Genomic DNA, 104,330 nt, shown 5'->3' with positions numbered 1-104,330 from the left:
GGGCGGGGGCCGGGGCGGGGGCCGGGGCGGATGCCGGGACGGGGTCCGGGACGGGGTCCGGGACGGGGTCCGGGACGGGGGCGAGCCCGGTCTCCGCCTCCGCCTCCGCCTCCGCCTCCGCCTCGGAGCGGGTGCTGCTGGACCCCAGCGTCCTCGACCCGTCGGGTCGTACCGTCCTCGACGCCTGGGAGCCCTCCCTGGAGGGCGATCTGGTCGCCTGTCAGGTGTCCCGGGACGGCACGGAGGACTCGCTGCTCCGGGTGATCGACGTGACCACCGGCGAGGTCGTGGACGGCCCGTTGGACCGGGTGCGGAAGTCGTCGGTCGGCTGGCTTCCCGGCGGCGGGGCGTTCTACTACGTCCGGCGGCTGGATCCCCGGCTGAACCCCGGCGAGGAGCGCTACCACCGCAGGGTCTGTCTGCACCGGGTCGGCACGTCACCGGACGCGGACGCCGTGGTCTTCGGCGAGGGGCGGGACAAGACCCGGTTCTACAGCGTCTCCGTGACCGGGGACGGCCGCTGGCTCGGCATCACGGCCACGCTCGGCACCGGCCGTGGGACCGACCTCTACCTGGCCGATCTGTCGGCCGCGCCGCTCGACCGGCCGCTGCTTCGGCCGGTCCAGGAGGGCATGGGGGCCGCCACCCGGCTGCACGCCGTGCCCGGTACGGGCCCGGCGGACCGGGTGTGGCTCCGCACCGACCGCGACGCGGCGCGCGGTCGCGTCGTCGCGTGCCGGCCGGACGAGCTCCACCTGGGCCCCGACGCCTGGCACGAGGTCGTCCCCGAACGGCCGGACGCGGTGCTGACCCACCTGGTCGTGCTCTCCGGTCCCGAGCTGAAGAACCCCCTCGGCCTGGTCGCCTGGACCCGCGACACCGTGGCCGAGGTGACGTTGCACGACCTGGTCGAGGGCCGTCAGGTGGCCACGGTGCCGCTCCCCGGCACCGGTGCGGTCGGCGACTTCTCGGCCGTGGCGTCGGACGGTCACGAGGCGTGGTTCGCGTACACGGACTTCGTCACGCCGGTACGCGTACTCCACTTCGACGCGCGTACGCGCCGCCTGAGGCGCTGGCAGCGGGACGCGGACGGCCCGGCGGCCGGCGGTCCGCGAGACGGCGGTCCGGCGACGGGCGGTGCGGCGGACAACCGCCCGACGACGGGCGGCGCGGTGACCCGCCAGGTCGCGTTCCCTTCGCGGGACGGGACGACGGTACGGATGTTCGTGATCTCCCCCAGCGGGCGCCCGGACCGGCCGCGCCCCGTGCTGCTCACGGGGTACGGCGGCTTCGGCCGCACCATGTCGCCCCGCTACCGTGCGCAGGTCCTGGCCTGGGTCAGGGCGGGTGGGGTGTTCGCCTGGGCGGGTCTTCGCGGCGGCGGCGAGGAGGGCGAGGCGTGGCACCGGGCAGGGAGCGGGGCGCACAAGCAGAACACGTTCGACGACTTCGCCGCGGCGGCCGACCGGCTGGTCGAGGCGGGCTGGACCGAGCCCGGCCGGATCGCGATCATGGGCGGCTCCAACGGCGGGCTGCTCGTCGCAGCGGCCCTCACCCAGGAACCGGGGAAGTACGCCGCCGTGGTGTGCTCGTCCCCGCTCCTGGACATGGTCCGCTACGAACTGTCCGGCCTCGGCCCCAGCTGGACGCCGGAGTACGGCAGCGCGCAGGATCCGGCGCGGCTGCCGGTGCTCTTCGGCTACTCGCCCTACCACCGGGTCATGCCCGGGACCGCGTACCCGGCGGTGCTGCTGACCGCCGCGGACGGCGACACGCGCACCGACCCCCTGCACGCCCGCAAGATGTGCGCCGCACTCCAGCACGCCACGTCGGGCAACGGCCCGATCCTGCTGCGACTCGAACACGGCGTCGGCCACGGGGACCGGGCCGCGTCCCGCGCGGCGGCACTCCAGGCGGAGTGCCTGGCCTTCCTGGCGTCCCACGTGGGCCTCCCGGCCCCGGGCTCCGCCGCGGGTGCGCCGCCGCGGTGACCTCCGGCGCCGACGCGTCACGGCCTCGACGCGTCGGCGCCGCGCTCGGCCGGTGCGCGCCGCCGAGACCACCGCCCCCGTCGACCGCCGCCCCTACGTCAACACCGGTGTCCCGTACCCCGCGCCCCGTGCGTACAGCCGTATCAAGTGCGGCATGTCGTACTGCGCCGCGTGTGCGGTGACCTCGCCGCCCGGCGACGTGACCATTCCCGCGTCGATGAGCGCCTCCACCACCCTCACCGCATGCCGCTCGTCGCAGCCGAGCGCCTCCGCCGCCTCCGTCAGGCCGAACGGGCCGTCCCCGGTGCCCGCGGCCAGCCGGCCCGCGTCCCTGCCCCGCTCCTCCGGGAGCGTCTCCCAGCCGTGGGCCAGCCGCTGCCGTACGGACACGTCCCCGGCGGTCAGTTCGTCCAGGGCGCCGGTGGGATCCGTCAGCCGGTCGGCGAACTCCCGCAGCGGTACGTGGCGGAGCACCGCGAGCCGCATCCCACTCACCCGGACCGCGAGCGGCGACCCGCCGCACGCCCGTACGATCCGCAGCGCGGCCTCCCGGTCTGCCCGCACCCGCCGCAGGCCGACGAGCCCGGCCAGGAGTTGTACGGCCTCGGCCGTGTCGAGCGGCGGGACGGTGATCCGGTGCACCGGTGCGAGACCGCCCAGTTGGCCGCGTGCGGTGAGCAGCACCCGGCCCTGTCCGCCGCACGGGAGCAGCGCTCGTACGGCGCGTTCCTCGGGTACGTCGTCCAGGATCACCAGCACCCGGTGCTGCGCCAGCCACTCCCGCCACGCCTCGGGAGTCGACAGTCCGGTCCGACCTGTTCGTTCGCCGAGTTCCGCGAGTACGGCGGACACGGGCCGGGTGCGGCCCTCCGTGTCCCGCAGGGAGACGCAGATCCGCCCCTCGGGGAAGCTGCTGCCGAGGAGGTGGGCGGCTCTCACCGCCAGCGTGGTCTTCCCCGATCCCGCGGGGCCGGACAGCAGCACGACATCGCCCGCGTCTCCCGCCTCGCCCGTACGGACGCCACCGACCGCACCGCCGCCACCGCCACCGCCACCGCCACCGCCACCGCCACTTTCCAACAGGTCGAGTACGTCGTGGAGTTCCTCGCCGTGTCCCGTGAAGTCGACCAGGTCGGGCGGCAGCAGCACGGTCGCCTTCGGCGGGGCGACGGGAGGTCTCCCAGCCGGCGGCCCGCCGGCCGTGCCCGCCCCGGCGGCCCGGGTGTCCCCCGCGAGGATCGCCCGGTAGCGGGCGGCCATGGCGCCGCTCGGCTCCAGGCCCAACTCCCTGGCCAGCAACTGCCGGTAGTCGTCGTACACCGCGAGCGCCTCCGGCTGTCGGCCGGAGCCGCTCAGCGCACACATCCACGCGGAGCGGAGCCGCTCCCTCAGCGGATGCCGCTCCACCAGGTCGCGCAGCCCCTCGACCACGGCCGGCGCGCCGCCCAGCTCCAGCTCCGCCTCCGCCCAGCTCTCGTACGCCGTCACATGCCGCAACCTCAGCCGCTCGGCCTCCTCGGCCAGTGTGGGTGACTGCCGGAGGTCGTCGCCCAGCGGTGGCCCCTGCCACAGGTCGAGGGCCTGTCTCAGCAGTCGGGCAGCCGCCTGGGGCGCCTGCCCCTCGGCGGCCCGTACCAGGGAGCGGAACCCCAGGAGGTCGAGTTCCTCCTCCGCCGCTCGCAGGACGTATCCGCCTCCGGTGTGCGTGAGCCGTGGCCGGTCCCCGGCCTCCCGGTCGTCCTGCCCGAACAGCGCGCGGAGGGCGCTGACGTACACCTGGATGTTCTTGCGTGCGGTACGAGGGGGCTCCTCCGGCCAGACCGCTTCGGTCAACGCGTCGACGGAGACCGGGGAGTTGACGGATGCCAAGAGCGTCGCCAGCACCATGCGCTGCTTCAACGGGCCCAGGGGCAAGGCGCGTTCACCCCGGGTGACCGTGAGGGGGCCGAGGACGGTGAACCGGAGTGTGCCGGGTGAGACGGCGGGCGGCGCGGACGGACTCGGCATCGAGCGAACCTCCGTATGGTGACGGGAGTTGGTCGGTCTGCTCGATGATCCGTCGCGCCGGACCTTCACACATCGGTACCGGACCCTCACAGTCGCACCGCCGCGGAACACGTCCTGGGGGACCGGGCCCCCATGGGGTCGGGAACGCCCCCCATCCCGGGTCCGCCGAGCCCCCACATCGCCGGACCGGCACTGGACCGGGGGTGCGGGCAGTCGGGGCCCGCCGTCTGGTTCCGGGTCAGGCCGACGGCCGCCGGGACGCGATCCCGGCCAGCCCGGCCAGCCCGGCCGGCCCGGCCGGTCCCCCGTCCTCTGCCCGCTCCGCGGACAGCGCGCACAGCGCCGAGCGGTCCACACAGCCGGTCTTGGCCATCAGGCTCGCCATGTGCTTCTCCACAGTCCTGGGCGAGATGCACAGCCGCTGGGCGATCTGCAGATTGCCCGGACGCTCCATGAGCAGCACGAACACCTCGTACTCGCGCGGCGTGACGCCGGCGGTGCGCAGCTCCGCCGGGATCCGCTCCCGGCCGCCCCGGCGCTGCGGCACGCTGACGCCCGCCTGCCGCAGCAGCGCCCGGCAGGCGCCGGCCACGGGCTGTACGCCCGCCTCGTGGAAGTACTCCTCGGCCGTCCGCAGCCAGGCGACCGGTTCGCCCCAGGAGTCGGCGAGCGCCGCCTCGGCGACCAGCCGCAGGGCGAGATGCCAGGCCTGCGGGAACACCGTCGCCGCGCGGCCGGCCTCCTCCACCGCGCGCCGCGCGCCGTCGGGGTCGCCGTCCCGGCCGCGCAGGACCGCGTCCGCCATCCCGAGGAACATCCGGTTCCAGGCCAACTGACCGCCCGGTGAGGCGAGCGCCTCCCGATACGCCTCCCGGCCTCCGCCGGCGCCTCCGTGGGCGCCGCCGCCTCCGTACGTGCCGCCACCGCCGCCCGCCTCCCCGTCGCCCCCCGCCTTCCCACCGGTGCGATCGCCGTCGAGGATCCGCAACAGCGGGCGGAGCCCGTACCGCCCGCTGAGGTAGAAGAAGCTGGGGTGCTCCCGCTCCCAGGCGAGCGCCGCGTCGAGCTCGGCCGCGGCCCGTCTCCGGTCCTCCGCCATGAGCGCGCCGACGGCCTGACACAGTCCACGTTGCAGGGGTACCAGCATCGACTCCTCGCCGCCCGCGCGGCGGAACCGGACGAGGGCTCGTTCCTGTTCGCGGCCCCGCCCCTGGTGAGCGGCGAGCGTGGCGTCGACGAGGAGCAGATAGCGGTGCGCCGACAGGTTCTGGAGGCGGGCACTCGCCTCCACGGAACGATCGACGATCTCCCGGGCCCGGTCCCATCGTCCGGCGAGGACGCTCTGCATGGCGAGCAGCCCGTCGACGGTCTGGAGCACGGTCAGCGAGCCGAGTTCGTGCGCCGCCGCGCGGGCGGTCTCCAGCTGCGTCGCCTCTCCGGTCCGCATGAACGCGTTGGTGCCGAGCCGTACCAGGGCCTCGGCCCGCGACACCGCGAGCCGGTGCTTCTCGGCGACCTCCAGCATCCGCACCAGACAGGCGTCGGCCTCGTCGAACCCGCGCTGCCGGGACAGCAGGGCGAGGAGCTGCCAGGCCTGGCAGGCCACGACGGGCCGGCCGCGCTGTTCCGCGGTGAGCGCGGCGCTTCTGGCGGAACGTTCCGCCTCCTTCAGCCGCTCGCGACCGCCCCGGCCCGCCGAGCCCCGTCCGGCACCCTCTCCGCCCCGGCCGGCCGGGCTCCCGGGGTCGCCCTCTCCGTCTCGGTCGGCCGGACGCGGTCCGCTGCCCACGCCCTCCTGGCCGTCCTGCTCCGGCAGGAGCGCCAGATGGCCCTCGACGACCACGAGCGCCGCCTCCTGCTCCGGGCGCGGCTCGGCCCCGAGCAGGGCGCGGGCCGCCCGGATCCGGCGCCGTGCCTCCTGCTGCCGCTCGGCCATCGTCGCGACCCAGGCGACCTGGGTGTGCGCCTGGGCCCGCTCCTCCGCCGCGGGGGATCCGACCGGCACCGGTGCCAGGTCGTCGAGCAGCGCGGAAGCCACGTCGGTCCGCCCGGACTCGGCCTGGGCGATGGCCAGTTGGACCGTGACTTCGTCCCGTTCTCCGTCGGCCGCGAGGCCCCGGGCGCGTTCGAGGAGCACGGCGGCCGATCCCGAGGCGCCGGCGTCCAGCATCTGTCGGCCGACCTGGGCGAACTGTCGGGAGGCCGCCACCTTGTCACCGGCCGCGAGTCGGAGCGTGGCCACCAACTGGCGCTGCTCTCCCGAGAGTTCGCCCGGCCGATCACAGGAGAGCGGCGGGACGGCGGACTCCTCGATCGCCTGGGCCGCGCGGCGGGCGAGCGCGGCCTGCTCGGCGGGCGGCAACGACGCCCTGAGCGCGTCCGCGGTCAGGACATGTCGAAACGTGTAGTGGTCGTGGGCCGCCCCGTCCGGGGCGATGATCCCGGCCTCGGAGGCGGACCGGAGGTGGGCGAAGAGGGCCCGGTCGTCGAGCCCGGTCACCACTCTCAGCGCCCCGACCGAGAACCGGCCGCCGAGCGTCGCCGCGATGAGGAGCAGTTCGCGCACCGGCTCGTCGAGCCGGGCGAGACGGCGCGCCCAGCTGCGGACCGCTCCCGTGGGAACGGTCGCCTCGCCGTGGTCGGCGAGCAGCCATCCATCGTCCGCCCTGCTCAGCCGCCCCATGTCCAGCAGGTCGGCCAGCAGCACCTCCACGAGGTACGGGTTCCCGCCCGCGCGCTGCGAGAGGTGCCGATGTGCGGCCGGGGGCACCTCGCCCGGGGCCGCGTCCAGACACGCGTCCACCATGTTCCGTACGGCTGTCTCGTCCAGCGGCCCCAGCTCCGCCACCGAGGCCGTGTTGCGCAGCTCGGCGGCGAGCGCGAGGTCCAGCGCCGGTCCCGGATCGGGCCGGAGCGTGCCGACCAGCAGGACCGGGAGGTCCGCCACGTTGTCGGCGACGTACTCGACGACCGCGATCGTCTCGGTGTCGGAGTCGTGCAGGTCCTCCAGGAGGATCACGCAGCCGCGTTCGCGCCCCAGCACGGCGAGCAGCCTGAGGAGCGCCTCGGCCAGTTCGACGAGCGAGATGGCGTATCCGGGCGCTGTCGCGGCGGCCCGCCATTCCGGCACCAGGCCGGCCAAGGCGGGCCGGTAGGGGTCGAGTTCCGGATCGTCCGGTGCTCCGGCCGCCCGGAACCGTGAGGACAGTGCCTCGACCAGCGGCCGGAAGGGGACGACGAGCCCGGTGGACGTGGCGCGGCCGCGCAGCACCGGCATGTCCCGGTCGTAGGCGCGAAGAGCGCACTCGCCGGCCAGCCTGGACTTGCCGATCCCCGCCTCGCCGACGAGGAACACGGCCCTTCCGGCGCCCCTCCGGGCGCTCTCCAGGGCCTCGTCGAGTAACTCGATCTCGGCGTCCCGCCCCACGATGACCGACGACGTCGCACGCATGTCCGCAGGCTACTTGATCCTTTTCGTGCACGGCAGTGGGCCGGGGAGCCCCCGGCCCACGCCCGCTCTCGCGTCAGGACACCGTGATGGTGCCCGTGGTGTAGGGCATGTCCCACGTGGCGACCGTGTCCAGATCGGCCGTCCTGAGCAGCCGGCTGCGCCGCCCCAGCATGCCGCCGGTGCCGAGCGTCACCTCGCCCACCGGGTCGTCCTGGGCCGCGGCCTCCGCGCCGGCGCCGCCGTTGACGTACGTCACCGAGTCACTGATCTGCATGGTCCTCACTCGTCCTTCGTGTCCGCGGGAGTGGTGGTCGTGCCGTGGATGGTGCGGGTCGTGTGTGCCCTGCGGTCGTCCGTGGTGCGGTTCAGCGGTCCTGGTACCCCTCCGTGGTGCGCAGGAGGAGGAGCGACGGTACGCGCTCCGGGAATCCCGCCCGGAGGAGTCCGTGGCCGATCCCCGCGAGACCGGTCAACAGGCCGGGGTGCGGGACTCCGTCCGGGGCGCCGCTCCTGGCGTCGTTCTCCTCGACGGAGGCGAGGAGCGCCCCTGCTCGGCGGAGCCAATGCGGTCGCGCTTCGGGGAGCGCGGTATGGCCGAGGAGTTCGCACAGGCCGGCCTCTCCGTGGCACAGGCTGTCGTCGGGAGCCGCCCCGTTCTGTCCCAGTCGCTCGGCGGTCCCCCGCGCCCAGGCCGCGAGGTGCGGGTCGGTCAGGGCGCCGGGTGCGTCCAGCACGGCGAGCGCGATGCCGGCGTCTCCCCGGCACCAGGCCGAGGCCCTGGCGGTGCCCGCGAGTCCGGCACCCGGGGTGGGGGCGGAGGCTCCCCTGCGGCCTCCGCCCGAACCCGGGCCACCGCCCGAACCCGGGCCGCGGTCCGGCGCATCCGCGCCGACGGCCGCCCGGATCGCGGACAGTCCCGCCAGCCGGTACCGCTCGGCCGCCCGGCGCCCCGCCCCCGCGGTGTCCCCGACGGTGGCTTCGGCGGATTCACCGGCGATTTCCTCGGCCTCGGCGAACCTCATCAGAGCCCATCCGATCCCGGCAGTCCCCTCCGTGAAACCCCGCCCGAGAGGGGTAAGTTCGGCATCCACGGGTTCGGCGGCCGCGACAGAGTGGGCGACGCCGACCAGCCGGTCCGCGCAGGCCCGCGCAGCCCGCACGATCTCCGGATCAGCGCCCGGACCGCCACCCGTACCCGCGCCCGTGCTCGTTCCCGTACCCGTACGACCGCCGCGCGCGGCCGTCAGCGCCACAAGACCGCCCGCGAGCCCCGCGCCCACCCCGTACTCCGGCTCGACCCCGGTCGCCGCGGCGGCCAGCCGCAGTGCGCCCGATGCCCAGGCGCCGACCTCCGGATCGTCCAGCAGCCGTGCCGTCTCGGCGAGGGCGTACGCGATGCCGCCGAGTCCGGAGAAGGCCCCCGAGCCCACCGCGCCGAGTTCCTCGGGCCTTGCGTGCAGCGCTTCGAGCAGGCCGGACATCGGCGTCAGGGCCGTGCGGGCGGCCTCCGCGTAGTGTCCGGCGCCGGTGAGGGCCGCCAACTGGGCCAGGAACAGCGCCGGTCCGGTGTAGCCGTCGGCCAGGTCGGCCGCCATCGGACCGATCCGCCAGTAGCGGTCGTCGAGAAGCTCCAGGCCGATCCAGTTGCTGCGCGGCCCTTCGCGGTACGCGAGGGAGACCAGCTCATCCCCGACGGACCTGGCCGCCGAGAGCAGCCGCTCCGGCTCGGGGGCGCGTCCCGCGGTACGGGTGCGCCGCCCCGCGACCGGCCGGTGTGCGGGGACGCGGGAGGTCGTCGCCATCGCCGCCCGTACGATCCACTCCTGGTCCTGCCGGTCGACGGTGTCCAGGGCGTCGAGCTTCGCGGTGACGCGGGCGATGCCCGGCAGGTCCGTACGGTCCGCCGGCGGTCGTCCGGGTGCACCCCAGAGGCCGTCGCGACCGGGCCTGGCGGTGAACAACGGCACGTCTCCGGACCAGAGTTGGGCGATCTCCTCGTCGATCACACCGGGTGCGAGGACCGGTCCGAACTGCTCGGTCCGCAGGGTCTCCAGGACACGCTGGCGAGCGTTCGCGTCCTTCAGGAGGTCAGGATGCGTCGACTCGTCGAGCAGCAGCGAGTACACCCAGGTGGGACGCACGACCACCCGTACCTCGTCCTCCTCGAACGACCTCAACAGGCCGGAGTCGCCGTGCAGTTCGCCCGCCGCCGCGCCCATGGCCGTATACCCGGCCCGGAACCCGGCGCAGAGCGCGTCGATGTGGGCTCCCGGGTCGACGGGCCCGCCGTCCGCCGCCCTTGGCAGGTTGGCGGATTCGCCGAACGTCCCGGCCCTGCGCACCAGTCGCATCCGGTCGGTGCCGGCGTCGGCGAAGTCCGCGCGTTCGACGGGCGACACGCCCTCACGGCCACCGCCGACCGCGGACACGTCCAGAGCACTGTGGTCGCCGACCAGGAGCTGCGGCAGCAACCCGACCCGGTGCACCGAGCCGTGGAGCGCGCGGGCCGCGGGGTCGGACGTGTCTGAGCCCGGCAGCGGCGGATGGAACAGGGTCTCCACGTCGACGAGGACCGGGTGCGCGCCGACGGCGATCAGGTTCTCGTGGTGCAGGTCGGTCCCGTCGAGCAGGTGCAGCAGCGCGAGCAGCGCGCCCTGCCGGCGGTAGAACGTCTCGACCTCCGCCGATGAGGCACAGGGGCGGGCGGCGACGAACTCCACCCATCCGTACGCGCCCCGGTCGAGCAGCCGGAGGGTGCGCAGGTCCACGGTGCCGGGGAGCCCGTTGAACCAGGCGACGAGGTCGTTGAAGTGGCGGTGTACGGCGAGGGGGCGTGGCTTGTACACCAGCCGCGTGCCGTCGGCGAAGCTCAGCAGCATCACGGTGCGCCCGCCCCGGTGGCCGTCGCCGGCGCCGGGCCCGATGCCCACGAGCGGCCCCGGGTCGCCGCCGGACTTCTTCGGAAGGCCGGAGGTCATCAGCAGGGCGTGGTCGTCCGCGAGCCGTTCCAGCGCCTCCGCCACCGCATCCGCCGCGTCGAGCGCCGCCCTCCCGAGGATCCGCGCGAGTACGGGACGCCCGGCCAGCAGGTCGGAGAGTCCGCGCCGGGAAGCGGTACGCGCCAGGAAGTCCCGGAACCGGGCCCGCGAGTCGTCCCCTTCGAGCCGCCCGGCGCTACGCGCCTCGTGCAGTTCGAGGACGAGCGTCCGCGCGGCGGCCCGCGCCAGCCTGCCGCTGAGCTGCCGCTCCAGGTCGTCCCGTACGGCGGTCATGTCCACCAGCTCGCGCGCCCGGCCCGACAGACACCGCTCCAACCGCGCCCCGGCACAGCCGGTGAACGGCCGCAGGACCCATTCGAATCCGCTGAGCCCAGGCAACTCCCCCGTGGGCACGGTGGCCACGGCCCTCTCGGGAGCGGCGGCCACGGCCTCCTCGGCCAGCACGGCCCAGTCCGGCCGTTCCGCGTCCCCGTCGTCGCGGACCAGCCCGCTGTCCCACCACCGCTCGATCGCCGACAGCGACGTCGCCGCCCGCTCATGCCCGGCTCTCACCGCCATCGCCCCCTCCTCGAACCGACCCGGCCCCCCGCTCCGGGCCACGTCCGATCCTCGTACGGGGTGGGCCCGCGGGGCATGGGGAACATCCCCCCATGTTTTCCACCGGACGGCGACGGAGGCCGACGGCCGCGCGTGGGGGAGCCGGGTCGGCCGCCGGTCGGACGGACCAAGAACGCCGCCGGCCGCCCCACCGCGATCGCCGACGACGCGTACGGGATGCAGCGGCACGCCGCGAGCCCGGCACGACACCCCCTAGGAGCGCGCCGCGGGCTCCTCGCCTCGGGCGATGCCGAGGGTGGCGAGCAGGTCCTCGTGGAGTTCCATCCACACCGTGTGGCACGAGTCCGCCTTGACCCGGTCGACCCATGACAGTTCGCCGCGCCGGACCCGTGCGAGCGCGCCCGTGAAGCGGGGGCCGTACCCGTCGAGGCGGCCGATCCTCGTCCCCAGCTCCTCCGACAGCAGGTCGATGACCCCGCCCAGTTCGGTGAGTTCGTCGAGCACCCGCCCGTCCCACGCCGCGTCCCCGTGGTCGTTGACGGCCAGCCGCCCCGCGCCGTCCGGCCGCAACTGCCAGTCGGTGCACGCCCGGAGACAACGGGCGTTGTGGGCGAGGAACGTCTCGTACCGCTCCCGCACGAAGGGTCCGAGCCCCGCCCCCGCCAGCTCCCCGGCGAGCTGCCGCTCCCCCTCGGCCCGGCCGGAGTCGGTCAGGGTCCACCCCCGCGTCCCGGCGAACGCCCGCCGGGTCACCCAGCCCCTCGCCTCGTGGTCGAGCAGCGCTTCCCGTACGACCTCGGGGTCGAGCCCGTAGCGCGCCGCCGCCTCCTCGTCGTCGGCCACGCCCTTGAGCCGTACGGCGTGCAGGGCGAGCAGCTCGGGGGCGGAGCCGACGGGGCCGGCCGAGGAGTCCTGGAGATCGCTGGGGTTCACCACACTTCAGAGCATAGGTCGCCGGGTCGGGGCGGGGCCTGCCTCGTACGACACGAAGCCGGTGGCCCGAGTCACCGCGAGGACGACGGCGTCGGCTACCGCGGCGGTCTCCGTACCAGGAGGAGGGCCACGTCGTCGGTCCTGTGCGCGGCGTCCCTGACATGCAGGGTCAGCTCGTCCGCGAGCCGGTCCAGATCAGGGGCGCCCGACACCCCGAGCCGCTCCGCCAGATCCGCCATGGCGGTGCCGATGTCGAGGCCCGGAGCCTCGACGAGACCGTCGGTGTACAGGGCGAGCACGGAGCCGGGCTCCCAGGGCAGTTCCATGGTGTCGTACGTGACATCCGTCGCGATCCCCAGGAGGAGCCCCGGCGGGACCTCCAGCACCTCGGCGCTGCCGTCCGCCCGGCGCAGGAGCGGCGGCGGATGGCCCGCGCTCGCCAGTCGCAGCCGGTGTCGGGCGAGGTCGAACTCGGCGATCAGACAACTCGTGAAGCGGTCGGCGTCGAGGTCGTCGAGCAGCCGGTTCGTGCGCGCCAGGATGCCGCCGGGTGACGCGCCCGCCGTCGCGTGCGCGTGGACGGCGGTCCTCACCTGCCCCATGAGCGCGGCGGCGGTCGTGTTGTGTCCCTGGACGTCACCGATGACGGCGACGACGGAGGTCGGAGTCGCACGGACGAGGTCGTAGAAGTCCCCGCCGATGTCCATGCCGTGACCCGCCGGCAGATAGCGGGCGGCGACGTCGAGACCCGGGAGCGAGGTCAGATGGTGCGGCAGCAGAACGTTCTGCAGGCTCCGCGCGAGCGAGCGGTTGGCGTCGTACAGCCGGGCCCTGTCCAGGGCCTGGGCGATGAGCCCGGCCAGCGAGGTGAGCAGCGCGCGCTCCGCCGACGGGAAGGGACGAGGCCGACCGTACGAGAGGACCAGCGAGCCCACGGGACGGCCGGAGGCGATCAGGGGCAGGAACGCCCAGGCGTGGCGGCCCTCGTAGCGCGGGGCCTGGGGATGGGCGCGGCGAAGGTCCTCGTACGTGGGGAAGAAGACGGGGACGCCGGTGGAGAGCACCTGGGCGTCGGCGACCGGCGCCGTGAGCGGCTTGCCGTCGAAGTGATCGATGAACTCGTCGCTGTAGCCGCGGTGGCCGATGACGCGGAGTCGGCCCTCGTCGACGCTCATGAGAACGAGGCCTTCCGGGCCGAACGCGGGCACGATCTGGTCGGCGACCAGATCGACGACGTCGCGCACGCCGGCCGCCTCGGCCAGGGACGCCGCCAGATGCATGAGCTGGTAGACGGCGGTCGCACCGACCGGCTCGCCGGGGCGGTTCGGCAGCGTCGGGACGGAGGCGGTCGCGGGGGCGGCGGCTGAGCCGGGGACGGTCGCGGAGCCCGGACCGGTCCCTGAGGCGGGGGCGGTCGCGGAGCCCGGACCGGTCCCTGAGGCGGGGGCGGTCGCGGAGCCCGGACCGGTCCCTGAGGCGGGGGCGGTCCCTGAGGCGGGGGCCGTCGCGGCCCCGGGAGCAGCCGCATCCCCGGGGGCCGTCGCGGCCCCGCGGACGGAGCCCTCATAGGGGACGGGCCCGTCCTGTGGCCCGGGCGGCCCGTCGTGGGGCAGTGCCCCGTCCGCCTTCGGGATCATGAGCACACTGATGCCGGTCGCGTCCGGGTAGAGCTCGAACAGCAACGACGTCGCCGGCCCTCGCAGCACCGTGAACGACGTCGGCCGCCGGGTCACGACCGCGGCGCGGTAGCGGTCCTCGAAGGCGGGGTCGTTCAGCCACAACAGCGTCTCCCACGGCCGTCTGCCGAGGAGCGCGGCCGCGCCGGCGTTCACCAGCTCGGCGCCGGCGGTGTTGATGAACGTGATGCGCCCGTCGAGGTCCAGGGCGCAACACCCCACCGGCAGCCGCTCCGCGAGGTCGAGTGCGGCCGCCGCGAGGGCCGGGTCGGCCTCGGAGGGGCGCTCCGGGTGGACGACCAACGGTTCGGTGGGGTGAGGCGGTGGGGGATCCTGGTCGGCGGCCCGCCGCAGCAACCGTGCCGACAGACGGCCGTGGGCGTCGAGCGTCTCGTGTTCGCGCGCGTCGAGCTCCGGCGCGTGCGAGACCGGCCAGAGCAGGACGACACCGCCCCATACGGTCGTGTCGTCGGCGATGGGGACCGCCGCCAGCATGAAGTCGTACGGCAGCACGATCCCGATCCGCGGATAGCGGTGGGCGATGTCCTGCAGGCCGCTCAGCCATACGAGCTTCCGCTCGCGGATGGCGTCGGCGACCGGGATCGGGGCGTCGACCGGGATCCGTACCCAGGGCGCGGCGATCTCCCGGGACAGGCCCGAGATGAGCACCAGGCGCAGCATCCGGTCCCCCGGGATCAGCAGGTAGACCAGCCCCACCGAGGCTTCGGTGTCCCGCATGAGACCGGTGAGCACGGCGGCCATCCGGCCGTCGGCGAAGACGTCCTCGGTGCCGCTGCCCGCGCTTTCGTCCACGGGGCTCACCCGCCTGCGGGGGCCGGCACGGCACCGCGCGGGTCCGGACGCGGAGCGCGGCGGAGCCGACCGGCCCGCGTGTCCGGGCCCGGCGGCCCGGAGCGCGGTCGACGGCGGGATACGCGCTCGTCACGCATATTCGGACGATACGTCGCCCGCCCGGCGCCCGCGCGACGGAGGCGGGGCCGGGGAGGAGGCGAAGGCGGGGGGCAGGGGGCAGGGGGACAGGGGGGCAGGAGGGCGGGGCGGCGGCAGGGCCCACGGGTTCGGCCCACCCGTCGGCTATCGTGCACCGTCGCCGGCCGCCCCACTCGTCAGGGGCGGCCAGAATCAGGAGAGCGTGCATGTCAGAGGCCATACGCGGCAACGCAGCACCACCCGGCGCCGGCAATCCGCCCGCCTCCGTGCGCCGGTCCGCCCGACCGCGTACGGCGGTGGGTCGCACCCTCGCCCTTGTGCTGTACGTCTGGGGGTCGGCCGCTGTCGTCTCGGGCGTCTCGTTCCTCGTCCCGAGCGCGGAAGGGGTGGCCATCGGCACCGGAGTGGTGCTGTGCCTGGCCTTCGGGATGCTGCTGCACCTGCTGCACCGGGGCATCTGGCTGGTGCTGCTCGCGGTCGCACCGGCGCTGTTCGTGCTGGTCGGCGCGGTTCAGTACGCGCCCGAACTGGCGCTCGAACGGTACGGGGTCCGTGAGAACGTCGTCGTCGTGGCCGACAGCGCCGCCGGCACCGGCGGCAAGAACCACGAACTGACCCTGCGCGGCTCCGACGGCCAGGAGCTGGCGGAGAGGTTCGTCTATCGCGGCAGCGGCGCTCCTGCCGTCGGCGAACGCCTGGCCGTCGTGCGCGACTCACGCGGCAAGGTGCCCATGGAACAGGCCGACGAGGTCGACGCGGCCGGCCGGCTGGACGGGCTCATCGGCGGCCTCGTCGCCTGGACGGTCCTGGTGCTGCTGGCCGGCTGGCGCGGTCATGTCGCGCGCCGCCGTGACCTGCGGCTGTACGGAGGCGGCGCCGGCCGTTGAACCCCACCCGAGGGGTCCGGCGATCTCCGCCGCCACTTCACGGGGCGCCGTCGCCGCTGCCGCTCTTCGGGGCATCCCGGGGTCGCCCGCCGCGCGGCTTCGGTGCGTGGCCCGGGGGCCGGGATATCAGTGGGCGGAGGTGGCGGTCGAAGGCGACCGCCCTGTCGGGAAAGGCGCGCACCGTGACCGTACAACCCATCCCCGAGGGGTATCCGCGGGTCACGCCGTACCTCTGCCTCGACGGAGCCGCGGCCGGGATCGACTTCTACGTGGCCGTGCTCGGTGCCGAGGAGCGCATGAGGATGCCGGCCCCGGGCGGCAAGATCGGTCACGCGGAGCTGGCCATCGGGAACTCGGTCATCATGCTCGCGGACGAGTTCCCGGAGATCGGGTTCCGCTCCCCCAGGACGATCGGCGGCACGCCGGTCACCCTGCACGTGTACGTGTCGGACGTCGACGCGGTCTTCGCCCGGGCACTCGCCCAGGGCGCGAAGGAACTGTCGGCGGTCAAGGACGAGTTCTACGGCGACCGCACCGGCCAGTTCGAGGACCCCTTCGGGCACCGGTGGAACGTCGCCTCGCACATCGAGGACGTCCCGGCCGAGGAGATGGGAAAGCGGGCCAAGGAAGCGCTGGAGTCCATGAACTCCGGGTCGAACGGCGCCTGATCCCCCGGCCGCGCCTGCTCGCCGTCAGCGGCCGTACATGCCGCGGCACAGGTCGGCCGCGCCCATGGGAGCGTCGATGTCCTCGGCCTGGCGGCACAGTTGGCGCATCGCCGGAGTCCCCGCGTTCGTCGGCTGCGGCCCACCGCGCGCGGCGGGCGGCGCCTTGGGGCGTGGCGTCGTCCCTCGCCCGGACGGTACCGCCGCCCGGGGTTCCGTCCGTGTACGGGTCTTCCCGGCAGCCGGGTTCGCCGCATTCCGCGTGGCCTTCGCGCCTCTGTGCGTCGGCGGCGGCGCCGTTCGCCGCTCCGGTGACCGCCCGGCGGCGGGAACCTCGGCGGCTCCCACGACCTCCTGGGTGGCCGGCCGTCCCCTCGGCCTCCCGGTCGGCGTGCCGGGGAGCGGTTCCGTGTCGGCGATCTCCTCGTGCGGAACGGGCTGCGCGGGCACGGGCCATGCGGGGACCTGCGTCGGGATCGGTGCCGGCGGCCGGTCGGCGGCCGGCGCCGGCCCTTCGGGCGCGGGCTGAGGCCGGGACGGCGGCGGGTGGGGAACGGCCACACAGCCGGCCGTGAGGAGTACGGAGAGCAGGAGGAACGTCGTACGGCGGGGGTGCATGGAGATCACCGTGCCCGATCCGGCCCGGGGCGCGCGGGCGGCTCGGACCGGGTCCACCGTCACGGGTGAACCCGGCCGTACGGAGGGGAATCACCGCACACCGTGGCGTGGAGAAGGCCCGGGTCGATGCCGAGGCCCCCGGTGAGCAGGTCGTATGCCCCTTCGAGGCTCCGGGGCCCTCGTAGCCGCCGGGCGACCAGGTCCCGAGCATCTCGAAGACGGTCAGATGGGTGGCGTCACCGACCTCCTCCAGGTCCGTCGTGCGCAGACAGCGCTGTACGTTGACGAGGCACCAGCCCATCGGGTGGGGGCGCCCCTCCAGGTAGGGGGTGAGCGGGTGCATGCCGGAGGTGGTGAACAGGACCGGGTCGCCCGGCGGCAGCAGGGTCGATCCGGTGATGCGGCGGCGAGCGACGGTAACGCGCCGCCGTCGTTCGGGCACGCGGTTTCCCCGCGGCCGACCAGGGCCCGGGGCGTGAGCCACGAGCCACGAGCCCGCCGCGACGAGATCCCGCTCGGGCCCTTCTCCGTCCGGTGCCCGCGGCGGGCGTCGCGGTCGAATGGCGTCGCCTCCGCGCTCGACGACGTCACGCGCGAGTTCGGCACCGCCCGCGAAGGCGTCGCGAACGCCGTCGAGGGGGCGGGCGGAGCCGGCTCCCTCGGTCGGGCGCCGATCCGCGCGGTCCAGGAGTCCTTCGTCGACGGCCGGCGCGGGCCGTGTGGGCGGGGGTCGTCGTGATGGCCGCCCCCCTCCTCTGCATACTCGTCCGAGGCCCGAAGGGCACTCGGCCGCCGCCCCCCGGGGAGGATGACGACAGTTTGCGCGGAATTACGGAACGTTCTCCAGAAGGATCGTTTCCTTCCGCATGAAGCTGTTCTGAATACTGGTCAGGAACAGTTGAGGGGTTGACGATCGACGGTGGCGGGCAGGTTTGGAGGGCCGCGGGCCGGGCATCGTCCGGCGTCACGGCACTGCGGCCGTCACCTCGTGCGGGAGTGCACACAGCCCAACCGCGTCCCTCCGCGGCCGAACGAAGAAGGAGGTTGGTCCCCATGACAGTGCGTGCTCTCGAGCAGCCCCGGCTGTGGATGCCCTATCCGCTGCGGGTGAATCCGTATCTGTCGGCCCTGCACGAGGAGAGCGAGACGTGGGCGCGCGCGATGGGCATGCTGGCCGGCGCGGAAGGACCGTCGGGCCATCCCCCCATATGGACCCGCTCGCAGTTCCATGCCATGACGGTCGACCAGCTGACCTCCTGGGCCCTGCCCGACGCCTCGTTCGCCGACCTCCGGCTCAACCACCGTTTCAACATCTGGGCGTTGGCCTGGGACGACTACTTCGCCGCCGCGTTCAAGCAGACCGGTGACCTGCCCGGCGCCGTGGCCTTCACCGCCCGGCTCCACGAGTTCCTGCGACCGGACCTCGGCCACGGCGCCCGGTCGCCCGAGCCGTCGAACCCGGTCGAGCGGGGCATCGCCGATCTGCAGCGGTACTTCTTCCCGCCGCGACTGGCGCACTGGCGGCACGAGTTCAACCGGGCCCTGGTGCGCTACGTCGACGCGGGAGTCGAGGAGCTGGTCAACAGCCGCGGCGGCCGTGTCCCCCACCTGATCGAGTACGCCCCGTTCCGGCGCGAGAGCTTCGCCGCCCACACGGCCCCGTACTCCGTCGAGCTGGCCACCGGCGCGCGCATACCCGAGCAGATACGCCACAGCCGTACCGTAAGGGCCCTGCTCGACGCCTTCATGGACTACATGGGGCTGGCCAACGACCTCGCGTCGTACGAGCGGGAGGTCAACGAGGAACACGACGTCAACAACCTGGTCGTGGTCCTCGGTACGTCCCTGGGCATCGCCCTCCACGACGCCGTACCCGCCGCCCTGAACCTGGTGAACACCCGGCTGCGGGACTTCGAGCACCTCCGGCAGAGCGAACTGCCGCAGCTGGTACGGCGATCGGGTCTCGACCACGACGAGCGGGCCGAACTGGAGACCTGGCTCCAGGGGGCCTGTGGCTTCCTGTCCGGCCTCCACGCCTGGTACACGGGAGCACCCCGTTACGCCGCCACTGACCTCTCCGTACCGGAACAGCGGCAGCGGTCCTGATCCGGCGAGGGGGATACCGACGGACAGGCGTCGGCAGCCCCCTCGGCGTGCGGCCTACCTCATCCGCAGAAGGCGCTTGAGCCGCGTCCGCCACGAGGGACGGGGTTCGGGCAGGCGCTCCGGCTCGGGCGAGGGCTCCGGCTCGGCCGTCTGCCACGGCGGCGCCGCAGGCGTCCCGACGCTCGGGGCCGGCGGGGCCGGCAGCGGGCTCGGGACGTCGAAGTCCTGGGGGGCGCGGGCGGCGAAGCTCACGGGCAGGGCCGTCAGGTGCCGGGACCAGGTGGAGGAGCGCCAGGTGAGGTCCTCCTCGGGGATCGACAGGGCGATGTCGGGGAGCCGGGTGAGCAGGATGTCGATGCCGGTGTCGGCGATGATGCGGCCGATGTCCTGGCCGGGGCACTCGTGGGTGCCGGCGCTGAAGGACAGGTGCGCGCGGTTGTGGTGCACCGCCGTCGCGGGATCCGGGCGGATCGCCTCGTCGACGTTTCCGGCGGCGAGGCCGAGCAGGAGCATGTCTCCCGCCTTGATCTGCTGTCCTCCCAGGGTGGTGTCGCCGTTGGCCCAGCGGCCGGGGCACACCATCAGCGGGGGCTCGTCCCAGAGGACCTGCTCCACCGCCTCCGGCAGGGTCATCTGACCGCCGGCCAGCGATCCGCGGAACCGGGGGTCGGTGACCACCATGCGCAGGACGTTGGACATGAGGTTGGCGGTGGTCTCGTACCCGGCGAGGAGGATGAGGCGCAGGTGGTGCTGCACCTCCTCGTCCGACAGGTTCGCGGGGTGGGCCATCAGCGCGGACGCGATGTCCTGCCCGGGGCGTACCCGCTTGGCGTCGACGAGCTGCGCGAGGCTCTCCAGGACGTACGCGTTGCTGGCGAGCGAGGTCTCGGTGGCCTTGAAGAGGTCACGGGCGGCGTGGACGAGCCGGGGGCCCGCCTCGTCCGACATGCCGAGCAGGTGGGTCAGCGTGAGCATGGGGACGTGCTCGGTGAACTGGCCGACCAGTTCCGCCTCGCCGTCCTCGCAGAACGTGTCGATCACCTCGTGCGCGAAGCGGGTGATGTGACGGCGGATGCCGCGGTGGTCGAACTGGCTGAGGCCGGCCGTGACCGCGCCGCGCAGCCGCTGGTGTTCCTCGCCGTCCGCGCAGACGCAGTCGGGGCGCCAGCCGATCATCGGCACCAGCGGCGAGGTGGCGGGGTCGATCTCGCCGCTGCGCCAGCCGTGCCAGACACGGGGGTCGCGGGAGAACTGGGTCGGTCGGCTGGCCACGTCGCGGTTCTCGAGGTAGCCGAGGACGAGCCAGGCTCGTACGTCGCCGTCGAGCAGCACGGGCGCCACCGGACCGTGTTTGGCGCGCAGTTCCTCGTACAGGCCCATGGGGTCCGTCTCGGCGGCGCCGCCGTAGAGACGGGTCGCTCCGCCGGGTCCGGTGGCGGCGTGGGCCGGGCAGCCCGGAGGGGGGATCGCCCCGGGCGTGGCGGTGGTGTGTTCGGCGGGTGGCAGGGTCATGCGGTCTCCTGGGCGGCGGCGAGGGTGCGCAGGTAGACCATCAGCGACAGCAGGGCGTCACGGCAGGACGCCCGGTCACGTGCGTCACAGGTGACCATGGGCACGGATTCGCTGAGGGCCAGAGCAGCGCGCAGGTCTTCTACGGGGTGGTGCGGGGCCTCCGGGAACGTGTTGACGGCCACGACGAACGGGACGCGGCGGTCCTCGAGGCGGGTGATGACTTCGAAACAGACTTCGATCCTGCGGGTGTCGACGAGGACGACGGCGCCGAGCGCGCCTTCGAAGATGCCGTTCCACAGGAACCAGAAGCGCTCCTGTCCGGGCGTCCCGAACAGATAGAGGATCAGCTCCTCGTTGATGCTGATCCGTCCGAAGTCCATGGCGACGGTCGTGGTGTTCTTGCCCTGGGCGCCGGGGTTGTGGTCGATGCCCACGCCCGCCTGCGTCATGGTCTCCTCGGTGGTCAGGGGCGGGATCTCGCTGACCGCTCCGACCATGGTCGTCTTGCCGACGCCGAAGCCTCCGACGATCACGACCTTGACGCCTCTGGCACTGTGGGGCAGCGGCATGTCCGAGCCGCGTGGGCCGGCATCGCGTACGTCAGAGCTTGCGTAGTCCATGGATCACCGCCTCCAGCAGGCCGCGTTCGGGAAATGCCGCGACGGGCACGGGTGCGATGGCCTCGACCCGTTCGTCCTCGACGAGTTGGGAGAGCAGCGTGGTGACGACGCTGAACGGAAGGCTGAGGTACGCGGACACCTCGGCCACCGAGAGCGGGTAGGCGCACATCGTGAGGATGGCCGCCTGCTCGGGCTGCATCGCGGAGTCGGGCTCGGAGCGCGTCGCGATGAGGGTGACCAGGTTGAAGGTGTTCGCCGCGGAACCCGTGCCCCCGGTAATGACGTAGAGCGGAACGGGATCGGTTTCATTCCAGGGGTCCTGGTTCTCCGATGTCACATCGCCTGCCCGACGTCCTCACGAGGAGGGCTGGTCATGTGCTGCCCGATCCGGACCACCAGCGTCCGCATGCGGTCGCCCAGCAGGCCGGCGTCCACCTGGTCGTCGGCGAGCACCGCGAGGTAGGCACCAGGGCCGGCCGCCATCAGGGAGAAGTAACCGCCGTCGGCCTCGATCCCGACCATCCGCGTCGAGCCGTCCCCCTCGGGGAACCGCTGGGCGATGGCCCTCGCCAGGCTCTGGATGCCGGAGCAGGCCGCGGCGATCGCGTCGGCCGTGTCGGGCTCCGTGTTCGACTGCCCGATGCACAGGCCGTCCGCCGACAGCACGACGACGTGTCGTACGTACGGGACGCCGCCCACGAGCTCCTTGAGCATCCAGTCCATGTTCGGCAGTGGCAGCATGTTACTCGACCTCATCTGAAGGCTCGCGGTGTGAAGTGGAAGGTTCGGATTCCGCGCGCTTGTCGCCGTTGAAGGCCTCCCACATCAGACCCGGCTGACGGGTCGTGCCGGAGGATTCCCGGGTGGCGGCCGGAGCGGGGGGCGTGGGGCCCACCTGGACGATCGGCGTCTGGACGGGTGTCTCGCGTCGCCGCTGCGGGAGTCCGTTGACGGTCTTCCTGACCTCCGCGGATTCCTTCGGGGCGTCGCCCGGGGGCGTCGGCCTGGGCAGGATCGGACCTCCCGTGCGCCGTCGGGCGGGCGGCTGCGGGTACCGCACGGCGGACTGCGGCACTGTGGTGATCAGGTTCCTGGGGACCAGCACCACGGCCCGTACGCCTCCGTAGGCGGAGGTGCGCAGGTCGACCTCGCAGCCGTGCTCGCGGGCCAGCCGGCTGACGACGGGCAGGCCGAGCTGCGTCACCTCGCCGAGTCCGGCCAGGTGGATGCCCGACGCCGACTGCGCCATGATGCGCTCGACGCGCCGGCGGACCTCTTCGGTGAGTCCGACTCCGCGGTCCTCGATCTCGATGGCGATGCCGGAGGGCACCTCGCTCGCGGACACCTCCACCGGGGTGTGCGGCGGCGAGAACGTGGTGGCGTTGTCGAGCAGTTCGGCGAGGAGGTGCATGAGCGGCTCGGCTCCGGGGCCGACGACGGCCACGGCGGTCACCGACTGCAGCTTCACCCGGGGGAAGTCGACGATGCGCGACATGGCTCCGCGCAGCACGTCGTAGAGCGGGATCGCCTTCGACCACTGCCGTCCGGGCCGCGCGTCGCCGAGGACGGCGATGCTGGCGGCGAGGCGGCCGATCAGGGCGGTGCGGTGGTCGACGCCCTGGAGACCGCGGGAGACCACGAGATCGGTGCCGTGGATGATCTGCATCTGGTGCAGGTCCTTGGCCAGCTGGTGCACGATCGCCTGGACGCGGCGCGCGACGGCGACGAGTGCCCGCTGGGAGGCGTCCCTGGTGTACTCCTCGGCCTCCACCGCTTCCAGGAGCGTGTGCAGAGCCCCGCGGACCGCTTCGGTGAACTCCTCGTCGAGGTGCTCGCCGAAGTTGACGGACCGCAGGATCTCCGATGCGGGGTCGCCCTTCTTCATCCGGGCGACCGCGGCCGGGAGCAGCTCCTCGGCGAGCCAGACGGTGGTGGCACGCTGATCGGCCAGCCGTCCGAGCAGCGCGGACTCGCGTTGCGCGTAGTACTCCTGCGCGTCGGCGATCGCCCGCTCGTAGCGCACCACGGCCCCCGACCGCAGTCGGCGCGCGGTCACGGCGGACATGACGGTCGTCAGCGCGACCGCGGCGAGACCGCACCAGGCGACGGGTGTCCGTATCTGTGCGGAGGAGAAGAGAAAAGCCATGGCAAAGGCTCCGGCCAGAACTCCAGGGGGGAGGAGCCAAACGCGATCGACCGCGGGTGGCCGGGCTCTGGAAATTGAACCTGCACGAACCATCAAGGGGTCCCTAATCAGTCTGGAATGAACGGACTGAGGTGATGCGATGCACCGACTGGAACGAATCGGGCTTCTTTCGGGCGATTGCCACGTTCCGTCCGCTCGGCACCACAGCGTTCATGACTCGCTGTGACCGCAGCGCAACACACCGGGGAGCATAGTCAGTTCGGGTTCGCCATGTGACCGTGCTGGAAGGGCTGCCTCCAGTGGTCATTCTCGACCCATAAAGCGACCAATCACTGCACGGAAAATGCAATGAACCGATCGCATCCTGGCACCCGTTCATCAGATTTCGCGGCCCCCGAACAGACGACCGCCCCGCGAGGCGCCGGACCCGCCGGAGCCACGCGCCCCTCCCGAGCATCAGCGCCACCCCATCGCGTGTGACGTGCGTCACGCCTTAAAAGTCCTTTAAGGAACAAGGTCGGAAAGCTTCTGTTTTCGGACGCATTGAGGCCAGTTGACGCTCCCTTTGAACGATGGTCAAGATCTCCACGAGTTCGCCACACCTCACTCGGCTTCACCTCATCTGGAGCACTCGATGCGCAACAGGGCTGCCCTGACCACAGCAGTCACTCCCGTCGCCCGGGAAACAGCGCGCCCGGAGCACCCGTCCGGTCGCGTCTTCGGGAAGGTCGCCCGGCCCGACCACAGCGGTACGGGCGTACGCGGGCAGGACATCGAACTCTTCGACGCCACCGTGCGGCTGCCGAAGGTTCCGGCCCCTGCCGCGCCGCCCTCCCCCAGGTCGCGCAAGTCCCGGCCCGCCCCCACGGCGCCCCTCGCGTGGCGGCCCATGTCGCTTCCCCTGATGGTCGCGGGCGCGCTCTCCGCGGGGCTCGCCTGCGCGCTGACGGTCTGGCTCTCCGCCGACCCCGAGCCGGCGCCGCAGGCGCTCCCCTCCCTCGCGCTCCCACTCCCCGACCTCGCGACGGCCGCGCCCCCGTCCGCGGCTTCCCCGTCCGACAGCCGCCTCCCGGCCGAGGCGCACCCGGCCGAGGCGCACCCCTCGGCCGAGGAGAGCGCTCATGTCCGTGCCGCGCGGGCCACCCCTCCCCCGGCCCCCACCTCTCCCGCGCCCTCGACCACCCCCTCCCGGACGCCCGTGCCCACACGCTCCCTCGTCCCCACGACGACTCCTCCGCCGCCGCCCTCCTCACACCGCCCCCACCCGCCCTCACGGCCCGCCTCGCGCGACCTCGCCCTGGGCAGCGCCGGTCCCGAAGTCGCCGATCTCCAGCGGCGGCTCCAGCAGCTCTACCTCTATCTCGGTTCGGCCGACGGGGTGTTCACCGAGTCCGTGGGTGAGGCCCTGAGCCGCTTCCAGGTCGCCCGGAGCATCCCGGAGAGGCCAGGCGTCTACGGCCCCCTCACCCGCACCGCGCTGCGGGCCGAGACCGACTGAGCCCGGGCGCCCGCCCCGCCCCGCCTCACCCCGCCCCACCCCGCCCCCTCGCAGAAACCCAGAAAAGGACCAGCACATGAGCACCACCGGAAGAACGGGCCTTCGGCTGAGCAGCGCCGTGGCACTCGGCGTCGTCCTCGGCATCACCGCCGCGGGCCCCGCCCTCGCCACACCCCTCGCCCCCGCCGCCACCCCCGCCCCGGGGAGCGCCCGGACCTGCCCGGCTCCCGGTGAGGAACCCGGCATCGGTCACGAACCGCGGTTCACGGACACCAACGTGGCCCTGTTCGCCGGCGGCGACTACACCGCCGACGGCGCGTCCGCCGAGGCCGAGGGACTGCTGGTCGTCGGCGGGAACGCCACGTTCGCCAAGGCGTCCGGCGGCGTGTTCAACGTCGGCCGCGCCGGCGCGGGTTCCGGCATCGTGCCGCCGCCCGGGTCGGTCATGCTGGCCGTGGGCGGGGACCTGGCGATAGCCGGTGGGACGACGGTCGACGTCGGCCACGGCCTCACCTCCGCCTCCGGCCACGGCGGTGCCGTCCGCGTCGGCGGCGCCATCGACGAGAAGGGCAGGCTGGAGACGAACGGCGGGAGCCGCTCGGCGGGACTCGGTGCGCACGAGGCCCTCACGCCGTACGACACGTTCGCCGGCACCGTACGGGACGAGTCGGCGTCCCTCGGTTCGCTGAAGCCCACGGGTACGAGCGTGCGCCGGGGCGACACCGTCACCTTCGAGGGCGGCCAGGCAGGCACCGGTGGCCCGCAGGTGTTCGAGATCTCCGCCAAGGAGCTGGACGGCGCCTCGTCCTTCGACTTCCGGTCGATTCCCGGACGATCCGCCGTCGTGGTGAACGTGACGGGACGTCAGGCGGTGGGCATCTCCCCCCTGTCCGTCGGGTTCAACGGGGACCGCGTCGACGGGTACGGCTCCGCGCACTTCGGCGAGGCCGCCGCGCGGATCCTCTACAACTTCGAGGCGTCCCCGTCGCTCACCCTCGGCGGCGGAGGGAACTTCATGGGGTCGATCCTCGCCCCCGAGGCGTCCGCGGACCTGACGGCCAGCACGAACGGCCGCGTCTACGTCGGCGGCGACCTGCGCACCCACGGCACGGGGAACGAGACCCACAACTACCCGTGGACCGGCTCCTCGACGTTCAGCTGCAAGCCCACCCCCGAGGGCCCGGGCGCCACCCCCACGCCGGCCCCCTCCTCCACGACGCCCACCACCTCGTCGCCGACCCCCTCCTCCTCGCAGCCCGCGGAGGAGACCCCGGGGGCCCCGGAGTCGACGGCGCCCGAGGGCTCCGCGCCTCCCACCGAGAGCAGCTCCGCGCCCGCCGCGCCCGGTACGACGCCGCCCTCGCCGTCCGTCACCGAGCCCGGCGACAGCTCCCTCGCGACCACGGGTGCGCAGCTCACGCCGTACGCCGTCGCCGCCGCGGCCCTGGGCGCGGCCGGTGCCGCGATCCTCGTACTCGCCCGTCGCCGCCGCGCAGGCGCCCGGCGCTGAGCCGGTGCCGGTGCTCGCGCCGGTGACCTGACGGCACGCCCGACCACGGGCGGGCCACGAACGAACACTCCACGGAGCCGCCCTCCGGCCGGGAAGTCATCCCGGCCGGAGGGCGGCTCTGTGCCGTTTCGCTCCCCCGGCATCCCCACCCCACCTCGATGGATACCTAGGGGGGTATTTGACTTGCCGCGCCGAGTGCCCTTACGGTCGAGCTCGCACATACCCAGGGGGGTATCACAGACCAAGGGGTACCCCGGTCCGTGCATACCGCACGAAAGGATGGCCGTGTTCTTCGCCCAGTACTACCTCGACTGTCTCTCCCAGGCGTCCTACCTGATCGCCGACGAGCGGACCGGCCAGGCGGTGGTCGTCGACCCGCGTCGCGACGTCTCCGAGTACCTGGCCGACGCCCGTGCCCACGGCCTGACCGTGGTCGGCGTCATCAACACCCACTTCCACGCCGACTTCGTCGCCGGCCACCTGGAGCTGGCCGACACCACCGGCGCCTGGATCGGCTACGGCAGCCGGGCCGAGACCGAGTACCCGATCCGCACGCTGGCCGGGGGCGAGCGGATCGCCCTCGGCGACGTCGCCCTGGAGATCATGGAGACGCCCGGGCACACCCCGGAGTCGATCAGCGTCCTGGTGTACGAGCACGGTGAGGACACCGTCCCGTACGGCGTCCTCACCGGCGACGCCCTCTTCATCGGCGACGTCGGCCGCCCCGACCTGCTCGCCTCCGTCGGCGTCACCGCCGAGGAGCTCGGCGCGATGCTCCACGACAGCGTCCAGAACAAGCTGATGGCCCTCCCCGACGAGGTGCGGGTATTCCCCGCGCACGGGGCCGGCTCCGCCTGCGGCAAGAGCCTCTCCACCGAGAAGCAGTCCACGATCGGGGCGCAGCGTGCCACCAACTACGCCTGCGCGCCGATGAGCCGCGACGCCTTCGTCGCACTGGTCACCGCCGGGCAGCCCGCCGCGCCGGGCTACTTCGCCTACGACGCCGAGCTCAACCGCAGGAACCGGGACCGGTACGACGCCACGACGGCGGCGCGCTCGCTCTCCCGCCCCGAGTTCGCCGAGCTGCGCCGCTCGGGCGCGGTCGTCGTCGACGCGCGCTCACCCCAGGAGTTCGCGGCGGGCCACCTGTACGGCGCGGTGAACGTTCCCGCCGACGGCCGGTTCGCCGAGCAGGCCGGCAGCGTCCTCGACCCCGTCGGCGACCTGGTCGTCATCGCGCCGGAGAACCGCGAGGAGGAGGTCGTGACCCGCCTCGCCCGGATCGGCTTCGACCGCGTGGCGGGCTGCCTGCGCGACCCCGAGGACGCCCTGGAGGAGCTGGCCGACGAGGTCACCGCGGCGAGTCGGCTGACCGCCGCCCAGCTCCGGGCCGCGCTCGCGGGCGAGCACCCTCCGGTGGTCGTGGACGTCCGCACCTGCGGTGAGCGCGAGACGAACGGCTTCATCGACGACGCCCTGCACATCCCCCTGAGCGAGCTTCCCCGGCGCACGGACGAGCTGCCCGCCGACCGGCCCCTGGTCGTGCACTGCGCCGGCGGTCACCGCTCCTCCATCGCGGCGAGCCTGCTGCGCCACCGCGGCTTCGAGGACGTCTCCGACGTCCTGGGCGGCCACGCGGCCCTGGCCCAGCCCACGGCCCCTGCCGCCGTCTGACCTTCCGGGCGCTCTCGGGGGCCTCGCCGCTCCGACGCGGCAGCCCTTCACACGCTTTCATATACCCCCACCGGTATCCCACGGGTATCCCTGACACCTCCCTTCCTCCCTCCTCCCTTCCTCCGGAGTCGCTCATGAGCGCCACGCCCTCACCCGCCCCGCCCTCCCTCACCCCCCTCGTCCTGCACCGGCTCGTCCAGGAAGGGCGCGCCCCGCGCCTCCTCGACGTCCGCACGCCCGGCGAGTTCCGTACCGTCCACATCCCCGGCTCGTACAACGTCCCCCTGGACACCCTGCGTGAGCACCGCGGCGAGCTCCTCTCCCACCTCGACGAGGACGTCGTCCTGGTCTGCCGGTCGGGGGCCCGGGCCGCGCAGGCCGAGCAGGCGCTCGCCGGGGCGGGGCTGCCGAACCTCCGCGTCCTCGACGGCGGCGTGAACGCCTGGGAGGCAGCCGGCGCGCCCGTGAACCGCGGTCCCGAGCGCTGGGACATGGAGCGCCAGGTGCGCCTCGTCGCGGGCTCCGTCGTCCTGACCACCGGTCTCGTCGGCGTCCTGGTGCCGGGAGTCCATCTGATCGGAACGGCGATCGGCGCGGGACTGGCCTACGCGGCCCTCAGCAACTCCTGCATGATGGGCGTCCTGCTCTCCAAGCTGCCGTACAACCGCGGCCCCCGGCCCGACATCCGCTCGGTGATCGCGGAGCTGCGGAGCACGCCGTGACCGTGCTCGTCGTCGCCGCCTCCCTGCTCATCGGCGTCAGCCTGGGCGTGCTCGGGGGCGGCGGCTCGATCCTGACGGTGCCGATCCTGGTCTACCTGGCGGGCCAGGGCACCAAGGAGGCGATCGCCACCTCGCTGTTCGTGGTCGGCGTCACCAGCCTGGCCGCCCTGGTCCCGCACGCGCGGGCGCGGCGGGTCCGATGGCGGACCGGCCTGCTCTTCGGCGCGTTCAGCATGGCCGGGGCGTACGGGGGCGGGCGGCTCGCGGAGTACGTGCCCGGCACGGTCCTGCTCGTCGGCTTCGCGCTGATGATGCCGGCCACGGCGGTGGCGATGCTCCGCGGGCCGCGCCACGGGCGCGAGCCGGATCGGCCCGCGTCCGATCGACCCGGGCGGGCCCGGCCCGAGAAGGGCGGTCCTGCGCTCGTGGGCATCGCCGCCAAGGGCCTGGCCGTGGGTGCCGTGACGGGTCTTGTCGGCTCCGGCGGCGGCTTTCTCGTCGTCCCGGCCCTGGCGATCCTCGGCGGACTGCCGATGGGCCTCGCGGTCGGGACCTCGCTCCTCGTCATCGCGATGAACTCGTTCGCCGGACTCGCAGGTCACCTCACGGGCGTGACGATCGACTGGGGTCTCGCCCTGACGGTCACCGCGGCCGCCGTGATCGGCAGCACGGTCGGCGCGCGACTGGCGGGCCGCATCCCGCAGGACGCCCTGCGGGCGGCCTTCGGCTGGTTCGTCGTCTTCATGGCGGTCCTCGTCCTGGCGCAGCAGCTCCCCCCTGCCGCCTGGACGCACCCCGCCACCTGGGCGGTACTCGGCGCCGGATTCGGAAGCGGCACGACGGCCGTGATCGCCTCCCGCGTACGGCGTACCCTGCGGCACCCCTGACGGGGCGCGCGGGGCCGCTGCGGCGCGACGCGTCGCGTGCCGTCGCCGTACGTACTACTGCGGCTTGGTCGCGATCTGGATCAGGTTGCCGCAGGTGTCGTCGAAGACGGCAGTGGTGACGGGGCCCATCTCCAGGGGTTCCTGGGTGAACCGGACTCCGAGGGCGGTCAGGCGCCCGAACTCCGCCCGCACGTCGTCCACGGCGAACTGGGCGAGCGGGATGCCGTCCTGGGCGAGCGCGTCGCGGTACGGCTTGACGGCCGGGTGGCCGGCGGGCTCCAGGAGGAGTTCGGTGCCGTCGAGCTCGTCGGGCGAGACGACGGTCAGCCATCGGTCCGTCTCGCCCAGCGGGACGTCGTGCTTCTTCACGAAGCCGAGGATCTCGGTGTAGAAGCGCTCGGCCTTGGCCTGGTCGTCGACGAAGAGGCTGGTCAGGTGGATCTTCATGGGGTGTTCTCCTCCGGTCCGGACGGGTGGGGTGCGAGCCACCGGTCGGCGATCTGCCGCAGCGGGGCCGTGTTCAGGTCGTGGAACTTGTAGCGCCCCTCCCGTCTGGTCTCGACGAGCCCGGCGGCCTCCAGCACGGCAAGATGCTGGGAGACGCCCTGGCGCGAGATGCCGAGCTGGTGCTTCATGCTCAGCCGGGCGCAGATCTCGAACAGTGTCTGTCCGGACTTCTGCGTCAGCTCGTCGAGGATGGTGCGGCGGGTGGGGTCGGCCAATGCTTTGAAGAGGTCGTCGGCCACCACCTCAGGATAGGCAAGCATTCACTTGCCTATCAAGTCGGGACGGAGCCCTCGGAGGCCGAGGCCCCCCGAGGGCTCCACCCGCACCCGCGTCAGCCCAGACGGATGTGGTCCACCGCCCAGTACCAGTTGTTTCCGGCGTCGTACATCCGGAAGCGGAGGGTCACCGCGCGGGCCCCCGCCGGAACCGTGAGGTCCCTGCCGACCGCCGTGTTCTCGGCGTCGGGCGAGCCGGGGCCGTACTGCAGCACGATCTGTTCCTCACCGGAGTCGAAGACCGCGCGGACCTCGGCCTTCTGGTTGCCCTCCTGCCGGTAGTGGGAGTCGAAGTCCACCCGGAGGGTCGTACGGCCGGCCGGGATCGGGACCGCGGGTGAGACCAGGGTCGAGTCGAAGCGGCCCCTGCTCGCGGGTGCGCCGGTGTCGTCCCAGTCGTCCGGGTCGGCGACCGCGACGATGCCGAGGCCCCGGGTGAAGTTCGGCCGGTTCTGGGCGCCGGCCGACCAGGCGCGGCGGGTGTGGAAGGTCCAGCCCTGGAACATCGGCGTGCCCTGCGGCATCGCGGCCGCGTTGACGACCGACCAGCCGTCCGGTGCCGTCGCCGTCCAGCCGAGCACCTGGCCGCGCCTGACCAGCTTCCCGGCGAGCGACTGGAAGTCCTCCGCGAGCAGATGGCCGCTCATGGACGGGGCGATCCGTGCCTGGATCTCGCCTTCGGCGAGGCGCAGGCCGTCCGCCGCGCGGCCGCGGGCGACCGCGAGCAGCCGGGCGGAGCCGTACGCGGGGGCGTCGGCGGGCGCGGTGACGTCCCAGCTCGCGGCGGCCGAGGAACCGGCGGGCAGGGTCCGCGGCGGGGTGTCCGCGACCGGCTTCGCCGTCCACCCGGAGGGCACCGTGAAGGCGAGGGCCACGTCGTGGAGCTCGACGGGGCCGCGGTTGGTCACGGTGGCGGTGAACCGGGCCGTGGTCCCGCCCGCGACGACCGGCTCGTCACCGGCGGCCGTGGTGACCTCGACGGTGAGGGCGTCGGGGAGGCCCATGGCCGGGTCCGTGACGCCACGGGTCCGGCCCCGGTCGCGGCCGTGGTGGCGGTCCTGGTGCCGGTCGGCGAAACGGCCGGCGAAACGGCGGAGGAACCGCGGGTCGTCGGCGGCGCTCACGGCGATGTCGTACCAGCGCTCGGCCGGCACCCGCAGTTTCACGGTGCGCTCGTCGCGCGCGCCGACCCGGACCTCACGGACCCCGCCGCCGTACGCGAGATCGCCGACGAGCACGGTGCGGGAGCGCCGGCCGCGGTTCTCGATCTCGATCTCCACGTACGCGCGGTCGCCGTCGGACCCCTCCTTCAGGCGGGCCTCCAGCGCGTCGTCGGTGTCGCCGCGCAGCACCCACAGGGAGCCGTTGGGGCCGTGGACCCGCAGGTCGTAGGCGTCGCCCTGGAGCGCTCGGGTGCCGGAGAGGCGCTCGCCCGCGCCGACGGTGTAGAAGTCGGGGGTGCTGCCGGGCTCCGCGTACACCTGGAAGACGGCGGCCTGGCGGCCCTTGTTGCGGAGGTCGAGTTCGACCTTGCCGTCGCGGACCCTGGAGCGCAGCGACAGGGCGTACGGCACGGGGCGGGCGGGCCGGATGCCGCGCTGCTGGCGCGGGAGGAACTGCGGGGAGGGGACGGCGATGGACGGCTTCCCGGAGGCGGCATTGCCCTTGGCCACGTTGCCGCTGGTTTCGGGCAGTTCGGGCCGGACGATGTCCTCGCCGGAGAAGTCGAATACGGACGTCAGGTCGCCGGAGACGGAGCGGCGCCAGGGGCTGATGTTGGGCTCGCGCACGCCGAAGCGGCGCTCCAGGAAGCGGATGACGGAGGTGTGGTCGAGGACGGTGGAGTCGACGACGCCACCGCGGGTCCACGGGGAGACGACGAGCATCGGCACCCGGAGACCGAGGCCCATGGCGTGCGGTCCTGAGACCAGGGTCTCCCCGGCGGGCAGGGTGTCCGACCAGCTGAGGCCGCCGTCGGCGGCGCGGACCCGGTAGCGGCCGTCCTGGGAGACGACCCGCATCGCGACGGCCCCGTCGGCCTGCTTCACCCGGACGACGACCTCGCCGTCCACGGACATGGTGGCCTTGCCGCGGTCGGCGGAGAGCGGCGGCACGGGCGGCATGCAGTGGTCGAAGAAGCCGCCGTGCTCGTCGTAGTTGAGGATGAAGACGGTCTTGGCCCACACCTCGGGGTGGTCCGCGAGCGCCTCGATCAGGCGGGCGGTGAGGTCCTCGCCGAACGGCGGGGGCCAGCTGGCGTGCTCGGAGAGGGCCTCCGGAGCGACGATCCAGGACACCTTCGGCAGGCGGTCGGCGGCCACGTCGGCGCGGAACGCCTCGACGAGCGCGTCACCCATCTTGTGGCCGTCGCCCTGGTCGGCGGCGGCGCCGGCCATCGCCATGCCCCGGTCGTGGAGCGGCTCGCCGGGCTTGGCCTGCTGGAACGGCCGGAACCAGGCGAGGGCGTTGTCGTCGTAGTTGTCCCGGGCCTGGTACGTCTTCCAGCTGACGCCGGCGTTCTGGAGCCGCTCGGCGTAGGTGGTCCAGGTGTAACCGCCCGGTATGTAGCTGTTGTTGTAGACGACGGTGTCGTTGACGGTGCCACCGCTGGTGCCGGTCATGAAGTGGTCGCGGTTGGTGTTGGTGTTGCACTGGACCGACGCGTGGTACTGGTCGCAGACCGTGAAGGTGCCGGCGAGCGCGTTGTAGAACGGCATGTCGGCGGGCTCGTAGAAGCCGTGGCCGAGCCAGCCGCTGCTGCGGCCGGTGACGTAGCCGTCGGCCCGCCCGTCGTTCCAGAGCGGGAAGGAGTCGACGAAGCCGAAGGCGGGGGCGCCGTTCCGGTAGGCGTTGGTGTGGGCCGCGTTCATCGCGAAGGGAACGAGGTGGCCCTCGGGGCGGGAGGGATCGGGCTGGTGGAAGACCGACCTGCCGTTGACGCCGCGGACGGCGGTACGGTCTCCGAAGCCGCGGACGCCGGGCAGGGTCCCGAAGTAGTGGTCGAAGGAACGATTCTCCTGCATCAGGACGACGACATGCTCGATGTCTTCCAGCCGGCCGGGGCGGGCGGGCGCGGCGAGGGCCTCGCGCACGCTGAGCGGCAGCGAGGCGAGCACGGCGGCGCCGGCGGCACCGCCGAGCAGCGCGCGGCGGGAGACATCGGGGGAGGGAGGCATGACGGGGGACTCCTCGGGGCTTTCGCATCGGGACCTCTTTGGTCCAGACCCGTTATGTCTAGGAGGTGATGGAGTCCCGGGCTGGGGCTGCCGGTGAACGCGAGACGAACACCGCCGCCGAATCGTGGCACTCCACCCGTATCCGGACACAGGGTCCGTTCACCGGTGCGCACGGGCCGAGCGGCCTCCGCCACAACCGCGTTGTCAGTGCCTCGCGATAGCTTCGATCTTGTTCGAGCGGTTGCGCGAGAGGGGCGAATTCGTGGGTGTCGAACATGCGTTGAAGGTCGTTCTGGTCGATGTCAACGACGAGGTGGTGGCGGCCTGGCGGTCCGCTTTCGCGGACACGCCCGAGGTGGAGATCCGGCGCGGATCCCTGCTCGATGTGGATGTCGACGCGTGGGTGTCCCCCACCAACGCGCGGGGCCGGATGGACGGTGGCGTCGACGCCGTCGTCAAGCGGCACCTCGGCGCGGGTATCCAGGTGAGGGTGCAGCGGGCGATCCGCGACCGGTTCGGCGGGAGCCTGCCGGTGGGCAGCGCCGTGTGCGTCCCGTCCGGGGCGGCCGTACCGCGGTATCTGATCTCGACGCCGACCATGCGTCAGTCCTCGCAGAACGTCAGCGAGACGATGAACGTGGCGCTGGCGTGCGCGGCGGCGTTCCAGGCGGTGCACCTGCAGAACCGGGTGAAGCCCGGCAGCATCAGGTCGGTGGCACTCGTGGGGATGGGCGCGCAGACGGGCCGGGTGCCGGCGGGGGTGTGCGCCAATCTGATGTGGACGGGCTACGCGCTGTTCCACGACCACGGATTCGCGGACTACGACGAGTTGCGGGCCGCGGTGCTCGGGCAGCTCGACGACATCGAGGGAGCGGGGTCCGCGCGGCGGGTCCGGATCAACGTCCCGCAGCGACCTTCCTTTCGTCACTGACGCGAAGGTTCCGCAGACCGGCACCGCGCAGGGCGGGGCTGCCGGCGACGACCTCACCGCATCCGTACAGCACGCCGGTGGGCCCCAGGGGGCGGCCGGTCCGAGTTCTGGGAGTTCTGCCCTCGTGAATGATGTCGACGTGACGGCCACCGGCGGCGCGGGTTCCCCCGCCGGGGACCCCCTGGGTCTCGCCGATCTGTTCACCGGCGGCGGTGAGCCGTGGCTTCCGCTGCTGGCTCCGGTGATCGAGGCGCAGCCGGGTGCCGCCGACTTCATCGGTCCGAAGCGCAGTCCGGAGGTGGTTCCGGTGCGCGAGTTGACGTTTCAGGCGTTGAAGCCTCATCCGCCGCACAAGTGGAAGGTGGTCGCCTTCGGGCAGAACCCGTATCCGCGGGCCGAGAGCGCGACCGGCATCGCGATGTTCGACAACACCTTCAACGACTGGAAGGACAGCCAGTTCGGCCGCGTGGTCAGCATCCGCTGCATCATCAAGGCGGCCGCGATGTGGAAGTACGGCATCGTCAAGAAGACGCCGATCGCCGACGTCCGCGCGCTGTTGAAGAAGGAGGACACCGTCGCGCCGCCCGAGTGGTTCCAGGCGATGCTCACGCAGGGTGTGCTGCTGCTCAACGCCTCTCTCACGGCGAGTGCGGACGGCGCGGTCCCGACGGATCGTCACACCTCCTTCTGGCGCCCGGTGGCCGAGCAGATCGTCGAGGAGATCCTCCGGGCGAAGCAGGAGGCCGCGGAGGAGGACCGGGGCGTGGTGTTCGCCTGGTGGGGCGCGCACGCCCGGAGCCTGAAGAGGGTCGTCCAGCGGCTGGAGAAGAAGTACCCGGGGGTCGAGGTCCGGCACCTCGACCACGCGAACCCGGCCGCCCAGGGCGACATCTTCTGCGACGGGGACCACTTCGCCCAGGTGAACGACGCCCTGGCCGCGGTGGGCGCCGACCCGGTCGACTGGCTGCCGAGCAAGGGCTGGGACCGGAAGGCGGCGGGCGCGGGCGGTGCGGAGGGCGGTGACGTCGCGGAGCGGATGGGGGCGTTCATCGCTTCGACGATGGAGCTCCACCAGCTCTATCTGGAACGCCTCACGAGCGTCAAGGACGAGGGACTCGTCCTCCCGGCCGTCACCGGGGTGTTCGACACGCCGCTGATGGACTTCCGCAAGGCCGTCGAGCCGGTGTCGCGGGTCCTCGCCCGGCTGGACCGGCACATCGAGAGGTCGAGCGCGTTCGGCGAGTCGAAGGTCGCCGAGGCGGCACTCGGGGAGTCCGCGCCCGGGGGGTCCGCCTTCGGGGAGGGGCTGTCCGCCGACGCGATCTCGGCGCTGCACCTCTACACCTGCGAGTCGGCGTTCTACCGCGAGATCAACGCCGTCCTGCGGTCCCCGGACCGGGAGCGGCTGGTCCCCTACCTGCCGTATCTGCGGCTGCTGTTCTCCGCGGTGGAGTCGCTGCCCGCGCAGACCCGGCCCTTGTGGCGCGGTGTGGCACTGGATCTGCGGTCGCAGTATCCGCTGGGACAGACCGTGACGTGGTGGGGCGTCTCGTCCTGCACGTCCGAGCTGGGCGTGGCGAAGGCGTTCCTCGGGAGCCGCGGCCGGCGGACCCTGTTCGAGGTCACCCCGGCGCGGGCGGTGGCGATCCGGCGGTTCTCCGCGTTCACGGGCGAGGAGGAGTACATCCTCGCGCCGGGCACCCAGCTCAAGGTGACGGAGGTGAAGGCAGAACGCGGCGGGCTCTGCACCGTGCGACTGACCGAGCTGGCGGGTCAGGGTCTGGTGTCCTAGCTCCGGCAGCGCCTCGGCCGACGCGTCGGCCGAGGCGCTGTCACGTCCGACGAGGCTTGTCGCGTCCGACAAGGCCTCAGCACGACTCCCGCCGTCAACACTTGACACCAGCCCCCGACAAAACCCAACTCGGGTTCCTGTTGGGGGCGTTGTGCGTTCAAGGCCTGAATGCGCGAACTCTTGACGCGCCTGGTTCAGACCTTTACTTTTGCCGCTCAGAAAGTGGAATGGCGTTCATGTCCTTGAACTGCCTGGTCGACCCGGTAGATCCGCGGTGGGCGCCGCCGCCAGGCCCCGTCCACCGACGACCCCTCCCCCACCCGAGAGGACCCCCCACATGCACCGGACCCGTCTGCCACTCACCGTGGCCGCGCTCGCCCTCGCCGCCGGCGGTCTCACCGTCGCCACCGACGCCCCCGCCGAGGCCGCCGCCGGCCGGATCACCGGCATCGGCGGCAAGTGCGTCGACGTCGCGGGGGCCAACCCCGCGAACGGCACCCCCGTCCAGCTGTACGACTGCAACGACACCTCCGCCCAGACCTGGGACGTGGGCGCCGACGGCACCCTCAAGGCCCTCGGCAAGTGCCTGGACGTGACCTCGGGCGGCACGGCCAACGGAGCGACGGTCCAGCTCTGGGACTGCAACGGCTCCGCAGCGCAGCGCTGGACCGTCACCGCCGCCCGCGACATCGTCAACCCGCAGGCCGACAAGTGTCTTGACGCCACGGGCAACAGCTCGGCCAACGGCACCCGGCTGCAGATCTGGACGTGTTCCGGCGCCGCCAACCAGAAGTGGACGGCGCCCCCGGCCGGTGGCACCGGACCGGCCCCCGGCGGGAACATGGCGGTCGCGCCGTACCTCTACAACGGCTGGGGCAGCCCGCCGAGCCCGACCACCGTCATGAACGCCACCGGCGTCAAGTGGTTCACGCTCGCCTTCGTCCTCAGCAACGGCTACTGCAACCCGCAGTGGGACGGGGGCCGCCCCCTCGTCGGCGGCGTGGACCAGCAGACGGTCAACACGGTCCGGGCCGCCGGCGGCGACGTCATACCCTCCTTCGGCGGCTGGAGCGGCAACAAGCTGGAGAGCTCATGCTCCAGCGCGGGCGAACTCGCCGCCGCGTACCAGAAGGTCATCAACGCGTACGGCCTCAAGGCCATCGACATCGACATCGAGGCCGCCGCCTACGACAGCCCCACCGTCCAGCAGCGCACGGTCGACGCCCTCAGGACGGTCAAGGCGAACAACCCCGGCATGAAGGTGTACGTCACCTTCGGGACCGGCCAGAACGGCCCCGACACCAGCCTCGTCAACCGGGCCGCCGCGGCCGGCCTCACGGTCGACAGCTGGACCATCATGCCGTTCAACTTCGGCGGCAACGGACAGAACATGGGCACCCTGACCGTCCGCGCGGCCGAGGGCCTCAAGACCGCGGTGAAGAACGCGTACGGCTACAGCGACGACCAGGCCTACCGCCACACCGGCATCTCCTCCATGAACGGGGTCACGGACGTGGGCGAGACCATCACCCAGGCCGACTTCCGCACGATCCTCGCGTACGCGCAGCAGCGGCACCTGGCCCGGCTGACCTTCTGGTCCGTCAACCGCGACCGGCCCTGCACCGGCGGCGGCGCCGACACCTGCTCCGGGATCGGCCAGCAGGCCTGGGAGTTCACCCGGATCCTCGCGGCCTACAACGGCTGACCCACGACCCACGACCCACGACCCACGGCTCATGGCTCATGGCTCACGGCTCACGGCCCACGAGCCTGCGGGCCCGGGCCTGCAAGCCACGGACCCACGGCCCCCTCCGTGCCTCTCTTCCCGTCCCCACCAAGGAGACCCATGTCCGCCCCCACCACCCCGCGGAGCGCCGCACCCCGGCGCCCCGCCCGTGCCCGCCCACGACCCCAGCGCCTCGCGGCGGTCCTGGCCACCGGCACGGTGCTCTGCTCGGCCCTCGTCGCCCTCTCCCCCGGATCCGCCGCCTCCGCCGTCTCCCCCTCCAGGGCCGGAGACGCGGCCGCGGCCGCGATTCCCACCGGAACCGTCACCGTCGTGAACGCCGGCAGCGGCAAGTGCCTCGACGCCCGCGCCGCCGTGACCGCCAACGGCACCGCCGTCCAGCAGTACGCGTGCAACGGCACCACCGCCCAGCAGTGGACCGTCGCGCCGACCTCGGACGGTCACGTCCGGATCGGCGCCCGCAACGACTCCGCCCAGGTCGTCGACGTCAGCGACGTCTCCACCGCCGACAACACCGCCGTCCACCTGTGGACGTACGGCGGAGGCCTCAACCAGCAGTGGCGGGCCGTAGACGAGGGAGGCGGCGCCTTCCACCTCGTCAACCGCAACAGCGGGAAGTGCCTCGACGTCCCCGCCGCCTCCACCGCCGACAGCGTCCAGCTCGTCCAGTACACCTGCAACGGCACGGCCGCCCAACGCTTCCAGGTCACGCCGGTCGGCACCGCGCCCGGGGACGTCGACCTCGGGCCGAACGTCGTCGTCCTCGACCCGTCGATGCCCTCGGCGACCGTCCAGGGCCGGCTGAACACGATCTTCCAGCGCCAGGAGACCAACCAGTTCGGGCCGGAGCGGTACGCCGTCCTGTTCAAGCCGGGCACGTACAACAACGATGTCAACGTCGGCTTCTACACCCAGGTCCTCGGGCTCGGGCAGTCTCCCGACTCCGTGACGATCAACGGCGCCGTGCACGTGGAGGCCGACTGGTTCCCGCCGCAGAACGCGACCCAGAACTTCTGGCGCGGCGCCGAGAACCTCTCCGTCACCCCGACCGGCGGCACCGACCGCTGGGCCGTGTCCCAGGCCTCGGCGTACCGCCGGATGCACGTCCGCGGCAACCTGGAACTGAGCGACGGCGGCTGGTCCAGCGGCGGTTTCATGGCCGACACCAAGATCGACGGACAGGTCCGCTCCGGCACCCAGCAGCAGTGGCTGACCCGCAACTCCCAGCTCGGCTCCTGGACGGGGTCGAACTGGAACATGGTCTTCGTCGGCAGCCAGGGCGTCCCCGGCACGAGCTTCCCCAACCCGCCCCACACGACCGTGGACCGCTCCCCCGTCGTCCGTGAGAAGCCGTTCCTCACCGTGGACGCCACCGGCGCCTACAAGGTCGTCGTGCCCGCCCCGCGCACCGACTCCACGGGCACCACATGGGCGGCCGGCGGCACCCCGGCCGCGACCCAACTGCCCATCGACCGCTTCCACATCGTGAAGCCGGGCGCGACCGCGGCCCAGATCAACGCCGCCCTCGCCGCGGGCAAGGACCTCCTGGTCACCCCCGGCGTGTACCACCTCGACGAGACCCTCCGGGTCACCCGCCCCGACACCGTGGTCCTCGGCCTCGGCCTCGCCACCTTCGTCCCCGACAACGGCATCACCGCGATGACCGTCGCCGACGTCGACGGGGTCAAGATCGCCGGTGTCCTCTTCGACGCCGGTACGGTCAACTCTCCGACCCTGCTGGAGATCGGTCCCGCCGGATCGTCCGCCTCCCACGCGGCCGACCCGACCTCGCTCCACGACGTGTACTTCCGCGTCGGCGGCGCGGCCGTCGGCAAGGCCACCACCAGCCTGGTCGTGAACAGCGACCACGTCATCGGCGACCACCTGTGGGTCTGGCGCGCGGACCACGGCACGGGCGTCGGCTGGAACACCAACACCGCCGACACCGGCCTCGTCGTCAACGGCGACGACGTCACCATGTACGGCCTGTTCGTCGAGCACTACCAGAAGCACCAGACCGTCTGGAACGGCAACCGCGGCCGGACGTACTTCTACCAGAACGAGATGCCGTACGACCCGCCCAGCCAGGCCGCCTGGATGAACGGCACGACCCAGGGCTACGCCGCCTACAAGGTCGCCGACTCGGTCACCAGCCACCAGGCCTACGGGCTCGGCAGCTACTGCTACTTCAACGTCAATCCGGGTGTCACGGCCGAGCACGCCATCGAGGCACCCAACCGTCCCGACGTGCGCTTCCGGAGCATGGTGACCGTCTCCCTCGGCGGGACCGGCACGATCCGGCACGTCGTCAACGACCGCGGCGGCCCGTCCAACTCCTCCACCAACGTCGCGAACCTGGTGAGCTACCCATGAGACGACACCTGATACGGCTCCTCGGGCTGATGGCGCTCGTCCTCGGCCTCGGTGCCGTCGGACCCGCCCAGGCCGCCCCGGCCGCACCCGACTTCCGGGTGATCGCGTTCTACAACGGCACCTGGGACTCGGCCCACATCGACTTCGTGAAGGAGGCCAACGACTGGTTCCCCCGGACGGCGGCCGCCCAGAACTTCTCCTACACGGCGACCACCGACTGGAACCTGCTCGCCAACGGCGGTGTCGACGCGTACGACGTCGTCCTCTTCCTCGACGACGCCCCGCAGAGCGCCGCCCAACGCGCCGGATTCGAGCGGTACATGCGCAACGGCGGCGGCTGGCTCGGCTTCCACGTCTCGGCGTTCACGACGAACGCCTCCGGCTGGAACTGGTACTACAACCAGTTCCTGGGCAGCGGGAACTTCCGCTCCAACACCTGGGGTCCGACCACCGCCCTCGTCCGCACGGAGAACGGCTCCCACCCGGCCGCGGCCGGCCTGCCCACGACCTGGACCTCCGCCGTCAGCGAGTGGTACAGCTGGTCGAACAACCTGCGGTCCAACCCGTCGATCAAAGTGCTCGCCTCGGTCGACCCGGCCGGCTTCCCGCTGGGCACCGACCCGAACCAGTCCTGGTACAGCGGGGACTACCCGCTCGTGTGGACCAACACGCAGTACCGCATGCTGTACGCGAACTTCGGGCACAACGCCATGAACTACAGCACCAACACCCGGCTGTCCTCGACCTTCGCCGACCCCACCCAGAACCGTCTCCTCCTCGACGGCCTCCGGTGGCTGGCGGGCGCCGGCGCCACCCCGCCCGGCCCGTTCCCCGGGGACTCCTGGTACACCCTCGCCGCCGAGGCGAACGGCCTGTGCGTCGACGTCAGGGCGGCGGGCACGGCCAACGGCACGCCCGTCCAGCAGTACACCTGCAACGGCACCCAGGCCCAGCAGTTCCGCTTCACCCCGACGACCGACGGCCACACCCGGATCGGCGTCCGTACCGCTCCCCAGCAGTCCGTCGACGTCACGGACCGGTCGACGGCCGACGGGGCGCCCCTGCAGCTGTGGGCCTACGGGGGCGGCACGAACCAGCAGTGGCTGCCGGTGGCCGAGCCCTCCGGCCGGTACCACCTCGTCGCCCGCCACAGCGGCAAGTGCCTCGCCACGACCGGCACGAGCGCGGTCGGCGTCGCCCTCGTCCAACGGCCCTGCGACGGCTCCCCGTCGCAGAGCTTCCGCCCCACCGCGATGCCCTGACGGTCCCGCAGGACGCCACGCCCCCGGCCCCCGGGCACGACCCCGTGCCCGGGGGTCGTGACGTGGGCCGTGGCACCGGGACCCTCCGATGCCGCCGCCCCCCGGGCGGCGGTATCCGCATGCGCACCCGGCGCCCCCGACCGATCATCCCTACATGGCAGGTACTCCCCCACTCCCCGGGCCGGCCGGTGCCGCCGGCGCACCGGCGCCCCGTCAGAAGAGCACGCCCGCCGCCCTGCCGGCCGCGGTGTCGCTAGTCTTCGTCGACCGGACCTCCCGAAGCACGCCCCGCCTTTCCGCTCGACCCGCAGCAGGGAGCCAGATGGGCCGTCGCCTGATCCTTCGATGCCGTGCCGTCCTCGCCGCCACGGCGCTCGCCGCCGTGACGGCGGTGAGCGCGCCCGGGGTGCCGCCGCTGTCGACGGCCACCGCCTCTGCGGCCACCCCCGCCCCCGGCCCGCGGCCCGCCTCCGCCGGGGCCGTCGCGCCGGCCGTCGGCACCCGGTCGGCCGCGGACACCGCGCCCGCCCTCTTCGACCCCGCGCCCGCCCGGGCGAGCCTGGAGCGCCTGCTGCCCTCCCGGGCGGCGCAGTTCACCCTGCTCCCGGTCGAGGAGCCCGCCTCGGGGGACTATTTCGAGGTCTCGGGCGAGGCAGGGGCGATCGTGGTCCGGGGCACCTCGCCCGCCACGCTCCTCACCGGTGTCGGCTGGTACCTGGAGCGGGTCGCGGGGGTGGACCTGGGATGGCCCGGCTCCAGCGTCGGCCGGCTGCCCGGCACGCTCCCCGCGGTCGCCACCGCCATCACCCGGTCGGCCTCCGTGCCCCACCGCTACGCCCTCAACGACACCGACGAGGGGTACTCCGGCGCCTACCGCGACTTCGCGTCCTACCAGCACGACATCGACCTGATGGCGCTGCACGGCGTGAACGAGGTCTTCGTCCCGACCGGGGCCGAATACCCGTACTACCGGGCGCTCCAGGAGTTCGGCTACAGCGCGGCGGAGCTGCGCGACTGGATTCCCGCCCCGGCCCATCAGGGCTGGTGGCTGCTGCAGAACCTGTCGGGGTTCGCCGGGCCGGTATCCGAACAGCTCGTCGAGGCGCGGGCGACGCTGGGCGGGCGGATCGCGCAGCACCTCCGCTCGCTCGGGATGACGCCCGTGCTGCCGGGCTTCTTCGGCACCGTGCCGGCGGACTTCGCCACCCGGAACGACGGCGCGGTCACCGTTCCGCAGGGCAAGTGGGTGGGCTTCGACCGGCCCGACTGGCTGGATCCGAACGGGCCCGTCTTCGCCCGGCTCGCCGCCGCCTACTACCGCTTCCAGCAGGAGCGGTTCGGTGACAGCGACATGTTCAAGATGGACCTGCTGCACGAGGGCGGGGTCGCGGGCGCGGTCGACGTCGCGGCGGCCGCCGGGGCCGTCCAGCGGGCCCTGGACACCGCGCGCCCCGGCGCCACCTGGGTCATGCTCGGCTGGCAGAACAACCCCACCGACGCCCTCCTGAGCGGCGTCGACCGCCGCCGGGTCCTGATCGTCGACGGCCTCTCCGACCGGTACGACGGGCTCGACCGCGAGGTCCGGTGGGGCGGCACGCCGTACGCCTTCGGCACGATCCCGAACTTCGGCGGCCACACCAGCATCGGCGCCAACACCGGCGCGTGGGTGGACCGCTTCCACGCCTGGCTGGGCAAGCAGGACAGCGCGCTGCGCGGCATCGCGTACCTGCCCGAGGCCACCGGCGGGAGCCCCGCAGCGTTCGACCTCTTCACCGAACTCGCCTGGCAGGCGACTCCGATCGACCAGAAGAGCTGGTTCGCCGACTACGCCGCCCGACGCTACGGCGGTACGGATCCCCATGCGGCGGCCGCGTGGGAGCAGCTGCGCCTCGGCCCGTACAGCATGCGGTCCGGGACCTGGAGCGAGCCGCAGGACAGCCTCTTCGGCGCACGGCCGGGTCTGACGGCGGCCACCGCCGCGAAATGGAGCCCGAAGACCATGCGGTACGACGCCGCGACGGTCGAGCGGGCGCTCGCGGAACTGCTCCAGGTGGCGCCCCGGCTGCGGACCACGGACGCGTACCGCTTCGACCTCGTGGACGTGGCACGTCAGGCGCTCACGAACCGCAGCCGGGTCCTGCTGCCGCGTATCAAGGCGGCGTACGAGGCCGAGGACCTGACGGGCTTCCGGGCGCTGGTACGGGAGTGGCAGGCGCACCAGGAGCTGCTGGGGCGGCTCGTCGGCTCCGACCAGCGGTTCCTGATCGGCCCCTGGCTGGCCGACGCGCGCTCCTGGGGCGCCGACCCGGAGGAACAGGACCAGTTGGAGTACGACGCCCGCTCGATCCTCACCACCTGGGCCGACAGGGGACCGAGCGAGACGGGTGGTCTGCACGACTACGCCAACCGTGAGTGGTCCGGCCTCGTCCAGGACGTCTACGCGCCGCGCTGGGCCGCCTACTTCGCGAGTCTCGACCGTGCGCTGGTGACCGACACCGCGCCGGTCGCCGTCGCCTGGTTCACTCGGGACGACACCTGGGCGCGCGGCCACCAGCGCTACCCGACGACGCCCACGGGGGACCCCTTCGCCCTGGCGGGCGAGGTGCGGGCGGCCCTGGCGGCATGAACGAGAGCCCATGCATGAGGGAGAAGCCGTGACGGACGACGTCTGGCCGATGGTGCACGCCGAGCGGGCGGCGCTGATCGGCGACCTGACGCACCTCGAGGACGAGCAGTGGCGGGAGCCGTCGCTCTGCGACGGCTGGACCGTGCACGACGTGCTCGCCCATCTGGTCGACAACGCCCGCGCGACACGCCTCGGTTTCCTCACGGGCATGGTGCTCGCGCGGTTCGACTTCGACCGCCAGAACACGCGCGGTGTGGAACGCGAGCGCGGGACCACTCCGCAGGAGACCCTGGAGCGGTTCCGTCGGGTGGCGCCGAGGACTTCGGCGCCACCCGCGCCCCTGGACAGCCGGCTCGTCGAGGAGATCGTCCACGGGGAGGACATCCGTCGGCCCCTGGGCCTCGCCCGCTCCTACCCGCCGCGGGCCGTCGTCCGGGCCCTCCGGCTCCAGGCGCGCACCCCGGTGTCGTTCGGCGGAGCGAAGGAACTCCTGTCCCGCGTCCGGATCACGGCGACGGACACCGACCTGACGATCGGAACCGGGCCGGAGGCGGAGGGCCCCGCACTGTCCCTGCTCCTTGCGGTGACGGGCCGCAAGGCGGTGCTGGCCGATCTTCGCGGTCCGGGGGTGGCCACGCTGTCGGCGGGCGGCTGAGCCGGTGGGCGACAACCCGTCATCGTTCACCTTGAAGTCACCGGGAATCCACCTCCAATACCGCTCCCAACCAGCCATGCGCAAGGTGTCGACCGGAGAATCCTGGCCGACGCACTAGACTGGCGGGCTGTTTGGCGTCGGATCGGAACAACCCGGGCAGACCCGGGCTCCGCCGACGACCCGGACGTTGCCGGGAACGAGACACGAGGTCCGATGGCAGCCACACCAGAGCACGGTGACACCACTCTGCTCCACGACGGCGACACGTGGGAGGAGGAGTCCGGGAAGTCCGCCCGGTTCTCCGCCGGGCCCGCCGCCCCGGTGCGCACCCTCGTCGACGTCTTCGAGGCCTCGGTACGGGCCCACCCCGACGAGCTCGCCCTGGACGACGGCAGCACCCGGCTGACCTACCGGGCGCTGGCCGGGGAGGTCGAGCGCCGGAGGCGCGCGCTCGCGGCCGCCGGTGTGGGGCTCGGCGACCGGGTGAGCGTCCGGGTGCCGTCCGGGACGAACGAGCTGTACGTGGCCATCCTCGCCGTGCTCGCGGCGGGAGCCGCCTATGTGCCGGTCGACGCCGAGGACCCGGACGAGCGGGCCGAGCTGGTCTTCGGCGAGGCCGGTGTGCGGGCCGTGGTCGGCGCGGAGCAGCGGATCGACGTCACCGGGCGGGAGGACGACCGTGCCGCCGCCGCGCGCCCCGGGCCCGGACACGACGCGTGGATCATCTTCACCTCGGGCTCCACGGGCAAGCCCAAGGGTGTCGCCGTCAGCCACCGCAGCGCCGCCGCGTTCGTGGACGCCGAGGCCGCGCTGTTCCTCGTCGACGAGCCGATCGCACCCGGCGACCGGGTCATGGCGGGCCTCTCCGTCGCCTTCGACGCCTCCTGCGAGGAGATGTGGCTGGCCTGGCGCTACGGCGCCTGCCTGGTGCCCGTCCCCCGGTCGCAGGTGCGCAGCGGCGCCGACCTCGGCCCGTGGCTGGTGGAGCAGGAGATCACCGTGGTCTCCACCGTGCCGACCCTCGCCGCGCTCTGGGATCCGGAGACCCTCGACGAGGTCCGGCTGCTGATCTTCGGCGGCGAGGCCTGCCCGCCCGAGCTGACCCAGCGCCTGGTCACCGAGGGCCGCGAGGTGTGGAACACGTACGGCCCCACCGAGGCGACCGTCGTCGCCTGTGCCTCCCTGCTGACCGGTGAGGAGCCGATCAGGATCGGTCTCCCGCTGAACGGCTGGGAGCTGGCCGTGGTCGACGAGTCCGGCGAGCCGGTGCCGATGGGCGGCAGCGGCCAGCTGGTGATCGGCGGCGTCGGTCTCGCCCGCTACCTCGACCCCGAGAAGGACGCGGAGAAGTACGCCCCGCTGGAATCCCTCGGCTGGGAGCGCGCGTACCGCAGCGGCGACCTCGTCCGTGCCGAGCCGGAGGGTCTGGTCTTCCTCGGCCGCGGCGACGAGCAGATCAAGCTCGGCGGCCGCCGTATCGAGCTGGGCGAGGTGGACTCCGCCCTCCAGGGCCTGCCCGGTGTCGCCGGCGCGGCCGCCGCCGTGCGTACCGCGCGCAGCGGCAACCAGCTGCTCGTCGGCTATCTCGTGACGCAGGAGGGCTGGGACCACGCGGCGGCGGTCGAGCGGCTGCGCGCCGAGCTCCCCGCGGCCCTCGTGCCGCTCCTCGCGCCCGTCGCCGAACTGCCCACCCGTACGTCGGGCAAGGTGGACCGGGACGCGCTGCCGTGGCCTCTGCCCGACCTGGAGACCACCGGCCCCTCCGAGCAGCTGTACGGCACGGAGGCCTGGCTCGCCGAGCAGTGGAGCGAGACCCTCGGCGTGGCCGTCACCGGCGCCGCCGACGACTTCTTCGCGATCGGCGGCAACAGCCTCGCCGCCGCCCAGCTCACCACCCGGCTGCGCACCCGCTATCCGAGCGCGGCCGTCGTCGACATCTACCAGCAGCCCACCCTGCGCAAGCTGGCCCGGCGCCTGGAGAAGTCCGTCCAGGACGACGGGGCCGTACGGACGATTCCGCCGGTTCCGTTCCGGGCCGGGCTCCTCCAGACCGTCCTGCTGCTCCCGCTGTTCACCGTGATCGGGCTCCGCTGGACGGTGGCGCTGCTCGCCGTGGGCAACGTCCTGCACTGGTTCGGGGCCTATCCGTGGGCACCGACCGCCTCGTGGTGGGTGGTGGCCGCCGGCGCGGCGCTGCTCTTCAGTCCGCCCGGCCGGCTGGCGATCGCCGCGGGCGGCGCACGGCTGCTGCTGCGCGGGGTGAAGGCCGGACGCCACCCGCGCGGCGGCAGCGTCCACCTGCGGCTGTGGACGGCCGAGCGGCTCGCCGAGTTCGTCGGCGCGACCTCGCTCACCGGATCCTGGCTCGAACGGTACGCGCGGGCGCTCGGCGCCAAGGTGGGCCCCGACGTGGACCTGCACTCGCTGCCGCCGGTCACGGGCATGCTCAAGCTCGGCCGCGGCTGCGCCGTGGAGTCCGAGGTGGACCTCTCCGGCTACTGGCTGGACGGCGACCGGCTGGAGATCGGCCCGGTGAAGGTCGGCGCGGGCGCCGTGGTCGGCACCCGCAGCCTGCTGTTCCCCGGGGCGCGGGTCGGCAAGCGGGCCGAGGTGGCCCCCGGCTCCGCCGTGGCGGGACAGGTCCCGACCGGGCAGCGCTGGGCGGGTGCGCCCGCGGGCAAGCTCGGCAAGGCCAAGCGGAACTGGCCCAAGGAGCGGCCGGCGCGGCCGCTCCACTGGCGGGCCGTCTACGGGGCGACCGGTTTCTTCCTCACGGTTCTGCCGGTGCTCGCCGCCCTGCCCGCGCTGCTCGTCGTGAGCCGCTTCGTGCCCGCCGACGCCGGGCTCGCCGAGGCGCTGCGGGGAGCGCTGCTCGCCGTGGTGCCCGGGGCGCTCGCCTACGGGTTCGCGTACGCCTCGCTCGTGCTCGTCTCGGTGCGGCTGCTCAGCCTCGGGCTGCGCACCGGCAGCCATCCGACGCACAGCCGGGTCGCCTGGCAGGCGTGGACCGTCACGCAGCTGATGGACCTGGCGCGGGAGACGCTGTTCCCGCTGTACGCCGGGCTGATCACCCCGGTCTGGCTGCGGCTGCTCGGGATGAAGATCGGCCGCGGCGCCGAGGTGTCCACGGTCCTCGCGCTGCCGAGCCTCACCACGGTCGGCGAGGGCGCGTTCCTCGCCGACGACACCCTGACCGCCCCGTACGAGCTGGGCGGCGGCTGGGTGCGGATCGGTCACTCCGAGATCGGCCGCCGGGCGTTCCTCGGCAACTCCGGCATGACCGCGCCGGGGCGCACGGTGCCGGACGACGGGCTGGTCGGCGTGCTGTCGGCGACGCCGAAGAAGGCCAAGAAGGGCAGCTCGTACCTGGGCCTGCCCCCGGTCAAGCTGCCGCGGTCCACGGCGGACTCCGACCGGAGCCGGACGTACGACCCGCCCGCGCGGCTGCTGTGGGCGCGCGGTCTGGTGGAGCTCTTCCGGCTGCTCCCGGTGTTCTCCTCGGCCGCCCTCGCGGTCCTGACCGTGGCGGCCCTCTGCGCCCTCGCCACGGCGGCCGGTACGGGGGTCTGGGGCACGGCGCTGCTGTCCGGGGCGGTCCTGCTCGCCGCCGGTGCGGCCGCGTGCCTGGTCTCGGTGGCCGCGAAGTGGCTGCTCGTGGGCCGGCACCGGGCGGGCGAGCACCCGCTCTGGTCGGGTTTCGTGTGGCGCAACGAGCTGGCCGACACGTTCGTCGAGGTCCTCGCCGTGCCGTGGCTGGTCGGATCGGTGCCCGGTACGCCGCTGCTCAACCTGTGGCTGCGCGGGCTCGGGGCCCGGGTCGGCCGGGGCGTGTGGTGCGAGAGCTACTGGCTGCCGGAGACGGACCTGGTCGTCCTCGGTGACGCGGTCAGCGTGAACCGTGGCTGTGTCTTGCAGACTCACCTCTTCCACGACCGGATCTTGAGGACGGATACTGTGGTCCTCCGCGAGGGCGCCACCCTGGGCCCGGGCGGAATCGTCCTGCCCGGCAGTTCGGTCGGGGCCCGCAGCACGCTGGGTCCCGCCTCTCTCGTGATGGCCGGGGAATCCGTCCCCGCCGACACCCGCTGGCTGGGCAATCCGATCGAGGCGTGGCGGGCCTGAACGGGCAGCACGAGCACAGCACAGGGCAGGGAGCGGGAGCAGCAGTGAGCGGCGAGCGGACAACGGCATCGGACCCGTACTTCCCTGACCACGGCGACTCCCGTTACCGCGTGCATCGGTACGAACTCGCTCTGGAGTACCGTCCCGGTCCCAACCGGCTGGCCGGGACGGCGCGGCTCAGCGCCATCGCCGGCCGGGCGCCGCTCACCGAGTTCCATCTGAACCTCTCCGAGTTCAAGGTCGGCCGGATCCTGGTGAACGGCCGTGCGCCGCACTACGCCCACCGCGGCGGCAAGCTCCGGGTCCGGCCGGCCAAGCCGCTGTCCGCGGGCGCCGCGTTCACGGTGGAGGTGCACTACGCGGGCAACCCCAAGCCGGTGCGCAGCCCGTGGGGCGGGCTCGGCTGGGAGGAGCTGACCGACGGCGCGCTGGTCGCGAGCCAGCCCGTCGGAGCCCCCTCCTGGTACCCGTGCAACGACCGGCCCGCCGACAAGGCCTCGTACCAGATCTCGGTCAACACGCCCTCCGCGTACACCGTGGTCGCGGGTGGCCGGCTGCTCACCCGTACGACCAAGGCCAGTACGACGACCTGGGTGTACGAGCAGGCAGCGCCGACGTCCAGCTATCTGGTCGGGCTCTCCATCGGCATGCACCAGACGGTGCTGCTCGGGGATCCCGGGCTCGGCGGGGTGCCGCAGAGCGCCCATGTGCCGGCGCATCTGCTGCCGCGCTTCTCACGTGACTTCGCCCGGCAGCCCGCCATGATGCAGCTGTTCGAGGAGCTCTTCGGGCCGTATCCGTTCGGCGAGTACGCGGTGGTCGTCGCCGACGAGGAGCTCGACGTGCCGGTGGAGGCCCAGGGACTCTCCCTCTTCGGCACCAACCACGTCGACGGCGCGCGCGGTTCGGAGCGCCTCGTCGCGCACGAGCTCGCGCACCAGTGGTTCGGCAACAGCGTGACCATCGGCGACTGGCGGCACATCTGGCTGAACGAGGGCCTGGCCAAGTACGCCGAGTGGCTCTGGTCGGAGCGCTCCGGCGGCCGCACGGCGCAGGAGCTCGCGGCGACCGCGTACCGGCTGCTCGCCACGCAGCCGCAGGACCTGAAGCTCGCCGACCCCGGGCGCAAGCTGATGTTCGACGACCGCCTGTACGAGCGCGGGGGCCTCACCGTGCACGCGATCCGCTGCGCCCTGGGCGACGGCGCCTTCTTCCGCATGCTGCGCGACTGGGCCACCGTGCACCGCCACGGCGTGGTGACCACGGCGACCTTCACGGCCCATGTGTCCCGCTACGCGACGGAGCCGCTGGACGGCCTGCTCAGGGCCTGGCTGCAGCAGCCGTCCCTGCCGCCCCTCCCGTCCCCGCACGGCTCCCCGGCCATACCGGAGCGGCCCGCGTACCCGCCCACGAACGGCGGATCCGGGGGCCTGGGCAGAGCCTCGGCGTAGCGCATCGGCGACAGCACCGCTTGGGCGGCCGCCGCACCGGGTGCTCCAGTCGAGCACCCGGTGCGCCCGGGGCGGACCTGCGGGGACGGCCTGCGAGGCGGGCCTGTGGCGCGGGGCCTGCGCGGCCCGGCCTCAGACGGGCGTCACGCCTCGCGGGCGCCCTCGTACATGGCCTCGATGACATCGGCGTACTCCCGCTCCACGACGGGCCGCTTGACCTTGAGGCTCGGGGTGAGTTCGCCGTGCTCGATGTCGAGGTCACGCGGCAGGACCGCGAACTTCTTGATCGTCTGCCACCGCTGCAGATCGCCGTTCACGCGCCGGACGAAGCCGTCGATCAGCGCGTGCACCTCCGGCGAGGAGACGACCTCCGCGTAGCTGCGCCCTTCGAGGCCCTGCGACACCGCCCAGGGCATGATCACGCTCTCTTCGACTGTGATCAGGGCGGTGCAGTAGTTGCGGTTGTTGCCGATGACCAGGATGTTGCTGGCAAACGGGCAGACGGCCTTGAACCGGCTCTCGATCTCGGTGGGCGCGATGTACTTGCCGCCCGAGGTCTTGAACAGGTCCTTCTTGCGGTCGGTGATCCGGACGAAGCCGTCCTTGTCGATCTCGCCGATGTCGCCGGTGTGGAACCAGCCGTCGCTCTCCAGCACTTCGGCGGTCTTCTCCGGGAGGTTGTGGTACCCGCGCATGACACCGGGGCCCTTCAGGAGAATCTCCCCGTCCTCGGCGACGCGGACCTCGGTGCCGGGCAGGGGCCTGCCGACCGTGCCCACCCGGAAGTCCTCGACGGGGTTGACCGTGACGGCCGCGCTCGTCTCCGTCAGGCCGTAGCCCTCCAGCACGGGAACGCCCGCGCCGGCGAAGAAGTAGCCGATGTCGGAGGCGAGTGCGGCACTGCCCGAGGCACTGCCGCGGAGTTCGCCGCCGAAGGCCGCCCGGATCTTGCCGTACACGAGTCTGTCGGCCACGGCGTGCTGCACGGAGAGCCACAGCGGCAGCGTGCGCCGTCCCGTCGCCACCATGGTCTCCTGCCCGGTCCTGGCGTAGTCGCGGGCGACCTGCGCCGCCCACAGGAAGATCTTGTGCTTGGCACCGCCCTCGGCCTTCGACCTGGCGGCGATCCCGTTGTAGACCTTCTCGAAGATCCTCGGTGCGGACGCCATCACGGTGGGCCGGACGGCGGGCAGGTTGGTGATGATGCGGTCGATGCGGCCGTCCACCGCGATCACGCTGCCGGTCTTCACCTGACCGGCGATCAGGGCGTTGCCGAAGACGTGGGACAGCGGCAGCCACAGGAACTGCACGTCGTCGGGGAGCAGCAGCCCGCTGACCTCCTGCGCGACCGCCTGGTAGGACCAGCAGTCGTGCACCAGGCGCACGCCCTTCGGGCGGCCGGTCGTGCCGGAGGTGTAGATGAGGGTGGCGAGCTGGTCAGGCCGGATGGCCCCGACCGCCGTGTCGATCGCGTCCGGATGCTCCTGCAGGTGCGCGGTGCCCCGCTTCTCCAGCTCGGCGAGGGTCAGCACGTCCAGCCCCTCCACCTGGGGCATGTCCGCCTCCGGGTCGAAGACGACGACGGTGTCGAGCCCGGGCAGGTCCTCCGTGTGGGCGGCCACCTTGGCCAGTTGCTCGGCGTTCTCGACGAAGATCGCCCGGCTGCCGGAGTCGGCGAGGATGTACGCCGTCTCCTCGGCGTTGGTGCTCGGGTAGACGGCGGTCGCGGCGACGCCGGCGCACATCATGCCCAGGTCGGCGAGGATCCACTCGACCCGTGTCGAGGAGGAGATGGCCACTCGCTCCTCGGGCCGCAGCCCGAGGGTGAGCAGACCGGCCGCGATCGCCGTCACGCGCTCCGCGGTCTGGGCCCATGTCAGCGAGCGCCACTCCTCGGCGCCCGCGGCGCCGTGCTCGGCCGCCACGGGGTGGCGGTAGGCCTCCCGGTCGGGCGTGGCCTCGACCCTTGAGAGGAAGATGTGCGCCACCGACTGCGGGCGACTTTCAAGAAGGTGCTGCGCGGAACTCATCTCAACCCCCCGGGACCGGACGGCCCGTCAATGATTCATTGACCGGCCGGTAACTTGCGAGCTGTGGCGAGGCTAGGCGGAAACGCGCCGGTGCGTAAGGGAGCAGGCGAAGAAAGGTACGGCGTCAGCGGGTATTCGGGGAGGCGGAGGAGCCGGGGGGCTTGGGGGACTCGGAGGAGTCAGGGGGCTCGGGGGCATCCGGCGGCGACAAGGCGTCCACCAACGGGTGCTGTGTGCCGAAGGTGTTGTGGATCCAGAACGCCGGCCGCGGGCCCTTCCAGAAGAACTCCAGCGAGTCGCCCACGCGGGCGATGAGTTCCAGGTTCGCCCCCGGACCGCCGTCCTGCCCGCCGTAGGTGCTCTGGATCATGGTCACCGCCGTGACCTCGAGGTCCTCCGCCAGGAAGTACGGCATGGTCCACGGCAGACCGGCGACGCCGTTCCGGCGACGGAGGAACACCATCCCGCCGTCCGCCGCGGGGCAGGCCAGCAGCAGGTCTCCGGGCTCCGTGGTGCGGTCCTGGACAAGGACCGGGTTGCCCGTCGCCCCACGGACGATCGGGTCCGCGAGCTCCTGCCAGTCGGTCGGTTCCCCGGTCTCGTTCCAGAGGAACCGCAGCTCGTCCCCCGTCCTCGCCACGACGTCCAGGCTGCTCCGACCGTCCCCGGCATCACTCTCCACCATGCCCACCGCCGCGAACTCGCCCCTTCCCCGGGCGACCATGTAGGGAGTGGTCCATGGATAGCCCTCGACGTCGTTCCTGCGGCGCATGACCATCAGGCCACCGCCCGCGGCCGGACACACGAGGTGGAAGTCGCCCGGATCGCCGTGCCTGGTCTGGAGAAGGGCCGGGTTGCCCACGGCCCGATCGGCGATGGGCGTCGGCGCCGCGTGCCAGTCGGTGGGCTCCTCGCTGTCATTCCAGAGGAATCGCAGCTTCTCCCCCGTCCTGGCGACGACTTCGAGGCTGCTCCTGCCCTCGCCGAGCCTGCTCTCGACCATCCCGACCGCGTCGACGGGCCCGAGACCGGGCTCGATGGGGCAGGGCGGACCCCAGGGGACGCCGGGAACGCTGTTCCTCCGGCGCATGGAGACGAGCCCGCTCCGCGGCCCGGGAAAGACGAGCTCGAAGTCGCTGGGGGTGTACTTCCCCGGCCGGGCGGTGGTGCTGCCGCCAGGCCACTTCTGGATCAGTACCGGATTTCCGTGGATCCGTGTGCTCTTGGAGGCCTGGACCGCGATGAGTCGCTCCTCGTCGAGTCGCACGCCCTCGACGGCCCTCTCGTAGGTCGGCGCGTCCTCCATCCCGACGTCGAACAGTCGGATGTCCTTGTCGTCGCGCACGTACAGCACGGGCGTCGCCCACTCGAGGCTGTTCTCGTCCTGCAACAGCATGGCGACACGCCCTTGGTGCACGGCCATGTCGATGGGCCGGCCGAGGCCGACCAGCGCCTGGTAGAAGTAGCGGGAGAACGCGACCGCCGCCTTGTCGGTCACCGCGAACTGCATGGCGACCACGGCCGGGACGAATTGCAGGAGCGCCGCGGCCACACTGGAGAAGAGCTCGTCGTGGCTGCCCTTCCCCGTCTCGCACCCGTTGAGAACCACAAGCTGTGGTTTCAGGGGCGCCTGTTGGATGGCCCTGCCCACGGAATCGCCGCTGATCAGTTGCTTGTGGCCGAGCTCGTCGCTGAAGATGAGGGCGCCTGCACCACGCTCGGAGTCGTACTCACCATGGCCGATGTAATGGAGCACGTGGCATCCACCGTCCTTCCCCGTGAACTCGTTCATCAGGGAAATCCAGTTGACCGCGTTGATCCACCGCCGTTCGGCGATCTTCGGCTCGGTGAGCCGGTTCAGGCTGTCCCGTAGATTTCGCTTCTCGTCGGCGACTTTCAGGGCTCTTTCGAACGGAGGCGCGGACACGATTCCGGTGACACGGACTGGATGGCGCGTCGGAGGCGGCCCGAGCGGCCGTCGGGGCAGGTCGACACAGCGTACGACCTCGTCCTCCAGGCAGAGAAAGCCGAAATCCTGACTGTGAATCAACTCCCACGGCAGCGTGGTCAGTTCCGGGGCGTCCATGCGGAGCATCATCCGCAGGTTCTCTCCACGTGCGGCGGCCCGCCTACGCCGGTCGGCGTAGAGACCACCCACCTCGCCGGGGAAGAGAGCTCCGAACAGCTCGTCGCCGATCGCGGCCGCGGACCGGCCCCGCAGGGCGACGGCGGTCTTCGGTGATCCGCTCCTCATCGAATGGGGCTGAGAATCGTCCTGGAGTATCCCGGACCGCTCACGGATGCTCTCCACGTTCAACGAGACATCACGAACGCTGACAGGGGGTGAAGTTCCTGACGTCGCAGTGACGGAATACTGACCTTCGCCGCCGGATATTTCCAGTGTAAATGTGTTGCGTTCCACCACTTCGCCCACCTCTTCGGTGTCGAGCAGCTGGGCAGGAACGAGATCAACTCTACCCCCGCTCCCCCGGCCCGTAGAAGGAGCCCGGGGGCGCGGCCGAGTGCGCCCGGCGCAATGGACAGAGGTTTCCGAGGGCCGCAAGCTGGAAGAGGACGCATATTCCTGTTCCAGACGCCCAGGCTCACGCCGGCGCCTGTGAGATGCCCGTCAGATGCCCAGGAGGCGTGCGTGATGGAGGGCTCACTGGTATTCGTGCATGGCACGGGGGTTCGCGAGGGGCTTGAAGACACACTCAAGAAGGTGCGCGCGGGCGTGAAGACTCTGCCCCTGTCCCCGACATCGGTATTCGGCCCCGAGTGGGGTAAGGAGATCGGCCCTGCCGACCTCGATGTGACACCCATATTGCCCACATCGTCGGAGAGTACTCGTGCCGCAGCGGACGGAGAGGCTCCCGACGACCACGCCACCGAGGTGGCCGCCTGGGGACTTCTCATCGACGATCCCCTGCTCGAGCTTCGGTTGCTCGCTGCCGCACCGCCCGCGGAGACGGACCTCGTGATCGACGAGGAATCAGCGGAAGTCGAGCTGCAACAGCTGCTCGACGATGCCGAGGTGGCCCCGACGGCGCTTGATGCCGCAGGGGTCGACGACGAGGAGCTGCGCTCGGCCATCGCCTTCGTACGTGACTCAGAGGCCCTGCTCGGCGCCGTACAAGCGGTCGGAGAGGCCAGTGACGAGGAGCTGCTCGACTCCGTCGCCCAGGCCGTCGTCGCGACCGTCCTGCACGCTCAGCGGACCGCCGTTCCTCCACGGCTGTCGCCCGTCGCGCTCTCCGGCGAACAGCGAGCGGCCTTCGTCGAATCGGTCTACGTCGCGTTGTCCGAGGCCCTCACCAGGAGTTTCTTCACACGGGGGATCTGGAAGACGCTCGGACCTCTGGCGGTGCGCATCGGAAACGCCAAGGTCAGGGAGAACCGGGCGAAAATCATGGACCCGTTCTCCGACTTCATCCGCGACGTGGCGTTCTACATACGTCGTGGGGACAGAGTCCGGGAGCATCTCGCGAAGTTCATCTCGGACCTGCCGGCGAACGGACCCGTCGTCGTCGTGGGGCACAGCCTCGGGGGGATCGCCATGGTGGATCTGATGTCCGGAGACAACGCCCCGCACGTCGATCTGCTGGTGACCGTCGGATCGCAGGCGCCCTATCTGTACCTTCTGGACTCCCTCGTGTCGATGCGGCCCGACAGCGACCCGCCGGCTCATCCCTTCACTCCTTGGCTGAACATCTACAGCCCGGCGGACTTCCTTTCGTTCCGCGCGGCTCCCGCGTTCCCGGGGGTGGACGGAATCGTCGACGAGGAGGTCGACGCCGGTGTGCCCTTCCCGGAATCGCACAGCGCCTACTGGTCCCATGAGGAGACGTACTCCTTGATCGGACAGCATTGGCCATGACAAGCACCTACCAGGACAGCTGGGCCCTGGTCGTCGGAATCGACGCGTACGACGATCCGAAGATCAAAGATCTCGGCGGCGCGGTGCGGGATGCGTGCGAAGCAGTGAACTGGCTGCGGAACGCGGGAGTTCCGGATGATCACATCCTCCTGCACGCCCAGCCGACGGAGGCGAGCCGGCCGCTGCTCGAATCGCTGGGACCTGGAGTTCCCTGGAACGAGGCGACGGCACAGGCCATCACAGCGTCGGTCTCCAGACTGCACGCGCTGAGCGGAACCCACCTGTTCGTGTTCCTCGTCGGGCACGGCATCTACGAACCGGCTACGAAGAGACTCTTCATCACCAAAGAGGCCTCGCTCGGAAAATTCGGCGTCCTCTCCAATCTGGCCGTCGACGCGTACATCGACTTGTTCCTCTCCATGGCGTTCCCGGAACAGTTGCTGGTCATGGACGGTTGCCAGAACCTGCCGTACAGCGCGAGCCGACGTTCCAGAGTCGTGGCCGGCATGCCTTTCACGGGCTTCACCGCCAAGGCCGGGAACACTCTGGTCTTCTGCTTCGCGTGCCAGCAGGGCGAGCGAGCGGTGGAGGTCGAGGGCCGGGGCCTCTTCCTTTCGAGCCTGCTCGCGGCCATCGACTCACGAAATCCGTCCCCCGATGTTCTCCATCTGGACTTCGCCAGCGGTGACGTCAGCATCGACCTGCGCAAGGCGGTGACCGAGGTCGTCGGGCCGCCGGTGGCGGAGACCGCGTGGGCCCAGCGTCCCCGCATCCGTCAGGAGCCCGGGGTGCAGGTGTACGGCGCCGGTACGGCACAGAACGTGTGGCGGCTCCATCTGCCACCGACCCCGGCAGCGCGCCTTTCCATAGCCGTGAAGCCGGCCTCGGCCGCGCGGGATGTGGAAGCGATCCTCGTCCAGGTCGAGGCTCCGCCCTACTGGAGGCGAGTGGCTCCAGTGCCGCCGAGCAAGGCGGTGCCGGTGCCCTTCGAGAATCGGCTCCCCCATGCGACAGACCTGAGCGTGGTGTGCCGGTTGAAGAGCCACGCCCCGTGGCGCAAACCGGCCGAACGTCGAGTGCGTATCGACGACAAGGACCGCGAGGTCGTCTTCTCGCTGCGGCCGGAGCCGATCGAGGAGGACGCCCGCAGATCCACGTGGGCGGCGAGGCGCGACGACACCGAGTGGGTGTTCGTAGAAGGTGTCGACGCCGCCGGTCGGAACACCGGCGAGAACGCGCTGGACACTCCATCGGAATCGCCGAGAGGGATCGAGGTCACGAGGGAGGACGGGGGGCTGTTCATCTCCGCACGGTACGACGACCGGGAGCGGCTCGCGCGATACGCGTCGCACATCGCCGCCACTGTCGCTTCCGTCGCACCGGAAGGTGTGTCGGCGACGATCCGCGGATCGTCGGCGTTCCGCAGAACCGCCCTTCGGCTCGTGCTCCCGGACGGAGGTCCTGGGGCCTTGGTCGGTTCTCTCGTGGAGACCCCCTGCGTCACCGTGGGGCAGGTGACAAGAACCGTCCAGGAGATCGAGGAGGACCCGCTGGTCGATGTACAGCCCGGCCATGTCGAGGTGCGAGTCGACCTCCCTTGGGGGTCCTGGTCCGACGTGGTCGAGGTGTTCGAGGGGATCGAGAAGGACGTACGCCTGCCTGCAACCGTCGGGAACGGCCTCGTGCCCCTCCGCGTGGGCATCCGCGCCGACGTCTGGAAGGAGCTTCCGCGGTATTCCGTTCTCGGCTTCGGCGCTCGCCCCACGGAAGCGGTGCTCCACGGGGATCACGTCGGCGCGACCTCGCCGCAGGCCCTGCCCGGATCCGTCGGCTGGCTCCTCACCGCGCATCCGGCGGAATCCACCTGGGGGACCCGTGTGTCCCTGACCGGCACTGGCGTGACGTTCCCCCTGCACCCCAAGCTCCCCCTGGCGCTCGACGGCACGGACGGCGCCGCCCGGGTGGAACCGCTCTCGCCACTCCCCGTCGCAGATTGGGACGAGCTGGTGTCGCTCGGGCGTCTGAGCGGGCACGATCCCCAGCGTCTCCTGCAGGCGGACCGGGCCTGGGCACCCGACCCGGTGCTGACCCTGGCCCGCGCCTACGCCTGCTACGCCGCCGGTGCGGACACGTACACCCGAGGCCTCCTCGGGCTTCTGCAGGCTCGGGGCGCCGACATCTGCGACATGGCCGTGCTGGAGCGTGCAACGGCACTCCGAGCAGGCAGTTCCGTATCGCAGGCCGCCCGCTCCGCACTGGCCCCCTGGGCCGAGGCGGAGACCGTACCGGTCCTGCGGTGGGGCGTGGCCCCCGCCATCGTCCTGGCCGAGGAGCTGGACCTTCGCGGGTGGCGCAAGCGCTTGGAGACCGTCGAGGCTTCGCTGTCGCCGAATTCCGTCTGGACCGTGTGGCGCACGCCGTGACACCCCCGCTCCGCCTCGCCCCGGCAGGTCCGTAGCGCACAGCTGCCGGCAGCGCACAGGCCGTCGCCATCCGGAGCGGTCCCACGGGATCGAACTTACGATGGGCGGGAGCCGGCGTCGGCAGCCCGCCGTGCCGGCCCTCCGAGGCGAGCAGGGCGGAGACGCATGGCACAGGTCACCGACGCGGCACGGACCGTCATCCTGACGGTGGACGACGACCCGGGAGTGTCCCGCGCCATCGCCCGCGACCTGCGGCGTCGCTACGGCGGCGGCTACCGGATCGTGCGCGCCGAGTCCGGCGATTCCGCCCTCGGCGCGCTCCGCGAGCTGAAGCTGCGGGGCGACCTCGTCGCCGTGATCCTCGCCGACTACCGCATGCCGCAGATGAACGGCATCGAATTCCTCGAACAGGCCCTCGGCGTGTACCCGGGGGCCCGGCGCGTCCTGCTGACCGCCTACGCCGACACCAACGCGGCCATCGACGCGATCAACGTCGTCGACCTCGACCACTACCTGCTCAAGCCCTGGGACCCGCCGGAGGAGAAGCTCTACCCCGTCGTGGACGACCTTCTCACGGCCTGGCGCGCCAGTGACTACCGGCCGGTGCCCGCGACCAAGGTGGTCGGTCACCGCTGGTCGGCACGGTCCTCGTACGTCCGCGAGTTCCTGGCCCGCAACCAGGTGCCGTACCGCTGGTACTCCTCCGACGAGCCCGAGGGCCGGCGTCTCCTCGACGCGGCCGGGGCCGACGGGCGCCGACTGCCCCTGGTGATCACGCCGGACGGCTCGGTACTGGTCGAGCCGGACGCGCCCGAGCTGGCCGCCCGGGTGGGGCTCGCGACGACGCCGGCCGCCGACTTCTACGACCTCGTCGTCATCGGCGGCGGCCCGGCCGGGCTCGGCTCGGCGGTGTACGGGGCCTCCGAGGGGCTGCGGACCGTGCTGGTCGAGCGTTCGGCGACCGGCGGGCAGGCCGGCCAGAGCTCCCGGATCGAGAACTACCTCGGCTTCCCGGACGGCGTCTCCGGCGGGCAGCTCACCGAACGCGCCCGCCGCCAGGCCACCCGCTTCGGTGCCGAGATCCTGACGGCGCGCGAGGTCACGGGTCTGGAGGTGAACGGCGCGGCCCGCGTCGTCCGTTTCTCGGACGGCACGGAGGTCGCCGCCCACAGCGTCATCCTCGCGACCGGGGTGTCCTACCGGCAGCTCCTGGCACCGGGTTGCGAGGACCTGACCGGACGCGGTGTGTACTACGGCTCCTCCCTCACCGAGGCGTCCTCCTGCGAGGACCAGGACGTGTACATCGTCGGCGGCGCGAACTCCGCCGGGCAGGCCGCGGTGTTCCTGGCGCGGGGCGCGAAGTCGGTGACCCTGCTCGTGCGCGGGGAGTCGCTGGCGGCGTCGATGTCGTACTACCTGATCCAGCAGATCGAGGAGGCGCCGAACATCACCGTGCGGCCCAGGACGGTCGTCGAGGCGGCGCACGGCGAGGAGCACCTGGAACGGCTGACCCTGCGGGACGCCGTGACCGGCGCGACCGAAGTCGTGGACGCCCAGTGGATGTTCGTCTTCATCGGGGCGGCCCCGCTCACCGACTGGCTCGGCGGGACGGTGCTGCGCGACGAGCACGGCTTCATCCTGGCGGGGCCGGACCTCACGCCGGACGGGCGGCCACCGGCCGAGTGGGCCCTCGACCGGCCGCCGTACCACCTGGAGACGAACGTTCCCGGCGTGTTCGTGGCGGGCGACGCGCGCGCCCAGTCCGCGAAACGCGTCGCCTCGGCCGTGGGCGAGGGAGCCATGGCCGTGATGCTCGTCCACCGGTATCTGGAGCAGTCATGAGCGGACAGGACACGGACGGCCGGACCACGGACGGCCAGGACGCGGACGGCCGGAGCGAGGGCGGCGCGGACGCGGGTGGCGAGGTCATGCCCTGTGACCAGCACGAGATCGGCTCGCTGTTCCTGTTCGAGAAGCTCTCCCCCGAGCAACTCTCCCGGCTGTGCGCCGAGGGACGGGTGGAACGGTTCGGGGCCGGCCCCGTCTACACCGAGGGCGACCCGGCCACCTGCTTCTACGTGATGATCGAGGGAACCGTCGTCCTGTCCCGCCGGGTCGGCGGCGACGACGTGGAGGTGAGCCGCACCTCGCAGCGGGGTGTGTACGCGGGGGCCATGCAGGCGTATCTCGGCGACCGGGTGCCCCAGACGTACAACAACTCCATGCGGGTGACCGAGCCCACCCGGTTCTTCGTCATGCCCGCGCAGTCGTTCGCGGACATCATGGCCGAGTGGTTCCCGATGGCGGTGCACCTCCTCGAAGGGCTGTTCTTCGGCTCCAAGAACACCCAGCGCGCCATCGGCCAGCGTGAACGGCTCCTCGCTCTCGGCTCGTTGTCGGCCGGACTCACCCACGAGCTCAACAACCCGGCCGCGGCGGCCGTCCGGGCCACGGCGGCGCTCCGGGAGCGGGTCGGCAAGATGCGGCACAAGCTGTCCGTCATCGCCAAGGGCCCCTACTCCCGGGAGGCGCTCGCCGACCTCATCGAGATCCAGGAACGCACCGCGGAACGGGTCGCCAAGGCGCCGGTGCTGAGCCCGCTGGAGGCGTCCGACCGGGAGGACGAGCTCGCCGACTGGCTGGAGGACCACGGCATCCCGGAGGGCTGGCGCATCGCGCCCACCTTCGTCCAGGCCGGTCTGGACACGGACTGGCTGGAACAGGTGGCGGCGACCGTGGCCGACGACGTGCTGCCGGGGGCCGTCGGCTGGCTCAACTACACGGTCGAGACGGAGCTGTTGATGGACGAGATCGACGACTCGACCAACCGCATCTCCCACCTGGTGGACGCGGCCAAGCAGTACGCGCAGCTCGACCGCGCCCCGCACCGTGAGGTCGACGTCCACGAACTCCTCGACAGCACGCTCCTGATGCTGTCCGGCAAGATCGGCCCCCGGGTGCGCGTCGTCAAGGACTACGACCGTTCCCTGCCCGATGTGCCCGCCTATCCGGCGGAGCTGAACCAGGTGTGGACCAACCTCATCGACAACGCGGTGTCCGCCATCGGGAGCGACGGCGGCGACGGCACCCTGACGGTCCGTACGGCCCGGGAGGGCGACCGGCTGCTCGTGGAGTTCCGCGACACGGGCCCCGGCGTCCCCGAGGAGATCCGCAGCCGCATCTTCGACCCCTTCTTCACGACCAAGCCGGTCGGCGAGGGCACCGGTCTCGGCCTCGACATCTCCTGGCGGATCGTCGTGAGCAAGCACCACGGAAGCCTCCAGGTCGAGTCCGTCCCGGGCGACACGCGGTTCCAGGTCCTGCTGCCGCTGACCGCCCCCGCGCCGGATTCCGAGCCCGAAACCGGTTCCGACTCCATCGCCCGCACCGGCGTCGCCACCGACACCACCGAGGAGCACGCATGACCGAGATCGACGGAATCGACCCCAGCGTCCCGCCCAGCGGCCCCGGCTGCGGGGACTGCGACACGGTGGGCGGCTGGTGGTTCCACCTGCGGCGCTGCGCACAGTGCGGTCACATCGGCTGCTGCGACTCCTCCCCGGCCCAGCACGCCACCGCGCACTGGAAGTCCACCGGGCATCCCCTCGTCCAGAGCTACGAGCCGGGCGAGAGCTGGTTCTGGAACTACGCCACGGACGACCTGTACGACGCCGGCCCCGCACTGGCCCCGCCGGACGGCCACCCTGCCGACCAGCCTGCCCCGGGCCCGGCCGCCCGCGTCCCACAGGACTGGCAGCAGCACCTCCACCGCTGAGGGCCGCCGACGCCCGTCCGTCCGGCAACCGTCCGGCAACCGTCCGGCAAGCGGCCGACCCACGGGTGGCCGAAGTGCGCCCGTCGCGTTCCGGTATGCGGTCAGGGGTGTGCGGTCGGCGTTCGTCCGCCTAAGGTGGCCGTGCAGCTGGTTCGCCCCGTCCGCCAGGCGGGATGCGTCGTAAGAGGGAACCCGGTGGGAATCCGGGACTGCCCCGCAGCGGTGAGCGGGAACGACCGCCGTCATACGCACTGGGCCCGGACGGGTCTGGGAAGCGACGGCCAGTAGGTGTCCTCCGGTCGCATCCGGAGAGCGTGCCCGCGAGTCCGAAGACCTGCCCGTTGCCCGCGCGCGGACCATTCCGTGTGCGGAGATCCCGGTGACCTCGTGGGCGGGTCGGCGCGCATATCGAGCGGCACGTGCGGCATCCCCGCATCGTGGTCCGCTGGTCTGTCCGTTCCTTCGCGTCCGCGTCCCGTCTCCGGGGCGCTCAGGACACATCTCGCGAAGGAGAGTTCCGTGACACCGAAGCCCGCGGCCGCGGCAGCACGAGCCACCGTGTACGGGTACCCCCGCCAGGGGGAGAACCGCGAACTGAAGAAGGCCGTCGAGGGGTACTGGAAGGGCCGCGTCGACGCCGGCGCGCTCCGGGAGACCGCGGCCGAGCTGCGCCGGTCGAGCTGGCGGCAGCTGACCGAGGCCGGCCTCCACGAGGTGCCGACCGGCGACTTCTCGTACTACGACCACGTCCTGGACACCAGCGTGATGGTGGGCGCCGTCCCCGACCGGCACCGTGCGGCCGTCGAGGCGGACGCGCTCGACGGGTACTTCGCGATGGCCCGCGGCACCCAGGACGTCGCGCCGCTGGAGATGACCAAGTGGTTCGACACGAACTACCACTACCTGGTGCCCGAACTCGGACCCGACACCGTCTTCACCGCCGACTCCCGCAAGCAGGTCGCCGAGCTGAAGGAGGCCCTCGCGCTCGGCCACTCCGCCCGCCCGGTGCTCGTGGGCCCCGTCACCTACCTGCTGCTCGCCAAGCCCGCGCAGGGTGTGGCCCCGGACTTCGAGCCGCTGACCCTGCTGGACCGGCTGCTGCCGGTGTACGCGGAGGTGCTCGCCGATCTCCGCGCGGCCGGGGCCGAGTGGGTGCAGCTGGACGAGCCCGCGCTGGTCCAGGACCGGACCCCGGCCGAGCTCAACGCCGCCGCCCGTACCTACCGCGACCTGGGCGGCGCCACCGACCGTCCGAAGCTGCTCGTCGCCTCCTATTTCGGGCGGCTCGGAGACGCTCTGGGCGTGCTGGCCAAGGCACCGGTCGAAGGGCTCGCCCTCGACTTCACGGAATCGGGCGCCGCCAACCTGGAAGACCTCGCCGCCGTCGGCGGGCTGCCCGGCAAGCGCCTGGTGGCGGGCGTCGTCAACGGACGCAACATCTGGATCAACGACTACCAGAAGTCCCTGGGGACCCTCGGTACGCTCCTCGGGCTCGCCGATCAGGTGGACGTCGCCGCCTCCTGCTCCCTTCTGCACGTGCCGCTGGACGCGGCCGCCGAGCGGGGCATCGATCCGCAGATCGCCCGCTGGCTCGCCTTCGCCCGGCAGAAGACCGCGGAGATCGCCGTCCTGGCGCGCGGGCTCGCCCAGGGCACGGACGGCATCACGGCGGAACTCGCCGCGAACCGCGCCGACCTGGCATCCCGCACCGGCTCCGCCCTCACCCGGGACCCCGCCGTGCGGGCCCGTGCCGCCGCCGTCACCGACGCCGACGGGCGGCGCTCGCAGCCCTACGCGGTGCGGACCGCGGCCCAGCGGGCCCAACTGGGCCTTCCGCTGCTGCCGACGACGACCATCGGTTCGTTCCCGCAGACGAGCGAGCTGCGCGTCGCGCGGGCCGATCTGCGGGCCGGCCGGATCGACGCCGCCGGTTACGAGGAGCGGATCAAGGACGAGATCCGCGAGGTCCTCTCCTTCCAGGAGAAGACGGGGATCGACGTCCTGGTGCACGGCGAGCCCGAACGCAACGACATGGTGCAGTACTTCGCCGAGCAGCTCACCGGCTACCTGGCTACCGAGCACGGCTGGGTCCAGTCGTACGGCACCCGCTACGTCCGGCCCCCGGTCCTGGCCGGGGACATCTCCCGCCCCGACCCGATGACCGTGCGCTGGACGACGTACTCCCAGGCGCAGACCTCGAAGCCGGTCAAGGGCATGCTGACCGGTCCGGTGACCATGCTCGCCTGGTCCTTCGTACGGGACGACCAGCCGCTCGGGGACACCGCGCGGCAGGTGGCGCTCGCCCTGCGCGACGAGGTCAACGACCTGGAGGCGGCCGGGACTCCGGTGATCCAGGTCGACGAACCGGCCCTGCGCGAGACGCTGCCGCTGCGGGCCGCCGAGCACGCCGCCTATCTGGCCTGGGCCACGGAGTCCTTCCGCCTCACCACCAGCGGTGTGCGGCCGGACACCCAGATCCACACCCACATGTGCTACGCCGAGTTCGGGGACATCGTCCGGGCGATCGACGACCTCGACGCGGACGTCATCAGCCTGGAGGCGGCCCGCTCCCACATGCAGGTCGCCGACGAACTCGCCGAGCACGGCTATCCGCGCGAGGCCGGCCCCGGCGTCTGGGACATCCACTCCCCGCGCGTCCCCGGCACCGGGGAGGCGGCCGCCCTCCTCCGCAAGGGCCTCGAGGCCATCCCCGCCGAGCGCCTGTGGGTCAACCCCGACTGCGGTCTGAAGACCCGTGGCTGGCCCGAGACCCGGGCCTCGCTGGAGAACCTCGTCGCAGCCGCCCGTGAGGTGCGCGCGGAACTGGCCTCCGAGAGGTCCTGATCCCGTGGGTCCTGGCCGGGCGCCGACGGCGCCCGGCCAGGACACGCATCCGACCGTCAGCGGTGGGTGAAGTCGGGGCGCCGCTTGTCCACGAAGGCGGACATGCCCTCCTTCTGGTCGGCCGTCGCGAACACCGCGTGGAACAGCCGGCGTTCGAAGCGGACGCCCTCGGCCAGGGTGGTCTCGAAGGCCCGGTCGACGGCCTCCTTGGCCATCATGGCGACCGGCTTCGACATCCCGGCGACGGTCTCGGCGACCGCGAGGGCCTCCGGGAGGAGGGTGTCGGCCGGGACGACACGGGAGACCAGACCGGCCCGTTCGGCCTCGACGGCGTCCATGGTGCGGCCCGTCAGGCAGAGTTCCATGGCCTTGGCCTTGCCGACCGCGCGGGTGAGCCGCTGGGAGCCGCCGATGCCCGGGATCACGCCCAGCTTGATCTCGGGCTGGCCGAAGACGGCCGTGTCGGAGGCGAGGAGGATGTCGCAGAGCATGGCCAGCTCGCAGCCGCCGCCCAGGGCGTAGCCGGAGACGGCCGCGACGGTGGGCGTGCGGAGGTTGCCGAGCCGGTCCCAGGCGGTGAACCAGTCGGTGAGGTACATGTCCATGTACCCCTGGGGCTGCATCTCCTTGATGTCCGCGCCGGCCGCGAAGGCCTTCGGGGAGCCGGTGAGGACGATGCAGCCGATGTCCGGGTCCCGGTCGAGGGCCTCGGTGGCGGCCACGACCTCGTGCATGACCTGGAGGTTGAGGGCGTTGAGCGCTTTCGGCCGGTTCAGCGTGAGCAGCGCGGTGCGGCCGCCCGTACGCTCGACGGTGATCGTTTCGTAGTCGGTCCCGGTCATGCGGTGGTCGTTCCCTTCGGTGCTTCCGCGGCCGTGTCGCGGAGGACGTGGACGATGCCGGAGAAGTCCTGGGCCGCGCCGTCGCCCGCCGCGAAGGCGGCGTACAGCTCGGCGGCGCGCGCGCCGAGCCCGGCGTCGATTCCGGCGGTGCGCAGGGCGTCGGCGGCGAGTCCCAGGTCCTTGGCCATGAGCGGGGCCGCGAACCCGGGGCGGTAGTCCCGGTTGGCCGGGCTCGCCGGAACGGGCCCGGGGACGGGGCAGTTGGTGGTGAGCGCCCAGCACTGACCGGAGGCGGTGGAGGCGACGTCGTAGAGCGCCTGGTGCGAAAGACCGAGGCTCTCACCGAGGACGAAGGCCTCGCTGACGGCGATCATCGAGATGCCGAGGATCATGTTGTTGCAGATCTTGGCGGCCTGGCCGGCGCCCGCGTCTCCGCAGTGCACGACCCTCCTGCCCATGACGGCCAGCAGCGGTTCCGCCCGGGCGAACTCCGCCTCTCCCCCGCCGGCCATGAAGGTGAGGGTGGCGGACTCGGCGCCCACCACCCCGCCGGAGACGGGGGCGTCCAGGGCGCGGTGCCCGGCGGCGGCCGCCGCCTCGTGGGCGGCGCGCGCGTCGGCGACGTCGATGGTGGAGCAGTCGATGAACAGCGTGCCCGGCCTCGCGGCCGCGAGGAGGCCCTGGTCCCCGTAGAGGGCGAGGACATGGCGTCCCGCGGGCAGCATGGTGATGACCACGTCCGCGACGGCGGCGGCCGCGACGGCGGACTCCGCCGCCTCCACCCCGGTCGCGGAGGCGGTGGCCAGCGCCTCGGGGACGAGATCGAAGCCGAGGACGCGGTGGCCGGCGGCGACCAGGTTGGCGGCCATCGGGCCGCCCATGCGGCCGAGGCCGACGAAGGCGATGACGGTGGTCACCAGGGCACCTCCTGGAACGAGTCGGTGACGGCGGGAAGCCGCAGTTCGCGGTCGGCGCCGAGTGGGGCGAAGTACCGCGCCACGTCCTCTCCGGTGACGTCGGCGAGGGCGGCGGGCGACCAGCGGGGATCGCGGTCCTTGTCGATGACCTGGGCCCGGATGCCCTCGACCAGGTCGGGCGCGGTCAGCGCCGCGCACGAGACCCGGTACTCCTGTTCGAGGACCCGCTCCAGCGGGCCGAGCCCACGGGCCCGGCGCAAGGCGGTCAGCGTGACCTTGAGGGAGGTCGGGGACTTGGCGGCCAGAGTGGCGGCCGCCTCCTTGGCGGCCGGCACGCCGCTCGTGAGGAGCCGGTCCACGATCTGCTCGACCGTGTCGGCGGCGTAGCAGTGGTCGATCCAGTCGCGGTGGGAGGCCAGTCGCCCGGGCGGCGCCTGCCCGACGTGTGCCGCCAGGGCGTCGTGCACGGACGCCCGCGCGAGCCCTGCCGTCAACCGGTCGAGCCGCTCGGACGGTACGAAGTGGTCGGCGAGGCCGCAGAGCAGGGCGTCGGCGGCGCCGACGGCCGTCCCGGTCAGGGCCAGGTGGGTGCCCAGCTCGCCGGGCGCCAGCGCGAGGAGGTAGGTGCCGCCGACGTCGGGGACGAAGCCGATTCCCGTCTCGGGCATGGCGACGCGGGAACGTTCGGTGACGATCCGTACGGTGCCGTGGGCCGAGACGCCGACGCCCCCGCCCATCACGATGCCGTCCATGAGGGCGACGTACGGCTTGGGGTAGCGGGCGATCAGGGCGTTGAGCCGGTACTCGTCCCGCCAGAAGCCGGCGGATTCCGTACCGCCGGCCCGGGCGTCCTCGTAGATGGCGCGGATGTCGCCGCCCGCGCACAGTCCGCGTTCCCCGGCCCCGGAGATCACGACCGCCTCGACGGCGGGATCGTCCCGCCAGGCGGTGAGGGCCTCCTCGATCCGCAGCACCATGCCATGACTGAGCGCGTTCAGGGCCTCGGGGCGATTGAGGATCAGCCGGCCCGTCCGCCCTTCGACACGGACGACGACCTGCTCGTCGCCGGTCGGGTCGCTCCCGGTCGGCTCGTTCCCGGTCGGCTCGCTCCCGGTCGCGTGGTCGCCGGTCATCGCAGGTGCTCCGTCAGGCCGCGGGCGACGATGACGTTCATGATCTCGTTGGTTCCTTCCAGGATCCGGTGGACCCGCAGGTCCCGGACGATCTTCTCGATGCCGTACTCGCTCAAGTAGCCGTAGCCGCCGTGGAGTTGCAGCGCCCGGTCGGCGACGGAGAACCCGGTGTCGGTGGCGAACCGCTTGGCCATGGCGCAGAGCTGGACCGCCTGCGGGTCGCCCCGGTCGAGGGCCTCGGCGGCCTGCCGTACCAGCGCGCGGGCGGCCGTCAGTTCGGTGGCCATGTCGGCCAGCCGGAACTGCAGGGCCTGGGCGTCGAGCAGCCGTGCGCCGAAGGCCTCGCGGTCGGCGAGGTGGGTGAGGCTGCGGTCGAGTGCGCTTCGGGCGCCGCCGAGGGAGCAGGCGGCGATGCCGAGGCGGCCTCCGTTGAGACCGTGCATGGCGATGCGGAAGCCCTCGCCCTCGGCGCCGAGGCGCCGGTCGGCGGGGATCCGCACGCCGTCGAGGACCACCTGGCGGGTGGGCTGGGCGTTCCAGCCCATCTTGCGTTCGTCGGCGCCGAAGGAGACTCCCGGGTCGCCGCGTTCGACGACGAAGGCGGAGATCCCGCGGGGGCCGTCCCCACCGGTGCGGGCGAGGACGATGTACACGTCGGAGACACCGGCGCCGGAGATGAACTGCTTCACTCCGGTCAGGACGTAGTGCCCGCCGTCCTGTTCGGCGCGGGAGCGCAGCGCGGCGGCGTCCGAGCCCGCGCCGGGTTCGGTGAGGCAGTAACTGCCCAGGGTCTCGGCGGAGCAGAGGCCGGGCAGCCACCGGGCACGCTGGGCGGGGTCTCCGTACCGGTCGATCATCCAGGCGACCATGTTGTGGATGGAGAGGTAGCCGGCGATGGAGGGGCAGCCGGTCGCCAGGGTCTCGAAGACGAGGACCCCGTCGGCCCGGGTGAGTCCGGAACCGCCGTGCTCCTCCCGTACGTAGACGCCGCCGAGGCCGAGCGCGGCGGCCCCGCGGATGACGTCGACGGGGAAGTGCTTGTCCTGGTCCCAGGCCACGGCGTGCGGGGCGAGCTGCTCCTGGGCGAAGTCCAGGGTGACTTCGGCGAGGGCGAGCTGGTCCTCGGTGAGGGTGGTCACGGCGCTCATCCCATCGTCGGGATGGTGAAGCTCGCGCCCTCCTTGACCCCGGAGGGCCAGCGCGAGGTGACGGTCTTGGTCCGGGTGTAGAAGCGGATGGCGTCGGGGCCGTGCTGGTTCAGGTCGCCGAAGCCGGAGCGCTTCCAGCCGCCGAAGGTGTGGTACGCCACGGGGACCGGGATGGGGACGTTGACGCCGACCATGCCGGTGTTGACGCGGCGGGTGAAGTCGCGGGCGGTGTCTCCGTCACGGGTGAAGATCGCCACGCCGTTGCCGTACGGGTGCTCGCTGGGCAGCCGCAGGGCCTCCTCGTAGTCGGCGGCCCGTACGACGCACAGGACGGGGCCGAAGATCTCCTCCTGGTGGATCCGCATCGAGGGGGTGACCCGGTCGAAGAGCGAGGGCCCGGCGAAGAATCCGGCCTCATGACCGGGAAGGGTGAACTCCCGCCCGTCCACGACGAGTTCGGCTCCCTCGTCGACACCGATGCCGACGTAGCGGTTCACCCGGTCCAGGGCGTCGCGGCTCACGAGGGGACCGAAGTCCGCGTCCGGGTCGTCGGAGGTGCCGATGCGCAGGCCCGCGATGCGCTCCTTCAGCTTCGCCACGAGGGCGTCGGCGGTCTCCTCCCCCACCGGGACGGCGACGGAGATGGCCATGCAGCGCTCGCCGGCGGAGCCGTAGCCGGCGCCGATCAGCGCGTCGGCGGCCTGGTCGAGGTCGGCGTCGGGCATCACGATCATGTGGTTCTTGGCGCCGCCGAAGCACTGGGCGCGCTTGCCGTGCGCGGCGGCGGTGGCGTAGATGTGCGCGGCGATCGGGGTGGAGCCGACGAAGCCGAGGGCCTGGACGCGGGGGTCTTCGAGGAGGGTGTCGACGGCTTCCCTGCCGCCGTTGACGACGTTGAACACGCCGGGCGGGAGACCGGCCTCAAGGAACAGCTCGGCGAGCCGCAGGGGTACGGAGGGATCGCGCTCGGACGGCTTGAGGATGAACGCGTTACCGCATGCCAGGGCTGGTGCGGCTTTCCACAGCGGGATCATCGCGGGGAAGTTGAAGGGGGTGATCCCGGCGACGACGCCCAGCGGGCTGCGGAGCGAGTGCACGTCGATGCCGGTGCCCGCGTTGTCGGTGAACTCGCCCTTGAGGAGGTGCGGGATCCCGGCGGCGAACTCGACCACCTCCAGGCCGCGTTGCAGGTCGCCGTGGGCGTCGGCGACGGTCTTGCCGTGTTCGGCGGAGAGCAGCCGGGCGAGGGAGTCCCGTTCGCCCTCGACGAGTTGGAGGAAGCGCAGCAGGACGCGTGCGCGTCGCTGCGGATTCCACCGGCCCCACTCCTGCTGGGCCGCCTCGGCGTCGGCGATCGCCGTCTCGGTGTCGGCGCGCCCGGCCAGGGGGACCCTGGCCTGGACGGCGCCGGTGTTGGGGTCGTACACGTCGGCGAAGAGACCGGAGGTGCCGGTGGTGTGCTTTCCGCCGATGAAATGGGTGAGTTCGCGGACCATCGAAGCCTGCTCTCGTCAGGTGAGGATCCGAGGAGGGCGCGGCGAGGACCGCGAGCACGGCACCGATCGGGGTGCGCGCACGCGGGTCCTCCCGCGGGACAGGGGAAGGCGAGGGCGCCTTCGTCGAGTCACGAACGCGGGGACAGGGCCTCGGGGTTCGGGTACTCCGCCGGATCACCTGGGCCGTGGTCACGTACCGGTGCCATGCGTGTCTGCTCCATCCTCGTGGACAACACGGAACACCCCACGGCCGGTATCCTGACTCCCGGATCAGCGCGCGCTCTCCGGCCTTCCCGACGGATGGATTCCGTCAGTGGCCTCATCTGCTGAAGAGCACACTCCCCGGTCACAGTGGCGGGACCGCGCCGGATTCACACCGGCTTCCCTGCACCGCGGGCTTGTCACGAACATATAGTTGGACGTCCTAGTAAGTCCACCCCCCGCCCCGGCACGACGGCGGGCACATCGACGGGTCCCTGCCCGCCCACGTCCGGACGACCCGCACGGCGAACTCCCCGCACGGGAAGGGCCGGCGCGCCGCCGCGGACCGGCCCGGGAACACGACCGCGCCGAGGACGGTCCTCGTCACCCGCCGCGAGCGAGCGGAGGCTGCCCGAGTCCTCGGCACAGCCCGTGCGCAGGTTCGCCGGGACTTCGGCACCGGCGCTGGTGGTGAAGGAGGTGGCGTACGTGCCGCAGAGGGCGGCGGGTTCCCCTGCGGGGTCCTGCGCCGCGGCCGGCTCGGCGAGCGTGCCGAGCGGCACGCACAGCGGTCCATGCGTAGAGTACGGCCGGGCGCGGTGAGATCAGATGGAGTACATGTGACCGCGATCAGCCTTGAGCACTCCACCGTCCCCGCCGACACGGGCGAGGTGACCCTCCTCATAGCCCGCCGGGTGGAGCCCGGCTACGAAGCGGCCTTCGAGCTGTGGGCCCGGGGCATCCTCGACAGCGCGGCCGCCTTCCCGGGGCACCTCGGACACGGTCTCTTCCGCTCCTCGGGCGGCGACGCCCCGTGGTTCCTCGTTCACCGCTTCCGGGACGAGGCGGCGTGCCGGGCCTGGCAGGAGTCTCCGGAGCGGGCGGCCTGGTTCGCCGGCTGCGAGGGGCACCACCACACGGAGATCGCCCGGCGCACGCTGACCGGCATGGAGACCTGGTTCGCCAAGCCGGGCTCGACGCGGCCCGCCCCGCCCCGGTGGAAGATGGCGATCAGCGCGACCCTGGCGATCTACCCGATCTCGGTCCTGGGAAGCCTCCTCCTCATCCCCCGGCTGACCGGTCTCCCCCTCCTGCTCAGCAGCGCGATCGTCGCCTGTGTGTTCAACGTGCTCATGACATACGTGGCGATGCCCGCCGTGAGCAGGCTGCTGCGCGGCTGGCTCACGCCGTAGCCCAGCCGATGCGGCTCCCCGCTTCGGGGCCGGTGAGGCGGGCGCCTGCGGTCCGGCCCACCTGGGGCGCATTCGTCATCTAAAATTCAGGGCGGCCTCAGGGCCGCGGCTCGTCGCTGCCCGCGGCGACCGCGGAACGGTCAGGCCGGTCCACGACAGCGGCCCGCCCCAGGGCCTCGGTCCGGACGGGACCACATGACGCTGATCACAAAGATCCCAGGGAATCGGGTGACCGCCGGCGTGCGTCTCATTGGTGCGGGTTTCCCAGCTCACCCGGCTCACCCGCCCACGCTAGAGAAGACCCCCAGGGAGAAGTGAGGTATGTCCGTGATCTGCGTCGGCGGCATGATCGGAATCGGCAAGACGAGTGTGGCCGAGCTGATCGCCAAGGAGCTGGGCAGCGACGTCTTCTACGAGAGCGTGGACGACAACCCGATCCTGCCGCTCTTCTACACGGCGAGCCCCGAGGAGATCCAGGCCAAGCGGTACCCCTTCCTCCTCCAGCTGTACTTCCTCCAGACGCGCTTCGCCGCGATCAAGGAGGCGTACAAGCGGGGGGACAACGTCCTCGACCGGTCCATCTACGAGGACTGGTACTTCGCCAAGGTCAATCACGACCTGGGACGGATCAGCTCCCTCGAGATGCAGGTGTACGAGGGGCTGCTCGACGAGATGATGCGCGAGATCGACGGCCTGCCCTACCGCAAGGCTCCCGATCTCATGGTCTACCTCAAGGCGGACTTCGAGACCGTGCTGCACCGCATCGGTCTGCGCGGCCGCGATTTCGAACAGGACGAGAGCCTCGTCGAGTACTACCGGACCCTGTGGTCCGGCTACGACGACTGGGTGCACAAGCACTACTCGGCCAGCGATGTCCTGGTCATCGACATGAACCACACGGACATCGTCAACAACGCCGAGGACGCGGCCCGTGTGGCCCAGGAGGTCAGGAACGCGCTGGCGGCGGCCACCCGGCGCGCCTGATCCGGCGCGCGGGTCCGACGGCCGGGAGTCCGGCCGCCGGACGGACTCACCTGCCGTCGGGAGTCCGCGCCGCCGTCGTCGGGGGTCAGCAGGCGATGGTGCCCCTGCGCAGGGCGTGGCCGCCCGTGTTGCTGTCGTCGGACCAGTACACCGGCTTGGTGCCGGAGACGCACTCGTCGGCACCGGCCACGGCGAAGCCCTCGTTGTTGAGGTCGGGCATGCCGCTCGGGCGCTGGTAGGAGGCGGCGGGCGCGAAGGTGCCCGCGCTGCCGATCTTCATGGTCTTGTGCAGACCGCCGCAGGTGTCGTCGCAGACCGTCCACAGCCGGGCGGCCTGCGGCTCCCACTGGAGCTCCATCACGCCGGCCATGCCGCTGGCGAGGGTGGCGACGCGGGTGGCGGTGCCGCTGTCCTGGAGGACGTACGCGTGGACCGCGCCGGTGCCCTCCACGCCGAGGAGGAAGACGCCGCCGGTGTGCGCGCCGTACCGGTTCGGGTCATAGGCCGCGCCGGTCGACTCGTCCTTGAACCCGGCCGCGACGAGGGTGGTGTCGGGGATCCAGGTGATCGCCTCGAAGCCGAGGTTGGAGCCCACGGCCGGCAGACCGGCGGTCAGGTTCCACTCCTTCGTGGCGGTCAGGGAGCTGCCGGTGCCGGTCGCGACCTCGTAGCGGAGCACGGACAGGCGGCTGGTGCCGGAGGCGTCGCCGTTGCGCTCGGTGGCGACGTACGCGCCGCCCGCGGCGCCGGCGGCGGTCAGGGTGACGGCCTCGCCGTCGGGGCTGCCGCTCCCGCCCGGGTAGCGCAGCGACTTGCCGGAGGTCCAGCCGTCGGCGGTGTCAGGCCGCCAGCCGCCGGAGCCGTCACGGACCAGGCGCCACAGCTTGCCGGAGTTCTGGGCGGCCCAGAGGACGGAGCCCTCCTGGTACAGGCCGCTGAGGTCCTCGCCGAAGACGTCGGCCCCGTCGGCCGTCGACACGGAGCTGCCGCCGGGCCAGGACACCGGGTTCGTACCGCCACCGGAACCGCAGCCGTTCGGCGCGCCGAGCGTCACGGCCGCCTTCCCGAAGGCGCCCGTGCCGTCGGGACAGCGCGACCACGACGGGGCGGAGTGGGCGCTCCAGCCGAAGCTGTCGACGAGGGTGCTGCCGCCCGGCAGGTAGAGGCGGGCCTTGTCGCTGGACCCGAGACCGAACGCCGCGGCCACGGTGAACGCGCGCGCCGCCCCCGGAGCGAGCGTCGTCCCCGCCGGAACCGTGAACGTGTGGCTCGTGTCGTCGTCCTTGAGGACCCAGCCGGAGATGTCGACCGCGGCCGCGCCCTTGTTGAACAGCTCGATCGAGTCGTCGACGCTGCCGGTCGTCACCACCTCGTTGATACGGATGTCGTCCGCCGGAGCGGCGTGCGCGGCCGGAGCGGCCAGCGTCGCGGCGGCGAGCAGCGTGGCACCGGCGACAACGGCGAGGCGGATCGGGGCGAGGCGGCGACGCCCCCGGAGAGCACGAACTTCGAGCACGGAGTGTCCGTCCTGAGAGAGTGGCGAAGGGCGTCACGAGACTCACGCCCGCCGCCGAACGCCGGTCGGCGTCGGACCCGTTGTCACATGAACGCCCGTCGAACGCCAGGCCGCACGCCGTGGCCCGCCCCGGCATCGGGTCGGGCCGCGGCGGGCCTCGTCGGGCTGCGGCGGGCCTCGTCGGCTACGCCGGGTCGATGCGGGTGATGGCGCCGCCCAGCGCGAGGACGTACAGCTCGCCCGCGCGGCCCTCCACGAAGGAGATGACCTCGCCCCCGTTGACGACGAGGTCGTTCACCTCGGTCACCCTGCCGTTCTTGAGCCCGAGGGAGCGGATGGTGCCGTCGCAGTAGTCGCTGAACACGTACTGCCCCCTGAGGGCCGGGATCGCGCTCCCCCGGTAGACGAACCCGCCGGTCACCGCGCAGCCGAGGCCGGTGCGGGCGTACTCGTGGATCGGGCGCACGTGGTTCGCCGGCTCGGTGCCGCCCCGGAAGGGGTGGTTGCCCTCCATCTGGGACCAGCCGTAGTTCTCGCCGCCCCTGCTCCTCGCGGGCGCCCGGTCGATCTCCTCCCAGTCGTTCTGGCCGACGTCGCCGATCAGCAGGTCACCCGTGCGCGAATCGAAGGAGAACCGCCATGGGTTGCGCAGCCCGTACGCCCAGATCTCGTCCTTCGCGTTCGGGTCGTCGACGAAGGGGTTGTCCGGGGGGATCGCGTACGGCGTGCCTCCGCGCGGGTCGATCCGCAGCAGCTTGCCGAGCAGCGTGTCGAGGTTCTGCCCGTTGCCGTGCGGGTCGCCGCCCGCGCCTCCGTCCCCGAACGCGATGTAGAGGTATCCGTCGGGCCCGAACTTGATGTCGCCGCCGTTGTGGTTCGCGTACGGCTGCGTCTGGGTGAGGACGGTGCGTCGGGTCTCCGGCCGGATCCTGCCCTTCTTTACGGCGAACTCGTCGATGGTGCTGGTGCCTTCGAGATTCGTGTACGAGAGGTAGAGATGGGTGCGTGCGTTGTCGAACGCGATGCCGAGGAGGCCGCGTTCACCGTCGGTGGTGGTCTCGGCGGAGATGTCGAGCACCGGCTCGCCGAGCCCGTGGGCACCCAACACCCTGACGGTACCGGCCCGTTCGGCGATCCAGACCGTGCCGCCGGGACCGGCGGCGCCGGCGATCGGATTGCGCGCCGTGGCGACATGGGTGAGCGAGATCTTCGCGACCTTCGCGACCTCCGCGACCGGCTGCCGGGCGTCGGCGTCCTCCGCGGTGGCCGTGGCGAGAGCGAGGGAGGTGACGAGACCGAGGGTGCAGAGGATGGCCGAGCTTCTCGTGCGAACGTTCACCGTGATCCTCCTGGAGGCGGCGAATGGGGGGAACCCGGCTGCTCGGGGCAGTGGTCGGGGTCGACGTCGCCCGCGCCGGCACGCAACCGGGGTGGGGGGACGGGTTGTACCGCCGGCCACGCAGGAGACTACTGGGACGCGGGCGATTGGTATAGGCCAAGCGCGCCCCCGGTAGGGGCGACGGGGGCGCGCGACTGCGGCGCCGGGACCCGGGAATCAGTCCTGCGGGCGGGTGGCCGTGACGAGGTAGTAGTCGAGGTTGCGCTGCTCGTAGGCCTTCAGGAAGTTGCGCGGCCAGGTTCCCGGCTTCCACTGGTCCGACAGCCAGCGGTCCCAGCCCTGCCACACGTCCGGCCCGATGGACACGGCCCGCGCGTCCGTGAGGCCCGCCCGGGTGAACGCGTCGGTCACGAGCGTGACGGGACGCGCGATGTCCAGCCCGTCGGCGAACGTCTCCAGGGACGACGCGAGCCGGGCTCCGTGGTCCGGGTCGTCATCCGGGGTGAAGAAGCTCGCGACGACCACCCGGCCGCCGGGCCGCAGCACCCGGGCCGCCTCCCGGGTGAAGGCGGCCATGTCGTCGAAGTGCTGGGCGGCCTCGACGCTGTAGACGCAGTCGAACTCCCCGTCGTCGAACGGCATCTCCTCCGCCGCGCCACGGACGAAGCGGAGCGCCGACGGCGAGGTCTCCAGCAGATCCGCGTTCGCCCGGTGGGCCCGGTCCAGCTGCTGCGGATGGATGTCCATACCGGTCACCCGCTCCGGCCGGTACTCGCGCAGAGCGAGCGCACAGCCGACACCGAGCCCGCAGCCGACCTCGACGATCCGCCGACCGTCGAGCGGACCGGCGGCGCCGAGCACCTGCCGGTACATGTCCTCCTGGCTGCGGACCCGGTCGCCGACCGTGAGCGGTCCGGCGAGGTCGATCGAGCGCCAGTACCCGAAGTTGATGAACCCCCCGGCGAACACCGGGACCGAACTGAGGTCGGCCGGACCGTACGTCTCCCGAACAGCGGCCCGCATCTCCACCGGCTCCACCACCCGCGTCACCTCCGCGACCAGTCTGACGCCCGGCCCCACCCCTGTCGACGGCGCCCCGCACCACTCAACCCGAAAGGGCGCACACGTCGTCGGCCGGCAGCCCGGCGTCAACGACCGGGGCGACCGCTTTCCGCATCGCCGGGACCGGTGCCGAGGTAGGCCTCCCGCACCGCCGGGTCCGCGTGGATCTCGGCCGCCGACCCTTCGGCGAGGACCCGGCCGAGGTCGAGCACCACGACACGGGAGCACACCTCCATCACGAAGGCCACGTTGTGCTCGACGAGCAGCACCGCGCAGTTCTCCTCGTCCGCCATATGGCGGATGACGGCGGCGAGTCTGCGACGTTCCTCGGCCGTCGTCCCGGACGCGGGCTCGTCGAGGAGCAGGACCCGGGGTGGATCGGCGAGCGCGCGGGCCAGCTCGACCATGCGGGCCTGTCCGACGGGCAGGCCGCCCGCGTACGAGCCGGCGAGTGCGTCGAGCCCGCACTCGTGGAGCACGGCGGCGGCCCGCTCCCTGTGGCGGCGCGCCGCGGGCCGCACTCCGCCCCGCCAGTCCTGTGCCACCACGAGATTGTCCGCGACGGTCAACTGACCGAAGAGCTGCTGGCGTTGGAAGGTACGGCGGATTCCGTGCCGGGCTCGCCAGACGGGGGAACGGCGGGTGATGTCCGTACCGTCGTACGCGATCGTTCCCGCGTCCGGCCGCCGTATCCCCGACACCACGTCGAAGAGCGTCGTCTTGCCCGCGCCGTTCGGCCCGATGAGGCCGCAGATCTCGCCGGGGCCGACGGAGACGGTGACGTCGCGCAGGGCGTGGACGCCCCCGAAGCGGACGTCGATCCCGGTGGCGCGGAGCAGCGGGTGGCTCATCGGCGGACTCCCGTCCCCAGGTAGGCCTCGGCGAGCCGGTCCCGGTCCACCTCGGACCGCGGCCCGGACCAGGCGATCTCGCCCTGCGCGAGGTACGCGACGGTGTCGGCGATGCCGAGCACCTCGGCCGCCTTCTCCTCGACGAGGACCAACGCGGTGCCGTGGTCGCGGAGTTCGGTCAGGAGACGGAAGACCTCGTCCACGACGAGCGGCGCGAGGCCGAGGGACGGTTCGTCGGCGACGAGGACCGCCGGTGGCCGCTGGAGGAGCGGGGCGAGGGCGAGGAGCTGCTGCTCGCCGCCCGACAGGGACCCGGCGGCGACGGAGCGGCGGGCGGCGAGCGCGGGGAACCGCGCGTACACGGCGTCCCGGTCCTCCGCCCCCGTCAGCTGGAGGGCCAGGTTCTCCTCGATCGACAGCCCGGCGAAGATCCCCCGCCCTTCGGGAGCCAGCCGTACCCCCCGGCGGGCCCGGGTGACCGCCGCGTCGCGGGTGGCGTCCTCACCGCGCACCCGCACGAGTCCGCCGGCCGGCCGCAGCAGTCCCGCCGCCACCCGGCAGAGGGTGGACTTCCCCGCCCCGTTGGGCCCGAGCAGCACCAGCACCTCACCGCCGCGCACCACGAGATCCACGCCGTGCAGCACGGGTGCGCCGCCGTACCCGGCGTGGACACCGCTCAGTTCGAGCGCGCTCGACGTCTCGCCTGGGCCGCTGCCCGTTCCCGGGGCGATGCCCCCGGCGCCGCCGCCCTCCGGGGGCCGGGGGCTTGTCGCCGGCTTCGGGACGTGTGGTTCCGCCCAGGCCTCGCGGCGCGGGCGAACGACCCCCGGTTCGACTTCGACCCCCGGTTCGACCCCCGGTACGACTCCCGGTTCGGCCCCCGGTTCGGTCCCCCGCGCCGCAGCTCCCCGCTTCGCGGCGCGCCGGGCGGCTCGCCTCGACGGCAGCGCCGCGCAGTAGCCGTCCGGGTCGTTGGCCAGCGCGAGCCCCGCCAGTCCGAAGAGGATCACCGGCAGATGCGCGGACTCCGTCACGTAGGTCGCCATCAGATGCGGGACCACCGCGAAGACCAGCCCGGCCACCACCGCGAACTGCGGCCTGCGCACCCCTGCCGCGACGACGACCGCCAGCCACACCAGGCCCGTCATCGCCGTGAAGTCCGTGGCCGTGATCCTGGTGTTGTACGAGGCGTAGAGCACCCCTCCGAAGCCCGCGAGGCCCGCCGACACCGTGAACAGCAGGAGCTTCGTCCGTACCACCGACACCCCCGAGGCCGCGGCGGCCTCCGGAGCCGAGCGGACCGCCAGCATGGCCCGGCCCCAGCGGGAGCCGCGCAGCCGGCTGAGCAGGGCGACGAGCACGCCGCTGAGCAGCACGAGTGCGAGCCCCATGGCCCGGTCGTCGCCCAGGTCCACGGGTCCGGCCACCGGTCGCGGGATCTCCCACCCGGTGTCGCCGTTGCGCAGCCACCCGAGCTGGAAGAGCACCTGATCCGCCAGGAAGGCGAGCGCCAGGGTGGCCAGGGCCAGTGATCTGCCCCCGAGCCGCAGTGCGGGCAGCGCGACCACCGCGCCGAGCAGGGCCGCGGCCGCCGTGCCGACCGCCGCCGCGGCGACGAAGGGCCAGCCGTGGCTCATCAGCAGCCCCGCGACCAGGGCGGCGCCGGTCACGAACGTCGCCTGGGCGAGAGACACCATCGCACCGAGCCCGGTGACCACCGTGAACGACATGAACACGAGCCCGATCGCGAGCCCTTGGGTCAGGATCCCGCTCCAGAAGGGGGTGGTGACGGTGTAGAACGCCGTGCCGAGGAGCACGCCGGCCACCAGCCACGTGCCCCAGCGGCGGCCCCACCCCTTCCCGGCGAGGTACTCCACCGGCGGCGGGTCCACGGCCGCCGTGCCCGTCGCGCGGCGCCGCCGACGTACCAGGACGACGAGACCGGCGAAGAGGATGAGGAACGGTACGGCTGTCCGGAAGCCGGTGATGCCCTCGGCGAACGACGCGTACCCCGCCACGAGGTTCTGCAGGACCCCGAGCCCGAGGCCGCCGACGAAGGCGAGGGGGACCGACGCGAAGCGCCCCAGGACCGCCGCGGTGGCCGAGACGAACAGGAACAGCGTGTAGTCGTGCGCGGAGAGCCCGAGGAGCGGGGTCGCGAGGACGCCAGCGAGACCCGCGAGACCGGACGACAGCATCCACGCGGTCGAGGACAGCCGGTCCGCGCTGATGCCCCGCAGCTCGGTCAGCGCGCGGTTGTCGACCGCCGCCCGCAGCCGCAGGCCGAGCCGGGTGTGCCGCATCAGGACCCACAGACCGGCCGCCGCGAGGGCGGTGGCGATCCAGGTGATCAGCTGGTCGGAGTCGATGCCCACACCGTCGAGCGGCTGCCAGGACGCCGCCGGGCTCGGCCCGACGCCCGGCAGCCCGAACTGGTTCTCGGCGGGCAGGACCGGGGCGCCCGCCCGCTCCAGGAGTTCGACCACCCACAGCCCGGCCGCGGGCAGCGCGACCAGCAGACCGATGGTGGCCACGATCTGCGCCGTCTCGCCGACCCTGGCCAGCTTTCTGAACATCAGCCGGTCCAGGCCCCAGCCGAGGCCGGGCGCCACCACGAACACCAGGAGCAGAGCGGTGGGGACGGCCGGCCAGCCGAAGCCGGAGTGGAGCTCGTAGAACGCCAGCGCGCACAGATAGGCGGTGGCGCCGTGCGCGAAGTTGAAGAGCCCGGACGCGGAGTACGACAGCACGAGGCCGGTCGCGAGCAGCGCGTACAGCGCGCCGGAGACCAGCCCGCTCAGGACGAAGCCCAGCAGGTCACCCATGTGACGCGCCCCTCAGCCGAAGGGGATCGGCGGGTAGCACGTGAACGGCACCGCCACCTCGTACCGCCCGTTCTTCAGCCGGACGAGCGCCCCGCAGCCGAAGCTCTCCTTCTGCCCCTTGGGCAGCGCGCGGTCGCCGACGAGCGTGCCGGTGTCGGAGAACCCGGACGCGGCCTGCTGGAAGGACTCGACGGTGAGGTCCTTGCCGGCCTTCGCGGCGACGGAGAGGAAGAGGTCGGCGCTCATGTATCCCGTCATCATGTGCATGTTGAGGGGTACGTCCTTGCCACCGGCGGCCTTCCTGATGTCCTCCTTGAACTGCCGCATCGCGGGGCTGTCCGACTCGAAGGGCTGGAACTGCAGCAGCACGTGCACCCCGTCGAGGGCCTGTTTCGTCGCGTCCTTCGCGAGCAGCCCGGGGTCGTAGTCCGTCGGGTCGGAGATGACCCCCTTGTATCCGGACCGCTTGAGCGCGGTGAACAGGCCGATGTTGTACGGCGTCTGCATCACGGAGACGACGGCGTCGGGTGCGGCGCCGCCGGGACCCGAGCGGAGGATCTCCTTGGTGTACGCCGACCAGTCGCTGGGCATCGAGGTCGCCGGCACCACGGCCTTGGCGTACGCGACCTGGAAGCCGGCCGCCTTGAAGCCCTGGGTGAAGGTGCGGATGCCGAACTTGCCGGCGTCGTTGTCGCCGGCGATCAGCGCGACCGACTTGCCGCGCGAGCCTCCGAGGACGGCCGCGAGACCCTCGGGCCAGGTCTGGTTGAGCGTGCCGCCGGGCGTCGGGACGAGGCAGCCGTTGAAGCCGTAGAGATGCGCCGGCCCGCAGAACGAGGGGAGCGTGCCCCAGCCCACCGTCGGGACCTTCTGGGCGTCGAGGAAGTCGGCCCCGGCGAAGGTGACCGAGCTCATGGGCGAGACGGCGAAGACCTTGTCCTGCTGGACGAGCTTGCGTGCTGCGGCGAGGTTCCTCGCGGGGTCCTGACCGTCGTCCTCGGCCCCCAGGTACTCGATCTTCCGTCCGTTGATCCCGCCCTCGGCGTTGGCCCGGTCGTAGCGGGCCCGGGCGCCGAGGTCGGTGTCCTTCTTGGAGTAGCCGCTGGCGGTCGTCATGGAGACGATGCCTCCGACCTTGATCGTGTCGGCGGTGACTCCGCGTACGGAGGAGGGGGTACTCCCGCCGCTGGAGGCGGAGTTGCAGGCGGTGACGAGGAGCAGCGCGAAGCTGGCGGCGATGACGCGCAACGGTCGAGGCACGGGCGATCCCTCCGTCGGGTGACCGCATTCTGTAACCGACCTGACGAACCGTCAATGACTGATACAGCGTCAATTGACGATCCGTCAGATATGGACTGCCTCCTACTGCGGTACCGCGGGGATGCTGCGGGGGCCCGTGCAGCGGGCGCCCGCCTCTTCCACCCGCCGGCGCAGTTCGCGGTCGGCCGTGACGACCAGGCACGGCCGGCCGCTCGCGTTCCGGGCGAGCTCGGCGATCAGGTCGTCGCCGCTGCCGGGGGCCTCCTCGACCCGTACGCCGGGTACCGAGGCGACGCCCCGGGCGCGGCCCTCCACGACCAGCACGATCTCGTAAGGGCCCGCGAACGGGCCGTCGGCCGGGCCGCCCGTCAGGGCGAGCCGGTCGCGCAGTCGCTCCGCGGCCCCGCGCCGGTCCCGCCACCAGCCGTCCGGCACCGATCCCACGACGTTGGCGCCGTCCACCACGAGCAGGGGACGGAGCGGCGGATCATCAGGGCTCATCGCCCCAGGATGTCAGCAAGCCCTACGGGCAGGTGGTGACACCTGTGCCACCGGCCCCGGCGGCACCGTCGCCATCGCGAACGCCTCGTCGGTGGTGCCGCCGAAGTCGGCGGTCACCCTGTCGTCGCCGTCGAAGGAGGTGTCCAGGTCCCCCGACGCCGCGACGGCGGCCCAGGGACAGGACGACACCAGCGCGGCGGACATGGCCGCCACCGCCCCCACCGGGCCACGCCTCGGCCGACGCCGGTCCGGGGCGCCCCTGGTACGGCGCCGGTACGAGCGAAGTGGATCAGGAAAGGAGCCGGTCATGACCATGCCCACTGCCTTTCGCCTTCGCGCCGCCACTCCGGTGCCTTCGGCGACGGCACGTCTCGCGGGTCCCTGACGTACCGGCTCGACGACAGACCCCCCGGGGAGGAGCCGCACCGGCCTGGGACACCCACACGACAGCCTTGCCTCGGGGCCCCAGGGCGCTTGCCGAGCTCGGCCAAATGACACCGCGCACCCACCTCCCGTCCGACGGGTCCCGCACCCGTCGGGACCCGGACGCCACCGGGTGCGACGAGGACCTCAGGTGGCGGCTTTCACCGAGGAGGAAGAGGGTGGTCGTGCGCGACGACGAAAGGCAGCAGAGCAATGACCGAGAGCCGCCCCGCGACGACGACCGACTCCGGCGCCCCGGTGGAAAGCGACGAGCACTCGCTCACCGTGGGCCCAGGAGGACCGATCCTCCTCCAGGACGCCTACCTGATCGAACAGATGGCGCAGTTCAACCGTGAGCGCATCCCGGAACGCCAGCCGCACGCCAAGGGCAGCGGCGCGTTCGGCCGCTTCGAGGTCACCCACGACGTGAGCCGCTACACCAAGGCCGCGCTGTTCCAGCCGGGGACCCGCACCGACCTGGTCACCCGCTTCTCCACGGTGGCCGGTGAGCGGGGCAGCCCGGACACCTGGCGGGACCCGCGCGGCTTCGCGGTGAAGTTCTACACCTCCGAGGGCAACTACGACATGGTCGGCAACAACACGCCGGTGTTCTTCGTGAAGGACCCGATGAAGTTCCAGCACTTCATCCGGTCCCAGAAGCGCCGCGCCGACAGCAACCTGCGCGACCACGACATGCAGTGGGATTTCTGGACCCTCTCCCCCGAGTCCGCGCACCAGGTCACCTGGCTGATGGGCGACCGCGGCATCCCGCGCAGCTGGCGCCATATGAACGGGTACACCTCCCACACGTACATGTGGATCAATGCGTCCGGTGCGCGGTTCTGGGTGAAGTACCACTTCAAGACCGACCAGGGCATCGACTTCCTCACCCAGGCCGACGCCGACCGCCTGGCGGGCGTCGACCCGGACTACCACATGCGGGACCTGTTCGAGCACATCCGGGACGGGGACTTCCCGTCGTGGACGCTGCACGTCCAGGTGATGCCGTACGAGGACGCGGCCGGGTACCGCTTCAACCCGTTCGACCTCACCAAGGTCTGGCCGCACGGCGACTACCCGCTCATCCCGGTGGGCCGCATGACGCTGGACCGCAACCCCACCGACAACCACGCCGAGATCGAGCAGGCCGCGTTCCAGCCGAACAACCTGGTCCCCGGCATCGGGCCGAGCCCCGACCGGATGCTCCTTGCCCGGCTCTTCTCGTACGCGGACGCCCACCGGGCCCGGATCGGCGTCAACTACCAGCAACTTCCGGTGAACGCACCCGTCGTCGACGTCCACACCTACTCCAAGGACGGGGCGATGGCGTACCGGAAGACGTCCGATCCGGTCTACGCGCCGAACTCCAAGGGCGGGCCCGCCGCCGACACCGAGCGGTACGGGAGCCCGCCGAGCTGGACCGCCGACGGTGAGATCACCCGGACGGCCTACGTCTCTCATCCGGAGGACGACGACTGGGGTCAGCCCGGCACCCTCGTACGCGAGGTCCTGGACGACGCCGCCCGCGACCGCCTCGTGGACAACGTGGTCGGCCACCTCCTCGACGGCGTGAGCGAGCCGGTCCTGGAGCGTGCCTTCGCGTACTGGACGAACATCGACGCGACCCTTGGCAAGCGCATCTCCGAGGGCGTCCGGGCGGAGCAGGCCCCGTAGGACCGGTGGGCCGTGCCCGGTCGTGTTCAGAACTCCACCGTGATGAAGCCGTCCACGTCGTCCTGCGCCGGCGCGTGCACGGTGTAGCCGAACCGGTCCCTCAGGTCGGGCACGTCCCAGTTCACCGCTCGGTCGCGGTAGTTGAAGAAGAGGTCCTTCTTCGCTCCGCCGTTCTTCAGGATCCGGGAGATCGCGATGTCGTCGGGGTGCCCGTGGATGCTTCCGTTCGTGGAGATCAGGTAGCGGCCGCAGTCGAGGAGGCCGAGGAGGTTGTTCGAGATGTTCTTGGCGCTGCCGTGGTGGGCGACCTTCAGGGCGTCGATCCGCAGCCGGCCGTTCTCCTCCTCGGCGCGCGGGCGGAGCGAGGCCACCAGGCGTGGGTCGTCCGCGTCCCCGGTGAGGATGATGCGGGTGCCCTCGAACTCGAAGAGCAGACCGATGCTGGTCGGGTTCGTCGGGGAGCCGTCGCGCCGGAAGGGGGCTGCGGCCAGTGCGTCGACGTCGATCGCCCCGAAGTGTTCGATCCCGGCCTCCGGCTGCCTCTCCTTGGGGTCGATCCCCGGGATCAGGCCGGCTTCCTCGCACTTCGTCTTCCAGGTGTCGATCAGCGACTCCAGGAGCCGGCGGTCCGGGGCGAGCACCTCCATGGTGGAACCGTCGTCGAACCAGGTCGGCGGGTGGTCGACCTCGATGCTGCGGCCGGCGAAGGCGGCGTTCCAGGGGAGCTGCTGGTTCATGAGCTCCGTGGTGAGCAGCTCCCCGTCGACGGCCCCGAAGACCTCGCGGTCGTGCAGGTGGTCGAAGCCGTTGAACCACACGTCACCGAACTCCACCGGCCGCTCGGGGTCGCCGAGCAGAGCCAGCACGCCGAGGATGTGGTCCTGGTCGACGTGGGTCACGACGAGCACGTCGATCCGGCCGTCCAGTCCGGCCAGGAGCGGTTTGATCCGCGCGTAGGTGCCCCGCCGGCCGCCGTCGACGAGGATCCGCCGGACGAAGTCGTCGTTGCCGTATTCGAGGAGCAGACAGTCGCCGTCCTCCGCGGGCAGCATGCTGAGGCGGATCATCACGCGCTCCCTTGACGCAGGTCGAGGATGAGGAACGGCTCGCGCATGTCGGCCAGCCAGGAGAGCCGGCGGACCTGGTCGAGCCGGGACGCGCACTCGGGGTCGTCGGGGAAGGCGGCGAGTCCGTCGGCGAGCCAGGTGAGACCGAGGGTGTAGAAGGGGATCCCGCGGTCGAAGGCGTCGATCAGCCCGTTCCGGGCCTCCTGCCGGTCGGCCCCGGGCCGGCGCAGCTGCCGTACGGCCCGCAGGATCGCGCCGTCGCTGAGCCACGGGTAGCGGTCGGCCAGCAGCCGCAGCCAGGGGTCCCAGTACGTCTCGTCGGTCCTGTGGTCGGTGCCGAGCAGGACGTACGATCCGGCGGTGGCCGCGAGCGGGTTCGCGGGATCGGAGTGCAGGGTCCCCTCCACGTCGGTGAAGAGCTGGGCCGCGGTGTCCAGGGCACCCTGGGCCATGTACGCGAGTCCGGCCCCGAGCCGGGGGTCGCGTACGGCCACGGCCACGGCGCTGCCGGTCGGGCTCTGCCGCAGGTTGACCAGGACCTCGACGTCGCTGTCGCCCCAGGGCAGGGGGAGGGTGACGAGTCGTACGGCTCCGGCCGCCTCCACGACGAGGAACTGCCGCTCGCCGACCGGTCCGCCGGGGGCCAGGGCGGGGCCGTCGGGGCCGAACCGGTAGAGCGGGGTGACGTCGTCCCCGCGTTCCGCGGGAGCCGGCAGCGGGCGGGGGTCGCTTCGGGCGATGAGCGGGGCGACCGACGGCCTCGCGGGGTCCTGTTCGAGGGCCAGGATCGACGCGTAGGACCAGCCGGCCGGCAGGGAGTCTCCGACCCAGGTGGCGAGCGCGGAGACGTCGACGACGGACTCGGTCGGGAAGCCGTCCGCACCGATGGCGGGCGCGATCATGGACCGCGAGGCGACCGACTCGGGAAGCGGGACCTCGGTGGCGCCGTGGTAGACGCGCTCGGGCTCGATGTTGCCCATCAGGTACTGCCAGGCGTGCGTCCCGTACGGCGAGTCGGTCATGTCGAAGTCCACCGGGGCCGACCGGCCCTCGACCGCCTCGGCGTCCTTCGTCAGCACCATCCCCGAGGGCAGGGTCGCGGACACGATGTAGCGACCGGGGTCGACCGGGTACGAGGTGGGCTCGGGTGAACGCCCGCAGGGTATGAGGATGTTGCGCACCGAGGTGCCGTCGAGGCCGGCGGGGCGGATGTCTCCGATGATCACCGCCTCGTTGAACTCCCCGGTGGGAGAGAGGAGGAGCCGGACGGCGAGCGTGGCAGTCATGGTCTGGCCAGGACGACGCGGAACATCGGAGGGCGGGCGTCGAACCTCTCGCGGCGGGTGTCTCCGGGCCCGAGGAGGGCCTCGACCTCGTACTGTCCGAACGGCAGGAACAGGGGCCATTCGCCGTCGTCCGCCTCGTCGTCGGCGGGCGGTGGGCGCCGCCGCTCCTCCTGGGCCGGGTGCCGGCAGACGAACTCCGCACGGGCGTTGTCCTCGGCGGGATCGCAGCCGACGTACACGGGGACGACCGGGTCTCCCCTCAGTTCGTGGAAGTCGAACTCGAACGACTCCGGGCTCGCCGGCACGGCGGCCCCGGCGAGGGTGCCCGCGAAGGGGATGGCCCTCATGAACTGGCTGATCGCGTGCATGAGGGTCTGGGTCGTCACCCGCCACACCCGGCCCTGGGTGTTCTCGCTTCCGGCGCCGTCGAAGCTCCGGAGCAGCGCGTCGGTGAACAGGCTGACGCGGCCGGCGCGGCCGAAGGACTCCTGGCCGTGCAGAGTCGCGAAGTAGACGGCGTGTTTCCTCGGCACAAGACCGTCGGGACGCAGGGTGCTGCCGCTGAGCGGGACCCGCCCGAGGTTGTCCGTTCCCACGCGCTTGACGAGCGTGTCGGAACCCGCCCGGCAGGCGTCCACGAAGAACACCTGCTGCCCGGCCCGGCAGTTGTTGAGCCCGTTCTTCAGCGCCTCGAACTGCAGGGCGCCGTTCATCGGGCTGTCGCGGTCGGCGAAGACGTCCGACGCCAGGAGGGACGTGGTGATTCCCAGGGAGACGCCGTGACCGCAGAAATAGAAGACCAGCCGGGCTTCGTCGTGGTCGCCCCGGTCCTTCCACTCCGTGATGGCGGCGACGATGTTGTCGATGGTTGCCTCTTCCACGACGTGCTCCGCGCCCGTCGCCGGGTGGACGAAGGGCGTGGGCGCGGCCTCGCTCAGCAGCAGCGCGAGGCTCCCCAGGGGTCTGCTCCTGTCGTGGTACCCGCCGATCATCCAGGTCGCGAACTCGCGTGCCGAAAGGGGCGGTGAGGAGAGCTGCCGCATTCCCAGGGCGCCCGGATGGTCCGTCGGCGACCGACCACCCTGCAGATGCGCGTACGCCCCGACCCCGATGACGAGTGCGTGTGTTGCCGCGACGCCCACGTCCTCGGAGAGGTGAACGGTGAATCCGGCCATGGAACCTCCACGTGACGCACTGGCAGGCCGGTGGGAGGCTTTGCTTCTAGCATAGGAGGAAGAGTGGCTTATGTCCCTCGGAGGCCGTGATGGGAAAGAACATCGTGATGTGCCTGGACGGGACCGGCAACCAGCTGAACGCCCGCGGCAACACCAATGTCGTCAACCTCTACGAGATGCTCGACCTCGCTGACCCGACGGCGCAGATCGCCTACTACGACCCCGGCGTCGGCACCTTCTCCGCCGCCGGCGCCTGGACCGCCCCGGCACGGAAGCTCTCCCGTGTCCTCGGCCTCGCCTTCGGCGCCGGGCTCAAGGAGAACCTGGCCGAGTCGTACACGTACCTGATGCACCATTACGAACCCGGCGACCGGATCTACCTCTTCGGCTTCAGCCGCGGCGCGTACACCGCACGCGCCCTGGCCGGGCTGCTCAGGGCGGTCGGCCTGCTGCGTCCCGGGTCGGAGAACCTCGTGCCGTACGCGATCTCCGTGTACGCCAAGAACCGGACCTGGACCGACGACGACTGGAGGCAACTGCACCAATTCGCGGGCGCGTTCAGCCGGAAGGTGGACGACCGCACCGGAATCCCCGTTCATTTCATGGGAATCTGGGACTCGGTCAAGGCCGCCGGGCTGCTGCGCTGGAACCTGCGCTGGCTCTTCACGCGACGGATCCCCAACGTGGGCCGCGTCCGCCACGCCGTCTCCATCGACGAGAAGCGCCGGCCGTACGAGGAGTACCTCGTCCTGCCGCCGGAGGAGCCGGGGGCACCGGGCCCGCTCATCGAGGAGGCCTGGTTCGCCGGAGTCCACTCCGACGTGGGCGGCACCTTCGACGACGACCCGAGACTGCCCACCGTCGCGCTCAAGTGGATCGTGGACGGCGCTCTCGACGCGGACCTCCTGCTCAAGCGGAAGGCGTACGGCAAGCACCTCACGCTCGACGCCGGCCACGCGCTGGGCACGGTGCACCGCATGGGCGCCGTGTGGGCCCTGCTCACCTACCGACCGCGCCGCGTTCCCGCCGATGCCCACGTGCACGAGAGCGTACGGCGGCGGATCGAGACGGACGCCGGGTACGCGAAGCGGATCCCGGACGGGGTGATCTGGACGGACAAGGAGTGGTTGAGTCCGCATCCCCGGGCGGGGGCCGTGACCGGGGCCGGAGCCGGAGCCGGGGCCGGGGCCGGGGCCGGGGCCGGGTGAGTGGCTCGGTCGGCGGGGCGGGGCGTCACGTCACGTCTGCTTCTCGAAGTGCTCCAGAAGCCTCTGCTGGAGCGACTGAAGGACAAGGGTGTGCTGCTTGAGCATCGACAGGCGGTTCGCCGCGGTGGCGGCGTAGGCCGCGTCCGCCTGCGCCTGAGTCGTCGCCGCGGTGAGGAGGTAGCCGTTGAGGGCGTCCATGGCCGACGCCTCGTCGAAAACCTGCCCCCTTCGCATCAGATAGCGGTCCAGGGGCGTTTCGTCGTCGGCGATCACGTTGGCGATGGCGGACGGCTGCCAATCGTCCGCGTTGGTCAGCGAGTAATGCGTGTCGAACCCCACGGTGACCGTTTCACCTTCGGGAATCTCCACCTCGTACCGACCTTCCTCGTTGGTATAGGAACGGTCGATCAGCGACAGATCACCGCGATAGACGCTGACCTTGATCATGAAGATCGGCTTCTTGTCGTCGATCGCTCTTACGTACCCGAACATGAGAGTCTCCTCTCGGCGGAACCTCGGGTTCGGCCGGGGTGTCGGAGCGTGCGAAAGCATCGTGCACGCCCTCCTCCCTCCAGTCTCTCCGCGCCCAACAGCCGCCGCCATTCGGCGTGTTTCAACGGACGACACCGGGGTGTCAGGGGCGACCGGCCGCCGCCAGGGTGGTGAGGACCCTGTGGGTCTTGCTCTCGGGGAGCTCGGAGACCGTCACCCCGAGCTCCCGCACCGCCTCCTCCAGCTTCCGTTGCCTGCGCTCGGCCCGCGCCGTCAACTCATCGGCGTTCTCCCCGCTCTTGGGCTTCACCCGGATCGAGGCCTCCAGGAACTCCAGGCCGGCGACCCGCCATGCCTCCAGGTCGACCTCCAGATCACCGAGCGCGACGTCGGCGGCCTTCGTGGAGAGGACCGGCCCGAGCGCGACCAGCCCGTCGAGCTCGACGACGGGTGCGCAGATGTCCAGGAACTGGTCCTGCACCGCGTCGATCGACGCGGTGGGATCGGCCCCGGGCTGGACCGCGCCCAGCAGCGCGCCCGAAGGGTGACCGTGGGTCAGGGAAGCGGCCACCACACGGCGGTCCGCCGACCAGTCCTCCTCGATCCGATACGTGATCGGCGTGACGTCGAAAGCCTCCTCGAACCGGCCGACCAGCTGTTCCCGGGTGCACGGCCGCAGCTTCACGGTCAGCTCGTCCGGGCCGCCCCCGTTCCTGAACCGCACGATCACGCCCGCGTCCAGCAGCCGCACCCGGCCCTCGGCGACACCGTCCCGGTCCTCCGCGAACCAGATCCGGCGCGTGGTCGTCGCGGCGCCCGCCCCGCCCAGCGCCGACAGCGCCGCTGCGACGTCACCTTCGATGTTGACCTTGATCTCGATCGGCAGCAGGTTCATGGCATCGCTCCCGCATGATCCCCCGGTGAATCCGGCTGTTCCATGGTATTCACACCACCTCGCGGGCCGCAGTGCGACCCCGAATCAACGCATGCACGTTCAACTACCCCCGCGACCGCACCGGTTGCAGCCGCATGTCGACAGGTGTGTTCTTGAATCGCGGGACTCGGCAGCCCGCGCCCGACGCGCCGCATCGGAAGGGAATCCTCATGATGAGCAGACGCCGTCCGGCGGGGGCGCTCGCCGCGGTACTGATCGCAGCGGCGGCCACCTCGGTGCTCTCCGCCCCCGCGCATGCCGCGCCGGACGCGGTGTCGAAGGCCCCGACGAGGGCTCCGGCGACGTGCTTCGCCACCACGTGTCACGGCCTCGATCCCCTCGCGACCCATTGCGTCGACGACGCCGTGACGATCGCCGACGCCACGCTCGACGGTCGCATCGTCCGTCTGCGGTACAGCGCGGAGTGCAGGGCCGCCTGGGCGCAGCTCTGGTTCGGGAAGGCGGACGACACCGCGTCCGTACGGACCGAGGACGCCGGCGGACACACCATCGCCGTACAGAGCATCACGGTCAGGCCGGGGGACGCGAACAGCGTGTACACGCCGATGGTGAACGACAAGGACCTCAAGGCCCAGGCGTGCGTGGACGTTCCGTCCCTGCCGCCCGGCTCCGATTTCGCGTGCACGATCTTCTACTGAAGCCTCGGCCGACGCTGAAGCTGAAGCGGGACGAGGCCATCGGCCCGTGTCGCGGCGGCCGCGTTGCGGCCCGCCGTACCCGGGACATGCTGGAATTCGGTGGAGAGGGTGGGCCTGGGATGCCGCCCGCGGAGACGTACGGGCCCTCGGCGGGGCCGCTGGTCAGCTCCGCGATGCGCGGCGGCAGACGATCCGGCTCGACGCGACGGGGGAACCCCGGTTTTCAACCGTAGGCCGCGTACCGGAGACGGCGGCTCCCGGCGGCTCCGCCCCGGAGTTCACCGGGCCCGCCCGGTGCGGCAGGGACAGCCGGGATCTCGGTGGGCGGCGGCTCCGGTATCGTCGCGACTCCTCGCGCGCGACGGGCACGCGACCCCACCGGAATTCTGAACCGGATTCCGGCAGGCGAACGCTCAAACCGTCGATCCGGGGAACCGTGCGGGGCGAACAGGCGTGTACTCCCGAGAAACGGGGGAGGCCCCGGTACGACGTCGGGGAGGCGGGACGGTGGGCGGAGCGACGGTACTTGCAGAACGGATCGCCGAGCGGCGGGCCGGGCTCGGTGACCCCAGGGAACTGGTGGGGGAGCTGCGGCGGGCCCTGGTCCTCGTCCCGGTGGACTCCGGGGGTCTGTGGACGGCGGAGTTCGGCGGGGTGCGCTGGATCTGCGCCTTCACCGACGAGGCGGCGCTCGCCCGGTTCGCCCGGGCCCGGGACGCGGCCGGCGGGGACGCCGGGCGCGAGGCGGGCGGTGCGTGGGAGTTCGCGGAGCTGCGCGGGGCGCGGCTGCTCGACGAGATCGTCCCCGCCCTGGGCGTCCCTGCCGGAGTGGCCGTCGACATCGCCGATGCGGAGGGGGCGATGGCCTTCCCGCCGGTCCGGGGCATCGTGCCCGACGACGTGGCGATCGACATCCCGGCCGACGGGCCGACCGACCCACCGACGTCCCCTCCGGCCGACGGGCCGACCGCGCCCTGGGAGCCGACTGCCGGCGGTGGCGTCCGATGAGCGGGGGCGGGCAGGAGAACCTGCGGTTCGACGCGGAGAGCATCAAGAAGATCACCGAGGGGATCCGCGCGGCCACCGCCGAACTCCGGGACATCGGCACGGGCACGGGGGCCGTGCTCGGCAAGGGTTTCTCCGACCTCTCGATGACCGGCATGGAAGCCGGGCACCACGGTCTCTCGGTGGACTTCGAGGACTACTGCGAGCGCTGGGAATGGGGCGTACGGGCGCAGATCCAGGACGCCAACACGCTCGCGGCGGCGCTGGGCCTCGCCGCCGGACTGGTCTGGGAGGAGGACCAGTACCTCCAGGGCACCTTCAAGATCGCCGTGAACTCCGCCGTGGGCAACCCGCACGCCTCCGAGGCCGACATCGTCAAGCAGGACTGGGGCGACGTCTTCACCCCGGACTATCTGAACCCCGACTGGAGCCCCGAGTCCTTTCAGCGCGCCGGGGACGAAGCCGCTCAGACCTGGAAGGACACCGGGCGCGCGGTCCTCACGGAGGGCCAGGGCGGGAGCCGGGCACGGATCCTCAACGAACTCCTCGGGGTGGACCAGGGCGACTTCGACCGTGCCGTGGACGAGACTTTCGGCCCGTCCCCTGAGGAGAGGGCCCAACAGCAGGACACCGGGGGGAACTGACCGTGGGTATCGGGGACTTCATCAGCGACATCACTCCGGACGTCGTCGAGGACGCGGTCGAGGACGGCGTCGAGTGGGCCGGCAACCGGGTCGAGGACGCCGGGAACTGGACCGCGGACCGGCTGGACGACGTCGGCTGGGAGTCCGGCGCCGACTGGGTGCGCGAGCAGTCGCGTTCACTGGCGAACCGGATGGGCGCCGAGGTCGACGAGATGGACCTCGGGCAGACCGAGGACAAGACCAAGTTGATCTACGGCAGTCCCTCCAAACTCCGGGACACCGCCTCCCACCTGCGGGACCTCCAGGCCTCCTTCGAGAAGGTCGGACAGGGACTGAAGGGCCTCGACGCGTCCGCCGTGAAGGGCGAGGCCGCCGACGCGTTCCGGGAGAAGGTCGCGGTCGAGCCGCCCAAGTGGTTCAAGGGCGCGGACGCCTTCGGCAAGGCCGCCGACGCCCTGGCGAGCTTCGGCCTCACCGTCGAATGGGCCCAAGGGCAGGCCCAGAGCGCCATCGAGAAGTGGAAGGCGGGCACCAAGGCATCCGCCGACGCGGCCGACGCGCACAACAAGAGCGTCGACGACTACAACAAGGCCGTCGACGGCTACAACGCCCAGCCCGCCGACAAACGGAACCCGGCCTCGCTGCCGCCCAAGCCGGGCGCCTTCACCGACCCGGGCAAGGCGGGAATGCAGGAGGCGCAGGAGATCCTCGCCGAGGCCCGCAAGCAGCGCAACGCCGCCGCCGAGACGGCCCGCACCGCCGTCCGGGCCGCCCGGGACGCGGCCCCGCCCAAACCCTCGTACGCCGACCAGGCCATGGACGGGCTCGAAGAACTCCAGGTGATGCAGACCCACTTCGGCGGCGGCATCGTCAAGGGCACGGCAGGGCTGCTCAGCTTCGTCCGGAGCGTCAACCCCACCGACCCGTACAACCTCACCCACCCCGCCGAATACCTCACCCAGCTCAACAGCCTCGCCTCCGGCCTCGTCCTCATGGCCAACGACCCGTGGGGCACGGGCAAGCAGATGATCGACAACTTCATGAAGGACCCGGCGGAGGGGTTCGGCCGGCTCGTCCCCGACCTGCTGCTCACCGCCGCCACCGCCGGCGGTGGCGCGGCCGTCAAGGGCGTCCGGGTGGCGGCCGAGGGAGCAGACCTGGCATCCGACGCCAACCGCGCCCGCCGCCTGATCGACGGAGCGCCGAACGGCACTCACAACCGCCCCGACGCCCACCGTCTCGTCGACGAGACCGACCCGGTGGACCTCGCCTCGGGCCGGATGTTCCTGCCCCAGACCGATGTCTCCCTGCCCGGCACCCTCCCGCTCACCTTCACCCGGCGCGTCGAGTCCGGCTACACCGCCGGACGCTTCTTCGGCCCCTCGTGGTCCTCCACCGTCGACGAGCACCTGGAGATCGACGCGCAGGGGGTCGTCCACGTCACGGACGACGGCCTCCTGCTCCCCTACCCGCACCCGGTGCCCGGCCTCCCCACGCTCCCCGAGTCCGGCACCGGCCGCCGTCCGCTCGCCCGTGACGAGTCCGGCGACTACACGCTCACCGACCCGGACACCGGCCTGACCCGGCACTTCGCGGGGCCCGCCGGCGCCGAACCCGGCGGCGACGGAGAGGCATGGCTCGTACGGACGGTGGACCGCAACGGCCACACCGTCACCGTCGACCGCACCGAGGACGGTACCCCGCTGGCCCTCGTCCACACGGCCGGCTACCACGTCGACGTCACCACCGAGAACGGCCGGGTGACCCGCCTCGCCCTGCGCCTCCCCGACGGCACCGGGCAGGACCTCGTCCGCTACGGCCACACCGACGGGGACCTGACCGCGGTCACCAAGCCCTCCGGGGCCACCCTCGCCCTCGCCTACGACGACCGGCACCGGGTGATCACCTGGACCGACTCCAACGGCAGCCGCTACGACTACGCCTACGACGAGCACGACCGGGTCATCGGCGAGGGCGGCGAGGACGGCCACGTCCAGCTCACCCTCGCCTACGGCCACCCAGATCCGGCCACCGGCCACCGCACCACCACCCTCACCACCGCCGACGGACGGGTCACCCGCCACCTGATCGACGGCGCCTGCCGCGTCCTCGCCACCGTCGACCCGCTCGGCCACACCACCCGGCTCGGCCACGACGCCCGGGGGAACCTGCTCACCCGCACCGACGCCCTCGGCCGGACGACCGCCTTCTCGTACGACGAGGAGGGCCGGCTGCTCACGGTCCTCCGGGCCGACGGCAGCCGCCTCTCCACCGTCCGGGACGACCGGGGCCGGCCCGTGGAGTTCACCGACGCCGACGGCGGGCGGATCCGTCAGGAGTTCGACGACCGCGGCAACCTCACCGCCGTCACGGACCCCGCCGGCCACACCACCCGCTACGCCTACGACGACCGGGGCCACCTCGTCGCCAGCGCCGACCCCTCCGGCGCCGTCACCACGTTCCGCTGCGACCCCGCCGGACTCCCCCTGGAGGTCGGCGACCCCCTCGGCGGCACCACGCGGTGCGAGCGCGACGCCCACGGCCGGCTCGTCCGCGTCACCGACCCGCTCGGCACCGTCACCACCCTGGAGTGGACCGAGGACGGCGAACTCGCCCGGCGGGTCCGCCCGGACGGCGCCACCGAGACATGGGCCTACGACGGTGAGGGCAACTGCACCGCGTACACCGATCCGAACGGCCTCACGACCCGCTTCGAGTACACCCACTTCGACCTGCTCGCCGCCCGCACCGGCCCCGACGGCGCGCGCCACGCCTTCGATCACGACGCCGCCCTGCGCCTCACCCGGGTCACCGACCCCCAGGGGCTGACCTGGGACTACGTGTACGACCGGGCCGGCCGCACGGTCGCCGAGACCGACTTCGACGGGCGGACCGTCGGCTACGAACTGAACGCGGTCGGGCAGGTCACCGCCCGCACCGCCCCCACCGGCCAGACCGTCCGCTACGAGCGGGACGCGCTCGACCGGGTCGTCCGCAAGGACGCGGCCGGAGCCGTCACCAGCTACGCGTACGACGCCGCCGGCCGGATGGTCCGCGCCGAGGGCCCCGACGGCGAACTCGTCCGGCAGTACGACCGCCGCGGCGAACTCAAGGCCGAACTCGTCGACGGCCGCCCGCTCACCTACTCCTACGACGACGCCGGACGTCTGGCTCGCCGCATCACCCCCACCGGACACGTCACCGCCTACGCGTACGACACCACCGGCCGGCTCGCCCAGCTCACCAGCGGCACCCGGCGGATCTCCTTCGCCCACGACACGGCCGGACGGGAACTGCGCCGCGCCTTCGGCGACACCCTCGCGCTCACCACGTCCTGGGACGGATCCGGGCGGCTGGCCGGCCAGCACCTGACCGCGGGCACCAGCACCGTCAACCGCCGCGCCTACACCTATCGCGCCGACGGCCACCTCACCGCGCTCGACGACGCCCTGCGCGGCTCCTTCCGCTACGGCCTCGACGCCACCGGCCGCGTCACCACGGTCACCGCCGCGGGCTGGAAGGAGTCGTACGCCTACGACGCCTCCGGCAACCAGACCTCCGCGTCCTGGCCGGGCGGCCACCCGGGCCAGGACGCCACGGGCTCCCGCAGCTACACCGGAACCACCCTCACCCGCGCCGGAGCGGTCCGGTACGAGCACGATGCCGGCGGCCGGATCACCCTGCGCCGTCGGGCCCGGCTCTCCGGGAAGGCCGACACCTGGCGGTACACCTGGGACTCCGAGAGCCGCCTCACCGCCGTCACCACCCCCGACGGGACGCGCTGGCGCTACCGGTACGACCCGCTCGGCCGCCGCACCGCGAAGCAGCGGCTCGCCGACGACGGCGAGACGGTGGTCGAGGAGACCCTGTTCACCTGGGACGGCCCGACCCTGTGCGAACAGGTCACGACCGCACCCGAGCTGCCCCGCCCCGTCGCCCTCACCTGGGACCACCGGCACGCCAAGCCGCTGGCCCAGACGGAACGCGTCCTCGGCGCGGACGCCTCGCGGGAGGCCGTCGACGAGCGCTTCTTCGCCATCGCCACCGACCTCGTGGGCACCCCCACCGAACTCGTCGACGAGACCGGCCGGGTGGCCTGGCACAGCCGCGCCACGCTCTGGGGCACCACCACCTGGAACAGCGGCGCCACCGCCTACACCCCGCTGCGGTTCCCCGGTCAGTACTTCGACCCCGAGACCGGTCTCCACCACAACTACTTCCGGCAGTACGACCCGGAGACCGCCCGCTACCTCACCCCCGACCCGCTCGGGCTCCTCCCCGCCCCCAACCCGGCCGCCTACGTCCACAACCCGGTCACCTGGTCCGACCCGCTCGGCCTCTCCCCCTACCGCGGGCTCGGACTCAGCGACGAGGCGATGAACGCCATCCAGAAGCTGGAGAACATCAAGGCCGACCCGATCGGCCGCATCAACGCCGAACCCAACCACAACCACTACTCGGCAGCACGGCGCGAGTCGGCCGGCGAGGTGGTGGCCCGCAAGCCGGACGGCACCCCGTTCGACCACGTCCAGGACCTCACACAGGCCGCGAACGGGCTGGAGAACGTCCGCAAGGCCCTGTGGAAGGAGATGGAGAAGCTACCGGACGGCATGACCGAGCGCGGGCTCGAAGTGCTCCTCAAGAAGCACGACGAGACCGTCTACCACCTGGACCGTGTGAAAGGCTTCCTGCACCAGATCAAGCAGCAGCCGTGACCGACCCCAGAAACGGAACAGTGCCCCATGACCGACGAGAACAGCCACGCCACCGAGGTACGGGACCGGTGGGCCCGGCCGGAGAACGCCCCCGCCCTCGACGGCATCCGCGCCGCCCTCGCCGGCGGCGGCGACTGGCGCACCCTCGTGCGCGAGTGGACCCTGCCCTGGGGCACCGAGAACGACCTGGCCGGCATTCCGCTCGCCGGCGTGGGCCTCGGCGGCGTGGACCTGACGGGCGTCATCCTCAGCTACGCCGACCTGAGCGGCTGCGACCTGAGCGGCTGCGACCTCACCGACGCGTTCCTCACGGGCACCGACCTGCGCGACGCCACGCTGGTGAACGCGACCCTCACCCGCGTCAACGCCGGGCTGTGCGACCTCAGCGGCGCCGACCTGAGCGGCGCGAACGCGGACGACGCCGTGTTCTCCCGCGCCCGCCTCGTCGGCACCCGGCTGTCCGGCGCCTCCCTGCGCCGGGTGAAGTTCGTCGCGGCCGAACTCGGCGACGCGGACTTCTCGAACGCGGACCTGTCGGAAGCCGTTCTGGTCGCGGCCAGGACGGCGGGCGTGATCCTGGACGGCGCCCGCCTGGAGGGGACCCGCCGCGGCTCACTGAGGCCGTGAGCCCTTGAGGTCATGGCGGCTGAGCGCACTCGGCACGTCGTCGACTCCCACACTCCCTGACGCCCCCGACCGGGCCCGCACCGAACGGACCACGGACGGGGTCTGCCGACGGGTCTGCCGGCGCGTCTGCCGGCGGGGAAGACACTCAGGCGAGGGCGTTCACCGCGAGGGCGAAGGCGCGGGGAAGCCGGGCCGCGGTCGGCACGATCCTGTGTGCCAGTCGGGGGCGTTGCCGAGCTCGCAACAGGCAGTCGGTCAGGAGCCGGTGCCGGAAGGTCGCCTGCTTCCATGCGGCCTCGTACCCGCCGGGTGAGCCGCGACGCAGCTGATCGACCAGGACCCTGGCACCGGCGAGAGCCAGTGAGACGCCCTCGCCGGTCAGCGCGTCGATGTAGCCGGCGGCATCGCCCACCAGCAGGACCCGCCCTTGGACGCGCGAGCGGACCTTCTGGCGGAGGGGACCCGCACCACGCACGGCGCCGACCGCGGCCTGGCGGGGCAGAGCGGCCGCGAGTTCGGGGAAGCCGGCCAGCTGTTCGTCGAACGGCGCACGCAGCGAGGTCAGGAGCGCGACGCCCAGGAGCTGTGACCCGAGTGGGGTCACGTACGCCTCGCCGTGGGGACCCCAATGGACCTCGACGTACGAGGAAGGCGGCGCCACGGCGTAATGCCGGCGCAGCCCGTAGCGCGGGACGCCCTCGCCGGGCATACCGAGCCCCAGCGAACGTCGCACCGGCGAGTGCAGTCCGTCCGCGGCGACGAGCCACCTGGCGCGCACACCCGTGGCACTGTCGGAGACGCCCGCGGCGTCCTGACACACGTCCCGCACGCGTACCGGCAGGACGGGGACTCCGGCGGCGACGACGGCCGCGTGCAGGGCGGCGTGCAGGACGGTGCGCCGCACTCCGAGGCCGGGGCCGTGCCGGAACTCCGCCTGGGCGTGGTGAGGGCCCTGCCGGTAGCGGATGCCGACGATCGGCCGGCCTGGCACGTCCAGTCCCAGCGCGCGCAGTTCCCTGACCGCCCCAGGCATCAGCCCCTCTCCGCAGGCCTTGTCGACGGGCAGGCCTCGCGGCTCCGCCAGGACGACGTCCAGTCCCGCTCGCACCGCGTACAGCGCGGTGGCCAGCCCCGCGGGGCCGCCGCCCGCGATCAGCAGATCGTGTGTGCGGCTCACGCCACGCTCACCCGCCCCAGGGCGGTGTTCTCACACCGGATGCGGACGGCGAGCAGCGCCGCGTTGGCCACGGTGAAGAAGGTCGCAGTCAGCCACGCACTGTGCACCAGGGGCAGCGCCGCGATCTCCGCCACGACCGCGACGTAGTTCGGGTGGCGCGCGAAGCGGTACGGCCCGGCCCGCACGAGACGGGCGCCGGGAACCACGATGACCCGCGTGTTCCAGTACGGGCCAAGGGTCGTGACACACCACCAGCGCAGCGCCTGGGCCAGGACGACGACGGCCACCATGGTCCAGCCGAGTACGGGCAGGAACGGCCGGTGGGCCAGCCAGGCCTCGGTCAGACAGCTCGCGAGCAGAGCCGTGTGCAGGGCCACCATGACCGGGTAGTGACCCCTGCCGTACTCGACCCCGAGACGGGCCAGGGTCCAGGCCGCGTTGCGTCGCGCGACGACGAGTTCGACGAGGCGTTCCGCGGCGACGGCCGCCAGGAGGAGCGTGTACCAGAGCATGATCAGTGATTCCTCACCAGCGCAGGAGGACGAACTCGACGCAGAAGCCGGGGCCCATCGCCATCATCAGACCCCACGAGCCCGGCGACGGAGGGGCGTTGGTGGTGACGTCCTCCAGGATCCGCAGCACCGAGGCGGAGGACATGTTCCCCGACACGGCCAGGGCCCGGTGGGCCGATTCGAGGGCTCCGTCGGGAAGGTCCAGGGCGTGTGCCACCGCCGTGAGGATCCGCGGTCCCCCGGGGTGGCAGATCCAGGTCCCGATGTCGTCCGGAGTCAGGCCGTGGACGGCCAGGAAGTCCCGGAGGTCCGGGCCGATCCGGGCGCCCACGACATCGGGGATGGCGGCGTCCACCACCGGTCGGAACCCTCCGGCACCGATCGTCCAGCCCAGCAGATGCTCGGTGTCCGGGTAGAGGAGACTGCGGGTGGCCGCCACCGCCGGGCGACCGGACCGGTGGTCGTCGGCCCGCGCGGCGTGTGCGACGACCGCCGCCGCACCGTCGCCGAACAGGGCACCGGCGACGAGGTTGGCCGGCGAGTCGTCACGCTGCTGCAGGGTGAGTGAGCACAGCTCCACGCTGAGCAGCGCGGCCACCTCGCCCGGGTGGCCGCGCAGGTAGTCGTGGAGCCGGGCAAGACCGGCCGCTCCCGCGACGCAGCCGAGCCCGAACACGGGAATCCGCTTCACGTCCGGCCGCATGCCCATGCGCGAGGCGAGCCGGGCGTCGAGCGACGGCGCGGCGATACCGGTGATGGAGGTGCACACCAACAGATCCAGCTCCGAGGGTGACAGCCCGGCGGCTTCGAGCGCACGCGTCAGAGCCCGTTCCCCGAGTTCCAGACCGGCAGTCATCCATGCCGCGTTCGTCTCGCCGAAGTCCCCCAGAGCCGCGTACTGGTCGATGGGGAGAGCGAGGTGACGGGTCCGCACCCCGGCGGCTCCGTGCAGTCGGCGCAGCACTGTGCGGTCCGCTCCGGGGGCGAGACAGAGGTCGCCGATCAGCTCGGTGAGTTCGTCCTGGGCGTATCGATGCTCCGGCAGGGCCGTACGGACGGCGGCGACAACGCTCTTCCACCCGTCGGGATCGGGCCGCGCATCGCCGGCGCCGCCGGCGTGCGCGGCCCGCGGCGTGACGGCGGCGAGCCGGTCGACTGTGGGGACACGCATTCCGGGATGTCTCCTCACGACCGACGGCGCGATTACCTTGCTCCCGTGTCTCTATACCTCCCTGGTCTTCCGGTGCGAGCGACACACCGGCTCGTGACGCTGCTCCACTCGTGCCACCCGGAGCCGACGCTCGCGGTGACGGTGTTCGTCACCGCTCTGGCCGCCACGTCGGGGCGGGGACCGGGGGATGTCGTGGCGGTCGGAGCGGCGGTGCTCGCCGGTCAGCTCTCGATCGGATGGTGCAACGACGCGGTGGACGCGGGCCGGGACGCCGCCAGCGGCCGGCACGACAAACCGATCGTGGCCGGGGCCCTGCACCCACGGACGGCCGCCATGGCCGCCGTGGCGGCGCTCGTCGCCTGTGTGCCGCTCTCCTTGCTCAGCGGCCCTGCCGCCGCGGCTGTCCACCTCACGGGCGTGATCGCCGGCGGGTGGGCGTACAACCTGGTCCTGAAGAGGACTCCGCTCTCCCCCGTGCCGTACGCCGTCGGGTTCGCGTCCCTGCCCGCATTCGTGGCGCTCGGCCCGCCGACGCACGCCTGGCCTGCCTGGTGGGCCGTGGTCACGAGTGCCCTGCTCGGTGTCGGCGCCCACGGGGTGAACGCGCTGCCGGACATCGCGGACGATCTCGCGACGGGCGTCCGTGGTCTGCCCCAACGCCTCGGCCCCGTGGCCTGTCGCCGGCTCTCACTGGTCACGATGCTGGCCGCGGTCGCGATCGTCACCGTGTGCCCGCCCGGGACGGCAGGAGCACCGGGCTGGGTGTGCGCGACGGCAGCGGGATGTGCCGCGGCCCTCGGTACTGTCCCGAGGTGGCGTGAGGGCAGCCGATGGCCTTTCCGGGCGGCGATCGCGGTTGCGGGGCTGGCCGTCGTGCAGCTCCTGTCACGGGGCTCTGTCATCGCCTGAGGCCGCACCGCAGCCGTGACAAGCGACTTCTCAAGGCGACGCGGAGGGCAACGGCTCTTCCCCGGCCTGGTTCAGCGGCGAGTACAGGAGCGTTGCGATCCCGCTGACCTTGACGAAGTTCCCTGTTGGCATGGCGTGTTCCGCGCCGGAGACCTTCTCCCGGTGTCTGCTCCGCTGTCACCATGTACCGTATGACGCACATGATCAAGGGTGCGAACGCGCCCGTCCCCGCCGCCCCTCTGCGTGTTGCCGTGGGCCGGCAGTCGGTGCCGGGTGCGCCGACCGTGTCAGCCGCGGCCCTTCTGCTCGACGCGGCCGGAGCAGTGCGCGGCGATGCCGACATCGTCTTCCACGACCGGCCCGTCCACCCCTCGGGCGCCGTTCGGCACGTCGGTACGGGGCAGGGCGCCGGACAGCTCGCCGAATGGCTGGAGTTGGACCTGCTCCGCGTCGAACCCGACGTCCAGCGGGTCCTGATAGTCGGATCCTGCACGGACGGGACCTTCGGACAGGTCCGCGGTCTCTACGCCCAGTTGAGCACGTTCGACGGAACCATCGTCGCGCAGTACGCGGTCACGGACGCCGCCGCCGAGACCGCGTTCGTGCTGGGTGAGTTGTACCGACGCGAGGGGGCGTGGCGGTTCCGCGCGGTGGGGCAGGGCTACGAGGACGGGCTCGCGGGCCTGACGCGGGACGTAGGGGGCGCGGGGACGGTGACGGCGGTGTCACCACCAACGCCGGCGGTCCCCTCGGCGTCGTCGGCTGTGCCCTCCGTGTCCGGCCCGGTGCCGCTCGCCGAGGTGGGCAAGACGGGCTCCGGGCTGGTGGCTCCCGGGGCGCCGCCGGTGCCGGGGCCTGGTGCGTACAGGGCGGACCAGGTGTCGTCCGGACCCGCCCCGGTGAGCGCTTCCGCGACGTACCCCACCTCACCCATGTCGCCTGTTTCTGCGCCCGCCGGGTTCGTGCCCGCGTACGCCGCCGGGACGCCCGCGGCCGGCACATCCGTCGAGCCCCCGCCCTGGGCGGCCGACTTCTTCGCGTTCGAGCCGTGCGTCTATCGCGGCAAGGGTTCCAAGACGGTCACTGTGGACCTGCCGTTTCCGCCCAACGGGGAGCCGGTGATCCTGGAGGCACGGACGGAGGAGTACAACTTCATCTCCGTCAAGATTCCCGGCCGCGAGGACGATGTCTTCCTGTCCGACCTTCCTGATCACTACGGCCGAACCCTGATGGTGCCCAACCGCAAGGGCGGGCCGCTCACTCTGAAGGTGCGCAACTCCGGGGCGTGGCAGCTCACGGTCCTGCCCCTGTCGGCGGCCCTGCCGCTGGACTTCGGCACCATCGCGGGCAGCGGCCAGGAGGTCTTCGTCCGCACCGGCCCCGCGGCCGAGTTGAAGGTGCGGGCGGAGGACCCGCACAAGGGCTGGTTCCAGATGCATTACCACTGGGGTGACTCCCCCAGTGACCTGAGGCGCCCTGCCAAGCGGCTCGTGTACGAGTGGAACGGTCGCCGGGTCCGGGAGAAGGTCGCCCTGCCCAGCGGGCCCCTCCTGGTCACCATCGACAAGAGCAGACACCAGTGGGAACTCACCCTCGATCCGGCTGCCCCGAGCGAGCCGGATCGAGGGGCGCGAAGGGCATGGCGTCGCTAGGTCTTGTCGGAGTCGCGCGTGCGGGGAATCTGTGGGCGATCTCGGGAGGACCCGGTCATCGCCCGCCCGCAGTCGGGGCTTTCCCGAGGAGAGCCGCAGTTCGACAGAGTCGCGGACGGCATTCGACGGCTATCAGCCCGCTGTGTCGTCTTCGCCGCCTTGCAGCCCGGACAGAACCTCAAGACTCCGCCGGCATCGCCATCGGCAACGCTGCCCCTGATCGCCGTCATCCTCGTCCTGGCCACCCCCAAGGGCCGGGCGAATAGCCTGGCCTTCACCTGCGAGTGATCCTGGCTGTCGCCGCCCGCCACCGTGAGGTCCTCGCAGGATCCGGCCCGAACGCCCCGGCTGCGTGACCGCCGGGGCGGTGTGTCAGACGATGGCGAGCCGGTCCACCAGCAGTTCCACCCTCCATTCGGTGTGTTCCGGCGGCAGTCGTCCCGCCCTTGTCAGGG

General features: G+C 72.2%; 73 protein-coding genes, 2 pseudogenes and 2 riboswitches. Of the genes and pseudogenes, 36 read left to right on the top strand and 39 right to left on the bottom strand.

From position 1 onward, the window contains the following. A partial coding sequence (locus tag E0F75_RS21655) for a prolyl oligopeptidase family serine peptidase (RefSeq protein WP_229312774.1) occupies positions 1-1,991 on the top strand: 1,991 nt, incomplete at its 5' end. Between the two features lie 93 nt (positions 1,992-2,084). Here E0F75_RS21655 and E0F75_RS21650 read toward each other — a convergent pair. The 6 genes from E0F75_RS21650 to E0F75_RS21625 form a co-directional block, all read right to left on the bottom strand. Next, the gene (locus E0F75_RS21650) at positions 2,085-3,998 is read right to left on the bottom strand and encodes a BTAD domain-containing putative transcriptional regulator (RefSeq protein WP_187624207.1); all 1,914 of its coding nucleotides are present in this window, start codon (positions 3,996-3,998) and stop codon (positions 2,085-2,087) included. A gap of 238 nt (positions 3,999-4,236) precedes the next feature. After that, positions 4,237-7,449, bottom strand: coding sequence for an AAA family ATPase (locus E0F75_RS21645; protein ID WP_187624206.1), 3,213 nt, complete (start codon positions 7,447-7,449; stop codon positions 4,237-4,239). Positions 7,450-7,522: 73 nt separating this feature from the next. Next, complete coding sequence (locus E0F75_RS21640; RefSeq protein WP_187624205.1) at positions 7,523-7,723, bottom strand: hypothetical protein; 201 nt, start codon at positions 7,721-7,723, stop codon at positions 7,523-7,525. A gap of 91 nt (positions 7,724-7,814) precedes the next feature. Then, positions 7,815-11,006, bottom strand: coding sequence for a type 2 lanthipeptide synthetase LanM family protein (locus E0F75_RS21635; RefSeq protein ID WP_187624204.1), 3,192 nt, complete (start codon positions 11,004-11,006; stop codon positions 7,815-7,817). 252 nt (positions 11,007-11,258) lie between these two features. After that, entirely contained in the window at positions 11,259-11,942 is a 684-nt protein-coding gene (locus E0F75_RS21630; RefSeq protein WP_229312773.1) for a transcriptional regulator, read from the bottom strand. A 92-nt stretch (positions 11,943-12,034) separates the two neighbouring features. Further along, complete coding sequence (locus E0F75_RS21625) at positions 12,035-14,428, bottom strand: SpoIIE family protein phosphatase (protein WP_187624203.1); 2,394 nt, start codon at positions 14,426-14,428, stop codon at positions 12,035-12,037. A gap of 344 nt (positions 14,429-14,772) precedes the next feature. Between E0F75_RS21625 and E0F75_RS21620 the strand changes: the two genes are divergently transcribed. Beyond that, positions 14,773-15,453, top strand: a complete 681-nt coding sequence (locus E0F75_RS21620) for a hypothetical protein (RefSeq protein ID WP_194481425.1) — start codon at positions 14,773-14,775, stop codon at positions 15,451-15,453. A gap of 182 nt (positions 15,454-15,635) precedes the next feature. Then, on the top strand, positions 15,636-16,121 hold the full coding sequence (locus E0F75_RS21615; RefSeq protein ID WP_187624202.1) for a VOC family protein: 486 nt from the start codon (positions 15,636-15,638) through the stop codon (positions 16,119-16,121). 689 nt (positions 16,122-16,810) lie between these two features. Here E0F75_RS21615 and E0F75_RS21610 read toward each other — a convergent pair. Further along, a pseudogene (locus tag E0F75_RS21610) lies at positions 16,811-17,178 on the bottom strand (alanine--tRNA ligase-related protein); the annotation flags it as partial. Between the two features lie 33 nt (positions 17,179-17,211). Here E0F75_RS21610 and E0F75_RS40425 point away from each other — a divergent pair. After that, positions 17,212-17,475, top strand: coding sequence for a hypothetical protein (locus tag E0F75_RS40425; protein WP_308189593.1), 264 nt, complete (start codon positions 17,212-17,214; stop codon positions 17,473-17,475). 314 nt (positions 17,476-17,789) lie between these two features. Continuing rightward, the gene (locus E0F75_RS21600) at positions 17,790-18,842 is read left to right on the top strand and encodes a hypothetical protein (protein ID WP_187624201.1); all 1,053 of its coding nucleotides are present in this window, start codon (positions 17,790-17,792) and stop codon (positions 18,840-18,842) included. Between the two features lie 54 nt (positions 18,843-18,896). On the opposite strand, the gene E0F75_RS21595 is transcribed toward E0F75_RS21600, so the two are convergent. The 5 genes from E0F75_RS21595 to E0F75_RS21575 are packed head-to-tail and all read right to left on the bottom strand — an operon-like array spanning position 18,897 to position 23,120. Continuing rightward, a complete protein-coding gene (locus E0F75_RS21595) occupies positions 18,897-20,354 on the bottom strand; it encodes a cytochrome P450 (RefSeq protein WP_187624200.1) in 1,458 nt (485 codons plus the stop codon). Continuing rightward, positions 20,351-20,974 (bottom strand): ATP/GTP-binding protein, encoded by a 624-nt coding sequence (locus E0F75_RS21590; RefSeq protein WP_187624199.1) that lies wholly within the window; start codon positions 20,972-20,974, stop codon positions 20,351-20,353. The genes E0F75_RS21595 and E0F75_RS21590 overlap by 4 nt, the downstream gene beginning before the upstream one ends. Continuing rightward, positions 20,955-21,311 (bottom strand): DUF742 domain-containing protein, encoded by a 357-nt coding sequence (locus E0F75_RS21585; protein WP_187624198.1) that lies wholly within the window; start codon positions 21,309-21,311, stop codon positions 20,955-20,957. The genes E0F75_RS21590 and E0F75_RS21585 overlap by 20 nt, the downstream gene beginning before the upstream one ends. Further along, on the bottom strand, positions 21,308-21,715 hold the full coding sequence (locus E0F75_RS21580) for a roadblock/LC7 domain-containing protein (protein WP_229312772.1): 408 nt from the start codon (positions 21,713-21,715) through the stop codon (positions 21,308-21,310). The genes E0F75_RS21585 and E0F75_RS21580 overlap by 4 nt, the downstream gene beginning before the upstream one ends. Before the next feature lies 1 nt (position 21,716). Further along, positions 21,717-23,120: an ATP-binding protein gene (locus tag E0F75_RS21575; RefSeq protein ID WP_187624197.1), complete on the bottom strand. Its 1,404-nt coding sequence runs from the start codon at positions 23,118-23,120 to the stop codon at positions 21,717-21,719. Between the two features lie 634 nt (positions 23,121-23,754). Here E0F75_RS21575 and E0F75_RS21570 point away from each other — a divergent pair. From E0F75_RS21570 to E0F75_RS21550, 5 genes are all read left to right on the top strand, one after another. Further along, positions 23,755-24,618 (top strand): peptidoglycan-binding protein, encoded by an 864-nt coding sequence (locus E0F75_RS21570; RefSeq protein ID WP_187624196.1) that lies wholly within the window; start codon positions 23,755-23,757, stop codon positions 24,616-24,618. A 76-nt stretch (positions 24,619-24,694) separates the two neighbouring features. Continuing rightward, positions 24,695-26,128 carry a choice-of-anchor A family protein gene (locus E0F75_RS21565; protein ID WP_187624195.1) on the top strand — a complete coding sequence of 478 codons (1,434 nt, stop codon included), beginning with the start codon at positions 24,695-24,697 and terminating at the stop codon, positions 26,126-26,128. A gap of 285 nt (positions 26,129-26,413) precedes the next feature. Continuing rightward, positions 26,414-27,802: a rhodanese-like domain-containing protein gene (locus E0F75_RS21560; protein WP_187624194.1), complete on the top strand. Its 1,389-nt coding sequence runs from the start codon at positions 26,414-26,416 to the stop codon at positions 27,800-27,802. 134 nt (positions 27,803-27,936) lie between these two features. Beyond that, a complete protein-coding gene (locus tag E0F75_RS21555; RefSeq protein ID WP_187624193.1) occupies positions 27,937-28,524 on the top strand; it encodes a rhodanese-like domain-containing protein in 588 nt (195 codons plus the stop codon). Next, positions 28,521-29,411 (top strand): sulfite exporter TauE/SafE family protein, encoded by an 891-nt coding sequence (locus E0F75_RS21550; protein WP_187624192.1) that lies wholly within the window; start codon positions 28,521-28,523, stop codon positions 29,409-29,411. The genes E0F75_RS21555 and E0F75_RS21550 overlap by 4 nt, the downstream gene beginning before the upstream one ends. 54 nt (positions 29,412-29,465) lie before the next feature. Here E0F75_RS21550 and E0F75_RS21545 read toward each other — a convergent pair whose 3' ends face one another. From E0F75_RS21545 to E0F75_RS21535, 3 genes are all read right to left on the bottom strand, one after another. Then, complete coding sequence (locus E0F75_RS21545) at positions 29,466-29,858, bottom strand: VOC family protein (RefSeq protein ID WP_187624191.1); 393 nt, start codon at positions 29,856-29,858, stop codon at positions 29,466-29,468. Further along, positions 29,855-30,157 carry a helix-turn-helix transcriptional regulator gene (locus E0F75_RS21540; RefSeq protein WP_187624190.1) on the bottom strand — a complete coding sequence of 101 codons (303 nt, stop codon included), beginning with the start codon at positions 30,155-30,157 and terminating at the stop codon, positions 29,855-29,857. Before E0F75_RS21540 ends, E0F75_RS21545 begins: the two co-directional genes overlap by 4 nt. Before the next feature lie 92 nt (positions 30,158-30,249). Further along, positions 30,250-33,369: a phosphocholine-specific phospholipase C gene (locus E0F75_RS21535; protein WP_187624189.1), complete on the bottom strand. Its 3,120-nt coding sequence runs from the start codon at positions 33,367-33,369 to the stop codon at positions 30,250-30,252. A gap of 229 nt (positions 33,370-33,598) precedes the next feature. On the opposite strand from E0F75_RS21535, the gene E0F75_RS21530 reads away from it, so the two are divergent. The 9 genes from E0F75_RS21530 to E0F75_RS21490 all read left to right on the top strand — a co-directional run bounded on the left by E0F75_RS21530 (position 33,599) and on the right by E0F75_RS21490 (position 50,328). After that, positions 33,599-34,300 carry a macro domain-containing protein gene (locus E0F75_RS21530; RefSeq protein WP_229312771.1) on the top strand — a complete coding sequence of 234 codons (702 nt, stop codon included), beginning with the start codon at positions 33,599-33,601 and terminating at the stop codon, positions 34,298-34,300. A gap of 124 nt (positions 34,301-34,424) precedes the next feature. After that, on the top strand, positions 34,425-36,092 hold the full coding sequence (locus E0F75_RS21525) for an ADP-ribosyltransferase domain-containing protein (protein WP_187624188.1): 1,668 nt from the start codon (positions 34,425-34,427) through the stop codon (positions 36,090-36,092). A 337-nt stretch (positions 36,093-36,429) separates the two neighbouring features. Next, positions 36,430-37,797, top strand: coding sequence for a chitinase (locus E0F75_RS21520; protein WP_187624187.1), 1,368 nt, complete (start codon positions 36,430-36,432; stop codon positions 37,795-37,797). 141 nt (positions 37,798-37,938) lie between these two features. Then, a complete protein-coding gene (locus E0F75_RS21515; RefSeq protein ID WP_229312770.1) occupies positions 37,939-40,212 on the top strand; it encodes an RICIN domain-containing protein in 2,274 nt (757 codons plus the stop codon). After that, entirely contained in the window at positions 40,209-41,474 is a 1,266-nt protein-coding gene (locus E0F75_RS21510) for a ThuA domain-containing protein (protein ID WP_187624186.1), read from the top strand. The genes E0F75_RS21515 and E0F75_RS21510 overlap by 4 nt, the downstream gene beginning before the upstream one ends. Before the next feature lie 322 nt (positions 41,475-41,796). After that, entirely contained in the window at positions 41,797-44,100 is a 2,304-nt protein-coding gene (locus tag E0F75_RS21505) for an alpha-N-acetylglucosaminidase (RefSeq protein WP_229312769.1), read from the top strand. Positions 44,101-44,149: 49 nt separating this feature from the next. Then, positions 44,150-44,755 carry a maleylpyruvate isomerase family mycothiol-dependent enzyme gene (locus E0F75_RS21500; protein WP_229312795.1) on the top strand — a complete coding sequence of 202 codons (606 nt, stop codon included), beginning with the start codon at positions 44,150-44,152 and terminating at the stop codon, positions 44,753-44,755. A gap of 213 nt (positions 44,756-44,968) precedes the next feature. Next, complete coding sequence (locus E0F75_RS21495; protein ID WP_187624183.1) at positions 44,969-48,877, top strand: Pls/PosA family non-ribosomal peptide synthetase; 3,909 nt, start codon at positions 44,969-44,971, stop codon at positions 48,875-48,877. A gap of 44 nt (positions 48,878-48,921) precedes the next feature. Further along, the gene (locus tag E0F75_RS21490) at positions 48,922-50,328 is read left to right on the top strand and encodes a M1 family metallopeptidase (RefSeq protein WP_187624182.1); all 1,407 of its coding nucleotides are present in this window, start codon (positions 48,922-48,924) and stop codon (positions 50,326-50,328) included. A 143-nt stretch (positions 50,329-50,471) separates the two neighbouring features. Here the strand turns inward: E0F75_RS21490 and E0F75_RS21485 are convergent, their stop codons facing one another. Further along, positions 50,472-52,358 carry a long-chain fatty acid--CoA ligase gene (locus E0F75_RS21485; protein WP_187624181.1) on the bottom strand — a complete coding sequence of 629 codons (1,887 nt, stop codon included), beginning with the start codon at positions 52,356-52,358 and terminating at the stop codon, positions 50,472-50,474. Positions 52,359-52,482: 124 nt separating this feature from the next. Beyond that, positions 52,483-54,783 (bottom strand): CHAT domain-containing protein, encoded by a 2,301-nt coding sequence (locus E0F75_RS21480; protein ID WP_187624180.1) that lies wholly within the window; start codon positions 54,781-54,783, stop codon positions 52,483-52,485. Between the two features lie 225 nt (positions 54,784-55,008). Here E0F75_RS21480 and E0F75_RS21475 point away from each other — a divergent pair, with 225 nt between their 5' ends. The 6 genes from E0F75_RS21475 to metE all read left to right on the top strand — a co-directional run bounded on the left by E0F75_RS21475 (position 55,009) and on the right by metE (position 65,277). Beyond that, positions 55,009-56,235 carry a hypothetical protein gene (locus E0F75_RS21475; RefSeq protein ID WP_187624179.1) on the top strand — a complete coding sequence of 409 codons (1,227 nt, stop codon included), beginning with the start codon at positions 55,009-55,011 and terminating at the stop codon, positions 56,233-56,235. After that, a complete protein-coding gene (locus E0F75_RS21470) occupies positions 56,232-58,658 on the top strand; it encodes a hypothetical protein (RefSeq protein ID WP_187624178.1) in 2,427 nt (808 codons plus the stop codon). The genes E0F75_RS21475 and E0F75_RS21470 overlap by 4 nt, the downstream gene beginning before the upstream one ends. Before the next feature lie 165 nt (positions 58,659-58,823). Then, on the top strand, positions 58,824-60,500 hold the full coding sequence (locus tag E0F75_RS21465; protein ID WP_187624177.1) for an FAD-dependent oxidoreductase: 1,677 nt from the start codon (positions 58,824-58,826) through the stop codon (positions 60,498-60,500). 86 nt (positions 60,501-60,586) lie between these two features. Beyond that, positions 60,587-62,083: an ATP-binding protein gene (locus E0F75_RS21460; protein WP_187624371.1), complete on the top strand. Its 1,497-nt coding sequence runs from the start codon at positions 60,587-60,589 to the stop codon at positions 62,081-62,083. Then, positions 62,080-62,433 (top strand): UBP-type zinc finger domain-containing protein, encoded by a 354-nt coding sequence (locus E0F75_RS21455; protein ID WP_187624176.1) that lies wholly within the window; start codon positions 62,080-62,082, stop codon positions 62,431-62,433. The genes E0F75_RS21460 and E0F75_RS21455 overlap by 4 nt, the downstream gene beginning before the upstream one ends. A 131-nt stretch (positions 62,434-62,564) precedes the next feature. Continuing rightward, positions 62,565-62,790: riboswitch (cobalamin riboswitch) on the top strand. A 162-nt stretch (positions 62,791-62,952) separates the two neighbouring features. Then, positions 62,953-65,277 carry a 5-methyltetrahydropteroyltriglutamate--homocysteine S-methyltransferase gene (gene metE, locus E0F75_RS21450; protein ID WP_187624175.1) on the top strand — a complete coding sequence of 775 codons (2,325 nt, stop codon included), beginning with the start codon at positions 62,953-62,955 and terminating at the stop codon, positions 65,275-65,277. Between the two features lie 56 nt (positions 65,278-65,333). Here the strand turns inward: metE and E0F75_RS21445 are convergent, their stop codons facing one another. The 5 genes from E0F75_RS21445 to E0F75_RS21425 are packed head-to-tail and all read right to left on the bottom strand — an operon-like array spanning position 65,334 to position 70,813. Continuing rightward, complete coding sequence (locus E0F75_RS21445) at positions 65,334-66,119, bottom strand: enoyl-CoA hydratase (RefSeq protein WP_187624174.1); 786 nt, start codon at positions 66,117-66,119, stop codon at positions 65,334-65,336. After that, a complete protein-coding gene (gene mmsB, locus E0F75_RS21440; RefSeq protein WP_187624173.1) occupies positions 66,116-67,036 on the bottom strand; it encodes a 3-hydroxyisobutyrate dehydrogenase in 921 nt (306 codons plus the stop codon). Before mmsB ends, E0F75_RS21445 begins: the two co-directional genes overlap by 4 nt. Further along, the gene (locus E0F75_RS21435; protein WP_187624172.1) at positions 67,033-68,169 is read right to left on the bottom strand and encodes an enoyl-CoA hydratase/isomerase family protein; all 1,137 of its coding nucleotides are present in this window, start codon (positions 68,167-68,169) and stop codon (positions 67,033-67,035) included. The genes mmsB and E0F75_RS21435 overlap by 4 nt, the downstream gene beginning before the upstream one ends. Beyond that, on the bottom strand, positions 68,166-69,317 hold the full coding sequence (locus E0F75_RS21430; RefSeq protein ID WP_187624171.1) for an acyl-CoA dehydrogenase family protein: 1,152 nt from the start codon (positions 69,315-69,317) through the stop codon (positions 68,166-68,168). Before E0F75_RS21430 ends, E0F75_RS21435 begins: the two co-directional genes overlap by 4 nt. After that, positions 69,314-70,813: a CoA-acylating methylmalonate-semialdehyde dehydrogenase gene (locus E0F75_RS21425; protein ID WP_187624170.1), complete on the bottom strand. Its 1,500-nt coding sequence runs from the start codon at positions 70,811-70,813 to the stop codon at positions 69,314-69,316. Before E0F75_RS21425 ends, E0F75_RS21430 begins: the two co-directional genes overlap by 4 nt. Positions 70,814-71,043: 230 nt before the next feature. Then, positions 71,044-71,223: riboswitch (cobalamin riboswitch) on the bottom strand. A gap of 411 nt (positions 71,224-71,634) precedes the next feature. On the opposite strand from E0F75_RS21425, the gene E0F75_RS21420 reads away from it, so the two are divergent. Both E0F75_RS21420 and E0F75_RS21415 read left to right on the top strand, forming a co-directional pair. After that, on the top strand, positions 71,635-72,207 hold the full coding sequence (locus tag E0F75_RS21420; RefSeq protein WP_187624169.1) for an antibiotic biosynthesis monooxygenase: 573 nt from the start codon (positions 71,635-71,637) through the stop codon (positions 72,205-72,207). 321 nt (positions 72,208-72,528) lie between these two features. Continuing rightward, positions 72,529-73,191: a deoxynucleoside kinase gene (locus tag E0F75_RS21415; protein ID WP_187624168.1), complete on the top strand. Its 663-nt coding sequence runs from the start codon at positions 72,529-72,531 to the stop codon at positions 73,189-73,191. Between the two features lie 85 nt (positions 73,192-73,276). Here the strand turns inward: E0F75_RS21415 and E0F75_RS21410 are convergent, their stop codons facing one another. The 8 genes from E0F75_RS21410 to E0F75_RS21375 all read right to left on the bottom strand — a co-directional run bounded on the left by E0F75_RS21410 (position 73,277) and on the right by E0F75_RS21375 (position 82,749). Beyond that, positions 73,277-74,707, bottom strand: a complete 1,431-nt coding sequence (locus tag E0F75_RS21410) for a lamin tail domain-containing protein (RefSeq protein WP_187624167.1) — start codon at positions 74,705-74,707, stop codon at positions 73,277-73,279. Between the two features lie 184 nt (positions 74,708-74,891). After that, entirely contained in the window at positions 74,892-76,046 is a 1,155-nt protein-coding gene (locus E0F75_RS21405) for a sorbosone dehydrogenase family protein (protein WP_187624166.1), read from the bottom strand. A 216-nt stretch (positions 76,047-76,262) separates the two neighbouring features. Next, positions 76,263-77,087 (bottom strand): methyltransferase domain-containing protein, encoded by an 825-nt coding sequence (locus E0F75_RS21400; protein ID WP_308189592.1) that lies wholly within the window; start codon positions 77,085-77,087, stop codon positions 76,263-76,265. 107 nt (positions 77,088-77,194) lie between these two features. Further along, complete coding sequence (locus tag E0F75_RS21395; RefSeq protein ID WP_187624165.1) at positions 77,195-77,959, bottom strand: ABC transporter ATP-binding protein; 765 nt, start codon at positions 77,957-77,959, stop codon at positions 77,195-77,197. Then, positions 77,956-80,784: an ATP-binding cassette domain-containing protein gene (locus tag E0F75_RS21390; RefSeq protein ID WP_187624164.1), complete on the bottom strand. Its 2,829-nt coding sequence runs from the start codon at positions 80,782-80,784 to the stop codon at positions 77,956-77,958. Before E0F75_RS21390 ends, E0F75_RS21395 begins: the two co-directional genes overlap by 4 nt. 12 nt (positions 80,785-80,796) lie before the next feature. Then, entirely contained in the window at positions 80,797-82,044 is a 1,248-nt protein-coding gene (locus tag E0F75_RS21385; RefSeq protein WP_187624163.1) for an ABC transporter substrate-binding protein, read from the bottom strand. Positions 82,045-82,146: 102 nt separating this feature from the next. Next, positions 82,147-82,545 (bottom strand): NTP pyrophosphohydrolase, encoded by a 399-nt coding sequence (locus E0F75_RS21380; RefSeq protein ID WP_187624162.1) that lies wholly within the window; start codon positions 82,543-82,545, stop codon positions 82,147-82,149. A 12-nt stretch (positions 82,546-82,557) separates the two neighbouring features. Next, positions 82,558-82,749: a hypothetical protein gene (locus E0F75_RS21375; protein WP_187624161.1), complete on the bottom strand. Its 192-nt coding sequence runs from the start codon at positions 82,747-82,749 to the stop codon at positions 82,558-82,560. Between the two features lie 432 nt (positions 82,750-83,181). Between E0F75_RS21375 and E0F75_RS21370 the strand changes: the two genes are divergently transcribed. Beyond that, positions 83,182-84,642, top strand: a complete 1,461-nt coding sequence (locus E0F75_RS21370) for a catalase (protein ID WP_187624160.1) — start codon at positions 83,182-83,184, stop codon at positions 84,640-84,642. Positions 84,643-84,668: 26 nt separating this feature from the next. Here the strand turns inward: E0F75_RS21370 and E0F75_RS21365 are convergent, their stop codons facing one another. From E0F75_RS21365 to E0F75_RS21355, 3 genes are read right to left on the bottom strand one after another with little or no spacing between them, the layout of a single operon-like run. Further along, the gene (locus E0F75_RS21365; RefSeq protein ID WP_187624159.1) at positions 84,669-85,709 is read right to left on the bottom strand and encodes a ComEC/Rec2 family competence protein; all 1,041 of its coding nucleotides are present in this window, start codon (positions 85,707-85,709) and stop codon (positions 84,669-84,671) included. After that, the gene (locus E0F75_RS21360; protein ID WP_187624158.1) at positions 85,709-86,995 is read right to left on the bottom strand and encodes a hypothetical protein; all 1,287 of its coding nucleotides are present in this window, start codon (positions 86,993-86,995) and stop codon (positions 85,709-85,711) included. Before E0F75_RS21360 ends, E0F75_RS21365 begins: the two co-directional genes overlap by 1 nt. Beyond that, a complete protein-coding gene (locus tag E0F75_RS21355; protein WP_229312768.1) occupies positions 86,992-88,170 on the bottom strand; it encodes a caspase family protein in 1,179 nt (392 codons plus the stop codon). Before E0F75_RS21355 ends, E0F75_RS21360 begins: the two co-directional genes overlap by 4 nt. 89 nt (positions 88,171-88,259) lie before the next feature. Between E0F75_RS21355 and E0F75_RS21350 the strand changes: the two genes are divergently transcribed. Next, positions 88,260-89,378: a DUF2235 domain-containing protein gene (locus E0F75_RS21350; RefSeq protein ID WP_187624157.1), complete on the top strand. Its 1,119-nt coding sequence runs from the start codon at positions 88,260-88,262 to the stop codon at positions 89,376-89,378. Between the two features lie 30 nt (positions 89,379-89,408). On the opposite strand, the gene E0F75_RS21345 is transcribed toward E0F75_RS21350, so the two are convergent. Together E0F75_RS21345 and E0F75_RS21340 are read right to left on the bottom strand one after the other, a co-directional pair. Continuing rightward, positions 89,409-89,870, bottom strand: a complete 462-nt coding sequence (locus E0F75_RS21345) for a carboxypeptidase regulatory-like domain-containing protein (RefSeq protein ID WP_187624156.1) — start codon at positions 89,868-89,870, stop codon at positions 89,409-89,411. A gap of 142 nt (positions 89,871-90,012) precedes the next feature. Continuing rightward, positions 90,013-90,765 carry a hypothetical protein gene (locus E0F75_RS21340; protein WP_187624155.1) on the bottom strand — a complete coding sequence of 251 codons (753 nt, stop codon included), beginning with the start codon at positions 90,763-90,765 and terminating at the stop codon, positions 90,013-90,015. A 209-nt stretch (positions 90,766-90,974) separates the two neighbouring features. On the opposite strand from E0F75_RS21340, the gene E0F75_RS21335 reads away from it, so the two are divergent. From E0F75_RS21335 to E0F75_RS21315, 5 genes are all read left to right on the top strand, one after another. Further along, positions 90,975-91,463 (top strand): YjfA family protein, encoded by a 489-nt coding sequence (locus E0F75_RS21335; protein WP_187624154.1) that lies wholly within the window; start codon positions 90,975-90,977, stop codon positions 91,461-91,463. Positions 91,464-91,970: 507 nt separating this feature from the next. After that, positions 91,971-92,471 carry a hypothetical protein gene (locus tag E0F75_RS21330; RefSeq protein WP_229312767.1) on the top strand — a complete coding sequence of 167 codons (501 nt, stop codon included), beginning with the start codon at positions 91,971-91,973 and terminating at the stop codon, positions 92,469-92,471. Further along, positions 92,468-93,112 (top strand): hypothetical protein, encoded by a 645-nt coding sequence (locus tag E0F75_RS21325; RefSeq protein WP_187624153.1) that lies wholly within the window; start codon positions 92,468-92,470, stop codon positions 93,110-93,112. The genes E0F75_RS21330 and E0F75_RS21325 overlap by 4 nt, the downstream gene beginning before the upstream one ends. 2 nt (positions 93,113-93,114) lie before the next feature. Next, entirely contained in the window at positions 93,115-97,827 is a 4,713-nt protein-coding gene (locus E0F75_RS21320; RefSeq protein ID WP_187624152.1) for a putative T7SS-secreted protein, read from the top strand. A gap of 27 nt (positions 97,828-97,854) precedes the next feature. After that, positions 97,855-98,454, top strand: coding sequence for a pentapeptide repeat-containing protein (locus E0F75_RS21315; RefSeq protein ID WP_187624151.1), 600 nt, complete (start codon positions 97,855-97,857; stop codon positions 98,452-98,454). Between the two features lie 145 nt (positions 98,455-98,599). Here the strand turns inward: E0F75_RS21315 and E0F75_RS21310 are convergent, their stop codons facing one another. From E0F75_RS21310 to E0F75_RS21300, 3 genes are read right to left on the bottom strand one after another with little or no spacing between them, the layout of a single operon-like run. Further along, complete coding sequence (locus E0F75_RS21310; RefSeq protein ID WP_187624150.1) at positions 98,600-99,631, bottom strand: NAD(P)/FAD-dependent oxidoreductase; 1,032 nt, start codon at positions 99,629-99,631, stop codon at positions 98,600-98,602. Beyond that, entirely contained in the window at positions 99,628-100,143 is a 516-nt protein-coding gene (locus E0F75_RS21305; protein ID WP_187624149.1) for an isoprenylcysteine carboxyl methyltransferase family protein, read from the bottom strand. Before E0F75_RS21305 ends, E0F75_RS21310 begins: the two co-directional genes overlap by 4 nt. 13 nt (positions 100,144-100,156) lie before the next feature. Further along, entirely contained in the window at positions 100,157-101,314 is a 1,158-nt protein-coding gene (locus E0F75_RS21300; protein ID WP_187624148.1) for a type III polyketide synthase, read from the bottom strand. 6 nt (positions 101,315-101,320) lie between these two features. Between E0F75_RS21300 and E0F75_RS21295 the strand changes: the two genes are divergently transcribed. Both E0F75_RS21295 and E0F75_RS21290 read left to right on the top strand, forming a co-directional pair. Next, positions 101,321-102,223, top strand: coding sequence for a UbiA family prenyltransferase (locus E0F75_RS21295; RefSeq protein WP_187624147.1), 903 nt, complete (start codon positions 101,321-101,323; stop codon positions 102,221-102,223). Between the two features lie 191 nt (positions 102,224-102,414). Beyond that, positions 102,415-103,875, top strand: coding sequence for a TerD family protein (locus E0F75_RS21290; RefSeq protein WP_187624146.1), 1,461 nt, complete (start codon positions 102,415-102,417; stop codon positions 103,873-103,875). A 372-nt stretch (positions 103,876-104,247) separates the two neighbouring features. Here the strand turns inward: E0F75_RS21290 and E0F75_RS21285 are convergent. Further along, positions 104,248-104,330 (bottom strand): annotated as a pseudogene (locus E0F75_RS21285) (transcriptional regulator); the annotation flags it as partial.

Source organism: Streptomyces sp. CB02980 (genome assembly GCF_014451325.2).
Classification (GTDB): domain Bacteria; phylum Actinomycetota; class Actinomycetes; order Streptomycetales; family Streptomycetaceae; genus Streptomyces.
Note: the sequence above shows the minus strand (reverse complement) of the source record. Positions and strands in the feature narration are given on the sequence as shown.

What these genes read in the sequence shown, in the direction of transcription:
- E0F75_RS21650 (WP_187624207.1), bottom strand. Translation starts at nt 3,998, where the DNA reads ATGCCGAGTCCGTCCGCGCCGCCCGCCGTCTCACCCGGCACACTCCGG.
- E0F75_RS21645 (WP_187624206.1), bottom strand. Translation starts at nt 7,449, where the DNA reads ATGCGTGCGACGTCGTCGGTCATCGTGGGGCGGGACGCCGAGATCGAG.
- E0F75_RS21640 (WP_187624205.1), bottom strand. Translation starts at nt 7,723, where the DNA reads ATGCAGATCAGTGACTCGGTGACGTACGTCAACGGCGGCGCCGGCGCG.
- E0F75_RS21635 (WP_187624204.1), bottom strand. Translation starts at nt 11,006, where the DNA reads ATGGCGGTGAGAGCCGGGCATGAGCGGGCGGCGACGTCGCTGTCGGCG.
- E0F75_RS21620 (WP_194481425.1), top strand. Translation starts at nt 14,773, where the DNA reads ATGTCAGAGGCCATACGCGGCAACGCAGCACCACCCGGCGCCGGCAAT.
- E0F75_RS21600 (WP_187624201.1), top strand. Translation starts at nt 17,790, where the DNA reads ATGACAGTGCGTGCTCTCGAGCAGCCCCGGCTGTGGATGCCCTATCCG.
- E0F75_RS21595 (WP_187624200.1), bottom strand. Translation starts at nt 20,354, where the DNA reads ATGACCCTGCCACCCGCCGAACACACCACCGCCACGCCCGGGGCGATC.
- E0F75_RS21590 (WP_187624199.1), bottom strand. Translation starts at nt 20,974, where the DNA reads ATGGACTACGCAAGCTCTGACGTACGCGATGCCGGCCCACGCGGCTCG.
- E0F75_RS21580 (WP_229312772.1), bottom strand. Translation starts at nt 21,715, where the DNA reads ATGCTGCCACTGCCGAACATGGACTGGATGCTCAAGGAGCTCGTGGGC.
- E0F75_RS21575 (WP_187624197.1), bottom strand. Translation starts at nt 23,120, where the DNA reads ATGGCTTTTCTCTTCTCCTCCGCACAGATACGGACACCCGTCGCCTGG.
- E0F75_RS21570 (WP_187624196.1), top strand. Translation starts at nt 23,755, where the DNA reads ATGCGCAACAGGGCTGCCCTGACCACAGCAGTCACTCCCGTCGCCCGG.
- E0F75_RS21565 (WP_187624195.1), top strand. Translation starts at nt 24,695, where the DNA reads ATGAGCACCACCGGAAGAACGGGCCTTCGGCTGAGCAGCGCCGTGGCA.
- E0F75_RS21555 (WP_187624193.1), top strand. Translation starts at nt 27,937, where the DNA reads ATGAGCGCCACGCCCTCACCCGCCCCGCCCTCCCTCACCCCCCTCGTC.
- E0F75_RS21545 (WP_187624191.1), bottom strand. Translation starts at nt 29,858, where the DNA reads ATGAAGATCCACCTGACCAGCCTCTTCGTCGACGACCAGGCCAAGGCC.
- E0F75_RS21535 (WP_187624189.1), bottom strand. Translation starts at nt 33,369, where the DNA reads ATGCCTCCCTCCCCCGATGTCTCCCGCCGCGCGCTGCTCGGCGGTGCC.
- E0F75_RS21520 (WP_187624187.1), top strand. Translation starts at nt 36,430, where the DNA reads ATGCACCGGACCCGTCTGCCACTCACCGTGGCCGCGCTCGCCCTCGCC.
- E0F75_RS21515 (WP_229312770.1), top strand. Translation starts at nt 37,939, where the DNA reads ATGTCCGCCCCCACCACCCCGCGGAGCGCCGCACCCCGGCGCCCCGCC.
- E0F75_RS21510 (WP_187624186.1), top strand. Translation starts at nt 40,209, where the DNA reads ATGAGACGACACCTGATACGGCTCCTCGGGCTGATGGCGCTCGTCCTC.
- E0F75_RS21505 (WP_229312769.1), top strand. Translation starts at nt 41,797, where the DNA reads ATGGGCCGTCGCCTGATCCTTCGATGCCGTGCCGTCCTCGCCGCCACG.
- E0F75_RS21500 (WP_229312795.1), top strand. Translation starts at nt 44,150, where the DNA reads ATGGTGCACGCCGAGCGGGCGGCGCTGATCGGCGACCTGACGCACCTC.
- E0F75_RS21495 (WP_187624183.1), top strand. Translation starts at nt 44,969, where the DNA reads ATGGCAGCCACACCAGAGCACGGTGACACCACTCTGCTCCACGACGGC.
- E0F75_RS21485 (WP_187624181.1), bottom strand. Translation starts at nt 52,358, where the DNA reads ATGAGTTCCGCGCAGCACCTTCTTGAAAGTCGCCCGCAGTCGGTGGCG.
- E0F75_RS21470 (WP_187624178.1), top strand. Translation starts at nt 56,232, where the DNA reads ATGACAAGCACCTACCAGGACAGCTGGGCCCTGGTCGTCGGAATCGAC.
- E0F75_RS21465 (WP_187624177.1), top strand. Translation starts at nt 58,824, where the DNA reads ATGGCACAGGTCACCGACGCGGCACGGACCGTCATCCTGACGGTGGAC.
- E0F75_RS21460 (WP_187624371.1), top strand. Translation starts at nt 60,587, where the DNA reads ATGCCCTGTGACCAGCACGAGATCGGCTCGCTGTTCCTGTTCGAGAAG.
- E0F75_RS21455 (WP_187624176.1), top strand. Translation starts at nt 62,080, where the DNA reads ATGACCGAGATCGACGGAATCGACCCCAGCGTCCCGCCCAGCGGCCCC.
- E0F75_RS21445 (WP_187624174.1), bottom strand. Translation starts at nt 66,119, where the DNA reads ATGACCGGGACCGACTACGAAACGATCACCGTCGAGCGTACGGGCGGC.
- E0F75_RS21435 (WP_187624172.1), bottom strand. Translation starts at nt 68,169, where the DNA reads ATGACCGGCGACCACGCGACCGGGAGCGAGCCGACCGGGAACGAGCCG.
- E0F75_RS21430 (WP_187624171.1), bottom strand. Translation starts at nt 69,317, where the DNA reads ATGAGCGCCGTGACCACCCTCACCGAGGACCAGCTCGCCCTCGCCGAA.
- E0F75_RS21425 (WP_187624170.1), bottom strand. Translation starts at nt 70,813, where the DNA reads ATGGTCCGCGAACTCACCCATTTCATCGGCGGAAAGCACACCACCGGC.
- E0F75_RS21415 (WP_187624168.1), top strand. Translation starts at nt 72,529, where the DNA reads ATGTCCGTGATCTGCGTCGGCGGCATGATCGGAATCGGCAAGACGAGT.
- E0F75_RS21395 (WP_187624165.1), bottom strand. Translation starts at nt 77,959, where the DNA reads ATGAGCCACCCGCTGCTCCGCGCCACCGGGATCGACGTCCGCTTCGGG.
- E0F75_RS21390 (WP_187624164.1), bottom strand. Translation starts at nt 80,784, where the DNA reads ATGGGTGACCTGCTGGGCTTCGTCCTGAGCGGGCTGGTCTCCGGCGCG.
- E0F75_RS21380 (WP_187624162.1), bottom strand. Translation starts at nt 82,545, where the DNA reads ATGAGCCCTGATGATCCGCCGCTCCGTCCCCTGCTCGTGGTGGACGGC.
- E0F75_RS21375 (WP_187624161.1), bottom strand. Translation starts at nt 82,749, where the DNA reads ATGTCCGCCGCGCTGGTGTCGTCCTGTCCCTGGGCCGCCGTCGCGGCG.
- E0F75_RS21370 (WP_187624160.1), top strand. Translation starts at nt 83,182, where the DNA reads ATGACCGAGAGCCGCCCCGCGACGACGACCGACTCCGGCGCCCCGGTG.
- E0F75_RS21365 (WP_187624159.1), bottom strand. Translation starts at nt 85,709, where the DNA reads ATGATCCGCCTCAGCATGCTGCCCGCGGAGGACGGCGACTGTCTGCTC.
- E0F75_RS21360 (WP_187624158.1), bottom strand. Translation starts at nt 86,995, where the DNA reads ATGACTGCCACGCTCGCCGTCCGGCTCCTCCTCTCTCCCACCGGGGAG.
- E0F75_RS21355 (WP_229312768.1), bottom strand. Translation starts at nt 88,170, where the DNA reads ATGGCCGGATTCACCGTTCACCTCTCCGAGGACGTGGGCGTCGCGGCA.
- E0F75_RS21350 (WP_187624157.1), top strand. Translation starts at nt 88,260, where the DNA reads ATGGGAAAGAACATCGTGATGTGCCTGGACGGGACCGGCAACCAGCTG.
- E0F75_RS21345 (WP_187624156.1), bottom strand. Translation starts at nt 89,870, where the DNA reads ATGTTCGGGTACGTAAGAGCGATCGACGACAAGAAGCCGATCTTCATG.
- E0F75_RS21340 (WP_187624155.1), bottom strand. Translation starts at nt 90,765, where the DNA reads ATGAACCTGCTGCCGATCGAGATCAAGGTCAACATCGAAGGTGACGTC.
- E0F75_RS21335 (WP_187624154.1), top strand. Translation starts at nt 90,975, where the DNA reads ATGATGAGCAGACGCCGTCCGGCGGGGGCGCTCGCCGCGGTACTGATC.
- E0F75_RS21325 (WP_187624153.1), top strand. Translation starts at nt 92,468, where the DNA reads ATGAGCGGGGGCGGGCAGGAGAACCTGCGGTTCGACGCGGAGAGCATC.
- E0F75_RS21315 (WP_187624151.1), top strand. Translation starts at nt 97,855, where the DNA reads ATGACCGACGAGAACAGCCACGCCACCGAGGTACGGGACCGGTGGGCC.
- E0F75_RS21305 (WP_187624149.1), bottom strand. Translation starts at nt 100,143, where the DNA reads ATGCTCTGGTACACGCTCCTCCTGGCGGCCGTCGCCGCGGAACGCCTC.
- E0F75_RS21300 (WP_187624148.1), bottom strand. Translation starts at nt 101,314, where the DNA reads ATGCGTGTCCCCACAGTCGACCGGCTCGCCGCCGTCACGCCGCGGGCC.
- E0F75_RS21295 (WP_187624147.1), top strand. Translation starts at nt 101,321, where the DNA reads ATGTCTCCTCACGACCGACGGCGCGATTACCTTGCTCCCGTGTCTCTA.
- E0F75_RS21290 (WP_187624146.1), top strand. Translation starts at nt 102,415, where the DNA reads ATGACGCACATGATCAAGGGTGCGAACGCGCCCGTCCCCGCCGCCCCT.